At 55.5% G+C, this 115,343-nt stretch carries 93 protein-coding genes, 2 tRNA genes and 12 pseudogenes (1 of these 107 running past the window's edge); 68 read left to right on the top strand and 39 right to left on the bottom strand.

What is annotated here, in order from left to right; genetic code table 11:
- From AC3FLX_RS27515 to AC3FLX_RS27500, 4 genes are all read right to left on the bottom strand, one after another.
- Nucleotides 1–277, bottom strand: partial view of a single-stranded DNA-binding protein gene (locus tag AC3FLX_RS27515; RefSeq protein ID WP_488700501.1) — the 5' portion only. The gene continues 230 nt to the left of window position 1, outside the view; the window shows 277 of its 507 coding nt (coding positions 1–277); its start codon is at nucleotides 275–277; its stop codon lies off the left edge, out of view.
- A gap of 12 nt (nucleotides 278–289) precedes the next feature.
- On the bottom strand, nucleotides 290–1,075 hold the full coding sequence (locus tag AC3FLX_RS27510) for a hypothetical protein (protein WP_488700500.1): 786 nt from the start codon (nucleotides 1,073–1,075) through the stop codon (nucleotides 290–292).
- Nucleotides 1,076–1,081: 6 nt separating this feature from the next.
- The gene (locus tag AC3FLX_RS27505) at nucleotides 1,082–1,510 is read right to left on the bottom strand and encodes a hypothetical protein (protein ID WP_488700499.1); all 429 of its coding nucleotides are present in this window, start codon (nucleotides 1,508–1,510) and stop codon (nucleotides 1,082–1,084) included.
- Nucleotides 1,511–1,608: 98 nt separating this feature from the next.
- Nucleotides 1,609–1,914, bottom strand: coding sequence for a hypothetical protein (locus AC3FLX_RS27500; RefSeq protein ID WP_488700498.1), 306 nt, complete (start codon nucleotides 1,912–1,914; stop codon nucleotides 1,609–1,611).
- 528 nt (nucleotides 1,915–2,442) lie between these two features.
- On the opposite strand from AC3FLX_RS27500, the gene AC3FLX_RS27495 reads away from it, so the two are divergent.
- From AC3FLX_RS27495 to AC3FLX_RS27470, 6 genes and pseudogenes are all read left to right on the top strand, one after another.
- Nucleotides 2,443–3,702: an RNA-guided endonuclease InsQ/TnpB family protein gene (locus tag AC3FLX_RS27495; RefSeq protein ID WP_488700497.1), complete on the top strand. Its 1,260-nt coding sequence runs from the start codon at nucleotides 2,443–2,445 to the stop codon at nucleotides 3,700–3,702.
- Between the two features lie 383 nt (nucleotides 3,703–4,085).
- A complete protein-coding gene (locus AC3FLX_RS27490; protein ID WP_488700496.1) occupies nucleotides 4,086–5,309 on the top strand; it encodes a hypothetical protein in 1,224 nt (407 codons plus the stop codon).
- Nucleotides 5,310–5,320: 11 nt separating this feature from the next.
- Entirely contained in the window at nucleotides 5,321–6,496 is a 1,176-nt protein-coding gene (locus AC3FLX_RS27485) for a FlhC family transcriptional regulator (protein WP_488700495.1), read from the top strand.
- Nucleotides 6,497–6,703: 207 nt separating this feature from the next.
- Nucleotides 6,704–6,892: pseudogene (locus tag AC3FLX_RS27480) on the top strand (YqaE/Pmp3 family membrane protein).
- 447 nt (nucleotides 6,893–7,339) lie between these two features.
- Nucleotides 7,340–7,984 (top strand): hypothetical protein, encoded by a 645-nt coding sequence (locus AC3FLX_RS27475; protein WP_488700494.1) that lies wholly within the window; start codon nucleotides 7,340–7,342, stop codon nucleotides 7,982–7,984.
- A 127-nt stretch (nucleotides 7,985–8,111) separates the two neighbouring features.
- A complete protein-coding gene (locus tag AC3FLX_RS27470) occupies nucleotides 8,112–8,939 on the top strand; it encodes a hypothetical protein (RefSeq protein WP_488700493.1) in 828 nt (275 codons plus the stop codon).
- A gap of 67 nt (nucleotides 8,940–9,006) precedes the next feature.
- Here AC3FLX_RS27470 and AC3FLX_RS27465 read toward each other — a convergent pair whose 3' ends face one another.
- From AC3FLX_RS27465 to AC3FLX_RS27395, 15 genes are all read right to left on the bottom strand, one after another.
- Nucleotides 9,007–10,263 carry an adhesin gene (locus AC3FLX_RS27465; protein WP_488700492.1) on the bottom strand — a complete coding sequence of 419 codons (1,257 nt, stop codon included), beginning with the start codon at nucleotides 10,261–10,263 and terminating at the stop codon, nucleotides 9,007–9,009.
- 131 nt (nucleotides 10,264–10,394) lie between these two features.
- Nucleotides 10,395–11,009 (bottom strand): type 4 pilus major pilin, encoded by a 615-nt coding sequence (locus AC3FLX_RS27460; RefSeq protein ID WP_488700491.1) that lies wholly within the window; start codon nucleotides 11,007–11,009, stop codon nucleotides 10,395–10,397.
- A 26-nt stretch (nucleotides 11,010–11,035) separates the two neighbouring features.
- The gene (locus tag AC3FLX_RS27455) at nucleotides 11,036–12,259 is read right to left on the bottom strand and encodes a type II secretion system F family protein (RefSeq protein WP_488700490.1); all 1,224 of its coding nucleotides are present in this window, start codon (nucleotides 12,257–12,259) and stop codon (nucleotides 11,036–11,038) included.
- Nucleotides 12,260–13,885 (bottom strand): ATPase, T2SS/T4P/T4SS family, encoded by a 1,626-nt coding sequence (locus tag AC3FLX_RS27450; RefSeq protein WP_488700489.1) that lies wholly within the window; start codon nucleotides 13,883–13,885, stop codon nucleotides 12,260–12,262.
- Nucleotides 13,886–14,064: 179 nt separating this feature from the next.
- Complete coding sequence (locus AC3FLX_RS27445) at nucleotides 14,065–14,721, bottom strand: hypothetical protein (protein WP_488700488.1); 657 nt, start codon at nucleotides 14,719–14,721, stop codon at nucleotides 14,065–14,067.
- A 10-nt stretch (nucleotides 14,722–14,731) separates the two neighbouring features.
- Nucleotides 14,732–16,075, bottom strand: a complete 1,344-nt coding sequence (locus AC3FLX_RS27440; RefSeq protein WP_488700487.1) for a type IV pilus inner membrane component PilO — start codon at nucleotides 16,073–16,075, stop codon at nucleotides 14,732–14,734.
- A complete protein-coding gene (locus AC3FLX_RS27435; RefSeq protein WP_488700486.1) occupies nucleotides 16,072–16,851 on the bottom strand; it encodes a hypothetical protein in 780 nt (259 codons plus the stop codon). Before AC3FLX_RS27435 ends, AC3FLX_RS27440 begins: the two co-directional genes overlap by 4 nt.
- Before the next feature lies 1 nt (nucleotide 16,852).
- Nucleotides 16,853–18,658 carry a protein PilN gene (locus AC3FLX_RS27430; protein WP_488700485.1) on the bottom strand — a complete coding sequence of 602 codons (1,806 nt, stop codon included), beginning with the start codon at nucleotides 18,656–18,658 and terminating at the stop codon, nucleotides 16,853–16,855.
- Nucleotides 18,659–18,669: 11 nt separating this feature from the next.
- Complete coding sequence (locus AC3FLX_RS27425) at nucleotides 18,670–19,269, bottom strand: toxin co-regulated pilus biosynthesis Q family protein (RefSeq protein ID WP_488700484.1); 600 nt, start codon at nucleotides 19,267–19,269, stop codon at nucleotides 18,670–18,672.
- Nucleotides 19,270–19,298: 29 nt separating this feature from the next.
- Nucleotides 19,299–19,733 carry a lytic transglycosylase domain-containing protein gene (locus AC3FLX_RS27420; protein ID WP_488700483.1) on the bottom strand — a complete coding sequence of 145 codons (435 nt, stop codon included), beginning with the start codon at nucleotides 19,731–19,733 and terminating at the stop codon, nucleotides 19,299–19,301.
- The gene (locus AC3FLX_RS27415) at nucleotides 19,730–20,980 is read right to left on the bottom strand and encodes a TrbG/VirB9 family P-type conjugative transfer protein (protein WP_488700482.1); all 1,251 of its coding nucleotides are present in this window, start codon (nucleotides 20,978–20,980) and stop codon (nucleotides 19,730–19,732) included. The genes AC3FLX_RS27420 and AC3FLX_RS27415 overlap by 4 nt, the downstream gene beginning before the upstream one ends.
- A complete protein-coding gene (locus AC3FLX_RS27410) occupies nucleotides 20,977–21,774 on the bottom strand; it encodes a lysozyme family protein (RefSeq protein ID WP_488700504.1) in 798 nt (265 codons plus the stop codon). The genes AC3FLX_RS27415 and AC3FLX_RS27410 overlap by 4 nt, the downstream gene beginning before the upstream one ends.
- A complete protein-coding gene (locus AC3FLX_RS27405) occupies nucleotides 21,767–23,014 on the bottom strand; it encodes a TrbI/VirB10 family protein (RefSeq protein ID WP_488700481.1) in 1,248 nt (415 codons plus the stop codon). The genes AC3FLX_RS27410 and AC3FLX_RS27405 overlap by 8 nt, the downstream gene beginning before the upstream one ends.
- Nucleotides 23,014–23,922, bottom strand: a complete 909-nt coding sequence (locus tag AC3FLX_RS27400) for a TrbG/VirB9 family P-type conjugative transfer protein (protein ID WP_488700480.1) — start codon at nucleotides 23,920–23,922, stop codon at nucleotides 23,014–23,016. The genes AC3FLX_RS27405 and AC3FLX_RS27400 overlap by 1 nt, the downstream gene beginning before the upstream one ends.
- A 17-nt stretch (nucleotides 23,923–23,939) precedes the next feature.
- Entirely contained in the window at nucleotides 23,940–24,647 is a 708-nt protein-coding gene (locus AC3FLX_RS27395) for a VirB8/TrbF family protein (protein WP_488700479.1), read from the bottom strand.
- A gap of 410 nt (nucleotides 24,648–25,057) precedes the next feature.
- Between AC3FLX_RS27395 and AC3FLX_RS27390 the strand changes: the two genes are divergently transcribed.
- From AC3FLX_RS27390 to AC3FLX_RS27330, 13 genes are all read left to right on the top strand, one after another.
- Nucleotides 25,058–26,107 carry a TadA family conjugal transfer-associated ATPase gene (locus AC3FLX_RS27390; protein ID WP_488700478.1) on the top strand — a complete coding sequence of 350 codons (1,050 nt, stop codon included), beginning with the start codon at nucleotides 25,058–25,060 and terminating at the stop codon, nucleotides 26,105–26,107.
- Nucleotides 26,108–26,125: 18 nt separating this feature from the next.
- Nucleotides 26,126–26,470, top strand: coding sequence for a prepilin (locus AC3FLX_RS27385; protein WP_488700477.1), 345 nt, complete (start codon nucleotides 26,126–26,128; stop codon nucleotides 26,468–26,470).
- 2 nt (nucleotides 26,471–26,472) lie between these two features.
- Nucleotides 26,473–26,802, top strand: a complete 330-nt coding sequence (locus AC3FLX_RS27380; protein ID WP_488700476.1) for a conjugal transfer protein — start codon at nucleotides 26,473–26,475, stop codon at nucleotides 26,800–26,802.
- Nucleotides 26,796–29,252, top strand: coding sequence for a VirB4 family type IV secretion system protein (locus AC3FLX_RS27375; protein ID WP_488700475.1), 2,457 nt, complete (start codon nucleotides 26,796–26,798; stop codon nucleotides 29,250–29,252). Before AC3FLX_RS27380 ends, AC3FLX_RS27375 begins: the two co-directional genes overlap by 7 nt.
- 12 nt (nucleotides 29,253–29,264) lie before the next feature.
- Nucleotides 29,265–30,002: a TrbJ/VirB5 family protein gene (locus AC3FLX_RS27370; RefSeq protein WP_488700474.1), complete on the top strand. Its 738-nt coding sequence runs from the start codon at nucleotides 29,265–29,267 to the stop codon at nucleotides 30,000–30,002.
- Complete coding sequence (locus tag AC3FLX_RS27365) at nucleotides 29,999–31,057, top strand: type IV secretion system protein (protein WP_488700473.1); 1,059 nt, start codon at nucleotides 29,999–30,001, stop codon at nucleotides 31,055–31,057. Before AC3FLX_RS27370 ends, AC3FLX_RS27365 begins: the two co-directional genes overlap by 4 nt.
- A gap of 2 nt (nucleotides 31,058–31,059) precedes the next feature.
- Nucleotides 31,060–32,313 carry a TraI domain-containing protein gene (locus AC3FLX_RS27360; RefSeq protein ID WP_488700472.1) on the top strand — a complete coding sequence of 418 codons (1,254 nt, stop codon included), beginning with the start codon at nucleotides 31,060–31,062 and terminating at the stop codon, nucleotides 32,311–32,313.
- Nucleotides 32,313–34,169 (top strand): conjugative transfer system coupling protein TraD, encoded by a 1,857-nt coding sequence (traD, locus tag AC3FLX_RS27355; protein WP_488700471.1) that lies wholly within the window; start codon nucleotides 32,313–32,315, stop codon nucleotides 34,167–34,169. Before AC3FLX_RS27360 ends, traD begins: the two co-directional genes overlap by 1 nt.
- Before the next feature lie 6 nt (nucleotides 34,170–34,175).
- Nucleotides 34,176–34,685, top strand: coding sequence for a hypothetical protein (locus AC3FLX_RS27350; protein WP_488700470.1), 510 nt, complete (start codon nucleotides 34,176–34,178; stop codon nucleotides 34,683–34,685).
- Complete coding sequence (locus AC3FLX_RS27345; RefSeq protein ID WP_488700469.1) at nucleotides 34,660–34,983, top strand: hypothetical protein; 324 nt, start codon at nucleotides 34,660–34,662, stop codon at nucleotides 34,981–34,983. The genes AC3FLX_RS27350 and AC3FLX_RS27345 overlap by 26 nt, the downstream gene beginning before the upstream one ends.
- A gap of 3 nt (nucleotides 34,984–34,986) precedes the next feature.
- On the top strand, nucleotides 34,987–35,601 hold the full coding sequence (locus tag AC3FLX_RS27340) for an IncC plasmid conjugative DNA transfer DtrJ family protein (RefSeq protein WP_488700468.1): 615 nt from the start codon (nucleotides 34,987–34,989) through the stop codon (nucleotides 35,599–35,601).
- A gap of 63 nt (nucleotides 35,602–35,664) precedes the next feature.
- The gene (locus AC3FLX_RS27335; RefSeq protein ID WP_488700467.1) at nucleotides 35,665–36,501 is read left to right on the top strand and encodes an ATPase; all 837 of its coding nucleotides are present in this window, start codon (nucleotides 35,665–35,667) and stop codon (nucleotides 36,499–36,501) included.
- A 255-nt stretch (nucleotides 36,502–36,756) separates the two neighbouring features.
- Nucleotides 36,757–38,481 carry an ATP-dependent helicase gene (locus tag AC3FLX_RS27330; RefSeq protein ID WP_488700466.1) on the top strand — a complete coding sequence of 575 codons (1,725 nt, stop codon included), beginning with the start codon at nucleotides 36,757–36,759 and terminating at the stop codon, nucleotides 38,479–38,481.
- A 367-nt stretch (nucleotides 38,482–38,848) separates the two neighbouring features.
- Here AC3FLX_RS27330 and AC3FLX_RS27325 read toward each other — a convergent pair whose 3' ends face one another.
- The 3 genes from AC3FLX_RS27325 to AC3FLX_RS27315 form a co-directional block, all read right to left on the bottom strand.
- A complete protein-coding gene (locus AC3FLX_RS27325; RefSeq protein ID WP_488700465.1) occupies nucleotides 38,849–40,159 on the bottom strand; it encodes a replication initiation protein in 1,311 nt (436 codons plus the stop codon).
- 968 nt (nucleotides 40,160–41,127) lie between these two features.
- Complete coding sequence (locus AC3FLX_RS27320; protein ID WP_488700464.1) at nucleotides 41,128–42,156, bottom strand: ParB/RepB/Spo0J family partition protein; 1,029 nt, start codon at nucleotides 42,154–42,156, stop codon at nucleotides 41,128–41,130.
- Nucleotides 42,156–42,869, bottom strand: a complete 714-nt coding sequence (locus AC3FLX_RS27315; RefSeq protein ID WP_488700463.1) for an AAA family ATPase — start codon at nucleotides 42,867–42,869, stop codon at nucleotides 42,156–42,158. The genes AC3FLX_RS27320 and AC3FLX_RS27315 overlap by 1 nt, the downstream gene beginning before the upstream one ends.
- 1,772 nt (nucleotides 42,870–44,641) lie before the next feature.
- On the opposite strand from AC3FLX_RS27315, the gene AC3FLX_RS27310 reads away from it, so the two are divergent.
- Nucleotides 44,642–44,908 (top strand): hypothetical protein, encoded by a 267-nt coding sequence (locus AC3FLX_RS27310; protein ID WP_488700462.1) that lies wholly within the window; start codon nucleotides 44,642–44,644, stop codon nucleotides 44,906–44,908.
- A 1,579-nt stretch (nucleotides 44,909–46,487) separates the two neighbouring features.
- Complete coding sequence (locus tag AC3FLX_RS27305; RefSeq protein WP_488700461.1) at nucleotides 46,488–46,949, top strand: integrase catalytic domain-containing protein; 462 nt, start codon at nucleotides 46,488–46,490, stop codon at nucleotides 46,947–46,949.
- On the opposite strand, the pseudogene AC3FLX_RS27300 reads toward AC3FLX_RS27305, so the two are convergent.
- The 3 genes and pseudogenes from AC3FLX_RS27300 to AC3FLX_RS27290 form a co-directional block, all read right to left on the bottom strand.
- Nucleotides 46,892–47,650: pseudogene (locus tag AC3FLX_RS27300) on the bottom strand (ATP-binding protein). The gene AC3FLX_RS27305 and the pseudogene AC3FLX_RS27300 sit on opposite strands and share 58 nt — an antisense overlap.
- Nucleotides 47,647–49,168 (bottom strand): annotated as a pseudogene (gene istA, locus AC3FLX_RS27295) (IS21 family transposase). The pseudogenes AC3FLX_RS27300 and istA overlap by 4 nt, the downstream one beginning before the upstream one ends.
- On the bottom strand, nucleotides 49,165–49,659 hold the full coding sequence (locus AC3FLX_RS27290; RefSeq protein WP_488700460.1) for a hypothetical protein: 495 nt from the start codon (nucleotides 49,657–49,659) through the stop codon (nucleotides 49,165–49,167). The pseudogene istA and the gene AC3FLX_RS27290 overlap by 4 nt, the downstream one beginning before the upstream one ends.
- 198 nt (nucleotides 49,660–49,857) lie before the next feature.
- Here AC3FLX_RS27290 and AC3FLX_RS27285 point away from each other — a divergent pair, with 198 nt between their 5' ends.
- The 3 genes from AC3FLX_RS27285 (at nucleotide 49,858) to AC3FLX_RS27275 (ending at nucleotide 55,021) form a co-directional block, all read left to right on the top strand.
- Nucleotides 49,858–51,564, top strand: a complete 1,707-nt coding sequence (locus tag AC3FLX_RS27285; RefSeq protein ID WP_488700459.1) for a hypothetical protein — start codon at nucleotides 49,858–49,860, stop codon at nucleotides 51,562–51,564.
- 426 nt (nucleotides 51,565–51,990) lie between these two features.
- Nucleotides 51,991–54,495 (top strand): RelA/SpoT domain-containing protein, encoded by a 2,505-nt coding sequence (locus AC3FLX_RS27280; protein WP_488700458.1) that lies wholly within the window; start codon nucleotides 51,991–51,993, stop codon nucleotides 54,493–54,495.
- On the top strand, nucleotides 54,440–55,021 hold the full coding sequence (locus AC3FLX_RS27275; RefSeq protein ID WP_488700457.1) for a hypothetical protein: 582 nt from the start codon (nucleotides 54,440–54,442) through the stop codon (nucleotides 55,019–55,021). The genes AC3FLX_RS27280 and AC3FLX_RS27275 overlap by 56 nt, the downstream gene beginning before the upstream one ends.
- A 1,176-nt stretch (nucleotides 55,022–56,197) precedes the next feature.
- Here the strand turns inward: AC3FLX_RS27275 and AC3FLX_RS27270 are convergent.
- From AC3FLX_RS27270 to AC3FLX_RS27255, 4 genes and pseudogenes are all read right to left on the bottom strand, one after another.
- Nucleotides 56,198–56,401, bottom strand: coding sequence for a hypothetical protein (locus AC3FLX_RS27270; RefSeq protein ID WP_488700456.1), 204 nt, complete (start codon nucleotides 56,399–56,401; stop codon nucleotides 56,198–56,200).
- A 174-nt stretch (nucleotides 56,402–56,575) separates the two neighbouring features.
- Nucleotides 56,576–57,059 (bottom strand): annotated as a pseudogene (locus AC3FLX_RS27265) (SDR family NAD(P)-dependent oxidoreductase).
- Between the two features lie 140 nt (nucleotides 57,060–57,199).
- Nucleotides 57,200–57,766 carry a phasin family protein gene (locus tag AC3FLX_RS27260; protein ID WP_488700455.1) on the bottom strand — a complete coding sequence of 189 codons (567 nt, stop codon included), beginning with the start codon at nucleotides 57,764–57,766 and terminating at the stop codon, nucleotides 57,200–57,202.
- 153 nt (nucleotides 57,767–57,919) lie between these two features.
- On the bottom strand, nucleotides 57,920–58,081 hold the full coding sequence (locus AC3FLX_RS27255) for a hypothetical protein (protein ID WP_488700454.1): 162 nt from the start codon (nucleotides 58,079–58,081) through the stop codon (nucleotides 57,920–57,922).
- A gap of 555 nt (nucleotides 58,082–58,636) precedes the next feature.
- Between AC3FLX_RS27255 and AC3FLX_RS27250 the strand changes: the two genes are divergently transcribed.
- Nucleotides 58,637–58,861 (top strand): hypothetical protein, encoded by a 225-nt coding sequence (locus AC3FLX_RS27250; RefSeq protein WP_488700453.1) that lies wholly within the window; start codon nucleotides 58,637–58,639, stop codon nucleotides 58,859–58,861.
- Between the two features lie 359 nt (nucleotides 58,862–59,220).
- On the opposite strand, the pseudogene AC3FLX_RS27245 reads toward AC3FLX_RS27250, so the two are convergent.
- Nucleotides 59,221–60,312, bottom strand: a pseudogene (locus tag AC3FLX_RS27245) (MFS transporter).
- Nucleotides 60,313–60,665: 353 nt separating this feature from the next.
- Here AC3FLX_RS27245 and AC3FLX_RS27240 point away from each other — a divergent pair.
- Nucleotides 60,666–61,148, top strand: a pseudogene (locus tag AC3FLX_RS27240) ((2Fe-2S)-binding protein).
- Nucleotides 61,149–61,333: 185 nt separating this feature from the next.
- Here the strand turns inward: AC3FLX_RS27240 and AC3FLX_RS27235 are convergent.
- Nucleotides 61,334–61,483 (bottom strand): hypothetical protein, encoded by a 150-nt coding sequence (locus AC3FLX_RS27235; RefSeq protein WP_488700452.1) that lies wholly within the window; start codon nucleotides 61,481–61,483, stop codon nucleotides 61,334–61,336.
- On the opposite strand from AC3FLX_RS27235, the gene AC3FLX_RS27230 reads away from it, so the two are divergent.
- Both AC3FLX_RS27230 and AC3FLX_RS27225 read left to right on the top strand, forming a co-directional pair.
- Nucleotides 61,482–62,108: a hypothetical protein gene (locus tag AC3FLX_RS27230; RefSeq protein WP_488700451.1), complete on the top strand. Its 627-nt coding sequence runs from the start codon at nucleotides 61,482–61,484 to the stop codon at nucleotides 62,106–62,108. The genes AC3FLX_RS27235 and AC3FLX_RS27230 overlap by 2 nt on opposite strands.
- On the top strand, nucleotides 62,029–62,496 hold the full coding sequence (locus tag AC3FLX_RS27225) for a molybdopterin cofactor-binding domain-containing protein (protein WP_488700450.1): 468 nt from the start codon (nucleotides 62,029–62,031) through the stop codon (nucleotides 62,494–62,496). Before AC3FLX_RS27230 ends, AC3FLX_RS27225 begins: the two co-directional genes overlap by 80 nt.
- On the opposite strand, the pseudogene AC3FLX_RS27220 reads toward AC3FLX_RS27225, so the two are convergent.
- From AC3FLX_RS27220 to AC3FLX_RS27205, 4 genes and pseudogenes are all read right to left on the bottom strand, one after another.
- Nucleotides 62,426–63,361, bottom strand: a pseudogene (locus AC3FLX_RS27220) (LysR family transcriptional regulator). The gene AC3FLX_RS27225 and the pseudogene AC3FLX_RS27220 overlap by 71 nt on opposite strands.
- Before the next feature lie 464 nt (nucleotides 63,362–63,825).
- Nucleotides 63,826–63,978 (bottom strand): SEC-C metal-binding domain-containing protein, encoded by a 153-nt coding sequence (locus tag AC3FLX_RS27215; protein WP_488700503.1) that lies wholly within the window; start codon nucleotides 63,976–63,978, stop codon nucleotides 63,826–63,828.
- A gap of 398 nt (nucleotides 63,979–64,376) precedes the next feature.
- Nucleotides 64,377–66,500, bottom strand: coding sequence for a hypothetical protein (locus AC3FLX_RS27210; protein ID WP_488700449.1), 2,124 nt, complete (start codon nucleotides 66,498–66,500; stop codon nucleotides 64,377–64,379).
- 1,529 nt (nucleotides 66,501–68,029) lie between these two features.
- Nucleotides 68,030–69,232 (bottom strand): hypothetical protein, encoded by a 1,203-nt coding sequence (locus tag AC3FLX_RS27205; protein WP_488700448.1) that lies wholly within the window; start codon nucleotides 69,230–69,232, stop codon nucleotides 68,030–68,032.
- 758 nt (nucleotides 69,233–69,990) lie between these two features.
- On the opposite strand from AC3FLX_RS27205, the gene AC3FLX_RS27200 reads away from it, so the two are divergent.
- Nucleotides 69,991–70,326: an HdeA/HdeB family chaperone gene (locus AC3FLX_RS27200; protein ID WP_488700447.1), complete on the top strand. Its 336-nt coding sequence runs from the start codon at nucleotides 69,991–69,993 to the stop codon at nucleotides 70,324–70,326.
- Between the two features lie 178 nt (nucleotides 70,327–70,504).
- On the opposite strand, the gene AC3FLX_RS27195 is transcribed toward AC3FLX_RS27200, so the two are convergent.
- Nucleotides 70,505–71,416, bottom strand: coding sequence for a hypothetical protein (locus tag AC3FLX_RS27195; protein ID WP_488700446.1), 912 nt, complete (start codon nucleotides 71,414–71,416; stop codon nucleotides 70,505–70,507).
- Nucleotides 71,417–72,491: 1,075 nt separating this feature from the next.
- On the opposite strand from AC3FLX_RS27195, the pseudogene AC3FLX_RS27190 reads away from it, so the two are divergent.
- A pseudogene (locus AC3FLX_RS27190) lies at nucleotides 72,492–73,481 on the top strand (IS3 family transposase); the annotation flags it as partial.
- Nucleotides 73,482–74,095: 614 nt separating this feature from the next.
- Here AC3FLX_RS27190 and AC3FLX_RS27185 read toward each other — a convergent pair.
- A pseudogene (locus AC3FLX_RS27185) lies at nucleotides 74,096–74,269 on the bottom strand (integrase core domain-containing protein); the annotation flags it as partial.
- Nucleotides 74,270–74,455: 186 nt separating this feature from the next.
- Here AC3FLX_RS27185 and AC3FLX_RS27180 point away from each other — a divergent pair.
- On the top strand, nucleotides 74,456–75,190 hold the full coding sequence (locus AC3FLX_RS27180; protein ID WP_488700445.1) for a response regulator: 735 nt from the start codon (nucleotides 74,456–74,458) through the stop codon (nucleotides 75,188–75,190).
- 174 nt (nucleotides 75,191–75,364) lie between these two features.
- Nucleotides 75,365–76,239, top strand: a pseudogene (locus AC3FLX_RS27175) (IS3 family transposase); the annotation flags it as partial.
- Between the two features lie 370 nt (nucleotides 76,240–76,609).
- On the opposite strand, the gene AC3FLX_RS27170 reads toward AC3FLX_RS27175, so the two are convergent.
- Together AC3FLX_RS27170 and AC3FLX_RS27165 are read right to left on the bottom strand one after the other, a co-directional pair.
- The gene (locus AC3FLX_RS27170) at nucleotides 76,610–77,224 is read right to left on the bottom strand and encodes an ankyrin repeat domain-containing protein (protein ID WP_488700502.1); all 615 of its coding nucleotides are present in this window, start codon (nucleotides 77,222–77,224) and stop codon (nucleotides 76,610–76,612) included.
- Between the two features lie 249 nt (nucleotides 77,225–77,473).
- A tRNA-Arg gene (locus AC3FLX_RS27165) sits at nucleotides 77,474–77,549 on the bottom strand.
- 215 nt (nucleotides 77,550–77,764) lie between these two features.
- Between AC3FLX_RS27165 and AC3FLX_RS27160 the strand changes: the two genes are divergently transcribed.
- From AC3FLX_RS27160 to AC3FLX_RS26985, 36 genes and pseudogenes are all read left to right on the top strand, one after another.
- A tRNA-Ile gene (locus AC3FLX_RS27160) sits at nucleotides 77,765–77,843 on the top strand.
- A gap of 1,648 nt (nucleotides 77,844–79,491) precedes the next feature.
- Nucleotides 79,492–80,886: a hypothetical protein gene (locus AC3FLX_RS27155; protein ID WP_488700444.1), complete on the top strand. Its 1,395-nt coding sequence runs from the start codon at nucleotides 79,492–79,494 to the stop codon at nucleotides 80,884–80,886.
- A 70-nt stretch (nucleotides 80,887–80,956) separates the two neighbouring features.
- On the top strand, nucleotides 80,957–81,340 hold the full coding sequence (locus AC3FLX_RS27150) for a CesT family type III secretion system chaperone (protein ID WP_488700443.1): 384 nt from the start codon (nucleotides 80,957–80,959) through the stop codon (nucleotides 81,338–81,340).
- Nucleotides 81,341–81,492: 152 nt separating this feature from the next.
- Nucleotides 81,493–82,194, top strand: coding sequence for a helix-turn-helix transcriptional regulator (locus tag AC3FLX_RS27145; RefSeq protein ID WP_488700442.1), 702 nt, complete (start codon nucleotides 81,493–81,495; stop codon nucleotides 82,192–82,194).
- Nucleotides 82,195–82,209: 15 nt separating this feature from the next.
- Complete coding sequence (locus AC3FLX_RS27140; protein WP_488700441.1) at nucleotides 82,210–82,431, top strand: hypothetical protein; 222 nt, start codon at nucleotides 82,210–82,212, stop codon at nucleotides 82,429–82,431.
- Nucleotides 82,432–82,434: 3 nt separating this feature from the next.
- On the top strand, nucleotides 82,435–82,770 hold the full coding sequence (locus AC3FLX_RS27135) for a DUF1039 domain-containing protein (protein ID WP_488700440.1): 336 nt from the start codon (nucleotides 82,435–82,437) through the stop codon (nucleotides 82,768–82,770).
- A gap of 73 nt (nucleotides 82,771–82,843) precedes the next feature.
- A complete protein-coding gene (locus AC3FLX_RS27130) occupies nucleotides 82,844–83,191 on the top strand; it encodes a hypothetical protein (RefSeq protein WP_488700439.1) in 348 nt (115 codons plus the stop codon).
- Complete coding sequence (gene sctJ / locus AC3FLX_RS27125) at nucleotides 83,188–83,937, top strand: type III secretion system inner membrane ring lipoprotein SctJ (protein WP_488700438.1); 750 nt, start codon at nucleotides 83,188–83,190, stop codon at nucleotides 83,935–83,937. The genes AC3FLX_RS27130 and sctJ overlap by 4 nt, the downstream gene beginning before the upstream one ends.
- Nucleotides 83,930–84,532: a type III secretion system domain-containing protein gene (locus tag AC3FLX_RS27120; protein WP_488700437.1), complete on the top strand. Its 603-nt coding sequence runs from the start codon at nucleotides 83,930–83,932 to the stop codon at nucleotides 84,530–84,532. The genes sctJ and AC3FLX_RS27120 overlap by 8 nt, the downstream gene beginning before the upstream one ends.
- Entirely contained in the window at nucleotides 84,529–85,155 is a 627-nt protein-coding gene (locus tag AC3FLX_RS27115) for a FliH/SctL family protein (RefSeq protein WP_488700436.1), read from the top strand. Before AC3FLX_RS27120 ends, AC3FLX_RS27115 begins: the two co-directional genes overlap by 4 nt.
- A gap of 176 nt (nucleotides 85,156–85,331) precedes the next feature.
- Nucleotides 85,332–86,444: a TyeA family type III secretion system gatekeeper subunit gene (locus AC3FLX_RS27110; RefSeq protein WP_488700435.1), complete on the top strand. Its 1,113-nt coding sequence runs from the start codon at nucleotides 85,332–85,334 to the stop codon at nucleotides 86,442–86,444.
- A 151-nt stretch (nucleotides 86,445–86,595) separates the two neighbouring features.
- On the top strand, nucleotides 86,596–86,973 hold the full coding sequence (locus tag AC3FLX_RS27105) for a hypothetical protein (protein ID WP_488700434.1): 378 nt from the start codon (nucleotides 86,596–86,598) through the stop codon (nucleotides 86,971–86,973).
- A 106-nt stretch (nucleotides 86,974–87,079) separates the two neighbouring features.
- Nucleotides 87,080–89,128, top strand: a complete 2,049-nt coding sequence (locus tag AC3FLX_RS27100) for an EscV/YscV/HrcV family type III secretion system export apparatus protein (RefSeq protein ID WP_488700433.1) — start codon at nucleotides 87,080–87,082, stop codon at nucleotides 89,126–89,128.
- A complete protein-coding gene (locus AC3FLX_RS27095) occupies nucleotides 89,115–90,440 on the top strand; it encodes a FliI/YscN family ATPase (protein WP_488700432.1) in 1,326 nt (441 codons plus the stop codon). The genes AC3FLX_RS27100 and AC3FLX_RS27095 overlap by 14 nt, the downstream gene beginning before the upstream one ends.
- Nucleotides 90,440–90,811 carry a hypothetical protein gene (locus AC3FLX_RS27090; protein ID WP_488700431.1) on the top strand — a complete coding sequence of 124 codons (372 nt, stop codon included), beginning with the start codon at nucleotides 90,440–90,442 and terminating at the stop codon, nucleotides 90,809–90,811. The genes AC3FLX_RS27095 and AC3FLX_RS27090 overlap by 1 nt, the downstream gene beginning before the upstream one ends.
- Nucleotides 90,808–91,368 carry a hypothetical protein gene (locus tag AC3FLX_RS27085; protein WP_488700430.1) on the top strand — a complete coding sequence of 187 codons (561 nt, stop codon included), beginning with the start codon at nucleotides 90,808–90,810 and terminating at the stop codon, nucleotides 91,366–91,368. The genes AC3FLX_RS27090 and AC3FLX_RS27085 overlap by 4 nt, the downstream gene beginning before the upstream one ends.
- Nucleotides 91,355–92,617: a type III secretion system protein SepQ gene (locus tag AC3FLX_RS27080; protein WP_488700429.1), complete on the top strand. Its 1,263-nt coding sequence runs from the start codon at nucleotides 91,355–91,357 to the stop codon at nucleotides 92,615–92,617. The genes AC3FLX_RS27085 and AC3FLX_RS27080 overlap by 14 nt, the downstream gene beginning before the upstream one ends.
- Nucleotides 92,618–92,860: 243 nt before the next feature.
- Nucleotides 92,861–93,511, top strand: a complete 651-nt coding sequence (sctR, locus tag AC3FLX_RS27075; protein ID WP_488700428.1) for a type III secretion system export apparatus subunit SctR — start codon at nucleotides 92,861–92,863, stop codon at nucleotides 93,509–93,511.
- Between the two features lie 9 nt (nucleotides 93,512–93,520).
- Nucleotides 93,521–93,790, top strand: coding sequence for a type III secretion system export apparatus subunit SctS (gene sctS, locus AC3FLX_RS27070; RefSeq protein ID WP_488700427.1), 270 nt, complete (start codon nucleotides 93,521–93,523; stop codon nucleotides 93,788–93,790).
- 28 nt (nucleotides 93,791–93,818) lie between these two features.
- Nucleotides 93,819–94,577, top strand: coding sequence for a type III secretion system export apparatus subunit SctT (gene sctT / locus AC3FLX_RS27065; protein WP_488700426.1), 759 nt, complete (start codon nucleotides 93,819–93,821; stop codon nucleotides 94,575–94,577).
- Nucleotides 94,574–95,860 carry an EscU/YscU/HrcU family type III secretion system export apparatus switch protein gene (locus tag AC3FLX_RS27060; RefSeq protein WP_488700425.1) on the top strand — a complete coding sequence of 429 codons (1,287 nt, stop codon included), beginning with the start codon at nucleotides 94,574–94,576 and terminating at the stop codon, nucleotides 95,858–95,860. Before sctT ends, AC3FLX_RS27060 begins: the two co-directional genes overlap by 4 nt.
- Nucleotides 95,861–96,459: 599 nt before the next feature.
- Nucleotides 96,460–97,209, top strand: a complete 750-nt coding sequence (locus AC3FLX_RS27055) for a lytic transglycosylase domain-containing protein (protein WP_488700424.1) — start codon at nucleotides 96,460–96,462, stop codon at nucleotides 97,207–97,209.
- A gap of 178 nt (nucleotides 97,210–97,387) precedes the next feature.
- Nucleotides 97,388–97,780: a hypothetical protein gene (locus AC3FLX_RS27050; RefSeq protein WP_488700423.1), complete on the top strand. Its 393-nt coding sequence runs from the start codon at nucleotides 97,388–97,390 to the stop codon at nucleotides 97,778–97,780.
- Nucleotides 97,777–99,288 (top strand): EscC/YscC/HrcC family type III secretion system outer membrane ring protein, encoded by a 1,512-nt coding sequence (locus AC3FLX_RS27045; protein WP_488700422.1) that lies wholly within the window; start codon nucleotides 97,777–97,779, stop codon nucleotides 99,286–99,288. The genes AC3FLX_RS27050 and AC3FLX_RS27045 overlap by 4 nt, the downstream gene beginning before the upstream one ends.
- Before the next feature lie 7 nt (nucleotides 99,289–99,295).
- Nucleotides 99,296–100,519 carry a type III secretion system inner membrane ring subunit SctD gene (gene sctD / locus AC3FLX_RS27040; protein WP_488700421.1) on the top strand — a complete coding sequence of 408 codons (1,224 nt, stop codon included), beginning with the start codon at nucleotides 99,296–99,298 and terminating at the stop codon, nucleotides 100,517–100,519.
- Between the two features lie 312 nt (nucleotides 100,520–100,831).
- Nucleotides 100,832–101,191, top strand: a complete 360-nt coding sequence (locus AC3FLX_RS27035; RefSeq protein WP_488700420.1) for a hypothetical protein — start codon at nucleotides 100,832–100,834, stop codon at nucleotides 101,189–101,191.
- A gap of 26 nt (nucleotides 101,192–101,217) precedes the next feature.
- Nucleotides 101,218–101,874: a hypothetical protein gene (locus AC3FLX_RS27030; RefSeq protein WP_488700419.1), complete on the top strand. Its 657-nt coding sequence runs from the start codon at nucleotides 101,218–101,220 to the stop codon at nucleotides 101,872–101,874.
- 145 nt (nucleotides 101,875–102,019) lie between these two features.
- Nucleotides 102,020–103,612, top strand: coding sequence for a hypothetical protein (locus AC3FLX_RS27025; protein ID WP_488700418.1), 1,593 nt, complete (start codon nucleotides 102,020–102,022; stop codon nucleotides 103,610–103,612).
- 27 nt (nucleotides 103,613–103,639) lie between these two features.
- Nucleotides 103,640–104,299: a hypothetical protein gene (locus AC3FLX_RS27020; protein ID WP_488700417.1), complete on the top strand. Its 660-nt coding sequence runs from the start codon at nucleotides 103,640–103,642 to the stop codon at nucleotides 104,297–104,299.
- Between the two features lie 93 nt (nucleotides 104,300–104,392).
- Nucleotides 104,393–104,773 carry a type III secretion system chaperone family protein gene (locus AC3FLX_RS27015; RefSeq protein ID WP_488700416.1) on the top strand — a complete coding sequence of 127 codons (381 nt, stop codon included), beginning with the start codon at nucleotides 104,393–104,395 and terminating at the stop codon, nucleotides 104,771–104,773.
- A 31-nt stretch (nucleotides 104,774–104,804) separates the two neighbouring features.
- Nucleotides 104,805–105,905 (top strand): type III secretion system effector BopA family protein, encoded by a 1,101-nt coding sequence (locus AC3FLX_RS27010; protein ID WP_488700415.1) that lies wholly within the window; start codon nucleotides 104,805–104,807, stop codon nucleotides 105,903–105,905.
- Between the two features lie 145 nt (nucleotides 105,906–106,050).
- Nucleotides 106,051–106,461, top strand: a pseudogene (locus AC3FLX_RS27005) (helix-turn-helix domain-containing protein); the annotation flags it as partial.
- A gap of 50 nt (nucleotides 106,462–106,511) precedes the next feature.
- A pseudogene (locus tag AC3FLX_RS27000) lies at nucleotides 106,512–106,863 on the top strand (transposase); the annotation flags it as partial.
- Between the two features lie 622 nt (nucleotides 106,864–107,485).
- Nucleotides 107,486–109,399, top strand: a complete 1,914-nt coding sequence (locus tag AC3FLX_RS26995; protein WP_488700414.1) for a Kelch repeat-containing protein — start codon at nucleotides 107,486–107,488, stop codon at nucleotides 109,397–109,399.
- Nucleotides 109,400–109,806: 407 nt separating this feature from the next.
- Nucleotides 109,807–111,369, top strand: coding sequence for a hypothetical protein (locus tag AC3FLX_RS26990; RefSeq protein ID WP_488700413.1), 1,563 nt, complete (start codon nucleotides 109,807–109,809; stop codon nucleotides 111,367–111,369).
- A gap of 612 nt (nucleotides 111,370–111,981) precedes the next feature.
- Entirely contained in the window at nucleotides 111,982–114,153 is a 2,172-nt protein-coding gene (locus tag AC3FLX_RS26985) for a hypothetical protein (RefSeq protein ID WP_488700412.1), read from the top strand.
- Nucleotides 114,154–115,343 lie beyond the last annotated feature (1,190 nt).

The raw sequence follows: 115,343 nt of genomic DNA, 5'->3' as shown, positions 1-115,343 counted from the left end.
GGCCCGATTGGTCCTGCCATTTGCGGGTACGGATTCGGCCCTCGATGTAGACGGAGGAACCCTTCTTCAGATATTGGCCGGCGATCTCCGCCAGCTTCCCGAAGAACGCGACGCGATGCCATTCGGTCGCTTCCTTGAACTCGCCGGACTGTTTGTCCTTGTAGCGATCCGTGGTTGCGATGCGAATGTTGGTAACAGCGTCACCGCTCGGCAGATATCGGGTTTCAGGATCAGCCCCGAGGTTGCCCACGAGGATGACTTTATTTACGGATGCCATCTTGCTTCCTTGTCAATGAATGCGGTTGATGGACCAGACCCAACGGTCCCAAAGTTTCTGCTTTTGTGTGCCCCGTTCGAAGATGGGACGACCCGTTGCGTGGTCAAAAGCAGGAACCTTTTCCTTATAGAGACGCTTAATGCCGACGCGCTCACCAACTTTGCAGTGCGCATCCGCCAGGACGTCCTTGAGACCTTCGCCCTGCAGCGTCTTGACGCCATTGCTGGTGTCAAGCTTCACGGCGAACGACGTATAGGTTGGCTTGCCACCAGGCCTACGGTTTGGGAACTCCATCTCGCCCCATTCGATAAGCGTTCCGACGGTGTAGTCAGCTGACGATGCTTCTTCGCGCGATGTCGTATCCGCAGTCTGCGCAATGGCAGCGCCTCGCCCGCGGTCCGACAGACCACGGCGATCGGGCTTATCACGGGGGAATTTGCGCTCCTCCGGCGACGATTGTGTGGGCTGCTGCTTGGCGTCACGCATCACCGCTTCCGCGACCGATTTGGGCGTCACGCCCTTTTCGTCGTAGACGCGTACTTTGGTCCAACGAGGAAACACCTCCGGTAGCAGCTTTGAGCCGAATGCGGTGTGCTGGATCAGGCTGTCGAATTCCGCTCGAAAATGGACAACGCAGTCGCCCTCATCACGGAAGAGATGGGGTACACCGCTGATGAAAATTTCGTATTCGTTATCCGCACCGGTTCCCACAGCTACTTGTGCCGGTTGCTCGGCGCTAACGGCGTTCTGCCCCAGGATGGCAACAGTCGCCTGCTTAATGAATTTGAACAGTGACATGGGATATCAAAGAAGAGCGCCGTAGCACTGACGTTTGACCGCTTCGTGGTCAACTTTCAGGCGGGCATTGCCAAGGATCACGTCACGAAGAACTTCGGGGCTCACGCCGCTGATGTCGCAGACGTATGTGTACGGAATTGCACCGTCCCAGTACCCAAAGATCCAGCCGATCGTCATCGAGAGTTCTTTCCGATTGACGGTCTCATTTTGGATGCGCTCGCGCAGCAGCTTTGCACAGTCCAACAGCGACTCGGGCATGTTGACGCCATGACGGCTTCCACAGGCGAAGCTAATCAGAGCATCAACCATTCGCTCACGGACCGATTCGTCCAGGAAGGCGGGGTCTGGCGGGGGGCGTACCTTGGTGCGTGACGCAACGATGGTCGCCGCATCGCCAAAGAAGTCCAGCTGCCATCTTGCCGTGTTTGTTTCCATGATGGTCTCCGGACGGGCGCCCAAAGACCTACCAGTCGGCGGGTATCGGGTACCCGCGACAGGTGGAAGGAGCCGCCCGAAAGTCGGGCGGCGGTGAATCAGGAACGATCGCGCGTTCCTGTTCGACGAATCGGCGTTACAACCGCAGAGCGTTCGTACTGCTGCTCGGGTTGCTCTTCCGGTTGAGGTGCCTGGGGCTTCGACTTGGACGGGTAGTCCGGCATCGAGACCTTTGGCGCCGCAGGCACGCTGCGATTGAACGAGACGGCCTTGTTGTAAAGAAACGAAATTGCCACGATAGCCACGAGCACGCCCACAACAAAGGACTTGGTCGCAAGATCCAGCACCATGCAAATCACGAGCAGTTGCAGGGGGCGCTTGATGAGATTGCTAAAGAATTCCACGGTTTCTCTCCAGAAACATTGCAAGGGATTTCCCGGCGGATGCCAGGCGATTTTTCGATGCTCGATGAGCAGGAAAACCCGTGGACGGCGCGAGTGAACGCGCTTGCGGCATGCCGATACATGGCGCAAGCACGCTAACCGCTGAGGAAAGAAATGAAGATGGGCAGAAAGCAGCGCCGCGTGAGAACGGCTTGCTTCGCTGAGTCGATGCGTCTGGACGCGGGGTTGCGTAGATCGTAACCAATGAATCTACCGCCGTGAGGTCGGAAAGCTCACCAAAAACATACGTCTTTCCGGGTAAATGGCATGAGCATGCTCATGCCATTCCACAATATGGAAAGCAAGCACCCAGTGAAGGGGGTGTGCCGCTGCACTGGGATGCCGTCATGGATTTGGGACCAATCCGGTGGTTCCCATAGATGACGGGTTACCGGGACGCGCGGAAAGCCCCGTCATTCATGGCGGGGATGTAGAACGCGGACGCCACAGGCGTCCTTGCAGGCGCTGGAATCCTGATAGGATTGGTTCATGCAAAGACTCCAGGCCTTCAAGTTCGAACTCATGCCGTCCGGCGAACAGATGCTCAAGATGCGTCAGTTTGCCGGCGCATGCCGCTTCGTCTACAACAAGGCACTGGCGATGCAGAAGGAGCGCTACGAGCGTGGGGAGACGAAGCTCGGCTATGCGGGGCTGTGCAAGCAGCTAACGGAGTGGCGCAACAGCGCCGAAACGCCGTGGCTGTCCGAACTGCACTCGCAGGTCGCTCAGCAGACCCTAAAGGATCTCGAACGCGCCTATGCGAACTTCTTCGAGAATCGTGCGGCCTTCCCACGCTTCAAGCGCAAGGGTGAACGCGACGGGTTCCGCTTTCCGCAAGGAATTAAGCTCGAACGCGAGAACGGCCGCATTTCGCTACCCAAGCTTGGCCGGCTACGCTACCGCAACAGCCGGATGGTGCTCGGCGAGGTTCGCAGCGCCACAGTATCGCATCGTGCTGGCAAGTGGTACGTCTCTATCCTCACGCTGCGCGAGGTCGAGCAACCGGTTCCGCACGGCGTGTCAGTCGGGATCGACGTGGGCGTGGCCCGCTTCGCGACGGCGAGCGACGGCTCGTTCGTGGAGCCGCTCGCGAGCTTCAAAAAGCACGAGCAGCGGCTCGCGAAGTATCAGCGCCGCATGGCCCGCAAGGTGAAGGGCTCAGCGAACTGGAAGAAGGCGAAAGCCAGAATCCAACGCATCCACGCGCGCATCGCAGACGTGCGTTCTGACTTTCTCCACAAGGCATCGAACACGATCAGCAAAAACCACGCAATGATCGCCGTCGAAGACCTTCAGGTTCGCAACATGACGCGATCGGCCAGCGGTACGGTCGACGCGCCGGGGCGCAACGTCCGCGCAAAGAGTGGACTCAATAAGGCCATTCTGGACCAGGGCTGGGACGAATTCCGTCGTCAGCTTGAGTACAAAGCGGCATGGCGCGGCGGCTTCTTCGTCGCGGTCCCGCCGCGGAACACGAGCCGCACCTGTCCATGCTGCGGCCACATTTCGGCCGACAATCGCAAGGCGCAGGCGCTGTTCAAGTGCGTCGGATGCGGCTACGAGAACAACGCCGACGTGGTCGGCGCAATGAATATCCTCGCAAGAGGTCTGGAAATGATCGAAGGGCAGGACACGAGCGTCGCTTCGCTCGGGTGCGCAAGCACAGCCCGGATAGCCTGTGAAGTGAACGGCGCTGTCAGGCCGTCAGCAGCAGGAACCCACCGAAGCGACTCTGCCATCGCGGCATAGCGCAGAAGGAATCCCCTCCCTTTCCGCCACCAGGCGGCGGCCGTAGGCCGAGGGAGGGGAGGATGTCAAATGATTGCCCACATGCGCCCGTCGAGCCTCAGCGGCCAAGACCAAAGCGGTATTACATTTTCTCAATTCTCATATTCACAACACTTAAATGGGCCCCGTAAGGTAGGGGTAAATACCTAAATCGGCGCGCTCTCACCCCGATAACACGCGTACAAGCAATCAGCTTTCTGGGGTGTTCGTTAAAACGCACCCCAAAAAACGTAGCTTTCTACCAGCACGAACAGTCGAGCGTTTCGTAATCTCCTGCCTGAGACTTGACAACGCGTTTCGGTCGCTACGCTGGTTGTCGTGTTCTTTGTTTGAGTGAGCGAAACATGCCTGAAAAGAAAAAGAAGCCATCTGACGCATTGGTGCCGAACGCTGCGGCACAACCCAAAGCCGAAATCGCCGACTTTCCTGTCCAGCGAGGACCATCCTCAACGGAGGCGAAGCTGCGCGAGACGATCGGTCAAACGATCACCGAAGATCAGTTCATACGCCTGTGCGAGAGCATTCGCAACATCAAGCGAACGCGCGAAAAGATAGAGCGAATGCTGCTGGATATGGGCGCAGACCTACAGCACGTCCATGACGTCGCTATGGACTCGGCAACCAATGAATTCGGCGACACCCGCGGTGCACGCATGCGCGGCTGGGAAAAATTCAATCTTCTGGCAGAAGAACACCTTGGTCTGCACCCCAACCAGGCCAAGCTGTATCTCGGTCTCTACCGGAGATTCTTGAGTCATAACGGCGCGTTGACCAAGCTGAACATCGGTGAGCTGATGGTCCTGCGCAGCAACGACTACACCAGCGAAGAGATTGACGCCGTGATCGAGTACAAGGAGAACGACCCCTCTTACCGTCGGCAGAACATCCGTCACTACGTCGAGCAATTGCGCAAGAAGGATGAGCAGGTCATTGATGTCACAGCTCGCCTTGACATGGCCACTTCCGAGATCGCGACGATGCTTCAGGACAATGCCGACAAGGACCTTGAGAACAGGCGCCTCACAGAGGAAGTATCGAAGCTGACGTTCGACCGCGATTCCGACAAGGAAGCGCTGAGCCATGTACGCGAGGAACTGACGCGAAACAACCATGCGCAAAGCATGCTGCAGATGCGCGTCCAGGATCTGGAGCGCGAGAAACGTGAGCTTCAGGAGCGTGTGGCGAACGCTCGCGCCAATGCACGGACCGAGACCATAGAAGTGCCGGTGGTCCCACCCGACTATGCGGCACTCGAAGACGCATTGGCCGCCAAGAAAGATGAGCTGACAGCCGAGACGAACAATCTCGCTGGCCTTATCGGGGACCGTGCAAGGCTCGAACAGGAAATTGAAGAACTGACGACAGAATTGGACCGACGTACCAAGGCTGGCGACGCCCTCTCGGCACTCATCGAGCAGTTCGAAAAAACCGTAGCCACGTTTGCGACAACGCAGATGACCGTACAGATGTACGGCAGCATCGAGCAATTCAAATCAACGCTCAAAGTCCTCGACAGCATCGTTGCGCGCTTACACGCCGACATTCGCGCCGCTCTTCAATCTCTCTGATTCCTTACACCATGCAACAACAATCTCTCACCGCTGAATTCGAACGACTTCAACTGACCCGGATGACATGCGATCGCATCCGTTCGGCCAACTACCACCTTACCGACCACCTCGCGGAAGCGCTTGGCGCACATCCACGGCTGGACGCCCTTCTGCATATCGACCGGGCGCACATCGACAAGATGCGCAAGGCGGAAGCCACGCAACGCGATTTGATGGGAACACCGTTCCTCGTTGTCGTTCCCACTCTCATGGACGTACATGATTGGAAGTGCCTAACCGAAGGGTCCACCACCACTGTCGCGGTTGACAAGCTGCGCGCACAACTTCCAACGTGGAGCAACGATGACAAGCTGCGTATGTTCTACAACAACCGTCACTACATCTGGCTGATGGTCGAGCTGTTGCACGTCAGCATTCTCGCCGCGCCGCTCCTGGGCATCAGCAAAGAACTCGCGCTCTACCTGCGATCACTGCCGCAGCATGTCCTTGACATGGCCATCTCGAAAGTCGATTTCCCGATGTTCCGCTGGCGTCTGGACAGCAAGCGGTTCTGGATAGATTTCGAGACTGCGCGCGTGTCGCCTGATGTCATCGGACACCATTTCCTGACGACTGTACCCATGCGCGCGGACCGCATCGAGGCCAAGCAGAGCTGGTCTAACCTGCGCCTGGATCCGCTCAAGAAGAAGGTCTACAGCGAGATGATGATCCGGCAGTACTGCCGCGCATCCACGGTGACTTCCTTGCTAGGCATCAACTCTACAAAGACACGCCCGCTCTTCCAGGCGATCCACGGCTCGTCTTCTCCGACCGGCCAGTTGCCAACGTCGACGGCATGGTATTTCGAGCAGCCTCTGCATCGCATGCAGGCAACGATGATGGTCACCCTATATCGGATTGGCCTGGCCTTCGGTGCCAACGTACCCGAGGCTTTCATCGCAGCCTTTGACCTGTTCGACAAGTTCTTTGGGCCAGATTCGCGCATCAGTGCCGATCGCGCCTGTCACATCTGCCGATCGATGTCGACGGATGCGCAACTCGATCTTGCGCCATGCCGCAGTTGCCGCACGCCTTACCTCATCGCCAACACTGCACCGAAGATTGAATTGAGCAACACATTTTCTTGTCCCGGATGCAGCGGCACGCTGGGAAATGTGCAGCTCGGGCGGCGTCGCAAGGCTTAATGGAGGACGTATTCGCCTATGGCGGCACCAGCCGTTCTTGCGCGTCGCGCAGTACCACATCTGCAACCAATACGGGACGACCTTGTATCGCTCGCGGCAACCCCTCGGATTGGGGGTTCAGCCGCAACGCCCGGATGCCGTTGTAATGACGGCGCCGCTTCTTGTATTCTTGCGGACTTTGTCGAATTTGACAGATTCAGAACGAAAATGCGCCTGCTTCTCGCCATCCCTGCTGCCCTGGTTCCAATTTTTTACCATTGGCCGGCCCTTCGCCGGGATCATCTGCCTGATTCTGCAGATCACCCTCATCGGGCTGCGATCTGGTCGACGTACGCGCTGAGCCAGTACAAGACAGACCGTAAGATCGAGGCTGCTTTGAACTCGCGGGGACGGTGACACCATGCGACGGGTATTACGACGCTGGATCGCTGCGACATGCGCATGTACTGGGATTCTTCTACTGGCAAGCCTCGCTCTCACTTCGTTTCGAGGGGGCGGCTCGTTCGTGGGCTTGCTACCGGTTCTCGTCCTCGGGCTTGTTCTCAGCGCATTTTGGCCGCGCTGGCGAAGACTCAGGAGGTACGATCGCGAAACGTTCGACTGGTATCGCACCAACAATCCCGAGCGTGTGCAACGAGGACGGATTCTTTGCAACAAATGCGATTCCGATCAAGTAGGCACACAAACGCTCCGGCAACACACATATACGCGGGCCCATTTCTGTAGGACCTGCGGGACTACGCTGTACTACTCCCCAGAGACTTGACTTCGCGCTGGAGTCGATAAGCTGAATGAAAGCGCTCCAACCGGACGCTCGAATCTGGATTAGAGGAAGTAGAACAAATGAAGACCAAGCTTGTATATTCGATCATCGCAGTATCGGCATTGATCGCCCTGGTAGGGTGTGGCAGTAAGCAGGACGCCAGCAAGAGCAACTTCAAGGCTGCCATTCAGGACTATTACAACAAGACCAACGGCGTTTGTGTAATGGCCCCTGCAAAGGACTTCCCCTACAAAATCGAAAAAAATGGCGGGCTCCGCGACATGAGGAATCCGGAGAAAGCTGCCGCGCTCGCAAAAGCAGGGCTACTTTCAGAATCAGAGGCAGAGATGCCCAGCAGCAACCCATTGAACAAGACGCCGATTCCAGCAAATGAATATTCGCTGACTGAACTCGGTAAGAAGTATTTGGTAAAGGGAGCGGGCGGGAATATCGGTGGCTGGGACGGATTCTGCAGCGGTAAAGCGAAGGTTCTCGAGGTGGAGAGCTTCACAGCGCCGGCCGATAGATTTGGGGTGAAGGCTTCGGAGGTGAACTACACCTACGAGATCCCTGACGCACCGGAATGGGCCAGAGTATCCGTGGTGCGCGCTGCGTACCCCGAGCTTCAGGCCGTCAGCGAGAAGAGACGTGAGAAAGCCGTATTGATAGCAACGAGCGACGGCTGGGTGCACGCGCGAATTTTTTATAACGCTACTGGCAAGTAAATATCCTCCCCGTATTCCTTGCTCTCTTTTGCCGCGACGACAGCGTAACTTGACTTCGCGCGGACATCGGTAATCTGGACCTAAGCGATTCGATTGGCGAATCGCAATGTTCCAAAGGAAATCCAAAATGCAATCGAATAAGAAAAACCATCTCCTCAGTGCGATCTCAGTTGCTGCCTCTCTGGTCCTGGCCGCCTGCGGCGGCGGCGGTGACAGCAGCACGCCGACGCAACAGCCGAGCAATCCGACGCCCCCATCGGCGCCGACCATTTCCGTGCAAGGCAGCGCGACTGCGGTTCAAGCGGACCCGCTGGCAGTTGTCGTTGTACCTCAAGGTTCCTCGACCACTAAGACTGTGGCTGGCTCCATCTCGGCAGCCAACTTCCCGGCCCAGTTCCAGAAGGCCACGACCGAAGGCGCTTACACACAATTCGGAATTGACGCCAACAGTCTTGTGATGCTGAACAGCGGCAAGGTTGTCGATGTAGCTGGCAATGGTGACTTTGCGCTTGGCCGTTGGACCGACGGGGGTTCGACTGTAGGATCAATTAGCTCCAACCAAGGCACCTCCTACGTCATTGGCAAACCGCTGAAGATTCAACAAGTGCTTGGGCCAGGAAAGACGCTAAGCTGCACGCTGCTCGCTGCGACAAGTCCGACAGCGGTCTCTGGCAACTTCGCCCCAGGCAAGTTGAACTCGGCCACGGCGGTGATTGACTTGAACGGCCCGACGCTTCAGTCGCTCAACATCGACGTCGCAATCGGCTCGGATGCGCATGCTACCGCCGCAGTCACAGGCTCGATTCTCAACGGTGTCTTCATCGCTCAAGGCGTCCTGCAGCAGGTGCAGACCATGGGTACGAGCCAAACCGCTCCGCTTTTGGCAGTCGGCTACGCGATTCCCTCACCCAGCAGCGGGGACGTGACGGGCGTTGTTGTGTTGAAATGTCAGTAAGAAGAGCATCAAAGCAAGAAAGGCCGGAACTCCCGGCCTTTCTTGCTTTGATAGGTTGCTTCCTTGGTCAACCGCCACCGTTTCCGCTTTGATATTCCTTACGACCTAGCCACTGAACCGTGCCTGTAGGACACGTTTTTCCGAAGAAGCCCCCGTCAGCTTCTTGGCCAGTTCCGCCGGGCCAAGTAATGCACAGGCCCCAGCCGCGATACTGCCCACTGATTGACCAGCCGTCCCACATGGCGACAACTACCCCTTGCGACACCCCGCCAGCCGCGCGCCAAATGCCGTTCTGGCAGGACATGGTCTTACCGTTCGGGTCGCTTCGGATCGCACCTTGTGGATCTCCGCATGCCTGACCCTCCGAGACTTGCTGCCAGGGGCCCGTGGACGGCACCAAGGCACCAGCAGCATACAGGTAACCGTTCGCAACGACTGACCCTGCGCTATTGATGTTACCGTTCGACGTCACCTGACTACCAACTACCGACGCGGTCGCCACAACGCTACCGTTTGACTGAATGTAGTTGCCATACACAGCGCTCCCCGTCACGTTTCCGCCTGCGGCCATGCTGCCAGATGCCGACACATTACCCGCAGCAGATACCGACCCATTGGACTGGAAATTCCCCACCCGATTCATGCCCTGATTATTGGCATCCATCGGGCCAGTCAGGTTAAGCGAGCCATCCCGCTTATAGAACTGATTCATCGACTGCGCCAGCAGCGAGGTATTACCCACACGCATCATCAGCACGCCGGCAGGTGTACCTGGCAACGGATTCGCTGCCGACCAGTTCGCGGCCATGCCGGTGATGAGGGCCGGATTCTCGGCATACGAGGCCCCGCCGTCCGCGCCCGCCCTTTGCACGGCCGCCGCCATCAGATCAGACCGGATGTTCCCTGAAGCGTCACGGTATCCGGTCGTCGAGTACATCTGGCCTGGGATCGTGCAGTTGGTCAGACCGGTCGCACAGTTTGTCGGTACCAGGTCGATCTTGAACGAGATCCCCAGCGGGCTCACATCGCTGAAACCGATCGGCAACAGCTTGAGGTTCACCAAGTCCTGAATGGTCGGATGAAGGGGATTCTGCACCGTTGCCGTCACACTGCCGGCCTTAATTTGGGTTGGCGTCGTCAGGCTTGTTGCCAACACCGTTAGGTTGTCAAAAACATAGGTGTTTGCGGCCTGGGCCACATTCTCCATGTACTGGCCGGTTCCCATCGCCAGCGCATCGTCGATGGCACTGTTCGTGGTGTAGATCATCGTGGCCAGCCCCACCGCTGAAATCGTCAGCTGAAAGGCGGCGTCCGTCATCAGCATTTTTTCTTTCTCCTTATGGCGAAGCCCGGCCAAGTGGCCGGGTGCTTGTACCTCAGTACTTTGCCCCGAACTGTGGGGGCACTACCGCTCGAAAGCTCGGAAATTTGCTATCGCTTTCGACGGCAATAGGCTTAGGCCACGACGATGTTGATCGTGTTGTTGCCGCCCGAGCAGGAAATCTGCGACGGATCCACCGAGCCGCCAACTGCCTTGATGACCGTGCCATTCACTACAATCTTGCCGGCGCTGCCCTGGTAGGCCGCAACGAGGGAGCTGCAAGCCGCGTCAGGCTGCTGCGACAGCGTCCACTGGATGGCATCGTTCGCGCTCAGCAGCTGCGCCGGCGCCACGGCCAGTTGCGCGCCACCCGGTTGGACAATCACGTTGCTGCCAGCCACGGTCATCGTCGTCAGATCCTTGAAGATGCCGTTGTTGATCAGACCGGTCATGGATACTTTGCTGTACTGGCCGCGGTAGGTGGCCTTGGTCTTGCCAACGACCGAATTCAGTTCCGAGGTCAGTTGCTGCACTTCGGTGTCTGTCAGCGTTCGCGCAAATGCCACCAGCACGGCGATCAGCACGATGCCGGCGACGAGCAGGTAGATGCCGTACTCCTCGATGATGCCCGCGCCACGCTGCCGGCCCAGGCGGCTCTTCGAATTGATCGGCCGATCCTTGAGAGGCATCAGTGCCGGTGCTTGGGTGATGGTTTCGGACACGTCCTGTTCGTTGAATTGCTGGCTCATGGTTTGAATCTCCTGGGAAAGTGAAATCAGGGTTGGGTGGTGACAGTCGACGGCGTAACGTGTTGCTTGGACATGCCAACGATCTGGGAACGGCCCTTCATCTCCATAGCGATGAAGAAGGGAGTGAACGACAAGCCGGTAATGAGGAACGCCATCGCAACCGACATGCGACGGTTGAAAGCGGCAGCCTTCTTCAGCATCAAGGCAGGGGTGTCCTTGAGCATGTCTGCGGCCACCTTGCTCAGCATCTTCGAGAGGTCTTCCTCATACTCGGCGATATCCTGGATGTTGAAACTGGTGTCCTTGTCGAATAGGCCCGTGTCGAACACCTTGCCGCCCTCGTTCGGGATGTATTCCAGGTTCAGCTCGATGCGCTCGATGTGGTACGCCAGGTAGGGATATGCGTTGTCCCGCATCAGCGACAGGCCGGCCGACAGGCTCTTGCGATCGCCGCCCACGCGCTTTGTCACCGCAGACAGGCCCGCGAAGAACTGCGCACCCTGGAAGCGGCGGAAGAAATCGAATGGCAGCAGGTTGCGATCCATCCAGCCACGGTGCTTGCCGATGTACCGGGTCAGCGCCCGTGCCGTCCACACCACAATGCCGATCTCGGCGGCCAGCAACAGCCAGCCCCAGTGACGCAGAAATGTGGTGCCCATGTGGAACGCGGAGCCAAGCGGACCGTACTGGCTTGGGTCCAGCAGCGCCTGGAAGGATTTCTCCATCTTCGGACCCGCGTAGAACGCCATCGTCCCCAGATAGACGTGCAGGATCAGGAAGGTGAAGACGACGCCGGTCAGGATGGCCACCATGCCGGTGCGCGCCTCCTTCAGCGCAAGCAGGTTCGCGCCCAACGTTTCCAGACCTTCCCGAATGTCGCCGCCTTGCTCTGCCACTGCGAGGATGGGAATATCCTCATCAGGCACCGTCCCCTGAAAAATCTCCGTGACGGTGGACTGCTGCTTCTCGCCGTCCAGACCCTCGAAGCGCGCGAGCCAGTGCGCCGACAGCTTGCCCAGCGGCTCCCCGTCCCGGCGGGCGGCATCCTTGGCAAAGAAATTCGAGATCGGCTCGCCGGGCATGGCGGCGATACGCTTGGCCAGCGCGCTGTAGTAGGTCCCGCGCTCAGCGCGGAACCGGAACTTGGCCCAAAACAAGCGATCGGCGAAAACGCGGTCCCCTGTCCGAAGGCTGGGAGCGACAACCTTGCCCAGCACGAACTGGCCAAGGCGCTGCATGAACTTGAGCACTCAATTTCTCCGTTGCAATTCACGCTGGCGCTTCGCCTCGTAGGCGTCCAGCGACGTGATGCGCTCGACTTCGCGCGGATCCACGATGCCGGCGAAGACCTTGTACATGGCCACTTCGAACACCGTCTTGCCCGTGCTGTCGGGGATATCGAAGCCCATCGTTCTCTTGGTGCGCTGGTATGCCGCCAGCTCGATGTTCATGGCGTCGCGGATGTAGACGAGATCCTGCTCGTCCGGCTCGAACATTTCGGCCACCACCGTGCGGCCGCGGGCACCGTTGAGGTCTGGCAGGTTCGGCCGAGCACAGAGTTCGCACCCGTCAGGATTGCGCAGACGAATGCCTTCCACGTCGAACTTGAAGAGTCGTTCGATCTGCTGCAGCTTGGCCGCGCCGAGTACGTTTTTCATTTCCGCGCCGTGCAGGCCGCAAGAGCAGGTTTTGGGAAGCAGTGCCTGGTAGACGTACAGATTGATAAAGCCGGGCGTGGCAAGGACGCTGCGCGGAATGCGAAGCTCGCCATCAGACAGCCGGTCAGGTGCCGTCAGGGCGCTTGGGGCGTGAACCGTCGTCAGTGCGCGCAGGCCCGCGCCAGCGACATCCCGGAAAAGGCCAGCGGATTCGTGGTCCCGCACCTCGCCCACCATCACAAAATGGGGGTTCATCCGCTTGATCTGCCGCTTCATCGCGATGAACGGATCTTCATCTCGATCGCCGGCATCCAGCGTGCGGGAGACCGAGAAGTGGTGCGTGCCCGGCGCGATCAGCTCAACGGGGTCTTCCACGGTCATCTTGTTCATCCACGCTGGTAGCCGCTGCATCACCGCCTGTGCGGAGGTCGTCTTGCCGGAGCCGACCACACCCACGAACACGGTGCCGCCGCCGAGATTCAACGTGCAACGATCCAGCAATGCCGATTGCTGCGGGAAGTAGCCCAAATCCTCCACAAAATCGAGGATCTTGGTCTGCGCTTCTTCGCGGTGAACCCGCATCACGGTCAGATGACCGTTGACACTCTGCGCGGAAGCCCAGCGGCAAACCACGCTCTGCCCGTCTACGCGAGTGCGGATGCTGGTCTGCTGCGGCAACGCCCGCGAAAATGCGTTGTGCGAGCCGCCCTTCCCCTTCTGGAAGATGTGCGACAGCGTATCCAGCAGCACCCCGGTCTCCATGCGGAACTCCGGCGGGTCCACCAGATAGCCATCGATGGCGAAGCGGATCTGCGAATGGGTGCCCTGGTCGACAATCTCCCAATGAATGTCGGACGCCGTTTCCCGCAGGGAAAATCGCAGAATCGCTTCAAAGTTGTGCCATAGCGCGCTGGCGGGCCGGCGACCTGCCGCCGGCGCACCGTCGACGAGTCCCATCGGATCCACACCGCCACGCGATAGCGTCACCATTACCTGCGGTGCTGCCACATGCAACATCGGGCTAGCCGCGTCATACCGCAAGCGCAGCTGACGCAGGATCTCCTCGGTGACATCGGAGTTGACCATTTCGCGGGTCAGGATCACGGCGAAGGTCCCACGACTGGCGGCGCCGCTACCTTCCGACACCAGCACCGGGCAGATCGAATGACGCAGCGACTGCGACAGGCTCAGTTCCTCATAGAGCGTATTGAGAAACACAGGCAGATCATCGGCTGTCCCGATCTCGGCCGCCGCTGCTGGAGGTGGCGCGAGTGTGGGTTGGACTGGCGCCGCTGGCAAAAATGAAGCGCCGTTGCCAGTCAGCACGGTGACCCCATTTATGCCTCCCATGCCGGATTTCGCCCGCTCCGGTTTCGAGAAGAGTCCCATTTCGGCCCTCAGCGCTGGGCGACCGGAGGCATGCCAGCCGGCTGACTCGGCGCGATCGGCGGCATGATCGGCAGCGCCGGCACCTGTGACGGCTGGGGCATCACCGGAGGGGTCAGGACCGACGACGGCGCCATCCCAGGCAGACCACCCTGCGGCAGCGGCGCGGTGGGCCGCGCAGCGTTGATTCCTTCACTGGCCGGCCGCTGCTCGAACAGGTTCACCGCATCGTCCTGCTCGTAGGGCGCGAAGAGCTTGGACTTGCCCTTCGTGAGCGTGGTACCGCTCTCGGTAATGGCGCTGACCGTGTAGCCGCGCCATTTCGCCCCCACCTTGGCCGAATAGGTCTCGCCGCCCCATTGCACATAGCTGCGCAGCGACATCGCCCCGCCTGCTGAGCGGCCGTCGACACCATATAGCGCGATGGTGCGGGGCTTCGAGCGTTCCGCGTCAGCCTTCATCTGTGCGGGGGTCGGCGCAGCGGAGACCGCCGCAGGCGGCGCACCCTTGTTCAGATCCTGCTCCATCTTCTGGAGCGCAACCCGTCCATCTGCGTCGATCAGCTTCTGGGTGATCGTCTTGTTGTCGTCGTCGGCATAAGCACCGCCAACGATGGCGAGGCCCAGGATCGCGGCCAGTGTGCGGCCAGAATTTCGTGCGTAGCGCATGAGATGTCCTTTAATCGCGGGCGTAGGCATCGCCCTTGACCGTCAACATGAATTTGGATTGCTTGAGATCGGGCGCGGCGTCCAGATTGACGGTCAGCTCGATGTAAGTGACCGTCACGGGCGCGGGGAACGCTTTGAATTCGGACGCGTTGCGCAAGGGGCCGGAAATTTCCCAGCCGGCCAGCTTCACCGGATGCTCGATGGCGGCCGGCCCCTGGGGGGGCACAAAGCCAAAGAAGCCGAACTCGCCCAGCTCTGCTTTGCCAGCCACGGGCCTCAGAATCTGCAACTGCGAGCCGAAGTCCGCGCGCAATGACATAGATGCCGGCAGGTGGCCCAGCGCATCACCCAGGCGCCGAGCATCGCCCATCCGGACCCGAGCGGATACGTCCACAGCGGCGTCACCCTTCTGGAAGCGCGGATTGGTGGCCCAGTCCGGGATCGCCTTCAGGAACGTCCGATTCGTCGCGCCCCGCGTCGCGTCCTTAATGACGTAGGTCGCGGTACAGTCCGACTCGGGACTCACGATCTGCTCGCATTTGATCGTCGAGAGCGTCCAGCCGCCCACGGACAGCGGCGCCACGGTGGAGAACCAATGCGTGAACGCCGGCAGCGCACTGGATGCGGGTGCGATCGGGGCAGCGCTGCGCGCAACAAGATCTTCGGCATACAGTTCTGCCGGCGACTTCTGCGGTGGCGGCGGATGCATGCGGCGCTGATACGCGTCATATTCGGCCTTGCCGTAGTGCCACCCGGCAAAGCCGACGGCTGCCAGGGCGGTGACGATCAGCAGTTGCTTGCGCTGGGTGGTCGCCCGCGGCTTCTTGAGCACCGACGCCGGGCCAGCCACCTCGACCAGCTTGGCCAGGTCAAACTCGACGTGGGAGATGCGGCGGTCTTGCGGAAGTAGCGCAAGCAGCTCGGGCGAGTTCCCGACGAGTTTGAATTCGCCTTCGCACTTTTCCGGGAAATCGGCAGCGAGCGCGGACAGCGTCCGTTCCTCGGTCACGATCTGGTCGAAGCCAACGCGCGGCCTGCCCTTCACAATGCCGCACACGAAGTAAATCGGCGCGGCGCCAGCGTGATCGAACCGGAAGACGAACAACGCGTTGGGGACCAGCTCCGGGACACGCGACAGCGCCGCCGCCGCCGAGTACAGCTTGTCCTTGATCTTCGCCTGCGCGTCAGCTTCGTTGAGATAGCCCATATGCAGCGCCTGGTCCTCGTGCCAGATGCGCGCTGCCCGAACTTCCTTCGCGATGTTTGCCGCCAATGTCGTCGGCGTGCCGCTCCCGGTCAGGGTGCGCCACTGCATACCGAAGACCAGCTTCTTGCCGTGGATATCCAGGATCATTGCGCGGCCCCACCCAGAGCCCGGCCGCCGGCGCCGCCGAACCGGTACCGCTTGCGCAAGAAGGCACGGAACTCGGCCCCATCGCGTACAGGCCCAGCGTCATTGCCCAGGGACAATTCGCCGGTCGACGGCAAACTCAGACGGTTGCGCAGAGCATGCTGCCAATTGGTGCGGAACTCGTTACGGAATCCCAGCTGGCGGGGTGCGAAGAGAGCGCACAGGACTGCCGAACAGAACAAGGTCAGCCTCAGGAACAGCGCAAGGAGTTCGGCCAGCCGTTCTGGAGCCAGCTGCGCAGCCAGCAAGATCGACTTGATGGCGGCGCCCGTTCCCGTGCTGTCCAGCAGCAGGCCGCCGACTGCGGTCCAGAACATGATTAGCGGTACATAGCGAGCCAGCCACCGGCAGAAGTTCACCGCCATCACACCCGTGTTGCAAAGCTGACGCAGATACGTCGACACCGAGAACGCGGCGCGATAACGCATGGCAGCGTATTCATTCTCCAGGACTGCGCCGAGGTCGATTCCGTCAACGCGCACATACAGAAAGCCGGAGTTTTCCGAGTCAATGCGGTGCTGAAGATGCAATCCGTAGGCGGACAGCGTCGCTTGATACACCAAGGTCAACACAAAGATGGACAGCGCCGCGCCAATCATGTCTGATGGCCGTTGCATCGCGATCATTGCAATGCCAGGCAGCCACATCAGCACCGCGATCCAGAAGTGCTCGCGGTACAGCCGGGCAATATCGGCCCAAAGCGTTCGAATGCGTGCCATGTCAGTTGCCTTGTTGAACAGTCGGTTCACCCTGGTCCTGCACCATCACGGTGGCCAGCACGAGGGTGAACGTCCGGGTCTTCGACGCCGTCATGGACCCGCCCAGGATCATCGGCAGGGACTCTCCCAGCGTGCGGCGCGTCAACTGCGTGTCATCCTGCTCGAACGCGGTCATGACGACGGTCTGGCCGTTGCGCACAATCAGGTCCTGCTTCGGGATGCCCTTCGCCACAAGGTTGATGTTCTGGATCGACTGCTGGTTGGCGCCCGTGCCCGAAGTGAACTTTTCCAGCGGGCCATCTTGCTTCGACTGATCGAAGGCGATCTGCAGGTTCACATCGTCACGCGTGGTCGCATCCGCATACACCTGCAGCTTGAAACCGACCGTGGCCGTCGACGTGCTGATACCCGGAATGCCGCCCGTGCCACCTGCAGTCGTCGTCGCCGGCGTGGTGCTGGAGACGTAGGAGAACGTGCGGCGGTTGTTGTACTGGAATGCGTGGCGGTTACGCATCGAGATGGGGATCGTCACCGACGACGTCACGGTGCCGTACTGCTTGAGCGCACTCATGATGGCATTGGTGCCCGAGAACTGGCCCGAGTTCATCGTCAGACCAAAGCTACCGGCCGTGCTCGAAACCAGCGTCGACGGGGACAGCGCCGACAGCGTGAAGCCCGGCACATTCTCCAACGCCTTCGTCAGCACGGCGTTCCAGTCAACGCCCGCCTCGCCGTTGTCGGCAACGGACAGGTCGATCATCTGGAACTTCAGCGTGACCATCCGCGAGTAGATGGCGATCTGGCGACGAATGATGTCGTCGGCCGCTTCCACCGCTTCGCGCGTGTCACGCATCGTGAGCAGGCCGGTACCGCGGTTGAGGTCGAGATCCCCCACCATCGTGCGCACGGGATTCAGGCTCTTGCGGACCTCTTCCAGGTCGTCGAGTTCTTTCAGCTCGGCCTTGGCCGCCGCATCAATCTGCGACGAGTTGGAGCTACCGCTGTTGCCGGTGCCGCCGGACCCCTGCGACGTCTGCTTGAACTCGGTCGTGAACGAGTTGGTACCCGGCTGAATCGGCAGTTGCCAGGTCTTCGTGACCAGTCGGTAGAACCGGATGACGCCCTTCGACGGGAGGAATTCCCAGTTAATGCCCAGGCGTGTTGCCACCAGGTCCAGCATGGTCGCCAGTGGCATCTTCTCGCTGTTCTTGAACTCGACGTTCAAGGCGTTTTCCACTAGCGGCGTGGTCTGGATGCTTGCCGTGCCGCCAGAGGACGTCAGGGGGGCGGGCAACGGACCGCCAAGCGACGGCACGGGGCCGAGGGTGCCCGCCTGCGTCGGTGCGCCATTGAGCGGCGTTGCCTTCAACGCCTGCTGAGCCTGCGGACCAAGTGAACGAGGCATCAGAACGTTCGAAGGCAGGTACACATCCGAGTCGATCTTGACCGGAATCCCCGTAGCCATCGTGATGCGCTGGCCCACCACGGCAAGCGGCATCGTTTTCTCGGGGAACATCACCCACGTATCCACATTGTTGCGCAGTGCGAGCGGCAGCGTTACGTTGCGGGCCACCGCCACGCGCTTGCCCACGAGGAACGGACGACCAACGTCCTGCTCGGCTTCCACGGCCGCACGATCGCGGCGAATGCGGGCGTAGAGTTCCTCGGTGGTTTGCGCAGCTTGCGCACGTGTGTCGTCGGTCGTCTGTCGAACATCCTTCACCAGCGTCGGTGAAACGCACCCGGCCAGCATCGATGTAACGAGCGCGGCGCCAGTGGCGGGACGGAGAATGCGGGTCAGCTTCATGGATCGTCGCCTCACTTGGACGGGTCGCACTTCGTGGTCAGCTTCACCACGCGCACATAGTTGTTGGAATAGAAGCAAGGCTTCAGGCTGTAGTCGGTCATCTCCGTGGACGAGAGGACGCGGCGAACAGCGGCTTTGAAGTCAGCGGTGAACGAATCGTTGCCGCCGATCTCCACGTCCTGGTCGAGCTCCCACGGTGCGGCCGTCCAGCCCGTCTCACGGGCCCACTTTTCCACCAGCAGCCGATAGTTGCCGTCGGCGGTCGAAACAGTCCAGTCGCGCGGACCGGCCACTGCCGGCATCGCGGCACCACCGGCGGCCACTCCCGCCACCACCGTCGCCGGGATTGATTGGGCGACTGCCGTCGGCGTATCGTTTGCCTTGGCAATGAGTGTGGGAGCTTCACTTGCCTTCGGCTGCGCGTTGCCGCGACTGTCCGACAGCAGTTGCCAGCCGCCACCGGCCAACGGCTTGGTCGGCTCAAAGTTGCCCGATGCCGACGCCCCAAAAGGCGAATTACCGGGTACAGCTGCGTGAGCGCAGATGGCGATAGCGGCGGCGCCGCTCAGCAGAACCCCGCACATCCGGGACATCGATCGAGGCTGATACATGGCTGATTTCCGTTTTGAATTCGATTGGGTCATTTGCTGGTGGACTGGAGCTTCTGGTAGACGCGGTTGGCGTACCGAAGCCGCTTGTCCGGAGCGCCGGCGTTGTAGCAGCCGACCGCCGTCCAGGTTTCCCCGTACCGGCTCAGACAATCCGCGAGGATCCACGTCCCCACGTAGGCGTTCGTACAGGGATCGAACAGGCTCTGCCGCGTGATACCGAACTTGGCCAGACGCGGCAGATGCGCCGAGTTGATCTGCATCAGGCCGATGTCCTCGCTGCCGTTCGTGTTCGTGTTGGTCACCCACGATCGCATGCCGGATTCGACCTGCGCGATACCGCGTGCTAGCGTCGGGCTTACGCGGTGGAATGCTGCGGCTTCGTCCAGGCAGTCGGCATGCGCGCCGCCGGCGACCGTCAGGCCGGTAACGACACAAAGCAGGAGGCATAGGCGCTTCACGCTCATTGGACGGCGGCCCGCTCGTAAAACCGGACTTCAGGAAGGCGGTCAACCCGAACGACGTTCCCGTCCGCGATCACGGTGAGGTGATCGGACACGCCGTTGAACTTGAAGTAGCGGTCCCTTTGCTCGCCGCCGCCTTGGCGGTTGTCCCCAAATACGGAGATGCTGGCCAGGGACTTGGCAAAGCTCAGGTACGTGGCGCCGTCCTTTTCGAACACGCGCTCCAGGCCCGCCTCGTTCTCGCGGGGAAACAGGAAGTTGATGCCGGGCACCCGCGCGACTTCGACGCGCTTCAAGCCGCTACTCGCCGTAAAGCTGTCGACCGTCGGGAAGGACAACACCTTCTCGCTGTCATCCCAGCGAGTGCGGAGCTTGTCGCCTGCGCCATCGCGCACTTCCAGGTCCTTCGGCTCAGCTTCGAAGCGGACTTCGATCCGCCCGTTTTTGGCGTCGCGGATTGCCAAGGCGTTGAACGCCGAAGCCAATGTGTGACCTTCCGGCAGTGTCGTGCCGGTGGCCGGCGCACTCGCGGCTGAAACCGGCGTAGCGATTGCCGGTGCTGTTCCAGTCGTTGCTGAGGCTCGGAGCATTCCACTCGTCGCGGCCTCGACGGCGAACGCCTTGGGTGGCGTCGCACGCAGCGCTACGTTCCGGCGGCCGAAATCCACTTCCGCGTACAGGTTGCGCTGTTCAAGTACCTGCGCGAGCGCCTGCAGCCAGTTCTCCCCCGCACGTGCATCCAGCGAGACGTCATCCGTCAGCGGAATGTCCTTCTGCGCCGTGCCGCTCCACCCGTTCGGGGCGATGGACTTGACCATCTGCGCCAGCGGTAGTGACGACCGGCCTGCGCGCACCAGCGCGATATCCGTGTAGCTGCCTATCAGGGCCAGACGGCCGGAAATGGCGGCCAGGCTACGCGGCATATCGCCGCCCGGGTTGGCCGGCTCGGAAGTGAAGCCATTGGCGCGCTTCCAACGTGCGATCACCGGCTGGCCATTCACGGAGTAGCGGACCATCTCCGGCACACCGTCGATCACCCAATAGGGGCCGTTCTGGATAGCACCATCCGCCTGCACCGATTGGCCGAAGCGCGGCTGGATGTACGTGGAAAGTCCGTCGTTGAACACCATCGCCGGTCGGTCGGCCGCACGCGCGACAACCTGATAATCGAAGTCTAGCGGGTCGGTGTCGGCCGCGATTGCCGGCGCAGCAATCAGCGCCAATACAGAAATGAAGAGCGGCCCGATCATTGGAAACTCGCAACGTGTTTCATGAAACGTGAGAAATATGGCCCGCCGCGTTCCGGATTCGCACTGTGGTACCAGGCCACGGCCTTCATCGGCGAGCCGCTGCGCTGCAGGTTCTCGGCGAGAATGTCCTCGGCCACGCGAATGTTGGTCGCGGGCGCGAGCGCCTCCCACGGCGAGGCGAAGCGCTTGCCGTGGTAGCACCAGTTCACCTGCATGAGGCCCACATCGAAGTCGCAACGGTCGCTCGCCAACAAGCGATTGATGGCCGAGTAGGCTTCTTCCCGTGACGAGAAGAACATGCCCCGCCCCGCTACATTGAGCGTCCACGGCCAAGGGCGACCGCGATACGACGACTCGTTCATGGCGATGCCGGCGGTAATCTTGGGATCCACGCGGCTACCCATCTGGGCAAACGGCTCTGTTTTGGGTGCGCACGCCCAGCCGCCGCGACGTTCTGCAAGCGCTTCTTGAGCGGCGTCATCAAGATGTGCCGGGCGCAACCACCCTTCTCGTACGAACAGACGAGCAAGCGGCAACGTCTTGCCCGCCAGCGTCACAGTCGGGCCCTGGTCGGCACCCGGCTCGATCTGTGCGCCGAGCAGCCGAGCCGACCAGCCCAGGAACGCGTCCAACCCACAGTACAAAACGGGCTTGCCTTCGAGGGTATGCACACGTGCCTGACCGTCGGCATTCACGACAATGGCGTTGGGGCTGATGACGGCCTCGATCGTTGCCGCATGGGCAGCAACGGACGCGGAAGCGAAGAGCAGGAACGCCGCGAGCCGCTTAATCACGGTACGGCTCCAGCGCGATGTCATGTTTGACCTGCACCATCATCTTCTGGCCGGGTTCGGTCGTGATGGTCGGTCGGATGTTCTGATTTCGGTTCAGAATCGTTTGCGCCGTCTGCGTTGCGACCTGCCCTGCCGCGTTGCCGTATGCAACCAGTCCGGCCGGGCCGACTGTGGTCGTCGTCGGGTTGTCGTTGAAGCGCAACGACAACGCGCCGATGATGAGCGCGCCACCGAAGATCTTGAGGAAGTGGTTGTTGACGTCGCCCGTATTGCCGGCGGTGCCATCCGGGTCTGCGCCCTGCATGCCCATCAGCGGCACCGTCTTGCCGTTGGGCAGTTGCATGCGCACGAACGCTGTAAGAATGCGTTCCTGGCCTACCGCGATATCGGCGCTGTACATGCCCACAAGCGTGGTTCCGGCCGGGATGATCTTGCAATCGCCCTTGACCGTGTCGTACACGTCCTGCGAGACACTCGCTCGAAACTCGCCCGGCTTGTCCGAATTAAGTCCGCCCGCAAACGTAGCCGGGATGACGAATCCACGGCTCAGTGTGCAGCGCGGCAGCTTGCCATCGAAGCTCGTCCGCTGCGTCGTCATGGCGCCCGCGTCCCGAAGGAATTGCCTATCCGCCGAGATTGCCGGCGCGGCCGAGTCCTGGCCTTGCGATGCTGCAGCTGCCGCCGCGCTGGCGCGCGCCGCCGCCTGCTGCTGGAGCACACGCATCTGCGCGGGATCCGTCACGTCCGGAACAGTGCCGCCCTTGCCCTCCAGTTGCGACTTCCTTACCCCGCTCTTATAGATCGGCGCGGTGAAGATGGAATCCTTCTCGTTTTGCTTCGCATCGGGAGCCGGCGCTGTTTTGCCGCCGCTTGTGAGGTCGCTCGCCGTCAACAGCGGAGTTTTGCCTGTATCCGGGGGCGCAGCTTGCTTACGCTGGCGCTCCGCTTCCTGCCGTGCCTTTTCCGCCTGGTCGCGAATTGTTTGCTCGAGGTTCTGCGCACCTTCTGACGACCCTGTGCGCGCGCGGATTTGCTCAGCACGCTCCTTTTCTGCCTTCTCGTCGTGCTGCGCTTCGCTAATCGACTGGAAGTAGTAGCCCAAGGCGCCGACGAGGACGGCCGCGATGCTGCCTAGAGCTACGACGATGTTACGCGGCAGCTTGCCCTTGACCGTGCGCTGCTGCGCGTCGGTCACGTCGGTCACGTCGGTCACGTTGCGATCCGTCTTTGCGCTCCTCATCAGAAGAGTCCCAAGATGCGCCCGCGGCCGCGCTCGATGCGCACTTCATCCTTGCCGGAGCGAAGCACAATCGTGTCCGCCAGCCGTTGGACAACGAGATAGCCGCCGCGTCGGATGGCATTGACGACAACGAAGTCGCTGCCGTCCTTGATCAGCGCCACGGGCCAGTTCTGCGACGCGCCCGCCGGCATACGCAGCCACAAGGACTTTCCGTCATCGAATGCTGTCTCCGGCTTGAAGCCAGCACTGCCAGAAATGGAGTACTCGAAGTTCAGCTTCTCGGGGGAGACGCCCACCACTTCCGTGTTACGGAATTCGCCCTCCGTGACGCGCTGATCGTCAACAGCATCCACTTTCGCTTCGTTGCGAGCCCTGACCTTCGACGCAATCGAGACCGGGATGCGGAACCGAACCTTCTGATAGAAGATGCCGCCAAGCGGGGAAGACACCAACGTGAACTCGTAGCTGCGCTTGGTCGTGTTCACCGAGAGCGTGTTCACGAGGCCGGGAGCCTGCGGCTTCACGTACAGGTGATTGGCGCCGTCGGTCTCATAATCCCATCGAACGCTCTCGCCCCACGCGGGCTCCCCAACGATCTGTTCATCGTCGGGGAATTCGATGGTCGTCATCTTCAGCGGCGCACTGAGCACACGGAAGATCTGGTCGCGGCTATAAGTGAATACAACCAACCGCGAATCTCCCGGCAGCGCCACGGGATCCACGCCACCATTGAACGGATTGGCGGGATTCATGGCGTCGCTGATGTCGCCGACGCCTAGGTTTGCGAGGCCGGCCCCGAGGCGCAGTGCCGTCTTCTCCGCGGCCTGGCTATCAGGGGCAGAAAGGATCAGGGCCAGCGCGGCAGCGATGGCGAGCGGGAAAATCCGGGAGGGCTTGCTGGCTTCCATGTGCACTGGGCGCGGCGTTAAGCCTGCGACTTTTGGATGCTGAAGAAAACGGGATAAATGCCGAACGGGTTCGTCCCGAGAATGGCGTCACTGGTCGGCGGCTTGACCTGATACCGGAACGTGACTGCGTAGCGCTGCCTGCGCGGCTTGTATCCGTCCTCACTGGTGGACGTAACAAACTCCACGGCCACAGTGTTGTCTGGCAGGATGGCGATATTGAGGATCTTGGGCTCGCGTACCAAGGTGGGGGACGAGATGACCTGGCGGACCGGCTGATCTTCGTCGACCCATTCCTGGAACTGCGTTCGGCCAGAACCCACCATCTGCTCGCGCACCGAGCGCAGGTTCTGTGCAATGCGCGAGCGTTCGACGTCGGTACTCAGAATTGGCTCAATCGTGAACCAGCGCGTGACCAGATCCTTGAAGGCCCACTTGAGGGCCATATCGTCGGGCCGATAATCCACCAGTTCGCGTACGTACGGCTTGCCCGTGGCATCCGCCGAGACACCAACTGCCTTGACGACGGAGGGCGGCGATTCGCGCGTCATGATGGCCGCCAGCGCAATGAATCCGATCCCGAGCGTCGCGATCTTCCAATGGTTGCGCTCCACGGCCAGGCGTGTCGTGCGATCGAAGATCACCTGCTCGGGCCGCTCATTGGCGTACATCCCTGGGGCGACGCTCAGGGGATTGGCCTTTTCGGATTTCTTGGGAAAAAAACGCATGCGGCTTTCCTGTTGGATGCCGCCAATTGAAACAGCTAACCGACTGTCAAAGAGGGGGGAAAGCTATGCGATTTTGCGCAGCTTTCCGCGTTTGGTCTCATTCCGTACCACGTCGGCAGATCAGGCACTGGGGAACTCTCGTCGCATGGAGATGCAAATTGGATAGCATGAATGGCAGGCACTTTCCACGCTTGAGCAATGCTCAAGGGCCGGTTTAACGGCGTCCCAACCCGATAAGCTCATATTTTTTTATGAGCTTATCGGGGAAATAGGTTGAGCATGCTCACGCTTTCGACGAGCAACACGGCCTCTGCAACGATCCTGAGACACAGCAGTTCCCCAGAAAGCTCCGCAAAATCGTATAGCTTTCTGCCCGCCACGATGGTCCGTGTCCGCCAACAATAGCGGGCATGGATTCCTCCGCTAATCACCCTCTTCTGCAATTGAGCCAACTCGAAGAAAGTGCCGTAGGCATGTTCTTCGAGTCGCTCGCGCCCATCCGCGAGGTCACGGACGCCACGGATGTGGCCGAAGTCATGATCAATCACTACGACAACATTTGGGTCGAGCGGCGCGGGGTCATGACACGTCTTGAAGCCTCGATTGAACCCGCAAAGCTGGAAGGCGCGATTCGCGCACTGGCCTCCTCCGTGCAGAAGTCTGCCGTGCGCGGGACGTCCCAAGGGATCATCAACGCAGGCCACAAGGGTCTGCGTATCGCCGCCGTCATGCAGCCCACCGCAATCGGTGGCCATGCGCTCAGTATCCGCCGGCACCAGGAACGGAACCTTTCTCTGCGTGACTATGTGAAGGCAGGTGCGTTTTCTGCCAAGCACGCGCGCAGCGCCGAAGACGACCGTGCCATCTTCACAGGGCCTGTCGAAGACGAATCGCTGATGGAGGCACTGGAGCAGCTCGTCCGCCAGCGCAAGAACATTCTGGTTGCGGGCGGGACGTCTTCAGGTAAGACGACTCTTCTGAATGCACTGGTCGAAGTGATTCCACACGACGAGCGCGTGCTGACTATCGAGGACACGATGGAACTTAAGCCTCGTGTACCCAATCTCGTGCGACTGCTTTCCAATGCCGACAAGGGTGTCACCACGCAGCAACTGGTGGCGCTGTCCTTGCGCTTCCGGCCCGATCGCATTCTCGTCGGCGAGGTTCGTGGGGGCGAAGCCTACGACATGGTCCAGGCCTTTAATACGGGGCACGACGGCGGCATGGGCTCGTTGCACGCCCCGGACGCCCGTGGCGGTCTCACACGCCTCGAAAGCATGGCCCTCCTGGGCATTCCACCCGGCTCCGGCTGGAAGGTGGAGGACATGCGCAAACTCGTCGCCGACTGTATCCACTACGTCGTCCACATGAAGCGCACCGGCGAAATGCGCCACATCAGCGAAATCATCGAGGTTCAGGGCGTCCGGAACAACGAATACGTCGTCAAGCGCGTTTTCTAACAACAGGAGCTTTTCTTAATGTCTCTCTCGACTTCCCTTCGCACAGCCCTCGCGCGTAAAAAGGCTTCCAAGGCGATCACCTTGGTTGGCCTCATGGCCGCGGCCAGTTCGGCCGCCGCCGCCGAAATCGCCGCCTTCTCTGCGCTCGGAGACTTCATCTGCGGCATCGCGACCTTCATCAACACCAAGTACCTGTTCGTGGCCGGCTTGATCCTGATTGTCCTGGGCGCGGTCGGTATCGCAAACTCCGAATCGACCATCATGAAGTTTGTCTCCGTCATCTGTATCGGCGTGGGCCTGGCAGCAGCAGCCCCATCGATCATGACGGTACTGGGTGTCGCAAAGGCCTGCACGGGGTTCTAACCATGCGCCAGCACCACGTCAGCATCGGTCTTTCCCGGCCCCGTCAAATTGGCGGTGCGGTACGCGGCCTCGCCATTGCCAATGGCACGATCGTCGCCCTTCTGGTCTACGTCACTTTCCGCAGCGGCTGGAAGATCCCTGTCGCCGTCGTGCTGATGGGCATGGCCTTTCACGCTTTGCTGCGCTGGCTGACGTCGCGGGACCCGTGGTGGAACCAGATTCTCAGCGTCTACAACACCTACGGTGACGTGTATGAGTCGCGCCCCTGGCACGGCAAGCTGCATTCGCTCTTCCGCCGCCCCTACGGCTTCGACAGCGACCTCCCATGCTGAAAATCAATCGCCGCCCGCTGTATGAAGTGGCGCCGTGGCTCACCTCCATCACCCCCGAGTTGATCCTCAACAAGGACGGCTCGCTCCTGGCGACCTTCGAGTTTCAGGGGGTCGATGCCGACAGTCCCAATAGCGCCGATATCGAATCGGCACGAAACCAGTTGGACCAGGCCTGCAAGTCGTTCGACAACCGGATCACCGCATGGTGGAAATTGAGCCACCGGCGTGCGCACGGATATGTGGGCGGCGACTTTTCGGAAGCGGCCGATGCACGTCTGGATGCTTTGAACAAAGCCCACCTCACATCCGGAAAGTACTTTCGGAACAAGCATTCCCTTGCGCTCGCCTACACGCCCGAAACGGGCGTGGCCAAGTTCTTCGACAAGGTTGGCCACCATATGACGGTTGGGGGACGATCGGTCTATGCCTCAATCTTCGAGGCAACGAAGGACACCATCTTCGCGCGCAGCGCGTTTGCGTTCGACATGGAAAAGCTGCAGGCCGATACCCGGCGATTCGAGGCAATGCTCGACGCCTTCGGGGGCGGTGTCCCGCGCCTCAAGCTCAATCGCCTGGTCATGCAGGACAGCTACGCCGCACTTCACCAGGCAGCCAATCCCAGCGTGCCGGCAAGACGGATTCGCTACCCGGTTACGCTACTTGACACCCACCTCACCGAGTCGGAAGTGACCGTCGGCGCGGAGCGACTTCTATTTGAGTCCGCACACGGCAAGCGATACGCAGGCATTGTCTCGGTCAAGGAATGGCTCGGCTTCCAGGAAGCAGCGCTCGACGGCCTGATGCAGATCGACGCCGAACTTGACGTCTGCATCATGTTCCGCTTTCTCGATACTGCCCGTGCATCCGCCTATATCGAGAAGGTTCGCCGCTTCTACAAGATGGCGGCGCTAAATGTCCGCGCGATCCTCAAGCAGTATTTCGGGAAGGAGGAGGCCGAGAACGACGAAGGACGCGAGGAGCTGGCCAAGGAGGCTGGTATCGCCCTCAAGCGACTCACGGCTGACGGCACCCAGCATGGCTTCGCGAATATCTCCATCATTGTCTACGGCGAAACCGAAGCGGCCTGCGAAGACTCGATAAGTGAGGTGATCGGCGCGCTGACCAATGCAGGCTTCGGCGCAATCCGCGAGAACGCCAACCTGATGCCGGCATGGAACAGCACCCTCCCCGGCCGCTGGGACAAGCAGCGGCGCCTGCAGTTTGTGGAGACTCCCGCGGTGTCCGACATTGCGCCAGTTTGCTCGGTGGTTCCCGGCCCGACACGTAACGACTGGCTCTCGGACAAGGCTGGCCACGATGTTGCGCCGCTCACCTGCCTTCCGACTCGCCACAAGACTGCACAGCGTGTCGACTTTCACCAGCCGGGCGGCAATGGACACGTGCTCCTCATCGGGCCAATCGGCGCGGGCAAGTCGGTGTTCCTCAATTTTCTGGTGTCCCAGGCGGGGCGGCACGGAGCGCGCCGGATTCGCTTCGACAAGGACCGATCCACCCGCATCCCGACGCTCCTGAGCGGCGGCACGTTTGTCGACGTGACCGGAAAATTCCAGACTGCGACCCACGTCAACCCGCTGTCACTGCTGAGCGACCCAGAGAATTTCACATACGTCGCGCAATGGGTGTCACTCGCACTCGAAGACGACAATTTCTTGCTCACCCCGCAGCAGTCAACGGACGTCTACGAGGCCGTCAAGATCCTGGCGACCTATAGCCCTGAACGCTGGACGCTGAGCAACCTCTCGACCCAGTTGCACGATTCTTTGCGTGAACGCCTGCAAATCTGGCTCAATGGCGGACAATACGGTCACTTTTTCGACCATGCCGAGGATGCGTTCGCGGTAAGCGACAACCTGTCCATCGAGATGGGCGATCTGTTCGAGAAGTACCCACGTGCGGCAGCCCTCTTTGTCGACTATGCGTTCTATCGCATCAGTCAATCAATGGACGGATTGCGTTACACCATCATCGAGGTGGAGGAAGCCGGCTTCTTCTTCCAGCAGCCCCGCTTCTACAAGCGCCTAGAGACATGGATCACCGCGATCCGGAAGCTCAATGGCGCCATCTGGATGGCCACGCAATCGCTGCGCCAACTCGACCGCATTCCGGACTTCGAGATCCTCAAGGACAACATCGGCAACCTGATCTACCTGCCCAACAGCCAGGCGAACTCCAGCAAGGACCTCTACGGAGGCAAGTTCGGGCTTACCGATGACCAGATCCAGATGATCAACGACGCGATTCCCAACCGCGACTATCTCTGGATCACCCGGTCACAGACTCGGATGCTTCAAAGCATGTTCTCGGACGAAATGGTGGCGATGCTCCGATCCGATGGCGTCGCACAAGCGATCCTCGACCGCCACCACGCATCCGGGGATATCAACTGGCAACAAAACTACGTGCGTGAAATGCTCGCGCGCAATTCCTAAGGAGAAGAAGTCATGAAGAAGTGGTTCATCAAGGCCGCTGCCGCGGCTTCCTTTACGCTGAGTTCGCTTGCGCACGCCGGCGGCCTGCCGGTCATCGATGTGACGAACCTCATCCAGAACACCATGACGGCACAGCAGTCCGTCAAGGACGAGGTCTACCAGAACACCAACATCACGTACCAGTACAAGATGATGGCCAATCATCTCCTGCAGTCGACTGGCCTTGACGCGGCGGCGCTGGAGCAGCAACTGAACACGCTTAACGACCAAATCCGTAGCAACGAGACCTACGCCAATGTGCTCAAGGACCTCTACGGCGGGCTGTCGGGAAACACGGACTATCTGAACCGCGTGCAGAGCATGATCGTCTCTTCTGGAAAGAGTTCCACGCAGTGGTTCGAGGACCAGTCGACGCTGCTGAGCAACGGCGACAAGACCGCAAAGAACATGTTCAATCTCGGGTCCACTGTATTCAAGAACACCGAGGCGACGGCCAAGCGCCGCGAGAAGATTCAGAAACAGATGAAGCTCTCGCCTACCGCGCAGGCCACCGCGCAGTCAACCGGCCAGATGCTTGATGTGCTGGCAGGTCAGAACTCCGACCTGCTTCAGCTCATGAGCGCCAAGGCGCAGTCCGATGCCGACAAGGACCAGAAGACGCTGGCCGTGGACGCCGAATCCGTCGAGCGCGCGCGGTTGCTGCAAGCCGATCGGGACGTGCAGCGCCAGAGAATCCTCAACCTCAAATGATCGACAAAGCCGTCATGCCGCGCGCGTTGAAGGCGCTGTTGAGCGCGCTACTCGTCCTGGCCATGCTCGCCATCCCCCAGGCCTTTGCGGCCGACGAACAGTCGGGTGGCACTGCGCCAGCGGCATCAACCCCAACCACGTCCTCAGGTCTGCCCGGCGACCTGGCCGCAGGGATTATGAAGACGCTCAACAAGATGGATGGGCTGTCCCGCAGCCTCATCGTTGGCGCCACCGCAATTAGTGACCGTATCCGCGGTGAATCCGACAAAGTCGCCTTCGGTCTAGGCGTCATCGCCCTCGTGCTCGCCGGCCTACGGTGGGCCGCAACCGGTGACGCGGTGCAGGCGTGGACGGATTTCATCGAATCGATCCTCATTCTTGGCATCTTCGCGTCGCTGTACGTCAGCTACAACAGCTTCGCGCCTTCGATTTTCATCTGGTTCCAGAAACTTGCCACCGCGATCAACGCTGGTGATGACATCTACAGCTTACCCGCGACGCTCGTCACGACGGCCGGGAAGTTCTTTGAATCCATCGGCAGGATGTTGCTCGCGGTCCTCCACAGCCGGGTCAGCCTAATCGAGGCCATTGGCGGCGCCGTACTCCTATTTTTCGCGTTTGTCTGTGTCCTGGCTGCAGCACTCATCTACTCATGGTTCATGATGGTCGGACAGCTGATGGTCGCCATCGGAATCGTTCTCGGCTCGCTCGCCGTCGCGTTCGGCATGCTCGACGTCACCCGTAAGTACTTCACAGCTTGGTTGGACTACATGGTCACCGGCTCCATGTACATGGTCGTGTCGGCAACCATCGCCCAGCTCGTGACGGCCCCGTTGCTGGGCTCCATGCAGGACATTCGTGCAATTGGGACGGATACCGTCCTGGCCGCGGGCTATGCGCTCTCACTCGCCGTCGTCCTCATCTTCATTGCTATGGAGATTCCCAAAGTATCTGGCTCCATTTTTGGCACGGGAGGGGGTGTCAGCGGCACGGGTGGATTCAAGATGCTCGGCCGAGGCGCCTGGAACCTTGGCAAGAAGATGGCAGGGAAGTAAGCATGATCCATCAGCCATTAAAGGTCGCAGAGTTGATCTACGCGCACGCCAAGCGCATCGATCTGATCCGCCAGTATGCCAACGAAGCCGAGCCGGCAGCATTCTCATCGAAGTGGATGGCCGTGCTGGAAGCCTGTGCGCAGTGGTTCGGTTCAATGCCGTTGCGTCCAACGGAGCATGCGGAGCCTGGCGGTGCCATGCGGGCGACGGTGGAGGCGGCCTACTTTGCCATGCGACTTTCGGGTGCCCAGAAGTTTGGCGCCGATCAGCCGTCCGAGCGGCGTCGCTTACTTGAGCCTCAGTATCTCTATGCGTTGTTCCTCGCTGCTTGCTGCTCGCGCCTGGACGAGCCCTGCCGGCATTTCCGCTTCCATCGCGAAAGCGATGGCGCCGAATGGATCCCAGCAGCGCACGGTGCGTTCGGCACCTGGTTGGGCGACGGCACGTACACGGTCAAGCGTCGGGAAGATAGCATGCCCATCGAGCGCATGAGAACCGCCCTCCTCGCCCGCGAAATTCTCGGTGCCGAGCGGCTGGCGCGCTTCGATCCAGTAGTGCTGGCCGATCTCTTCGGGGCCATCAACCCGGACGTACGCCCGACCGGCATCGAGACGCTACTGCACAAAGTCGCACGTCAGGCGATCGAAACGACCACCGGTTTCGAGGTAAAGGCCCGTCGAGCAGAATTCGCACCGGATACCACCCCGGCCCCGTCGGCGGTTGACCTTGCCGCGTCTGGCAACGCAGCTCAACCGCAAGCAAAAACTGCGGCGCTTGCCGCGGCCGCGGGACCGGGTACCGACGCGCAGCCGTCTGGGCGGCACCCCGCCGAAGAATCCGCGGAGGCAGCGCCGTCGTCACAGATCGTCAATCCGGCAACGTCGTTGGCCCCGGAAGATCCTATGCCTCGCCCTACGGCCGCAGCCCTCCCCATCGATGCGGTGCGTCCTGCCGGAAACGACAAGCGTACGGATCCGTTTGCTGAAGCGCTCGCAGGCACCTCGAACCTGATGCGGGACTTCTTCCGCGCTCTGTCGCAAGACGTTCAGGCTGGCAAAGCCAAGGTCTCCTGGGTGGACAACAAGCTGGCAATCAGCAAGCGAATGATCGGCAACTACGGCATGGCGTCCGAGTCGCTGATTGAAAACCTGCGCAAGTTCGGCCTGCTCTACAAGGTCGTCGGGCAAGACATCTTGTTGATCGACAAGGTGGCAGCGCTGATTGCCGAACGTCCTGCCGCCTCCGAAGGATCGTGATGCGCAACTACATTAACCATTTCCGCCCGATTTTCGAGTTCCGTGCCGTCGTCGGGTGGGCGATTGCGATTATTTTGCTATTGATTAGCGGAATGCCAAGCGCCGGGTATTTTGCGCTGTTTTCATTAACGATGCTTGTCTTCCGCTCCTCTCAGGTCTGGACTGCACTCAAATTCCGCATGGCGATTTCTACGAAATGGCTGACGGTGATACATATCGACCGGCTTTTGGAAATCAGCGACACAATGCGAGTCAAGCAGAATGCAATGTACCTCGGTTTGGGATATGAATGGACGCAGCGCCATTGCCAAATCGCGCACGATATCTTGCGCATGCCGTCCAGCGATATTCCCGGCTTGCCTAAATGGTTGCCGGATCCTATCGTTGAACGCGTCGAAAAGATTTTCGCGCCGGCTGACAGCCTCGCAGACACCATGCCGCAAGGCCGTTCATGGATTCACGGCATGGAACCCAAGAAGGACTGGGTGCCATTTCACTATAAGGCAATGCCCGGCCACACTTCTGTTAGTGGCACAACCGGCTCTGGAAAAACGCGGACCTACGAAGTTATATCGACGCAGGTCATCCATAATCCCAACGATATTTTGATTATCATCGATCCAAAAAATGATGGAGATTGGGTAAAGCGCGTAAAGAAGGAATGCGAACGGACCGGACGTAAATTTCTTTATTGGAAACAGGCGGCTCCTTCTCAATCGATCCGGTTGAATCCAATCGAGAATTGGTCGCAGCCATCCGAAATCCCGAGCCGTATTGCACAGCTTATGGAGGAAGGCCCATTCCGTCAATTTGCCTTCTTGTTCATTGATCGTGCCGTTAAGGGCGAGCTTTATGTCGGCGACAAGCCGAACCTGCGGTCCATACTCCAGTACGCCCAGAACGGCATCAACAAGCTGCTCGACCGGGCGCTGCGCCGGTTCTTCCCCGAAGCTGGCCTGCCAGACTGGGAGGACGAAGTGAATGGCTACATGCAGAAGGCCGGCCAGCGCCCCGGCGGCACGCTGCTTGACGCCATGGTGCAGCTGTACATCGCGCGATTTGCCAACAAGGATCTCGGCCACGAAGCGATTGATGGTCTGGTGGCCACATTCCATCACGACCGCGACCACTACGGTCGGATCATCGCTTCAGCGCTACCACTGCTGCAGATGCTGGCAACCGGCGAAACGGGTCTCATGCTGGCGCCTAAAGCCGACGACTTCGATGACAACCGGGAGATCTGGGACATCGATAAGGTCATCAAGCAGAAAGCCGTGCTCTATGTCGGGGCGGATTCTCTTTCGAACGCCCTCGTTGCTCAAGCAATCATGTCCATGCTGCTGGCCGACATCGCCTCGGTCGCCGGCGCCATCTACAACTTCTACGAGAAGCCACCTGAAGTGGTGCTCATCATCGACGAGGTGGCCGAGGCGATCAACGAGCAGGTTATCCAGGTACTCAACAAAGGTCGGGGAGCGGGCTTCAAGGCTTTCGTCGCATATCAGACCCGCTCCGATTTGACGGCGAAACTCGGAAACCTCGCAAAGATGCAGCAGGTTTTGGGCAATCTGAACAACCAGATCGTTTTACGCTTGGAAGACATCGACACGGCGAACTGGTTCTCGGAGAAGGCCGGTACCACCGCCATCCAGAACATCGTTGTGTCCAGCAGTACAAGCACGGGCACCGAGGCCCACGTTGGCGAGTTCAGCGGCTCGGTATCGCGATCGACGCAGCTTGAGAAGGCACCGTTGATTCCGCCCGAACTGATTATGCAGTTGCCAAACCTGCAGTACTTCCTGCGCATATCCGGCGGCTCGGTGTACCAGGGTCGTATCCCGATCATTCAAGGTTAATTGCCAATGCGCTCCCCTACTCTGTTCCGACAGATCGTCAAGCAGTACAGGATGTCGACCAAGCTGACACCCATCTTCACCTTGTCCCCCGATCTGGACGACATCTGCACGCGCCTGGTCGACTACATCGGCGTCAACTTCCGCGTGCGCGAAGAACCCCTTGTCGCCGAGATGCTCTCTGACGCAATCCAGGCGTGGCGCCTCGCGCGCAAGCACGGCGATGCGAACGTTGCTTTCATGAAGGGCCTATTCAGCCGTGCCCACGATCTGTACGTCAAACGCTATGCCGCTTTCAAGGGCGAGCGATACCACGTCTGGTACCCGTACCAGGAATCCATTCCGGCATTCGAGCAGCGCCAACCGGTCGGATATGTGTGCCAGATGGTCGACGAACCCACACCGGGGAAGGTCTCCCAACGCTGCGCCGCATTCCAGCTTGCTGCCCGCGTGCTGACTGGCTACACCTTCACCCGATACTTCGAGGGCTACGATGTCGCTGGCAACTTTGCACACTGACGCCCACAGACGGCTGGAGAAAGCTCGTGGCTACCCGGCACGGCTCGCCCTGCGCGCTGCCATCGGCATCGCTGTGCGCTATTTCAAGGTCGATCCCACCGAAGCGGTCGCCATGCAGACGTGGCACTCCAACGCCAACAGCAACGACACTGCGGTAACGCCACCGGTCTTTATCGAGGCGGGGAGCATACCCGCGTTCGCGCTGATCGGCGTGGCCACACGCAAGCCGCTGTTGCTGGTCGGCGCACTCGCCGCCTTTGCCGCTTTTCCAGTCCTGCTTCTCTTTAAGCTCTTCTGAAACATGGCAAGCCGCTTTGTCTCACATGTGCGCTTATGGCTGCTAGTCGCCCCTCTCATGATCTGTGCGACCGCTCCCTTCTTGCCAAACCAGGACGATTTCGAAGTGAGCGATGCAGAGCAGTCGTCTGTCGCAAAGGTACTTGGCGATGCCCGCGCCGATCTCGCCATCTCGGCCGCCAATGGGCGATTCGTGCGCTGGTTCGTCGAGACTGGCGCAGTCAAGGCTTCCTTTTCGGGGTCGGACACGGAAACGATGCTCTCCGACGGTGGCGCCGCGACATTCGGACGGCATTGGATGCGCAACTTCTGGCTCACCATCTACCGCGCAATCTATCGCGCGTCGGTGGCGCAGTACTGGGCGTTCGGCGGTGCCGTGTTGTTGGTCGCCCTGCTCAACGACGGCGCCGTTTCCCGTCGAATCCGCGCTGCATCTGCCGGCTTCGCCAATCCAGTGACGTTCCACGTGGCTGCCCACGGGCTGCTGGTTTGCTTTGGCTTTGGCGCATCGGCGCTGCTGTTGCCGCTGCCGATTGCCGTCTACTGGTGGACTGCCGGCGTCGCCATCGTCGGACTACTCGGCTGGCGCCTCGCCTCGGCATTCCATGTGGGCCGCTAACTCGCTCGCTTAATACCAACATATTCACGGCCCTTGCTGGCCACCATTCGGAGATTCGCATAAATGACCACGACCGCTGAACTCGCCAACCCTGCCGACGGCCTGGCCGAAGGTCCGCTGATCGAAGACACCGGCGCCACTGACAACCTGACCGTCACGGCGCCAGAGGACGTCGAAGCCGAACTGAGCCAGATGTCCGCGTCGGCAGACGCGCTGCATAAGGAGGGGATCATCACCTCCGCGGACGCCGAGCAAAAGAAGGCGGAGGTGGAAAGCACGCGCAAACGCTTTCGTGAGCTCTCGCCTGAGGACCGCCAGGCAATCGTGCGCCGTCGTCGCGAGCTGGGCATGCAGATCCTCAACCGGCAACTTTCCGGTGCTGCCGTTGTAGTGGTCGGTCTGAAGATCAATCACACACGGCTGCGCCCCCTATTTGAGCAGTGGTGGCCCTATATGAACCGCATGTCGCTGAACCTGCAGAGGTTCGGGCAGACAACGTTCTCGCGCGCTGAACTCGCGACAGTCGAGAAGTACCTCGAAGGCGAAATGGTGAAGCTCGAGGAGTACGTAGACGAGCAGTTGCGCGTTGCCACCGCCTACCGTGAGCAGCGTGAGAAGGACATGCAGGACAAGGGCGACTTCGTGCTTCGGCCGGAAATTGTGCGGCCTGCCATCCAGCTGGAGGTCCAGGCATATTCCCGCTTTGCCGTCCGAGCCCTGCAAGTGCTCATCAAGTTCGACAAGACGATGGACGAATTCGACTTCATGGTGTGGAACGGCATCCGGGACATGACTGACGTCAACGAGGAGGTCACGCGCTTCCTGCGCAAATTCCAGCCGCTCGGCCTGCGCAGCTACACCACGCACCTGAAGCTTATGACAACGGTGCGGGGGATCTAATTCCCATCATTGCGGTGGCACCAACTCGGGCGCAATTGGTCGTGGATGCCCTTGGTGCCACCATGTGTCACCCAAGGCTAATGGCACCTCCCTACGCATAGTGGCACTTAGTCCCTGATGCTGCCCCGTACTTGGATTCAGTCTTTCGATGTGGGCCGTAGCTGGACGCGATGCAACGATGACACCACTTCGTGACGCACCTGTGTGATCAGCCGATCGGTCTGATCTCCTCTCATTTTCCCCGTCAGTTCAATCATGTCGCTGCAAAAGGTTCTGGAAGGCCTGAATGCGTCCCAACGCGAAGTTGTGGACTTGCGTCACCATTGTGTCGCGGTGGCTGTACCTGGCGCTGGAAAGACCGCAACGATTGCCGCGAAGGCGGCGGTGCTGCTTGCCGATCCAAGCGTTAGAGTGGGCGCGGTGACGTTCAGCAAGGACGCAGCCGTGGAGCTGCGCGCGCGGATCCTCAAGCTTGCGGGGCCACAGGCAAAGAGCCGGCTGCTGGCTGGCACGTTCCACTCGCTCGCATATCGACAGCTTGCTCCCGCCGGCGGCAAACGTCCCGAAATTGCATCCGACGGCCATAGGGCGGCAATCGTCAGCCATGTGCTGCAAGACCTGGGCATGGACATGAAGCTTGATGAGGCCGTGGGCGTTATCGACCGACTGAAGATCAGGCTCGATGCGCCCCCAAATGAAGGTTTGGAAGGCCAGCTCTATCACGCCTACCAAAAGGCGCTTCAACGCAGCAAGCGCGTCGACTTTCAGGATCTGATGCGGCTTGCATTGCAGGGTATGCGGGACGGCTCGATCGCACCCTACGCGGTGGATCACCTCCTTGTGGACGAGTTTCAGGACTGCGATGAGCTGCAATGCCTCTGGACCGCACATCACGCGCGCAATGGCGCAACCACATGCGTTGTGGCAGATGATGACCAGTGCATTTTCTCGTTCCGCGCGGCACTCGGTTATCGGGGCATCAATTCGTTTGCGACTGAGTTCGACGCCCGCCAGGTGATCCTTGGGAAAAACTATCGCTCCAACTCGGAGATCCTTGATGCTGCGGAGAAGGTCATTCGGAACAATCAGGACCGGATTGCAAAGCAGCTACTTGCGCACCGAGGGCCAGGCGGCACTGTTGACTTCGTTCGATTCGATGACGAGTACAAGGAAGCTGTCGCCGCAGTAGAGTTCCTTGCGCCCGTGCTGAGGGCTGGCCAGACCGCGGCCGTCCTGGCGCGCACCAATCGCATTCTTGATCCTGTTGAGGCCATTTGCCGCTCGCATGGGATCAAGTACTACCGGGCGGCGGGCAAGTCTATTCTTGACCAGCCTGAGGCGGCTCTGTTTGGCAGCCTGCTGCAAATGGTTGAGCTGTCGTCAGACGGCGCACTCGAAAGCCTGGTGGCGTTTGCCGGCCTGGACGAATCGGAACGGGAGCTGCTGCACGATTCGAGTGCGGCAAACACGCAAGACATCGCAAAAAAAAAGGATCTATTGGCCTTGGGCCTTTCCGAGCATTCCGCTGAGAAGTATCGCGATTTCCTGAAGAAGCTGGCTGAATGGCGCTCGCTGTGCGGCCGGGAGTTCTATGCGCTCATTCTGGATGGTGTCCGAGAATGGTTGAGTGCTTATGCCCCTTCCGATCGCGCCAAGCGCACCATCAACGCTTCGTACGATGTGCTCTCGCGCCTGAACGGAACGTTCGCGGAACGTCTCGACTTCCTTGGCCGGAAGAACAACGAGCCGGCACCTGACGCGCTTGTCCTGACGACAATGCACGCGTCCAAGGGGCTGCAGTGGTGCGCAACTGTTCTGCTTCGATGCGAAGAGACGATCATCCCTGATGACGACAGCGTTGAGGCCGAGGAGCGGCGACTGTTCTATGTCGCGATGACTCGTGCCCAAGATCGTCTGCGGATTTCGACTGCAAAAAAAAATCCCACATCCAGATTTGTTGTTGAAGCTGGGTTAGCCTGACCGGCGATAGTGCCAGCATCGGTGCCACCTCGAGGTAAGGCGTCAGACGGCACCCAATCGGCGCACCCCGAGGTGCCTCTCGAAGCCGAGGAGCGGGTGGTGACGACGAACGCTTTGCGAGATTGCCAAGCGCTGCCAAGGACGCCCAATGGGAAAGGTGGAGAATCGATGCTGCGGGAGGGTCAACCAATGCGATTGTCGGGCGAGGACCGCACAATCCTAGGCGGTCTCGGGTTTCGATTCGGGGAAACTTCGGCTTCGCCGGATCGCTGGTAAGTCGGGGGCGAAGGCTGCTTCCACGACAAATACGAGAAGGCCGCCGCCAGCTAGCCCGCCTATCCTGTCAATCGCGATCTCATGTGGGCAATCAGCCGGCCACCTTGCCTGTCAACACAAACGACAAAATATCCTCGGACGTCGGTGCCCCCCAGGTCTGATCGGAAAGCCACTTGTAGAAACTGGTCTGGGCGAGCTTGGATGGACGCTTACTCGCCACCAGTCTGAGGTCTATGGCGACGCATTGTTCGTTGTACTGGTCAATCAACGGCGTTTGTTCTTCTGCCGACAGTTCAGCAAAGTACTCCTGGGCAACGGGCAACCTGGCTGCGATGTACTTCTCCGTTGCCTCTGCGGCCGACTTCGCCTTAGGCACGGTGGCGATCATCGACTCTTCAGACACTTCCTCTGCCTCCATCCCGCGGCCCCACGCCTCGGCGAGCGTTTTGCGGAAATAGGCCGGAACGTTTTCCACTGTAGCTGCATTCTTCTTCGCGAGTCTTGCACGTACGTATGCCAGCGCGTCGCGCAGCGAACTGTGATTGTGAGTCTTGGCGAGCTTGCGAGCTTCGCTCGCAGGTAGTCCCAGTTTCACCATGGCCTGGACAAGCTCGCCTCCTGCGGGGTCGTCCTCCTTGACGGCCTGCTCTTTCCTGATGATCTTGAACTGAAGATCGGCCACCGAGCGTCCTACCTTGTGCTCGATCAGTTCCAGCATGTGGTCGGAAACGTCGCATATCTCTGCGATGCAGGGATTCAGCACTGCACGCTTGAAGATCTTGTATTCCTTGTACTTTGTTTCACTTTCCTCTCGCCCGAGAATCAGATTGCGGAAGACTGGCAGAGGGATTCGCGCGGTGATCCCCACTCGCTCGTAGCGGACAGTGTTCTCCCACAATGCCAGTGAATGGGCTCGGCGAAAAAGCTTGGCGATGCGCATGTCAATCATGGCATAGCGCTCAGGGTTTAGAAGTTCTTCCCGAATCTGTGGTGCAAACGAATACGATAGCTGCGACCCAGTGATCTTTGCGCCGGCCAGCAAGGTCGAGCCTGTCCACGTAGCGGTTCCGTCGCTGTTCAACTGGTCCCAGTCTACGACGGTACGCATTAGCGACTTGGCCGTTTCCTTGATATACCCGGTGTCCTTGGTAGTGAGGGCCAGGTTAGACATCATTTCCGGGATGGAAATTTGGAAAGTGTCCACAGCACCCGCTTGGCCCAATCTGTGCTCGATGGCATTCTTGATCAGGGCGTTGAAAAGCCTGCGCTGTTGCAGCGTGAGGGCACCGCCGACCGGCGAAACGTGAATCGCTTGGACCGCCTTTTTGAAGGGCTCCGGCACCTCGGGCTGCTGGAACAGGGCAATCTGGGACCCTTTAGAAGGTGCCTTCACTCGCGTCATCACTATTTCCGCACTTTGGATTGGTGAAATCTTAGTCCGCTCCAGTTCACCTATCAAGCGAAAATGCACTTTTCTGCCTCGGCTCATTCCAGATGCAAAAAAGTGTTGTGAATCAGCAAGCTGCGGAACACTCCACAGGTATTAGCGCCCCCCAAAAGCGTTCACCTGTGAACCTCGAAAGCTCCCTAAATTCATGCACCTTTCGTGCTCAAAGAACGAAAGACGTGCTTTGGGGTAACTCTTTTGGGGCCAGAGGTGCGGGCAAAGGTGAAGCAATTTGAGGGAGCGATGCAACGAACGGGGCTGGGCCGGGAGTATGAACGCATCGCCCCAAATCTCTTCACCGTCAACACCCCAAATCATTACACCTCTAACTCAAACCGCACAATAAGTAAGTACGCACTAACTAAAACACCCCCAAATTAATTCACCTTAGGTGGCCTCAAATATGTTCACGTTGACCTACTGGCGCGCTCTCCGGGCCGTATACCTTGCGCACCACCCCAAACTAGTTCACCTATGACCACCCCCAAAAGTTTTCACCTGATAGTGCTTGTGCAACGCTAGCCACCCGGAAACCCCAATGGTGTTCACCCGAAGTCGACCCAAAACCTTTCACCTGACCCGAGCCGGGGTTAAGCCCCAAGAAACTTCACCTAATCCCCAAATCCACACCCCTTTTGCCTCACACGGTTTCACCTATTCCCCATATCCACACACCTTTCGCCCCATAGATGTTCACCAAATCCCCATTTGCGTTCACCTCCAAGCCTGAAATCCTTTTGAATTCATGGAGTTACATAAGCTAAAGGTTTACTAAATGGTTTACGTGTTTACTAAAGCACTTAAACGCAAGGTGCCTTCTGAGAGACTGCTTTGAACAGGGTGAACAATATTGAGGCGGGAAGAAAACTGGGGCGTTGGTGCCAAGGATGGCCGCGACTGCTCAGCGCAGCCGCAGATCGAGATCATTGCATTAGAGCGAACTTGGCTTTCAGTTCATCGACCAGAGCTTGGCGTTTGACCGGGTCCTGAAAAGTGATCTCGAACGTCACCTTACCTGAATCCCAATCCTTCAGAACTCCGAGCGGCACTCCATCCGCAGCATATAGCTTGTGCTGCCGAGAAGTTTCCTTCTGCTTCCGCGCTGGCTTGTTTTCATACCGCGCTCGGGCATCCTCGACGTCTCGGCACACCGCCACTTCGTCTTTCACCTTTGCTGCCATGGCCGCGGCTACTGACACGCCTGCGACTCGCTCCAGGAGTGTCAGCTGGTACAGGGTCGACAGCGCGAAGGGTTCGGGTTTCTCTTTGACGATGTCTAGGATGCCCTCCGACAGCTTTAGAATCGCCATAGTCTTGTTGACATTCGGCAGGGACATGCCTGTTGCTTCGGAGATAGCGGACTCGCTCGGGTAAACACCCTCGACAATCAGCGATTTCCAGGCCAAGGCATTGTCCAATGGCGACTGTTGTTCGCGTTCGGCATTCTCTTTGTAGGAAATCTGATAGAGTTGCTGGTCAGTCAGATCCGGATGGATCATGAGCTTCATCTTGGCCTTTCCTGCGGCTTTGAGAGCTCGAAACCGATAGTGACCACCAGCGAGAACGCGTCGACCATTCCTGATGGTAGCCAGGCCAGGGACTAGCTGTCCGTCTGCCCGGATTTCACCAGCGAGTTCATGAACGCGCTCGGGACGGTAGAGTCGTCGAGCGTTAAACGGATTCTCGTCGATTAACGTGATGTCGATTTCTTCGAAGTAGGGCTCGCCATTCTTCGGGGGCTCTACTTCCGCAACGAGCAGGTCCACGTCCGATGGCGCAGGTTCGGGGGCATCGTTCCTGGTTGCCGGCCGATCTTCAGGACGTTTTTCTGCAAAGCCGTTAGGCTGCCGTTCGACCAATGCCTGGGCGCGCGCAAATCGATCGGCCGGCGGCGCAGCCGTCAGGGCCTTGGCTGCCTGATCTCGCATCTGTTCCAGTCGAATCTTAGCCATCAGACAACCTCCTCTTTCTGCTTAACGCTTTTTCCTTTGCCCTGCTTCTTCTGCACGGTGAAACCAAGATGCTGCAGAACGACTTCGGCGAGAGCTTCAACCTCTTTTACTGCGGCCGAAGCGCCTGAGACGCCGTGGACACTGAGCCCGAACATTTGGGATTCACCGTATGCGTTGCGCTGTTGCAGGCCCTCGTTCAGCAGCGGAATCTCTTGGTCATCCTGGAGGATTTCGGTGCATGCCTTAAACACATTTCCTCTGCGCGACATCGACGGAACGCAAAAAGTCTGCAGTGTTGGGTTTTCAGTTTTTGCGCGGCGCGCAAGTTCTTTCGCCTCCCGGCTTGCCCACACGTTGTCCATCAGCGGAATGACGGGAATCAATGCAATATCGGAAATATTCAGCGCTGCCCAAGGGATCGAAGACTCAATCGCCGGGGGGCAATCGACGAAGATGAAGTCGTAAGCTTCGGCGCGCTTTTCAAGCTCGCCCAACATTCTTTCCCGAAGGGGCGCCAGGCTAATGACTTCTGCGGGAAACGGCCTGTCCTTGCCCCCCTGCCCCGCCCAGATCGTGCTTGTACCTTGCTTATCCATGTCTACGAGAAGCGTGCGAAAACCTCGTAGAGCAAAGGCGGCCGACAACTGCATGCTTGTCATGGTTTTGCCGCAACCGCCCTTCTGATTGAAGATCGTAATGATCCGAGCAGACATAAAATTCTCCGCATAAATATATTACGTACAATATCACAACTGTTGTACCGTACGCGACCCTTTTTGGTTAATAGACCATCTACAGCTAAATGACCAAGTAAAACTAAGTCAGGCGTTGCAGCTTCGCGACGATCCCTTAGTCCCAATTCAATGCAATTCCTTTTCTGGGATGCACTTCCCGATGGGATCCCCCTCGTAACTTTCAAGAGTGAAAGCTACGAGGGGGTGCTTGGGATGGGTTCGTAACTTCATTTCGAGGGGCGAACGTAGTGGCAACATACTTGGGAACTTTCATGCTTGAAAGTTCGTTCCGCTTTTCAAGCATGAAGGTAAAGCCGGATAGAGGAGCCTTGAGAGACACTTTCAAGCTTGAAAGTGAGCGACTCTTGAAGGTGGCATTCGTGGGTACTTGAGAGTGACAAGCGTGGCCGCAGTTTCGTGCGAGCCCCCTACTTTCATGCTTGAAAGTAGGGGGCTCGCCAATATGCGCGAAGTTGCCTGACTGAAGGTAGGACTGTTTTAGCGAGGAGTGAACCCTATTGCGTATTATTTCCTCGGCAAAGTTCGAGCCGTTACATGTGTGCGCCTTGTAACGGCTCGAACTTTCATGCTTGAAAGTCTCTCGCGTCGTTTGATGAGCTATGTTGCTCTCCGATATGAGAGTGGCTGGAGAATCTGATTTTTGGGGCGCTTTCAAGCATGAAAGTAAACGCTCTCACGGAAGAATGCCATTTTTAATGGAAGCTAGGAATTTCGCGTTTGGGGCCGAACGGCAGCAATCAGATGCGCGGGCCTCAGATCTAGCTCAGATAGGTAAGTTTCGGCCGGCGTTCGAAATAAGCTCCCGCACTGGACACGCGCAAGTTCGATACCGGCTTTGCGTCATCGCGTTGTTTTTGACACCCGGGAATTTTAGACAGGAAACATCTGCTATGCCGTAACGCCGTGGAGTGGCCGGATACCTGCCGCATTCGGGGCGTGAACCCGCCGACAAAGCGGAAAAAACGGGGTGCACAGAGTTTGTCGAACAGATAACACGACCGCAAGGCTTGGATGTAGCAGCTTCGGTCTCTCCGAAATTCATGCTATGAGTTTGTGAGAAATTTCCCCAAAATGATATCGACGTCAAGCGAGGCGCGACCTCCTTTGCGTGAATCGACCACAGATCTGAGTACTGAAAATCCACATTTTCAAGCGAGTTTTAGCACTGGATTTTTTGTTTGTTTGGCGGCATATTGTTGTCCGCCGCATATCTTGTCATTACGTCAAACAGGACATGCGCAATGCCCTTAATCACGCCCGACGACATCCGCCGGGCCTTGGCCTCCCTCGTCCAAGAGCGCGACGTCCTGCGGGAACAGGGCAGGGCGGCCGAGGCCGCGGCGGTGCTGCTGGCGCTAGAACCCTGCCTCCGCGCCCATGCCGCCGAGTTAGATGTTGCGCCCCTGGAGGAGGGGATGCATGCGTGGCCGAAAGCGACAAAACGATGCGCGCGCCTGCCAGCGCCAGCGCGGGTCACGGCCAATTGGCCGCTGGCGAGGGCCACGATGTCTGCGCGGACAGCCAGAGCCATCGCAGGGGAGGAGGATGTCGCGAAGGCCCTCGGGAGAGGCGATCAGCCTGTCGGCGCACCGCCGTCCGACCTATCGTTGTAGGGACCGCCCGGATGGCGCCACGTCCCCGGCATATCCGTGGACACTCCCACGGGCGAGCGGACGGCGTGCGCGTACGACCAGCCCTCACAGGTAAGACTCCGGAAAAAGGATAAAAAAGTGACCACGCATTTGCCCGGCCAGGCGTGCCTGACAGTCGACGAACTGATATTGGCCCTGCAGTCCGTTTCGGACGAAGGCTACGGAAAGATCCAGGCCCATGCGTTGATGGGCGACCTGTCCGGACCGATCCGCGGCGTCGACCTGGTGCTGGGCTGGGGCGTGGCCCAGGCCTCCGTGGCGCTCGTCATGGCCGACGATGATGATGACGAACCTAGCACAACGATCCGGGTGTTGGGCAACAGTCGTCAAGATGGCGAACGGTGACGGACCGCGGCGGTACGGCGTTCGACGCCGCCGGAACGTCGAACCCTAGAGCGCCCACTCGGAGCAATTCGCGCCACGTCGCATCGATACGGATTCCCCAGGGCGCCTGCGCGCTCGCCCCGACCATGACGCTTCAGCGACTCTATGGTGTTCTGAAAACATCCGGAGTTTCGTTGACTTACTTTGCCGTACTGCAAGTAACAGGTTGATCGGATATCCCCAGCACAGGGCTCAAAATCCGCGCGTCGTGGGCGGTAAGCGATGGCACTAATAGTGCGTTATTAAGCATATTTTAAGTGCCGACACATGCGTGCCGAGTGCTCACAGCACTGTGGCGAGAGGGCCGAAGAATCACGCGGGCATCCCGGACAACGCAGATGTCTGATATGAAACCGAGCGACAGTGGACCTCCGCCGGGCTAACCGGTGCGGCGGACAAGGAAATCCGGTTCTTTGGCATGATGGCGCCAGCCGATGCTGGACTGCGTGCGTCAGCCGGCGCCGGGGCTATTTCCGTGTGCCATACCTTCCGGCCAAATCGAATGCGCAACCGTCCGAAACCGTGCCGTCGCGCAGACCTCAAGTGACGGCTAAGTTCTTGATTGGACGGGAAAAGCAATCGATGCGAAACGGAAATGCTCGAAATCGACACACAAAATGCAATGCAAATTATTTTCTGTCCGGCTAGAGCGAGCTAGTTTGCCTTGCCCTACAGCGGCTGCGCGGCAGACGCCACCACATGGGGTCGTTACTCGCCGAAATCACCGCACTGCGGCGCTGTGCGGCGAGTGAAGTCGTCGTCGTAACGGGGCACCGGTGGATGACGACGCTCGCCAAGATCCCACTATGCTCGTTGTTCACCGGTCACCCCGAGGGAGGTGGAACAGAGCACGCAGCTGCTACAGTCGCGCGCCTTGCACTCAGTTAGGACCGTCAAAGCCTCCGCCAAGGAGGGCGGGGCGTGTTGAAGAACAAGGTTCGTTCGAGCAATGAACACCATGTATGAGAGCAAGCACATCGGCGCCGCTCCTTGATTTCTAAGCGAAATTCGTCCAAAAGTGCGCGGCTCGACGGATGCTGAAAAGCAACGCCAGCGCCATGGGATGTCCAACATTCTTGAGACTACGCCGAAACGGCCAAAATCGCCCAATGTGAGACGAAGAAAAATCCCCCGGGGCTTTCCATGAAAACGGAGTCCGACAAGCGCGAGCTGGCAGCGGCGCAAATTTTTAGAAGACCCGGTGACAGAGTCATTGCTACCGTCCCCGTATGTTCCACGTCGAGGGCAATACATGCTCTCGGATGAAGTCGAGGCAATCGTTCAGGACGCTATCTGAGTGGCTTTCGCGGCAGAAGCATCTGGCCCATCCTCATAAAGAGATTTGCCGAGAGGTTCACCAGTGGATATCCCGCCGGTGGGCCGACCACCGTGACAAAGAAAGCATGAAGCCTTCGGGCGCAGCGCCGGCCACTTTGTGGCACAGCACCCTTTGGGCATTGTGCAGATCGACCATACGCTTGCCGACATCCTGCTGGTCGATGAGGTGTTTCGCCGCACGATCGGCTAACCGTGGCTCACTTTGGCAATCGACGTCGCCACGCGGTCGGTTGTGGCAATCTACGTCGGTTTCGACCGCCCCAACGCGGCGACTGTCGCTCTGCTTCTTACGCGAATGGTCCTGCCTAAGGCCCCTTGGTTGGCGAGCCGGGACGTCACGGTAGACTGGCCAATGCATGGTGTGCCGAAGGCATTGCACCTCGACAACGCCGAGTTCAAAAGTAAGGCACTGCGAGCGGGCTGCAATCAGTACGGAATCGAGCTGATGTATCGCCCGCCTGGCCGCCTCCACTTCGGGGGCCATATAGAAAGACTGAACCGTACCATCATGGAGAAGGTACACATTCTGCCAGGCTCGACTGGGTCATCGACGCCCGGATGGTCACTTCAAAGGTCGGCTAAATTCCCCCAGGCAGGACGAGCTGATTATGAGTCGGCTTTCTCAGATACAGCAAGCCTGGTAGCGGCTTCCTTGAGGCGATAGCTCTTGCCTTCGAACTCGAGGAGTTTGGAGCGGTGCATCAGACGGTCGAGGATGGTGGTGGCCATGGTGTTGTCGCCGAGGTATCGCCCCCAGTCCTGCACCACGCGGTTAGACGTGACGATGATGCTGCGACGCAATTTGTAGCGTTGGTGGACCAGTGTTTGCAGCGGTTCGGCGGCGGCATCCGGGGTGCGTTTTGCCAGGAACAAGTCGTCGAGCACGACCAGTTCCGGTTCGAGCAGCATCTTGATCAGACGGTCCTGATCGGCACGCGTGTCTACGGCGTAGCCGGCGAACACCGTGTCGGACTCGACGTAACGCACCTTTATGCCCTGCAGGATGGCGTTGTAGGCGATGGCCTTGGCGATGTGGCTTTTACCGGTGCCGGGCTTGCCAATGAGCAGGGCGTTGTCTGCGTCGGCGATGAACTTTAGGGTATGCAACTCGAAGCAGGCCTGGCGTGGCAGCTTCGGGTTGAAGGCTCAATAGAATTCGGCCAAGGTGCGGCGCTGCTGGTAGCGCCGCTCGAGCAGTCGGGAACGACGACGATCCAGTTCGTCCTGCAGGATCATGGAGAGGGTTTCGAGGAAGGGTTGCTGGCTGGCCTGGGCTTGCAGCACGCGGGTCTCCAGTGTGGCGGCGATGCCTGACAGGCGCAGGTCGCGCAAGGCGCGGTCGACTTCTGTGAGACTCATGGTCATGAGTAATCTCCTTGGTTTGCGGCACTTTGTCTGGCGCCGAGCGTGAACAGGTCGGCATAGTCGTCGCCGTCCCGGATCAGGGGGTGTTCCTGGGTCAGGGGCAGCTCGCCCTGGATCGGCACATCGAGAGCGGCCAGCGCCTTCTCGCATGGCGATTTCGCACGCCTCTTCGATCAGCCGGCGTGGATACCGCCGAACCAGGCCGACGATGCCCCACAGCTTGCGCTGACCTACCCGGCCTTCGGTGTCGAAGAGGAGTTGGCACAGGCGCTCGGCAGATGGCCCAATAGCCTTGGCCTGCGCCAGGATGCGCCGTGTTTCACGTGAGGGATTGAACTGGCGTTCGTCCTGTGGCAGCACCACGGTGCCGGGCCTGTGCGCCAGATCATGGCTGCGCAGCAAGGCTTGGGTTTTCAGGTCCCGGATCTCCAGACGATGCGCGTATTTGCGCACCAGCACCCGGCTGCCGATGGCCGCCGGCCGGGCGGCATAGCTGCTGTGATCGACTCGAATACACGTGTCGTCGTAGACGGTGTAGACGCGGTCGGTAAAGTAATCGAAGTTGTTTGCCGGCAGCGCCCTCAGGTGAGGACGCTCTTCCTCGAACATCGCCTGAACCTGGCGCCGTGTGCTGCCGTGAACCCGCTTGGAGGCCCATTTCGCTTCCCATTGCTCAAGGAAGGCATTCTGCTGCTCGATCGACTCGAAGCGCCTCCCCTTCAGAGCAGTAGCCTGCGTATGCTGGATTGCATTCTCGACTGTGCCCTTGCGGTCAGGGTCGCGTACCCGAGCTGGATCTGCCACCACGCCATAATGAGCCAGCATTGCCGCATACACCGGGTTGAGCTCGGGTTCATACAGGTCAGGCTTGAGGACACCTTCCTTTAAACTGTCCAGCACCACGTACTGGGTGGAGCCACCGAAGTAGCGCCAGGCTTGCTCGTGCAGTTCCGCCCAGACTTGCTGGCTCGATTTCCATACCACGCGCCGGAAGCTATGCCGGGAATGGCGCAGCGTCATTACGAACAACCGCGGCTTACGGTAGCGGTCTGTGCCAGGCACCGGGGTCGGTGCCCCCTCGCCATAGTCAACCTGCGCCTCTTCGCCCGCAAGGAATTCCAGTCGGTCGAATCGCTTTGGCGCTCGGTGGCGCAAGGACCGAACGAAACGCTTGACGCTTTCATAGCTGGCGGTGAAGCCGTACTGATCGACGAGATCTTGGTAGATCGCCGTGGCGTTCCGATGCAGTTGCACCTGGGCTTGCACAAACTCCTGGTATGGCGCGCACGCCGACAATTGATGTGCGCCAGTTGCCGGTGATCGGGGTGGGGGAATTTGCGGCTCAGAGCCGGTGGTCACCGTGGGGGAGTTTGCCTGCTGGGCGGCGGCAAATTGCGCTTGATACCCCCGAATCGTCTTGCGGTCGACGCCGGTGATCCGGGCGATCTCCCGCTGACCCTTGCCAGCGGCGATTGGCGTAGCGATGGTGGTCTGTAGATGCGGCTTCAAGACGTTCACTCCGGTAACCCCTCTGCTTTATTCGAGGGGAACAAGGTAACGTCCTGCCAGGCGCTGGGCCTGAACCGTCGTAAATTGCAGTCATCAGCGGGTACGAACCGCCCCGTCGATAGGCGGTGAGAAATCGATTCAGATTGGTATCGTTCGCCGGAAGCATGGTATGCATGTGCGAAGCGACCCTCGTCAGGCGCCCATCGTCTTGCACGTTTGACGTGATGATGATCCCGTAGTGCGTCGGCTGCTCCGCTGAGAACTTGCGAACAATGCCGATGTAGATATTTTCGTCCGCTTCCGCGGCTCAGGCAAGAGGATCCGGCCATCGCCACCCGATCCTCCGCCGCGTCCATTTCAAACAGGCGCGGCAGCGCTTCCTTCACGTCCTTGACCTGGCGGGTGGAAGGGAATACATCCCCAGCCACCTCCATCAGCATCTCTTGGAAATCGCCATACGCCAATGCAAGGCTCGGAACGACGCCGAGCGGCCATTGCATAGTCGGTCCGGTTCGATCATCGTCCATCGAGACCGTGTACTTTACGATAGGCGTGACTCACGAGTTGGCCGAGATGGCTTCGGGTGGATAATGAGCGCGCGAGCCGCCAAACCGTCCGCCGGATAGACGCGCCGGGGTCGCACTGCGATTCCATCTGCGATAGCTGCGGAAATGGCCTCAAATCCGCCGGAGGAAACGATGTCTGAGAAGGAAGAGTTTGATGCTGACCATGCCCAGCGGCTATTGACCGCCTGGAAGGCGCTGAAAGCCGGAAAATTGAAGGTCGCCGCGCATCTGGAAAAGCAGGCAGCGGAATTCATGGCCGCACCGCTGCTGATGAGCGGCCTTGTCGATACAAGCGGCCTCTCCGACGATGCCGTCTTGTTTGGCCGCATGGCCGGAATGGGTGTCAGGATCTTCGATTCACAGAGCGAGAAGACGAGCGCAGAGCCAATGCCTGTCGGACATGCTCAAGTGGAGCTACTTCGGCTCTTCGCCCAACTCTTTGGCGCGCTAACCGGGCGGGAAGTTGGACTGGTCGCAAACGAGGCTGAAATCCGCGAACGGATGATGTGGCGCATAAGGCATGAAGATGCTGAGATGGCTCCGCGCGTGAATGCCGCGGCAGAGGAGCTCGAGGCGTTTTATGCTGCGAACGCGCATGCGGCCTTCGCGCACGCTAAGACGCTCGGCGGGATGCGCTTGCTCACGGGTGGTCAGCGAGCCTTTGGACCCTCAGCCCTCTCTGGTGTGCGCATTACGGGGCTCTATGCCGACACGCAGTTAATCCCGGACCCGGTGCATCCGTTCTTTACTTCCGACCTGCGTCTCAACGCAATGCACCTTCAGCTTGCGCTCGCGCTGTTCTACATCCTACAGCTGCGTCCACTCATAGAGGCGGGGTTTCCGGTGCCGCCCGTGTTCGTCTTCCCGAGCTTCGATCGACCTCTGCAAGACAACGACGCGCACACGATGCATGGAATGGAGCAGCTTGCGCTGCGCCTTGTAGGTCCGCTCTGCGACGGTAGCGTTGCATCGATGGGCGACCTGTTCGACTATGCCCGCAAGCGCGAGGACGCATTCGTACAGGCGGTACTGGAAAATCGGTTGTTCGTGCCACCGGGAGGAGATCCGAATCGCGTTCTACAACCAGGCAATGCCGTTCAGGAGTACATCGCGCAGCTCGAAGGCGTTCGGTCGAATGAGGATCTCGACCTGCTAAAGAAGCTGCCAGCCGGCGTGGTGATTTTGAACGGCATACTCGAAAGACTGGCACCTCAATACCATCTGCTCGAAAACGCAAACGAGCTTGGCGCACAGCCGCTCCTCTCTCAGGCCACGCACTGGCATTATTTCGAGAAATGCGCAACGGCAAATGCGGCGGACCTGCGCCGCCGGGAAGTGCTCTCGGAGCAAGCCTTTCAGACGCTTCGCGCCGTCCAAGATGACAGCCTGTCGTGGCTCGCGAACATCCCCGTGGACGGCCTTTGCGAACTGATAGCCAACCACGAACATCGTTGGCTCCGCGAAGAGCTCAACAAGTACACCAGCCAACTGGCGAGCGCGGGCGTAATCGACACCAGCGAAATGGTGCGTGAGGTCAGCCACGGCCTTGCCTCGCTCGTTCAGAGACAGCAAAAGGCGATGAACGACATCGAGAAAAAATACGAACCGAAGAAGTGGGCAGCCTATCTTGGCGGCAGCGCTGGATTGGCTGTGGCCGGAGCCGCCATGCTCCCGAGCTTGTCACCGTTCCTCGGTGTGGCGACTCCCGCCGTCGCTGCAGCGGTTGCTATTGGGGGCGGCGCTCTGGGATTCGGCAAGGAAAAGATCGGCGAGTTCATTGAAAAGCGGCAGGCACAACAGTCGATGATCGGCATGCTCGCCACGGCGCGTACAAAGTGAGGGGCCTTTGCGCGCGGGGTCGGCCACTCCGTCGGCGTGAACTCAGGCCAGACTACGAAGTCCAGATCTGCCGCAAAGGATAGTCTCGGACTATCCTTTGCGGCAACGACTGAGTGTCCGGTGACAGAGGTGCTGCGGGCCTATAGAGGGTAAGTCGACGCATGCCCGGTAACGGACGTCGCCAACATTGAAAACGCCGACAGCGTCTAGTATGTTGCGGCGACCGGTAGGATCTGCATTGCGAAGGTGCCACTGCGATAATAATTCGCGCTCTAGATATGTGACTCGGAGTCAGCGCTAAATGCGTGGTGTCCGCGTCGCAGTGATAAGCCAATGCCGCGGAGCGGTGAGTGGCTTCCGGTGGTTCGATGTCTACTCGTCGGCGGGTGCTCCGGTCTGGAAATCATTCAACCGATTCGCGATCAAATGAACTTCGAAGACTACGAACGAAATGGCCTGACAGCGTATGCGTCCCTTGCGGAGACTATTGCCACTATCCTAGCGGCCGCGATAGAACACGAAGGAGGCTACCGACTGCAGCAGGTGACCAAGCGGGCCAAGAGTCCCAGTTCGTTGCACAAGAAGTTGCAGGATTGGCAGATCGAGACCACCACCGCCCTTGAAGCCGACATAAAGGATCTGGCGGGCTGTCGGCTTGTCTTCTATACCAACAGCGACGTCACGAGGTTCATCCACTCTGGCATTATCGAACAGAACTTCGAGGTTCTAGAGGTCAAGCTGCACCACCCTCAGAGAGACGCAGAAGATGCCACCGACCTTTACATCTCCAACCACTACCTAGTGGCTCTACGTCCTGAACGGGTGGCGCTGCCGGAATATGCCAGGTTCGAGGGCATGCGCTGCGAAGTCCAAGTGCAGACAATCCTCAACCATGCATGGGCAGAGATGGCGCATGACACGATCTACAAGACCCCAGAGCTTGGCAATTTCGGCGCCGCACAGTTCGAGAGTATCAAAAACCGGCTGCACAAGGTCGCGCGTAAGCATCTCGTCCCCGCTGGTTATGAATTTCAACAGATAGCGCATGACTTCGGCCGATTAGTGGAAGGAAAGGCGCTCTTTGACGGGGATGCACTGGAAGCCATCGTCCAGGCGTCGGACAACAATGTACGGGCGGAAGCGTTGGAAACGTTGTCGGAAAGCGTCCTCCCGTTCTATGACGACTTGCCGAATGTGTACCCACACGTAATCGAGCGGCTTGTCGCGGCTGCCGATGTCGCTCGATCAACTGCGCCTATTGCAATAGCGACCCCGTACGGCGAGATTCCCGCTAAGACCTTCTCTGACATTGTTTCGGCGATTGCGAGGGTTCTGACGCGCTATCGCTACGTCGATATACAAGCCACATTCGACGCGCTCCGTACGCTCTATGGTTGGGTCTCCGACGAGCCGGCGCAGAAGCCCCTGATGGAGCTTGGCACTGCGCTAGCGAAGCATGACCTGGAGGTCTGGCGCACGTATGGTCCGGCTGCACAAGCAGCCTTGGTCGACGGCATTCTCCGGCTTGGCGATGACGAGCGGCGCGGTTTGGCGAAACTCCTCACGGCAATGCTGAAGGAGGTACTCGGTACAGAGGTGACCGGGACCACGAGCACTTCCGATACTATGACCTTTCATCGAGGCGTGGTGGTAACCTCGGACGCACTTCGCGACATTCGAAAGAAAGCGATTGACCTCCTGAAGCATCAGTTCGCACTGAGTGCGGATGAATCGGAACGCCGAGAGGTACTCTTCGCGCTTCAAGCGGCCACTCGGCCCGCCATCGGGGCAGGCTACAGTAACACGCTTGCCCGTCTTGTAATGGATGACACCTGTTCGATCATTCGATTTGCAACCGAAATTGCTCCCACCCTAGATCTGAGCCTCCGGCAGGCTACTGAGACCCATGTGTATCGGAACTATCGGAGATATGAGAAATTGCCCGATGCCATGCGCGAAGACGAGAATCTTGTTGCAGGGCAAGCCAATGTGAGAACTTCGGCGTTTGCCTTCCGTGATGCCGTCAATGCCGATCAGGACTTCGTTGACTTCAAGACGCTAGTCGGCTTCGACTGCGTGTACCCGCCCGCATGGGAGACCGATGGCTTCGACTATAAAGAGGCCGAGGCGTATCGGGCCCAACAGGTGACCGTACTACTGACCTCTATCACGGCCGAGAACGCTGACGAGTGGTTCGACAAACTAAATCGCTATGCACGAATCGAATCCGATGATGCCGCAACCTTCCCCGTGTTTGGAAAATTTCTTGCCAAACTGGCAGAAGAGCAGCCGACGATAGTGTCGGCCTATGTCGACAAGCTCGACGGGCCACTTGCTAACTTCATGCCTGTCATGCTGACCGGTCTTTTTGTCAGCACCGAGCGGGAGAATGTTCTTTCCAAGGTCGATGGTTGGCTGCGCGAAGGCCGCCATCTCGACCACATCACGTGGTATCTACGGTTCGCAGATCCCTTCGATGAACGACTACTGCATCGCGCGGCACAAAGCGCGATGCAGCACGGCAACGCTAGAGCTGTGCGCAACGTACTTCTAGCCTGCGCGGACCAGCATGACAAGCATCCAGGAACGCTTGTTGAGCAGGTGTTTCTTCCCGCTCTTCGCTACCTATCTGCAACTCAGGATTTCAGTTGGATCCGCATGCTATGGGTGTCATGGTTGAACAAGTCCATCATGGAAGCTCTCGAACAGGACCAAGCGGACGTCGTGCTAACGGCCCTGCTTCCATATCCGAATCTCGATGGCAGCGCCGAACATATTGTGGCCTCCATCGCCGGTAGGTGGCCGGCGTGCGTGATTAGTTTTCTCGGGGCGAGACAAGCCCTCAAGCGAGCCGGCCAAGCACCAGCGGGCTACGATGCTGTCCCCGTTCAGTGTCTACGAACTCCAAGCGCCGTTAGCTGCCGTGCCTGACTTGATGCTCGCCGGAGCACGCCAGTGGTATGACGCGGATTCGCTCCTCTTCCCCTTTGATGGCGGAAGGCTGCTAGCCTCGGTATTTCCCAATCTGGAAAACGGCCTTAGCGTGCGGCTGGCCGGAATCATTCGCGATGGAAATGAGGCAGACCTTACCTTCGTACTCGCCGTCCTGTCAGCATTTGAAGGCATTGAGTCTGTGTATGGGCACATCCGCAACATCGTAGCTGAGCTAGATGTCGATAGCTCGTTGGCCAAACAAGCGGCGGGCGTATTGCAAGAGTCGGGCGTGGTCACCGGTGCGTTTGGGTTCGCGGAGCTGCATGCCAAACGCAAGGCCCTGCTCGAGCCGTGGCTTCGGGACGAGAATCACGCTGTCAGGGCATTTTCCGCCTCGCAAATTTGCTATCTGGAACGTCAGATCGCGACTGAAGTGAGGGCGGCCGAAACGTCGATTGCCCTACGCAAACTGGGCTACGGCGAGGATTTGGACGAAACGGACGAACACGCACCCAAGGCGTGAATAGGTTGCGCGTCGAGCTCTGATCGCTACTTCTCTCATAGCATCGACATAGATTCGGCGTTCGTCACATCGACCGGTTGATGGCACCTCATTGCAGTCACTGACGCCGGATATTCGCCATTCTGGAAACGCGAGTGGCTGGACCCGAGCTTTTCAATGTGCTTGCAACATCCCGGCGGGCTCGAAACGACCTGGAGTCACTATAAGATTAGCAATTTTAATCAGCCGCTTCGAAGAGCGCGCGCACTGCCCCACCGGAACATTGCTTCCCATTGAACAAGGTGTGGTCTCATGAACGATGAGGGGGAAAAGCTATGCTTGCAAGAATGATGCGCGTGGCTCGCACGAATGACGTTCTTCAACAATCCAAGTATTTTCGAACTCGAACGTAAGCAGCCCGACAACTTCGACAGGCTTGCTGTGAAGGTCATGAATACTATCGACTAGCTTGTTTACGCTGAGCGATGTGCTCTCCATCATTGGAATCTCATCATGGCGGTCAGCACCAGCCGGTATGAGCCGGTGCTTACGGTAGTGTTGGTGTTACGAGTGCCAATTTGTCACTTGAATACTCGTAATGGATCCACAGGCCGTCATGTTCGAATCGAATCCACGCGGAGTCGCCCTTTGATTGGGACGTTTTGATGCCAGCGCTCGTCGCGTGAGACTTGGGTTCAGAAAAACCGCGGAAGCAAGGAACTCCGATGACGTCCGTATTGATTGCAGAAAATCAGAGCGAGGTCGGATGTAGCACGAGATAACCGAGAGGACTTGTCTCTCGTCGAAGCGAAACTCAAAGTCCGCCGACTCCGCAGACGAACTGTAGCTATCAGCGGTGTTTGCGTGCAAGCGGTCGAAGTCATAGACAACATCCATGTCAAAGTGCTCCAGCACCTCGATGACGAAATCGCTCTGCAGATGTTTGCCTAGATAGCTAGTTGCATGTGGGTGCCTGCCTTGTGATTTTGCGGCCGGACATTGGACCAGGACAACTTCCGTCGCCGTCGAATTGTGTGCAATTTGGAGAAGCATGTCGAGCGGCCGCTTCAGCCGATCTCTGCCCCTTGGTCGGTTACCGGAAGCACGCTGGGCTTTCAGCCTCAGCGTCTTGGAAAATTCGTCGCGCTACCGGAGAAACGCGTACCCCATTGGGTAGGTCACGGCGTTCAGGAGAGGTCAGCGTTGGTCCTCAACCCACGCTTTCGCCCATGCGATGCCTGCTGCCACAGCCAGGTCGTACATGGGGAAGTAACCTAGAGACTCAGACGCCTCTAGAATGAGATGATCCATTTGCACGGTGCCAAAGGCTTCGAAGGATCCATCACCCAACTGCTTCGCAAAGCCACGAACCGTGTAGTTCTTGTACCTCTCAATGCTCATGGTAGCCCTAGTGTTGGAAGATCGTGGCATGTTCTGATGCTCCCTTCCGCCACGATTAGACCAGGGCACGCGCCATAACAGTCCTTAAAGCCAGTCGGCAACAGGCATGGGGTGAGGCCCGCAACGTGGCTTCAGCACCCGCTTGGTTATTGCAGACGGCACCGGATATTGAGCTCAACTGTACATAGCCCGGACGGATTTCACTGCAAGTTGTCCGCCGTTGATAGCGAGGTTCGCCCCCGTAAGAAGCGCGGCCTCAGGAGAACACAGGTACGCAACCAATGCCGCAACTTCCTCCGGCTGAACGCTTCCACCAAGCTGTTGCATCGACCAGTTGAATCCGCAAGCTGAGTCTGTCCAGCTTCTTGAAGCTCGCATCTCGCGTGATGCCAGCATTGTTCACTAGAATGTCGACAGGACCCAGCTCCGAACGAACCCTGCCAAGGCATTGCTGGCATGAGTCGTAGTTTGCGACGTCAACGCGATAAGCGTGGAATCTGCGCCCGTTCTCCCCCATCCGTCTCAGCCAGTCCGCGACGCTGTTATTGCCGGGCGAATAGGTGACAGCAACGGCATTGCCGGTGTCGTGGAGCCGAATACTGATGGCCTCACCTAGACCACCCATACCACCTGTGACTACGGCAAGCTTCTTTGTCATGTATCCAATCCTCGCGGGTATGGTAGAGACGCACGGATGAAGCGAGGCCCGTAACCTGCTCACCGGACCCCAGCATCTCCCAGCGTTTTGATAGCGCTTCGGTACCTTGCACGACGCACCACCGAGGCGTAGGCGTTGGATTACTTTGCCGCCGCCTGGGAAGCCTGCGCTGTACGACGCCGCACACCTTGCGAGGCCGCCTCCGTCGCAGTCCTGAAACTGCTCTCGGCTACTTCCACGGCCTGCTTTGCGGTCGTTTGTATTGACTCATAGAACATGGTGGTCGCGTTGACGGCTTCCTGCCAGACAGCCAACGGCGCCGCCGGGCCGGCTGGTGTTTGGTCCCCTATGCTTCCAAGGAAGTTGTGCAGACCCTCCTTACTTGCCGTGTATTGGGCCTCGGCAACCTTGTCGACCTCGGCCCGCGTGGCGGCGAAGATTTCGTACAGTTGGCGGCGATACGCCAGTACGTTGTCGACGGCCGGTTGAGATAATTCGATTTGTAATTCGACGACCTCTTTCGGGTCCTTAACTGAGAGCGCTTTCCTTGCGACTTCCTGTGTTTGAACCAGCGCTGTCTTCATCGTCTGCAGATTCAGCTCCAGCAGCTTTTCGAAGCCCTCAAAGGCCTTGCTCGTGAACCCAGCCAAGGTTTCAATGCCTGCCATTTGAGCATTCCTGAATTGCTCGGGGGACCATTGGTTCATCTTGCATCTCCTAGGCGTGCCCCGCCACCTGAGCCATCCAGCGACGGCACACTGGCGCGGGAATGGGGTGAATGAAGATTGCGTCGACGTTCGGTAATCCAGCAACGCCGATATGGGCTCTGACGAAGCGCGGACGTTGGCAGTCTCTACGGGTTAGCGCGGTGCGATCATTGAGAGGCTCGGATTGGGATCAACATGCTCGAAGGCAATCAACTGATGCGCGAGCAGCGCTTCCACGTCCGAATGGTCCAGTGCCGTTGGGTCAACGCTGTCGTTCACCAGCACCAGCGTGGCAAATTCATGATGACTTAGCACGTTCGTCTCCCAAGCTATGGGTGTATTTCCGCTACGGGACTTCACTACTGTCCGTGACAATGGACCAGATTCTGTGCAGACCTTTCCTTACCTCTCGGACGTGTGTTCTCGCGCCCGAAACGTCCATCTTAGCCACTGGCAATTCAATGTCAATACAATTGGCGACCATGATCGCTCATGCAAACACCATCTTTGACGACAACGACAGCATTGCTCCACGCGCCATCGTCGCCACACGGGCGGCTCGGGATGCTAGGGGGCAAACGGTCGTTGATCGTATCCCCGCCAAGTAGGGTATCGGCTCGCCCACCATTTTTCTAACCTTTCGATTGGTGGGCCCGAAACCACCATACCCATACCCTTGCACGCCCAGCGCCCGTCAGCGTTGGGTTTTTTTTTCGGTGCGTCTGCGAGGGCTCCTGGCATTGGGCATGGACTCGGTACGACCCGGCGAAGGTATTGGCCAGAAGCAGACATTCGCGATGAAGATTTGGCGATGTCCCGCGTGGGATGAGTAGCGCTTGCGCGCACTACATTGCGTAGAGGAGAGAGGGTATGTCAATCGAACGGTATCGAGGATTTCAGGCGGAAGGACTGGCAAGCCCTAACGGAAGTGGTGGCTTTCAAGCACATGGAGTGGTAAGCCAGCACGGCCACGTTTTGCGCGAATCGAATTCGTTAGATCATTACACGAGTAAGGAGACGGCAGAGTACAAAGGACTCCTTTGGGCGCGTTCTATCATCGACAAGTTGAATCAATCGGTCGACGGAGAACAGTGAAAATAATTATATCGACCTAGTGCCCGAAGTTCGCACTTCGGATCCTCAGTCGCGCCACAGGCCTGCAATTGCAAAGGGCTCGCCGTCGGGCAATCCGATTTGCCAGCGGACGGCTTTGCCCGTTTCCCAGTTGGGTTCGTAGAAAGCCACGCAGGTAACGGTAAGGTGCAGCACATGGACGTGCACACCTGAAGGTACAACGTATGGACATCGGGGATGGAGTTAGGTCCCCAGGCAGGCTGTTGTCGACGGCCTACGGCGGCTAGATTGCGGCGCTTCATGATCAGGTTGAACACCTGCGGCGATGGGTGAGGTATGGCGCGAGGCGCCGACCAGCGCGCTGGGATTCCAGCGGACGATCAGCGGCATGAGCGCCGGGTGATGCCGATGGTGGCGCTGGCATCGAGCGTGCTGCAATAGCCCAGGGTGTCGAACAGCACGCCGCCAACTGTGGAACTCATTGCAATGGAAAGCTGGGCGACGGCCACCATGAGGCCTCCGTCTGCCTCGGCGTGGTGCGGGACGTGCGGGTGATCCAACTCCACCACCCGACGGGAGCCGCCGTGGCTGCCAGACTGCACAACGCCAGCAACGCGATGACGGCAGCGGTCTGGTGGCCAAACGTGACCAGCGCCAGAGCGATGGCGGCCATCAGCGATGGGATGCCAATGAGCGTCATATAGAACGCGCGCTTCAACACGATCCCGATCAGCATGGTGCCGACGACTCCGGCGATGCCGATTGCCAGCAGCATCAGGGGCAAGGTCGAAGCATCGACCCGCGTCACGGTTTCGAGGAATGGCCTGATGTAGGTGAACAGCGTGAACTGCCCGGAGAAGAACGCACCAGCCGCCAACATGCCGAATGCCACGACAGGCTGCCGCAGATGCGTGAATACATTGCCCGATCCTTCACTATGGGTCACCGGCATGGCGGGCAGGCTGATCCATTGCCAGGCGAGCGCGAGCAAGGCAACCGGCACCAGGCAATAGAACGCCCCGCGCCAGCCAACGATCGCGCCCAGATAGCTGCCGAGCGGTGCGGCCACGACTGTGGCCAGTGCATTGCCGCCGTTGAAGACGGCCAGCGCCCGCGGTACCTGGTGCGCCGGCACCAGCCGCATGGCCGTGGCTGCCGACATCGACCAGAATCCGCCGACGACCACGCCGATCAGCGCGCGACCGGTCATGTAGGCGAAGTATGTCGGTGCCACCGCGATGATGGCGCCAGACAATGCCATGACGCTTGTGAAGCCGAGCAGCAGGGTCTTGCGGTTCATGCTAGCCGGCTAGCACCGAAATGAAAAGGCTCGTCACGACGGCAAAGGCGCCGGAGATCGCGATGCCCTGGCCTGCCAACCCTTCCGTGACATGCAGGTCTGCCGCCATCGGCGTCAGCAGGCTCACGGGCATGAGCTACGATGCGATCAATGCAAATACACAGACCGTCATCGCGAAAACGCCGCTCCAGTACGCCCGTGGGTGGGCAGGCTGATGCGCAGGAGGGCTTTGGGGTGCAGCGTCGGGCTGTATGGAACCGGGGTAGGGAGGGCGGGCCGCCGCTTGATGCAAAACTGTCTTTTCCATGGCGATATCTTCGCGGTGAATGGCATGCGCGACTAGCTCATCAACGCTGGATGCCGTTATGAACTGCACTCATGAAGCGCCCATGGCAGACTCGGACTCCAACGGTCTGGCGGAGAAAACCGATTGATGAGCCAGATTCATGACCGTATGCGTCAATGGCGCGTAATCGCGCCGCGTTTCTCCGCTACATCCGGCGAACTTCCGCCACGTTTCTGCCCATGACATCGCTCAAGATCAACGGCCAGGTCCATGAAGTCGACCTGTCCCCCGACACTCCATTGCTCTGGACCCTGCGCGACGCGTTGGGCTTTACCGGTACGAAACTCGGATGCGGCATGGCTCTGTGCGGGCGCCTGTACTGTTCATGTCGATGGACAGGCAGTGCGCTCCTGCGTGACGCCGATATCCGCATTGGGCGATAAGCCTGTGCGGACCATCAATCGATGGATGCGGATCGTGTCGGCAAGGCCGTGCAGGACGCATGGGAAGAACTGGGCGTGGCGCAGTGCGGCTATTGCCAGGCCGGCCAGATCATGACCGCCACTACATTGCTCGAAGACAATCCGAAGCCCACCGACGCACAGATCGTAGCCGCGATGAGCGGCAACCTTTGCCGATGCGGCGCCTACACGCGGATCAACGCCGCCGTGCGCCTGGCGTCGTCACGGCTTTCAGGCAGCAGGATGAGAGCCAAGGCATGACGCGCACCGACATGCAGCCGTTGGAGCGACCGGCGCGCCGCCGTCTTCTGCAAGCCGGAGCAGCGTTTGCGCTGTCCGTGCAGTTTGGCGGCCTGATTGCGAAGGCCGATGCCGCCGAAGCGGCAAAGAAGTTCGGCGCCGCGTCGATGCCGGGCGGTGTCGTGGACAACCCGCTGGTCTTCGTATCACTCGCCCGTGATGGCACTGTGACCATTGTCGCGCACCGCGCCGAGATGGGCACCGGCGTGCGGACCAGCTTGCCGATGGTGGTGGCCGACGAGATGGAAGCCGACTGGAGCCGCGTGCAGCCAGAACGTGGACGGCTCGCACAGCATGAGGCATTTCCTGGCGCCGATGCGCCGCGTCGGTGCAGCGGCTCGCCAGATGCTGGAGGCTGCCGCCGCCGCGCAATGGAAAGTGTCGGTGACGGAGGTACAGGCGCGCAATCACGAAGGCATTCACCTGCCGAGTGGCCGTCGGCTTGGCTACGGCGAGCTGGCGGATGCCGCCATGCGGCAACCGGTGCCGGCACACGATCAGCTCCGACCCAAGGAGCCCGATGCGTTCCACTATATCGGCAAGGGCAAGATCGTGCCGACCGATAGCCGTGCCATTGCGCAGGGCAAGGCCACCTACAGGATCGACGTGCTGCTGCCGGGCACGGTCTACGCGGTCATCGCGCCTCCGCCGGTCTATGGCGGCAAGCTGCGCAAGGTCGATAGCACCGACACCATGAAGGTGCCCGGTGTATTGCGCGTGGTGAAACTGAAGGGCTATGACGGCCCGCCGCTGTTCAACCCCGTCGGCGGTGTCGCAGTGGTTGCCACGAATACCTGGGCGGCAATGCAGGGCCGTGCCGCGCTCAAGCTTGAATGGGACGATGGGCGAACGCGAGCTACGAATCGGCTGCCGTGCGCTCGAAGCTGCGGCGCGTCAGCCGGGCAAGGCACTGCGCAATGACGGCGATGCCGTTGCAGCGCTGTCGGCCGGCAATGGTCAACGCAAGGTCTCCGCCGAGTACTACATCCCGCATCTTGCACACGCGCCGATGGAAACACCGGTGGCTACTGCGCGCTTCGTTGAGGAAAAATGCGAGAGATGGGCGCCTTCGCAGGCACCGCAGGGCGCACTGGAGAGCGTGGCGAAGCATGTCGGGCTTGATCCCAAAGACGTGACGGTGCACTTGACGCTGCTGGGCGGCGGGTTCGGCCGCAAGTCGATGGCGGACTTCATCTCCGAGGCAGCGCTCGTCTCCAAGGCGATTGGCGGCACGCCGGTCAAGCTGCAATGGACGCGTGACGACGATAGCCGCGTGCGCCATCCACCCGGTAGCGGATGGCATCGATGACGATCTTGAGGGCGCGCGAAGACTGGCGGCGGCTTGGATAGAACGCGTGGTAGCCGGGGAAAGTCGGGGACCAGTCTTCCATCACCCGGACCAGGCGTCCCGCCTCGACTTAGGGCCGGACCAAAGGCCAAGGGAGGAACGTTAGTCCGAACCTGTCCAGGGCGGCATTCAGCATCCGGTTGACGCTGTTGCAGATGACCTGGCCCCCCACGCGCGCTTGCAGCTTCTTGGCACCCTTGGCCAATTCCCAGGCATAGAGGCCGCCGCTCGTTGAAAGTCGCAGGTTGATGCACCGGTGGGCCAGGAGATCGCGCGGTGTCGTTGGCGTGTCGCGGCCCTTGAAGTACGCAGGCGCGCCGACGATGGCCATCTTGACATCGGGGCTGACGCGCACCGCAATCATGTCCTTCTCGATCTGGTCGCCAAAACGCACGCCGATGTCGTACCGCTCGCCGACGATATTGGTGAGACCATAGTCGACGGTCAGCTCGACGTTCAGGTCGGGATATTGCGGCAGCACCTTGGCGAGTCGGGGCCAGATGATGGCGTCGATCGGATGGTCGACGGATGTGATCCGGAGCGTGCCAGCCGGCCGCTCGCCAAGATCTGCGACGGCCGAAAGGTCAGCTTCAATTTCCTCGAACTTTGGCCCCAGCGACTGGATCAGCCACTCGCCGGCATCGGTCCTCGACACGCTACGCGTGGCCCGGGTCAGCAGCCGTACGCCCAACCTGGCTTCCAGGCTGCGAATGGTATGGCTGAGCGTCGATTGGGTGACGTCGAGCCGGGCGGCAGCGCGCGAGAAACTGCGTTCCTTGGCGACGGTGATTAAGGCAAGCAGATCGTCCAGGTTATGGCGGGGCATGGGGCGCGCTTTCTTTTGCGACAGGGCCAGTCAGTCCGCGCGGGGCGGACTGCGGCCTGTATGGAGCTATGAAGGTGTTTCATGAATGCCTCCGCTGTTGTTCAGTCCGAAGCGCGCCATGCGCAAGCATTCTCATGAGGAGATCCGAATGCATCGTTTGAGTCGAGTCGCCGACGGTCTGCTAGGCGCCAAGGGTTCTTCAACCTTTGGCGTTTTTGTTTTGCGGAGGGCAGAGCAGCGCGGGTGCATATAAAGTCGTGCGGCGGTTGTTCATCCCACGGCGAGAGAATGCTCTCTGCTTGGACACTGTCTGGGCAGGCGACCTCTAAGCATGCTGAGCTTGGCTTCCAAGGCGCGTGTCTCCCTGCATGGCCGCCAACACAGCCACGTCGGATTCAAAGCTGCCGCCGCGTTCGCGAGATCTTCAATATCGGAGCGAGCGAGTAACAAGCGCTCGCGGGTAATCAGCGCCTTTCACAGGCGCGAAGCGTTACGTTGGATCCAGGCCTGCAATAGTGAGTCAAGCCACAACCACACTTCTTGAACTTTTTGCCCGATCCATAAGGACACGGGTCGTTGCGCCCAGTCTTCTCGAACTGATGAGGACGAACGGGTATGGCCTTGACAAGATAGCGCTCCTAGCACTTGTGACATTCGGCTCTTGGCCCCCGTCACGCGATAGGAGCAACTCGCGTGAACTCTCGATAATCGAATGCGCATCCTTAAATGCTTAGGACCCACAAGAGCAACGTGGTGGCGACAACATAGGCCAAAGTCCGTCGAATGACGAATTTGCGAACCTCAATTTTTGTCGGTCGATATTACTCGATGTATCATCCTTAACAAGCCATTTTTGCATAGCTTTATGAAGCGATCTTCAGTGAAAAGCAGTACGTCGAAAATCCGCATCGTCTTCTTTCCGACGCACTGCAATCCTGCTCATTACTAGACGATGAAAACACCGTTTCTTATCACGCTATGATAAGGAAACCAACGTGACTTAATCCTGTTGCCGTTAAAAAATTCCGAATCGGGTTTCTGTGAATTGCTTCATCAGCGCATCCGATAATCCGAACAATGGAAACAAAGCCGTGTTTCTTCGCACTAGCTCGTGGTTATCCGAACGAATATGGAAGTCTCCTGCATGAGTCACGTCGTTACCTGTTCCTAGCGGGATGTCGACGTTTCGGCGATTCTGGATTTTCACCATAACCATGCGCATCAAAGTCACAGTCCGTTCCAAAGATTCGGAGGCTTCCACCCATCGGGAATCTCCCGGTGTTGCTATATCCTTCAAATAGCTATTTAAGGTGGAACAAGCTTCCGCGCACTGCTGAACTGCCTCAAAATTTGCCCCCAATTCAACAAGTCGATCAGCTTGTTCGTCGAGCAGTGTTAAGAAATCATTGCTATTTGATTTATCAGTCAGCCCCGCCTCCGCGGATCGGGTAGAAAGAACGAATTGATTAGTTAAAGCCGTTAAACCAGTGACTTCTTCCAGTGGAGGTGTTTCAGTATTGGAGATTCTGTTAATTTGATCGGCTTCCTTTTTCCGTCCCTGTTGAATAAGAAATTGCTTAGCGACATATCGTTCATGAGACCTTATTTCAGCGCGAAGCGCATTCTCTTCCGTAATCGCATTTTTATATTCTCCTTTTAAGAAACGTAGGAGAACAAACGTTGGGTCTGCTTCCAAAATTTTGTCGAACTTATTTTCCGCCTCGGTCATTTTTTTTAAAAATAGATCATATTTTTCCAATGCTTCTTTTGGATAATTGTAGTCCTCTCCAGCCCCCACAGTGTTCATATTGAAAATCCAGCGATCCTCGAGCTTTTTCAATTCTCCAGATAGCCATATTTTTTCTCTAACGCTCTTTTCCAGCAGGATTTTTTCAGCATCCGTTAGCGAAGCATTCTCTGAGAGATTCTGAAGATCTGATATTGTCCCATCGAGGGCATATATTTCTTGCTTGAAATCACGAGAGCCGCTTTTAAGATGCTCATCGTAGATAATATTCAGAGCAATGTTTTTCTCATATTTGGCTTCTGCCAGGAGTTTCTTGTAATCCTCGTTATTTTTGTTATGGCGAATCCGCTCGGGTATCAACGGCTCGACAGTGCGAATCTTCTGTTCGAGATCAGAAATCTTGGACGGTATCGCCGCGAGTGCTACCTTGTTTTTTTGATGTTCCTCCGAGGCTACATCGATTTTCCAATCCTGTGGACGCTTGACCGAGGCTCGCACGCCGTTCCCCAAAGGCAGAAAGCGCTTTTCTGGGATAGCATCAAGATTATCTGCCAAATAGTGATCCTCCCCTTCAAAAGAGCGGCCAGAGATTCCTTTACCGTTTCCGCCTCGGCTTATTGCTAAGCTTTCTTGCTCTTCTTTAGATAAGTTCGTCGTGATTTGGTGACGAATTCCCGCTTGACCAAAGATATGTGCGATAAGATCCTGTAACCACATGAGAAATGTGCGCGTTTGCTTTTCCCCCATCAATTCCTTCACCACTTCTGATACACCGGTGTGATGCCATGAGCTAATCCGACTTGCGAAAATTGGGGCTCCTTTGGGGGTGGTCTCTTTTGTGAAAAAAATTTCATAAAGCACATCGGTTTGCAAATAATTAGCCGAAGGACTACGCATAAGACTACGCGTACTCGGTCTACTTTTAGCTTCGTGCCATTCAGAGGACTTATGAACCTTTATTCCATCCTCGCAAAGCCGAATATTTATTGACTGTTTACTAGGCGAACCAAAAACAAACTTATCTGTGCAGTTTTGGACCGCACGAACATCCGCCGACAAATACTCAGGCGTAGTTATGGTTTTGACAAGACCAAGAGCGATTTCTTCGGCATCCGGATGATCAGGGAAAGATTTCGATATTTTTTCTGTTAATATCCGAACAATTTCAACCCCCTTCTCATAGTCCCCGATGTTTTCATTGGTTCGAATAATCTCCAAGTCAATTGTTTCGCCATCTACAAGGAGGTCAATATTTTTGTTGACGATATTTTTGTATATGTCATCGTACCGAATAAGCTCTCCAGCCGGTTTTTTCTCATGAATTTCCTGAGACAGATAATTCATTACTTTAAGGGGCCCGCGGGCCATGTTTTCTGTTACGGTATATACCATTACTCTCTCGAATTTAATATATGAAATAAATTACCTATAATGCATCCTCGTCATTGCCAAAACGAATGCGATCAATAATCGTACAGATTCACTATGACAATCTGTGAGAGTGTATCCAGACCAGGCCATAAATTTTGTGAAAAATCCGTTCGATCTGTAGAAAATTGTATTGCATTCTTTGTTGCCTTGAATAACTTAAATCTAGTAGGCAATCATTTATTCGTACGATGCTTCTATTTTGAATTTGCTAAAAACTCTGAGATAAACTAATGGATTGGAATGGGAAAAAAGAAGTAGCTTGAGTCACAGGAATCAGAAACGCCCGACATTGATTTGGTGAGTATAGTTTTTGCGTGACTCCTTCTTTTTTGAGGTCGACGACCTCATGCGCCACGCAAAATTGAATAGCTTATGCCCGGCTCGGTTTGCCATGCAAGCTCAGGAACCGCCATTGAGGCGGGGCACACATTTGGGGGATGGGTCCCTATATCTTTCGTCAATCACTAGCTGATTTCGGTTGATACGAGGCGCCATCACGCAGCATGGCGAGATGTTGTGCGCACGTCGCCGCGCCAGTACAAGGGCCGAGAGCCCCGTTTCGGATCTTGTACTCGTACGGACCCAATCCCAATGAAGTGTTCGACTGGCGCAAGTAATACTAGGAAGGAATGCCGCGAGCGCAGGTGGAGAGGTAATCCCAGCCTCGCAGTACGCTGCAGCGATGAAGGTAGAGCGTGTCGGGACGGCCTGGAAATTGCGCCGCCATAGTGATTCCCACGTGATAGGATGGGAGTCAAAATGGAGGTAAGGTCCTGTGGTGGGGATGGGATGTGCTCAGAAACGGCTAAATACGAGGGGTATGGGGTGGGTGCCAGTGCCCCGTCCAAATTTCGATGCTGAAGCCATCGATGGCGCCAGCCGGCACTCCCCGGGGACCGGTCCATCTCGGAGTTGCATGTCTCGGCAGCACCGTGCAGACTATTGCTCCCGACTGCATCCAGACCCCTCAAGAGAGACCCTGCGCGAAGGCGATGAGAGGCGCAAGCAGCCAGAAGATATTTTCGACTCCAAGCAATGTGCCATCGCGACAGGCAAGGCCGAGACCAAACAACTCGAACTGTGAACGAAAGAACTCCACCGATTAGAGCGCGCTCCGATAAGGATTGGACTTGCTGCGCGCGTACTGTCTGAGTCGGCACAGCGCAAGCCATTGCCCTTGCATCCCCCGTGCGAGGTCCAGGTTTATCTGCCCGCGTCTGCGGGGCATTGCGCAGACGCGGGCTCCGATTAAACCTGTGGGTGAAGACGTTGCCGAACAATACGACTATATGCGGAGCCATTGAGCCTACATTCCTCTCCGCAACTCAATCGAATTGATTTTTAATATTCCTCTGGCGGGCCATCATTACGAATTAAGCGCCCCCCAACGGTATTCCGTTCGCTTACTCCGGACTCGGCGTCTTCGCCCCCGCACGCGACAATGAACGGAATAAGAAGAAATGAAAGAAGTAGCTTCGCCATTGATCCTCCTACATTCTACTTTTAAGAATGTCGAGAACGGCGCCTGTTGGTTGCGCTGGCTCCAGTCGCATACCATTCCACCACATAGCTGTGTTCCATGACCAAACAGCAATACCTTTGAAGTTCTTGTCCGACCGAATGCTGTCGATCTCTTCGAGAGCCGCTGTAACATATTCGACTTGGGACGCTCCAGTTGGACCGCCTGACGAAACCCATTCAAATTCATGAGCTGACGCGGCAGCGGGAATAGCAAGTTGATACGGGATGTTCTTGTCTTTGAGCTTTCTCAACTCGTTCCGCACAAGCTCTCGGAATGCCTTCACGTCCGTGAGTTCCCCGCCCTTCTTTTTTTCCTCTAAGTCATAAAGGGAATCAACAATATAACCGTTACCATACTTTTTGAAGACGTCGATTACATCCGCTGTAACGTCGTCAGCGAAAGTAAAAACGCTAAAAACCCGGCCGTTGGGGTGTGCGTTGTTGACGCATCCTAGCGGGTCCACGCTTTTTGTGGGGTCGAATCTACCGGAAAAGTTTTCCGCGATACGCGTAAAGAAGTGTTTTTGACCGACTCCCTGATAACTGCCGCCTTTCCCGGTGAAGCTGAATGGCTCGATATCAAACTGTACTCCATCAATATTATTATCTGCGCATATGATTTTAGACGTCATATCGGCAAAATGACGCGCATCAATTTCGCTTAATGTGTTTAGATTATCAAGATAGTCGTACTGACCGTTTTTTTTGCTATCAACGCGGCCGTCGATGGTCACAATGACACTCTTCACGCCGAACGATTTTCTATAGTATTGCGCACTCTTGAAACCACCACCCGCTAAATTATTATACCAATAACCCCAGTTGTTATTCTTCTTGGAGATGGTTGTTGGTGGATAATAGTTTATTATAAATGAGTTCGGAGTGCAGCTTGCGCTCTTATCGGACTCTCCCGAGCCGGCGCAGTACATCTCTATATTTCCACCGTAAGGAAATATTTGCGAAATTCTTCTTTCAGGGGGAGAGGATTGATTGAATTTAGAAATATCGTCAACAAATCTACCAGCCTGACCATCAATATGTTTCCCGTCAGCAGTATAGTGGGCATCATATACCCACGCCCCATTCCCAAAAGGTATTTCGGCTGAAGCGATTCCACATATACTGAAAGACGAAATTGCTAAATATGTCGCAAGTGAATTCTTAATAAGCATTAGAAACTATCCTTGTTTAGCTAAAGAAAAAATATAGGGCGATCAGCTTTTCTGGCAGCATATTTGATATGCTGGAATCCTTCTATAGAATTTCTTTCATTTCTATAAAAATAGTGACGCGACCACACATTTTCACCATGACTATTAGCAATAGCATTGATTAATTTGTAGCCTTTTCAAGGCCGGAATACAACCGGCAAGAGGTATCTAGCAGATTGCCAATTTCCTGGCTTCGGCAGCTTTTTGATGCCGTGGCCACGGCGGTGGCGGCCATCTGCCCACCGGAAGTGCAAATTGAGCAAGGGAGGTTTCGGCGGATATTGCCGGCGCATGCGCCGGGCAATGGTGCGTGGAGCAACGCTTGGCGGGGGCGCAACTCGTGCGCGTGCTTAGACTGTATGGATTACGGTCACTGTTGCGACAGGCGATCTCCGTCGATCTGCGCCAGACCCTTGCTGGAAGCGTATGTGGCTCATGAAATAGATAGCCACGTAGCCCGGGGGCCGACCACCACGTGATCGCGGTCGTCGCGTTTCGTGGATACCGCCTATCGCGATGGTCTCTGTCCCCACATCCTTGCGACGGATGTTCTCTATGTAAAGGCCTGACCGCTTAGTAAGCCACTTGGTGAGTGCTGAGCTATAACCGGGGGTTCACTCTGGCAAAATGTGTGGCACTCATCAAAATCTTTACTAAGATTGCCTAGTCGTTCGATACGTTCCGCGCGACGGCACAATCACAAATCACTGGAAACGCAAATGAAAAAAACCATACTGTGCGGAGCAGCGTGCTGCTCCTTGTTGGCGACTGGTTCATCATTTTCACAGTCGCCGCAAAAGACCGTTATGCCAGCTAAAATGACCTGTACCGAATTCGTGGCGCTAGAGGATGTCTATAAGCCGGCCATTATATATTGGGCGACAGGCGTCGATGGAATTGGCGTGCGTGAGACAGATCAGTTGACCATCGAGACAGCGCATCCTGTTGCGCTAGATGTCATTGAGCAATGCAAGAAAACCCCCACTGTGAAGATTTCTGATGCTGTTAAATCAATGGCACAACAAGGAAAGCTCAGGATTTTCAAGGGAAATTAGTCTCAATCATCAAGTGTGTTTTGTTCTGTATTAATGGTGCGGTATATCTGTGTCGACGCCATCGATTCCCGATACGACTTCTGGAACATCAATCGCGGCGATAGCCTGGACCCAAGAGTCCATTACTCTCGCACGAAAAGAGTGGGCGTTAAGCCCACTCGCTTAGATGTTACGTACCTCACCCGAGCTTCGGCGCAGGGGACGGGCCGACTACCATTGTTCTCCCCTTTATAGCTCCTTGATTGAGAGCCATAAAATGGGCCGAACTTCCTATCTCGCCACTGTGGCTTGGGTCACAGCCTTTATTCGAAGAGGGAGCTTCTGTTTTTTCCGGCATTGTGAACTCGAAAATTATTGCAGATTGACCTAAAAGGTATGTCCGTAGCATCTCCACAAACTGCTCCCATAAGCTCGGGAGCTTATCCATTCCTGCCAGGTGAGCAACTAGTTGCTCGCAAGTGCCTGTGTGGTTCCAGGAGCCAACGTCTAGGCGCATTACGTGCCCTAAACTCGTTAGTCGCTGATGGTTAAACACACACTGCAAGTCCGTCTTAAGCGCATTTGTCTGCTCGATGGCAATTATCTTGCCAGTGGAATCAACGGAGTAGCATTTATCCCATTCTGACGTTTTGTGTACGACAATCTCGTCGCAATTTCCTGTTGATATGTTAATAAACTCGCGAGTTGGTGCTGGCATTTCAAATCGAGTCCCATTAATCTTTGAATTTTCGGTGGTGGCATTTACTGCTCTTATGTCATGACTCATGCATCCATCAGGAGAAGTTATCTCTTCTATAATTTTTCTTGCAATCGTTGCGGAATTCTTTTCTTTGGGGATCGTGCCAGCAAGCTGCTTTGTCAACGTATCCACAACTTCCTTTCCTTTATCGGCGTCGGAAATGGACTCCTCACTGAGAAGCCAGCTGAAATCGACCGGAATCCCGTTAACTTTTATTTCTTTTCTATTAACGGCAACATTATAGTAGATTTTTTCATAGTCCTCCTTGCTGCATGGAGTTTCCGTGGTGCTGTTACAAATTTCCAAAAGCGCATTTGTGATTCTCGGTGAGGCCGCCGTTTGGGTGGTCATGCTTCCGTTAAAGTATGGCATATTGATAGAAGTATAGGTTTAGCTATGTGGAAAGATTCTTCAAAATACTTATTTGTTTAATGCCGGGAACCCGGCAAAAGCATGATATGCCAAAATCTTGGGACCTTTTTAATAAAGGTGCATTCAATACAAATTTCTCTTACTTCCCTGGGTGCTCGTGAGTAGTACGTGCTAGTTTTCTGTCGCGTGCGACACTACACGTTCGTGCGCGTGGCTGGCGCTGGAACTGAGTAGCATTAATGACAAGGCTTAGTGCCGACTGGAGCGGCCCCTGAAGAGCCGCACACGGTTTCTACCTTAAAATAGCGGGTAGGGTGCGACATGAAGCATGAGGTCCGGGCGACCGGGTGCAGTGCATGCTCGTTTCATCATTGTCCAACCGTCAAATGGTTGTCCTTTGCGGTAGTGGACCCGTCGTGCGACCGACGGTAGCGCTAAGAGCGCGTGCGTTGCTGGTAACGGTGAGGTGCGAAGCCGCTCTGACGATGAAGTCCGAAAGCGTGTAGTGCTGTGAAGTACTTGCACGGAAGCTCCGAGCGGCACCGAGGTTGAGACGCTAGGCTGGCTGATAAGGGCAACACATGTGAATCGCTGATAAACGTCGTTACTATTGAAATACCAAAGCTGCCGATAGGCATTGCCCAAAAATGGAATGTGGCAGGATATCGTTCTCCTACCACGCGATACGTCGCCAATCGAGCAACCGCCGAAGAGGCTGGCCCTAACTCAGTCGTGTGATGGTGCGGGAACGTGGTAAGCCCGTATGGTTGCCGTCAGGCAGGCTGACCGTAAGGAAAGCTGTCGACCGTGCGGGTATGAGAAGGCGGAAAAAGCGAAGGCCGTGCCGTAATGGCACGGATAGGGGCTGCAACATTGCCCTGCGCGAAAGCGAGCAGACTTCTGCCGGGTCCTCGGGCGCAGAGAATTGGTCTAGGTTCGAAGAGGGAGAGCATGGGAGAACGCCGTCTTGGTGTCTGCCCCTTCGGGGCTCGCATTGAATGACGACCCTTAATCGATGCGCCGGCTGGATACTAGCCGGCTGTTTAGTTATATGCAGTTTCGTGAGGGCTTGAGCCGTATGCGAGGAAACTCGCCCATACGGTTTTTAGGGGAGGATGCGCAGGCAACGGCGTGTCCTTACGGTCGGGCAAAAAATGGATAGCGCGCTCGCCATTATTGCCGGGGGACGACCTGTGAAGCAGGGGTCTGTGATGTCCTCGGCGTTGCGTGCTCAAACGTCACGGTGAGGCGCGCACGCTCGGCAGGTTGGCAAGATGGGCGCAGGGCCGTGCAGACAGACGACGCGGAGTTGGTGACGGAGATCCAGCATGCCGTCGCCGATTTGCCGAGCTACGGCTACCGGCGCGTTTGGGGCTTGATTCGCAGCCAGCGTGAGGCGCGCGGCATTGGCCGGTGAACGTGAAAGGCATTTACCGGGTCATGCGTGTTCACGGCCTGCTGCTGCAACGCAGACCGAAACGTCCCCCCATCACACGACGACATGACGGGCGGGTTGCTGTGGCGCGAAGCAACCAGCGATGGTGCTCCGATGGCTTCGAGTTCCGGTGTGAGAACGGCGAGCCATTGCGGGTCACCTTCGCGCTGGATTGCTGCGACCGGGAGGCGATGAGCTGGGTAGCGACCACGGGCGGCTAAACCGGGAACGATTGTCCGCGACGTTATGCTTGCGGCTGTGGAACATCGGTTTGGCAATGTCGACGCGGCGCCCGCATCGATTGAATGGCTAAGCGATAACGGCTCGGGATACATTGCCCACGAGACGCGCGCGTTTGCCCCTGGCCTCGGGCTCAAGCCGCTCACGACGCGGGTATGCCGTCCTCAGAGCGATGGCATGGCTAAGAGCTTCGTGAAGACGATGAAGCGCGATTACGTTGCCTTCATACCCAAGCCGTACGCTGCGACCGCTGTTCGTAACCTGGCGGCTGCGTTCGAACATTACAACGAGAAACACCCACATAGCGCGTTGAAGTATCGCTCGCCTCGCGAGTTCAGACGCAAAGCGGAATCATCAACCTTGGTGTGACGCCCGGAAGCACGGGGGGCAAAACCAATGCAGCTCACCCCCAAAAAATTGGAAATACAATCGAACTCCGCACTTCGCCTCGCCCGGAGTTTGGTGCAGCCGTAAGCGAACTGAACAAGTATCTCCGGTGGTGGCACGTGCTGACGCGCGACATGCTAGGACGCCCCGTCCCAGCGGACAGACCGGCCACGCGGTGCTATCGCCCGACTGTGCAAAGCGGTGAAGCAAGGCCACAATTCACGACTCATGCGATGGAAGTGGAGGTGTCCTGGAAAGCTGTGGAGTCGCGCACGTGATTTACTACGCCCTAGTACGGGGATTGCTTAAGAAGGCGTAGCGCTAGGCGACTGATCGCTCCGATATTGAGGAGATCAGAAGATCCGAGGCCTTTTGAAGAGCTGCGGCGAACGCCGGTACGCAGTGCCGCTCCGATGTCTTTTCGCCGTGACGCATGAGCCACGTTTCTCTGAAGCTGCCCTGGCTAGCCGAACACAATGTGATGCATTGTTTCGAAAACGCGTTTCCAGCGTTGACGAGAACCGCTGAACGACAACGCTTGCGGCAATATGGGAGAAAGCCCTGATTGTTTGCCCCGTTCCCGCACAGCACATCGCACGTCTGAACTCGTGCGGAGAGCGGAAATTCAGGGAGCTATGGCGGTGCTGCTCGTTGTAGTGCTCAAAGGCAATGGCCAGATTGCGAACGGCCGGCTCGGCGTCAGGTATCGGCATGAAGGCGATACAGTCGAGCTTCATGGTCTTCACGAAGCTCTCGGCCATCCCGTTGCTCCACCGAGGAAATCCTGCGTTTGCACCCGCTTGGGCGCAATTTTGGACGGGAATCAATGTGCGCGTCTCACGGCGCCAGCCCTCATTCTAAGCTCACTTACGAACTCTACATTGAATGGGCAGTTCACCCTATCTGCCTCGATTGGGGAAAATACCTCATAGTAGGCTTAGTACACAGGAGCAAGAATGTTGAAGGCCTTTGAAAGTGACAACGAGTTTAGTTTCCTAAAAAATCCGTTGTTACCCATCCAGACGGCATGCGTTGGTTCCAGAAAAGTAACAAGAATTCTCTTGATAGACCCACAAATCATCGTAAGAGATGGATTGAAACTTTTGCTTCGCGAATCGTATGCGATCGTAATCGGAGAATCATCTGACGGCGGCGAAGCAATCGAACTCTGTTCCCGACTACGTCCTGATATAGTTGTTATGGACCTTGTTTTGAAGTCTCTGGACGGGATTGACACTATACAAATACTACGTCGTAAAAATCCTTCGTTACGGATAATAGTTCTATCAAGTACATTATCCGATATTCAGGCTGCTGAAGCTATTAGAGCTGGGGCCAACGGATTTGTTTTGAAGCAAAGTGGAGCAGCAAAGCTTATTTCGGCAATAAGTGTTGTCCGGGGTGGCGAAAAATATATCGATTCCGCTATCCACTTCCCTGAGGTTGAAGGTAGATCTTCGCCTAGAACTCATGAAATGTCAATTTACTCCGGCGAAAAACTAACAAATCGGGAGCGCCAAATTCTAAAACTTATCGCGGAGGGTAGAAAAAATCGGCAAATTGCGGAGCAGCTATTCATCAGCATCAAGACAGTTGAAACGCATAGAACAAATTTAATGAGAAAGCTCAACGCGCACAACATCGCAGAACTATCGATTTTGGCTAGGCGATTTGGATTAATTAGTGTTTGAAAAATTTCAATATTATGTTTTACCGGTGAAGTATAAAATGTACTGCCATTGCCGTTTAAATCGACGGTCCGAAATGTTGGCGTTGTTGACCTGCTCCCCGCGTTTAGTACCGTGACGATGTAGAGTCCGTTCCCGGGAGGAACGGTCATGAAGAAGCGATTCACCGAAGAATAGATCATCGGCGTGCTGAAGGAAGCCGAGGCGGGCCTGAGGCCCGCGGAGCTTTGCCGCAAACACGGCATCTCGGAGGCCACGTACTACAACTGGAAGGCAAAGTTCGGCGGGATGACTGTCTCCGACGCGCAGCGCCTGAAGGAGCCGGAGCAGGAGAACAACAAGCTCAAGCGCCTGCTTGCCGATTCGATGCTCGACAACGTGGCGCTGAAGGATCTGTTGTCGCGAAAATAGTCAGCCCGCAGGCCAGGCGCGAAGCGGTCCAGACGTTGGTGGCCGAACGCGCTATGGGTGTCACCCGGGCCTGCGGGCTGGTAGGGATTTCGCGCTCGCTGTTTCACTATGAATCGCGTCGCCGAATCGACGACGAGGTGCCGCCGTCGAACGCACGCGCTTGCCGATAACAACTGGCCCGAATCAGAGTTGGTCGATGGACTTCGTCTCGGATGGACTGGCGCACGATCGGCGGTTCCGGTGCCTGAACGTGGTGGATGACTACACGCGCGAATGCCTGGTTATCGAGGTGGACACCTCATTGCCGGGCCTGGGGGTGATGCAGGTTCTTGAGCGGTTGAAGGAAGCGCGCGGCTTGCCGGCGTCCATCACGGTGGACAACGGTCCGGAGTTCGCTGGTAAGGTGCTGGATGCGTGGGCCTATGAGGCAGGCGTTACGCTCTCGTTCACGGGCGGGCAAGCCTGTGGAGAATGCTTATATCGAGAGCTTCAACGGTCGGCTCCGCGACGAATGCCTGAACGAACACTGGTTTGTTTCGATGCGTCACGCCAAGACGCTGATTGAAGATTGGCGCAATGAGTACAACACCGAGCGGCCTCATAGCTCGCTCGGCTACCTGACCCCTGCGCAATTCGCTCAGCGGCAGACAGAGTTTTTAACCCTGGACTCTAGTTGCTCTTCGTACGAAAACCGGGGGCAGGTCATTGTCAGCACTCGAAAATTCTATTCTGAGGATTTATGTATGAATGAATATAAGTGGAACATCACATCGCGGTGCCAAGCCAACAATTCCGTCACCGGCACTTGGGGATGTCAAAGTGGCCGGTTCGCGGTCCAAACAAGACCTGTATGGTGTGTTCGGCAAGTGGCGCGTCATGGGTCGCGGCAATCGCTGCGCACCGTCATCAATCAGCATCTCTGGGCTTCAGTTTTAGCCCTCTCCTGCGCGCAGCTCAGCGCTGCGCCCATGATGAAAGGCGGGCGCCCCTAGCGGCATCCAGCGTGACAAATCACAATGCCGCGTTTCTACTCAGCAACCGCGCGAGCAGATTGTGCTCGGCGTCTAAAGCGAGTGCAAGCGCAGTTTTTCCATCTCGACGCACCAAATCTACTATGAGTCTCCTGTCTGCGATTAGCATGGAAGCTATGTTAAGCTGATCAGTCGACGACGCAATCATCAATGCAGTCATACCGTTCCTCAAAGCGATATTCGGATCGAGATCTGGATGTTTGAGAAGTTCTCTTACAATTAGTGGATAATTATGCTCTACGGCAAAAATAAGGGCCGTCCTTCCTTCCTTACATTGTAGATTTGGGTCAATACGGCGATCCTGAAGCAACTCTCGTACGACTTCAAGTCGATTCAAAATAGTTGCTTCGATTAGCGAAGTGCAGCAGCTTTTTAATCCATGATTGGGGTCTATGTGGTGCTTTTCTAAGCAGGATCTTACGCGATGGAGCGGGCCATATTTTATAGCAATCGCCAAGGCAGTTACGTCTCGCGAATTATTCGAATTAGAATTCACTTCCGATGATTCTGGAAGTGAGTCGCTGAGGGTGCGATCGACAAGTTCTGGATTGTGATGCAAACTGCATTCAGAACATCCTTTTCGCCTCCTCGACATATGTTGACTATATATTCCTGAATATATATCCATTATAGATATTCCATATCCAAGAGTCTTGAATGTGAATTATTTATATACATGGAGTGGTCATCCGTGGGGTCATGGCAAACCATATTGCCATTGGAGCGCGACGTCCAGCATCGCCCTGCTATGTTGGTCGCTACCTAACACGCATTGAACAGCGAAAACTCGCTCCAAAACCCAAATCTCTACAATCGATTTCCGCCACGTTAGCAAATATTTTTGTGGCCCGCCCTAGAGGATTCGAACCTCTGACCGCTCGCTTAGAAGGCAAGTGCTCTATCCACTGAGCTAAGGGCGGTTTAGATTGCATAGACGCAAATAAAAGTCTACGAAGCCACTGGGGGTAGAGCGTACTACGTTAGCAACCAATTTGCATGTGACAAATGAGCGTATCGGCGCAATATCTACAACAATTGAAGATTTTCGCTAGCGCTCAACCTTATCAGTAGCTAATATTTATGCATTCAAATTTCGATATGAAGAATTGTGTAGGAAACTAGCTTATTGATCAAAGGGCCTCTAGCTCATGTGTGGTTAGAGCAGTGGACTCATAATCCATTGGTGCCGTGTTCGACTCACGGGGGGCCCACCAAACATCACGGTAGCCCGGGAGAAGTTCTTTGGCTGGCTGCAGGGACCACGAAGGTGCTATTTCGAGCGCTGCTTTCCCCGTCGTGCGCGCTTGCCACAAAGTCTGATTGCGCCAGATATGGCGGAGTCGCACTGTCAACACGGGCTGACGCGACGCTGTGCGCTCGGCATTGGTTGATCGATCTCCGATACTTCCCAATGGCTGCAATATTTCGTATCGATGAGCCTCCTACTCCGCACCGGCTCTCAGTTAAAGAATACGCGAACGTTTCGACGTCCGGCAAAGCTGTGAGCCGTGGGGCGCCGACTAGGAAACGAACTGGGCATGAAACGCTGTAGGTGCGTCTATGGACGACAAGACGGAATTCCGGCCAGCTCCGGTGTCAGCCGTAATTGGGTTGTATCGATCTAGCTGTCCAACTGCTACGACATCCATACTCGACTTTATGCCTTGCAGTTTTGCGATCAGGGTCGTCACGTGTTCGATTCAGGCATCGAGGAACCGAAGAACCAGTGCCAAGTTGACGTCGAGATCACCTTCGAAATGCGTATCGACTGGCGCAAATCGACACCTTCAAGGATTGTCGAGAGTTGGATTTGGACTCACGCACACAATGTCGCAACGTTGATGCGGCGACGTGTGCCGACCGTGGCCTATCAACTGTTAAAGGCATGCTCGCAGGCATGCCACGCGCGCAGCCAGTCAGGCCCTTGCCCGCGGACAATCCTAGGATCATCATGTGTCGTCACATGTCAGAACGACACGTAATGCATCTAGCTCACCAGAGGCGCTACCACCTCCGCATTCAAATTATGAAAGCAAATCGGTGCGTGACGGGGACAGCCCTAGGCTGCCTTGTGACGCCGCAACTCGGAGGCGATGGTCGAGTTTAGCGCGTGCTCCATTACCACGCCTGTGATCGATCACGCTAGCTGGCTTACGTTGGAAGGGACCTGCTCCCGAAACTCTTTGGGCTGGTAGCTGCCGGCGTCCTCGTGCTTGCATATCGATTTCCTCCAGATCAGGCGGGGAATCAGAATGAATGTGCATTCGCACCTGACAGACCGAGCCGCGACACGCTTCTGAACCTCAACAGCCCCGCGATGAGGCAAATTCATCGTTCGGGGTTACGAGCATCCGTCTTGTCGACGTAATGAGGAAAAATCTTTACACGAGAGCTCTAACGCTCGCCTTCGTCACGATCTCGAAATTTAAGTAAATGTGAAGCGCCATCAGCGAAACCCTGCTTCCTCACCGTGCCGCCGGCCGTAAAGTAGCCGTAGACAACAACGAGATTCTCCGTACCCCCTCTGGAATACGAGTGCCAGGTAAATCTTTGGGAATATTTTAACGTTATTCGAATATTATTTCACTGAAAAATAGCCTAAAGGGCGATGTCAAATTATGACAATATTTTGATATTATCTAAAATAAATTTCTGATACATATGCTACCGTGCCAGACGACGACTATATGGTCGCCTATTTATATGCAAGAATAATTTCCGTCATGTGATTTACGTATATATTTTACGCCTAGTAATATCTGGGCGTATGTCGCCATACATTTAAGAAATATCGATCAAATATATCTAACAAAAATATTATACCCACAAAACATTCTTTTAGAATTTGGAGATAGAAGTAAAATGGATCCAGCTTCGGCAATTTTAGCTATCAATTCCGGCGTCGAATATAAAATCAACGAAGTCGCGAAATTCAACTTCAAGTTCTTGGGCGTGTGGGCCACTGTCACCGTTGGACGAGTCGCTCATTTTGCCACCAAGCTAGTTTCGCACTTTGGTGAACTAAAACCACCGGAGGCAACAATGCGGATCTCCGAACGGGGACTCTCAATGCTCGCTGGCGTTATGTCGACTATCCAGGCCGTCGCGGGAGCGACAGCTTTTTATAAAGCGATAAAAGAGTTCTTTGCAGCACGCAGCTCGAGCGATGCCCGTCCTCTTGAAGAGAGGTTTGCCGCGGTAAGAGAAGCATTCAAAAATAAACATTTAACCATCAGAGAAAATGAAGCGGATCTCCAACAAAAATCATTGGATTCATTTTTGACATCTGAGCTATCCCACAAAGACATCGACGTAGCAAAGAGGAATTTCAAGGGCCACTGCGTGACATTTTTCCGCGACACCCTATTGCAGTCCGGCAACGCCGCTTGCGCATTCACCAAGCAAATATCGACGTTTTTTTCGATCGCCGTGAACGGAGCCGCGTTGTCCATTGCGGGCCCAGCAATAGTAACTGCAATAGGCGGTGCCCATATTGTGTCCGGAGTGTTGGCGTATAGAGTAGCAAAAAATAGTGACGAAGCTAGTAAGCAAGTACTTTCCAAAATAGCAGCGTTAGACGGATCTCTCAAGAATATATCTCAATCGTCTGAGATCACAAAGAAAGTACACGACGAATTGGTATCCAGAAAGGACTTGCCAACCTTCTTTCAGGATCATGTAAGACGAAGGAAGTACGAGATGCATATGACAAAGAGCGAGCTTGACATGTCTGTTTTGAAATTATCACAGTCATTGCTTGGTCATAGTAAGGCCAATGAAACGAAATCATCAACCGATCTTCAAGTCGCTAAAAATAGACTGGTGTACGGCGCAATTTCGACCGTATTCGGTGGATGTTCGTTGGCCCTAGTTTTGCTTGGGATTGCGAATCCGCTCGTTGGTATTGCGATAGGACTGGGCGCCTCAATCTTAACAGCAATATGGCTTATCTATTCCTCTGCCAGAAACAAAAATAACTCGTTGGTCGAGATCCCGAAGAATAACGAAAAATCTCAATGCATTTCGGAAACGATTGAGATGCTACGGGATAGGCGTGACGAGAATGCCCTGTCCAGGAAATTTATAAAATCGACTCTTGTCGATTTAGGGATTAATCCTTTATACCTTAGAGCCTTCAAGTTGGCGCAATTGACGGGCGTCGCTTCTCTGCAAAGAAAATCTGAAGAACTACTGGCTAAGAAGATAGATAACCTTATTTCTGGAGATGGCGCTAGAGCGAGATTTGCAGAAAGGTGATGCCATTTAAATAATGGCGAGGTAGCCGACAATACAAGTGATTGATTAAATATACAAGTTTGCGTTGCATATGAACGAATTTTTGACGAGCTTTGGTCGGATAATAGGACTTTCTGAATTGTTTTTCGATCGAGATGGCTTGTGCCATATTTTAGTAGACGAGATATATCCCGTTGTTATCCGAGCACATGGAAACAATAACTGCCTGTTAGTGATGAGCCTTCTCACTGAGAATCTTTCAACTGCTATTTCCCATAGTATCTACGCTGAAATGCTTGGGGAGAATTTTCGTTCATTACGAGACGGTGGAGCATCGTTTGGAATGGAATCGTCAAGCGGTATGTTAATACTGTATCAACAGATATATTGTTCCGATATCGTTCCGGGTGCATTAGAAGCGATCTTCTCTAACTATATTTCGATGTTGAGAACCTGGAGCGCACGCTTCACTTGAAATTGGCTGCGAGGACTCTTAGTCCGTTGCTAGCTTTAGATAATGATGCTCTCTTCATGTACAAAGTGGACTTTCAGGTGTTCACCTGATCAGAAAAGGCGTCTTATGGTGCGACGATACGGAGATGCAACAAGTAGCGGCGGAGACGATCTGTGGCAATCAAACTATTTATCTTTAGGCGCCCTGGAAAGCTCTTCTGTCAAGATGAGTTTTTCGATCTGCAGGAAGGTGCGTTGGCGTTTGCCCATGCAGATTCTATAGCAGCTGCTGATTCCAAGGATGTCGATTCTTTTGTGTACCGATGCGGGGACTTTCAGATGATCTATAGCGACCTGCATCGCATCACGTCTCACTACAAGTGTTCCAAGCCGTTTTGGACAGAAAAGGTAAAGAGTACAACTATTCCTTTGGAGTCTATGGAGTTGATTAAGAAGCTTGGTGGCGCCGATCCGTTAGCGTTGCTTAGAGTTGTTTATATGCACTGCCTCACGCGCGAGCCGGAATATTTTTCAAGGTTTTTGCATTACATCGTAGATGGAAGTCGAGATCTATTCGAGTTCATCGAGGCCAACAGCCTTCGTCCCTGGTCGGCAGCAACGTACGCGAAGGCACTCGGAATATCAGTTCGCAAGCTAAATATGGTGTTTTCTGAAAAATTCAATATGTCCGTTAAGGAGTGGTTAATTGAATGTCGACTGAGAAATGCGCGTAAATTAGTGCTAAACACATCGATGTCATTTTCTGACATTGCTTTTGCTAGCGGATTTAATAGTCATTCACATTTTAGCTCTAGTTTTCGAGCTCGTTTTGACTGCAGTCCAAGTCAATATCGACGTATTTCTGATCTTAGATAATCGCGAGGAAGTGTTATGTCAAATATGGATTTGTTAGGTTACTTGGATACTAGCGTCAAAAGTAGCCAGCGAGAGGCTGAGAGCGCAATGAAACAGGCTGCAACTACGGGGGAGACGATAGATTATCTTGCGGCCCAGGAAAAAGTAAACGACACCCAGAGGAAAACCAATGCATATTCGGGAATGATGAAGGCGTTGCATGACATGCAAATGAAAATCATTTCCAATATAAATTGAAGAATGCTTGGCACTGAAGAAAGAAAATCGATTCTAAAAATAATACTTTGCGCAGCAAAACACGGATTATTTCGTGAGCTTAAAATATTGTGTGAATCCATTGATCTCCTGATCTACGATGAACTCGATCGTGTTTTGTTTATTGCGTGCATTCTCATAGAAATTCGAAAATATAGAGAAGCCGTCTTAATGCTTTCCGATGTCACCGGGGATGACGCTAAAAAAATGTCAGAGATGGCAATTTATCTTATGGAGCGTGACGATTCGGGAATGAATTTCTGCGAGATTAATTTTGAATTAGTTGAAAAACTGTGTTGCAAAAGATTTGCAAAATATTGATATAAATGGGCGCTGAACATATATATTTATAGGCGGTTCTGCCGAAATCACAACTTCACGAAGGATTTGACCAATGGTTTCTGAAACGAAAGCTTATTCGATACCGTTCATGAATGTAAATGGCGTCGATGATTCGGCCGGCTATTCTGAGGCGGATCAGTTCGCTGCGCTAATGGTTGCGAAGGCACCAAAACCAGAATCGATGCTCTTGTCTGAGATGCGGCAGAGCGCGGAAAGGGGGGGCGCCTTGCTGGAAGCCGTCCGGCGTACAGATATGGATGGTCCTAATGGATTTGTAGGCGTTCAACAACTGCTTGATACCGAGTCCACCTATCAGGGTCATTTGCGATCCATGACGGTGCTTTCAAAAATACTTGGTTCTGCAGCAATGGGGATTAATAAATTAACGTCGATGTCATGATTCATCGTGGTGCTCGTTGGTTGGTTATTGCTTGCGCTCTTTTTCTTGGTGGATGTAAGGTTGTTTTGTTCTCGAACATCTCCGAGGCCGAGGCAAATGAGATGATCTCCCTATTAATGCTGAACCATATCGAAGCGCAGAAGGTCCAGGAAAAGGGAGGGTTGATTACCATTCGAGTAAACGACGATGCTTTCGTGTCCGCTGTTGAGGTCTTACGCTTGAATGGCTTACCCAGGAAGAAACGCCTAGTAATGGAGGACCTGTTTCCAGCGAATCAGCTAGTGACGTCACCCTCCCAGGAACGAGCCAAGATTCAACTGCTCAAAGAACAGCAGATTGAAGGAATGATCTCGGTAATGGACGGAGTGATCAGTGCGAGAGTCGCCATTGCTGAAAAGACCGACGAACATGGGAAGTCGATGACGAGGCCTTCTGTGGCTGTTTTCGTAAAGTATTCCCCACTCATAAATCTTTTGAATTATGAGATGCAAATTCGCAGTTTGGTCGCGGAAGGTGTTCCCGGTGTTGAGCCCAGCGAAATCAGTGTCGTGATGCAGCCCGCAGACATTCGTTACTTGGATACGAAAGTAAAGCAGGGACCGTCAGCCTGGCGCTCCTGGACAAAAGACCATGTGACGCTAGCCGCCATACTTGGGGCGGCCATTTTTATGGGACTGTGCGTGGCTGTGTGGCTACTGGTCACAGTATCGCGCAGGAGTACTCGTAGTGAAGTCGGCGATGCGTGAACTTCCGGCCAATGTAGTGCTAACGCCGGAGCTTCAGCGGTTGCACACATTGGCGTGGCACCCGGGGAGATCTCTACATGAATCCTGGTGGGCGGAGCTGGGGCTTGAAGGATGGCAGGAAGATTATAGGATGCATCCTGGTTGCAGACGGGAGCTTGACACACTCATCGTCCGAAGACGCGGCTTCCCTCTTACAGCATTACCGGCCGCTCTTAACGTCGATCAGGCTCGCCTGATCGGTCTTGAATCGCGCTTGCCAAAGTTGTTGCCAGCACTTGGATTTTGTGCACTTGGCTCTCCTGAATATATGCTGCTTCGGGGGTTCGGCGATCGGTTGAGGAAGATGTTGGGGAGTCAGTCATGCGAACAGCTTGCGATATTGGTGCCGGTAGGCGGCATTGAAACGCCAGTAGACGTTGACCGACATTCATCGAGGTTGCTGGAAATTGGGTGTGCGTGGCTAAACCGCCAGCTTGGTGATTGCCCAGTATGGCAGGCCCTAGCGGGGTGTTTCCCGCTCCCTCACCCAGATACTAGCCTGATTCCCGATTCCCACCCGCTGCCGTTGCTATTCAAGATGGATAGAATTTTATGAACCCATTTCTTTTAAAGGTTCCGCATTTACACGTCGAATCAAGTTCGATTTCTGGTGTTATAAACCGGGATAAATTTGAAAAAATTTTTGAGGCGGTCGACATACTGAGGTGCGCCCGTATCCGGGCCGCAAGCATCCTACGAAAAGCACGCGAACGTCAAAGGGAGATAGTCAGCGAAGGACATTCTCAAGTCTGTGCACATGTCCATGAGGCGACCACTGCCGCAATTTCTGATTCCATACATTGGCTGATGGATGCTCATGATCTAGAGATGAAACTAGCTTCCCGTGTGGAAAAAATGTGCTGCGAATGGGTCGCTGATGTGGTCAGACAATTTGCCGGTGAAGCCAGTCGAGCCGACCTAATTTCCGCGAAAATCAGGACGTGTATAAACGAGATGTCTGCCAGAGGCGCGTTCTCGGTACATATTTCTCCGCTCGACTTTGAGGAGGTAGTGCGTTCGTTTCCCGATGACATCTCATTTGAGATAATTGTTGATTCCAATATCGATACGGGTACGGCAATTTTAGAAAATAAGTTTGCCAGAATAAAAATAGATATTGAGAGCCACCTCAGTCGATTATTGAGGTCTATTAACGATTTTCCAAGGCTAGACAAATAGTTTTTTTGAATGCCATCTAGCATCGATTCGATGCGCGCCGCAAGGATTTTATCGAACGAAGATAATTAAAGGGATGCTACTAATATTTTATTGATTCCGTATTCGCAATGGCACAGTAATTAGACAGCTATTTTGAGTACTAAAATTGACGCATTGGCCAGCTTTGAATCAGTGATGTGTACCGTTTCTCCGCGCAAATAGGAGGTACTCTTGTGACCCGAACGAACGGCCTCAACGGCCGGATTATTCCTTTACCTCAAGCAGTCAAACAAAGCGGTCGCACTTCTAATGCAGGCGGGGCGAGCGGCGCGAATCGCCCGTTTCAGGTTACCCCCGCTTCATCAGTAGTTGACATTGCTGCTCGAACGCTAGCTTCCGCGCGTGGGGTGCACTTCGCTCGACAGCATAGCGCACGACACTATGCTGCCCTCCGGGGGGACTTTCGCAACGATGCACTTGTAGCACGCGGGCTGGTTAATACGATCTCGCGTCGCTTATTTCAGACGAAGGACCCAGTCTTGGAGGACCTATTGCGACAGTTCCCTGACTGCGATGATCCGGATCATCTTCTGTTGTCTATGCGAAGAGTTTCGCTCCATCCGGCCGCGATGGCGCTTCTGTTAAGCCATGCTGCGGAAAGTAGCCCTCCCGGGGCGCGACGCAAGCGGTTAGAGGCGGAATTGGAGGCGCTCGTGGGCTCCGGGTCGGACTGGGAGTTTACGCTGCTGGGCTGGTTGGAGTTCGGGGCCACAAGCCGTGACACGATGGCTCAAATGCGGATGCTCTATCAGCAATCATCCCTAGTGCGGCAGGGGCTGGTTAGGTTCTTCGAGAAACTAGCAGGCATGAAAAATAGGGACCGGAAGATCAAGGTATTGATCCGGGCGCTAGGTTTCCAATTATCAGGAATCGACGAGAGAATCCTGGAAAAGGAACATCTTGCAGAAGTGATTTTCGACCTTAAACGCCTGCTGCTTTTTATTGGTTGCGAGGAGCGCTGTCGACATATTGCAGAAAACATAAAGTCGGCAAAACTTAGTGCAGATGATGTGCTCAAGATGTTATTGAAAATGGTTGATAATTTCTGGCTGACGCCAGAATGGATAGTCGAAGAAGGGCGTGCAATATTTCTTAATCCGTCCGAAATACAGCTGCTTTCAATAAAATTGTACGACCTCAGTAAAGGGCTTCCGGACCCATGTTTCCGTGACGAGGAGCATCGGAGTCAAATATTGGATAGCCTAAGTAAGGCGATTGAAAACGCAGAATGTTTGATGCTGAAAGAGTGAATTATAGAATCCGATAGATCGATGAAATTCATATTTTCAACGCTATGCGAATCGTATTTTCATAATTTTAGTGTAAAAAAACGTTTTTATTTTCGAGTTTGTCTATTTTAGTTGTCAGAATATATATTTGTAGGTTTTTTAATTATCTATTATGGATATAAAAACCAAAAGAAATTTAGACAAATTTTTCTCAATGTTAGACATGCGCCATATTCGCATTGAGCCAACGATGGAAATCTGTGATGGGAACTTTCGGCTCTTCGTAGAAATTTGCAACGATCGGGTGATGCTCTCATCGATGCGTCAGATCGACGACCGGGAAGCGCCGGCAGTGCTGGAGACTCTTATGTCGCTATGGTCTCCTAGCTGCACAGGGGGCATCCCCGTACGGGCTTTCTATGCGGGCGACGGAATTTACGTTTCCGCGACTTTTCCCGAAGGAAGCTTGGCTGAACTTTGGTATCGGATGGCCCGTGCGCAGCGCAGGCTGTTGGAAAGTTGCCTACAGGAGACGGCATGCCGTTTTTGAAAGCCATGCGCTTCCTACCGTTTGCTGCCGCAGCAATCTTCCCTTCACGGTCGATGTCTGCCTTTTTCGCTAGCCGCGAAGTCAGTCTTCTAAAGAGGAAACTGTCATGAAGCGCATCGCCTCATGGCTTATTGCCTTACGGGGGCGCCAGGACGTCGTGCTCGCGATCGTCCTGATGGTGGCGGTCTTTATGATGATCCTGCCGCTGCCTACGCTCATTGTGGATCTGCTTATTGCGCTGAATTTCGGCATGGCGTTGATGCTTCTCATGACCGCGATCTATGTACGCGATCCGCTCGACCTTTCCGCTCTGCCGTCGCTGCTGCTGATCACCACGCTCTTTCGTCTGGCGCTGACTGTAAGTACGAGCCGTCTAATCCTGCTGCAGCACGATGCTGGCGAGATTGTCACGGCATTTGGCAACTTCGTGGTTGGAGGCAACTTGGCGGTAGGTGTCATCGTCTTCTCAATTATCACCATCGTGCAGTTTATCGTAATCACAAAAGGCGCCGAGCGTGTTGCAGAGGTTGGTGCGCGCTTTTCTCTCGACGCTATGCCTGGAAAGCAGATGAGCATCGACGGCGACCTCCGCGCCGGCACCATCGACGCGGCCGAGGCCAAGCGGCAGCGCAGGATGGTGCAAAAGGAAAGTCAGTTGTATGGCGCGATGGACGGATCTATGAAGTTCGTCAAGGGCGATGCAATCGCGGGCATCATCGTAATCCTCGTCAACATTGTGGGGGGCATCGCTGTAGGCGTGATGCAGCATGGTATGGGTGTGGGTAAGGCTGTCGACATTTATGCGGTGCTGTCGATCGGCGATGGACTAATCGCGCAGATCCCCGCGTTGCTGATCTCGATCGCAGCGGGAATCGTTGTTACACGTGTGCCTGGCGAGAAGCGCGAGAACCTGGCGCAGGACTTGGTGGTCCAGTTCTCGCGGCAACCCTACGCGCTTATGATCGCCGGCGGGGTAATGTTTATTTTCTCGCTCGTGCCGGGCTTCCCCGCCTTCATCTTTCTCCCGCTAGGCGTTGGTATCGGGCTAATTGGCTTTTTCTCACTACGCAAGCTAAAGGCCACGGGAGAGGCCGGCAATCCGCCGGAAGGCTCTGGCGAGAAGAGTGCAGAGATGACGCCGGGCGCCGAGCCTCTGACGCTGAAGCTGTCACTGGACTTGGCCGCGCGGCCGGAGTTAGCCGAAGCCCTCGAGCGGTTGCGCTGGGAGAAGTTTGAACGTCTCGGCGTAGCACTTTCGAAGATCGAGCTGCGGGCGGACAAGGCGCTACCGCCCGGGACTTTTTCGATGCTTCTTTACAACGAACCTGTAATAAACGTAACCCTACGCAACGGCATGCTGTTGCTTGGTAAGCAGTGCGCCCGCATGGGCGCGGTTCTCGAAGTGGACGAGCTCCCCTTTGGTGGACTGACACTCCAGTGGGTAGATACGCAGCGCGCCGACAGCCTGCGGCAGGCCGGCCTGCCGCTCCTATTCGACTTGGATTGTATCGTCTATGTGGCGTCGCTGGTTGTTGACCGCTTCGCCGACGAATTCATCGGCGTTCAGGAAGCCCGCTTCCTAATGGACGCGATGGAAGGCCGTTATCCGGAACTGGTGAAGGAACTCCAACGTCAAGTGCCCGTCAGCAAGGTGTCGGATGTGCTTCAGCGGCTGGTCGCAGAAGGTATCTCGATCCGGGACATGCGGACGGTCTTTGAGGCCATGATCGAATGGGCCCCAAAAGAGAAGGAGGCCGTAATGCTTACCGAGTACGTGCGAGTAGCGCTGCGTCGACAAATTGTGAGCCGACACGCCCAGAACGATGCGAGAGCCAATGTGTGGTTGATTGGCGAAAGCATCGAGAACGTGATCCGCGATTCGATCCGCCAGACGGCTGCGGGATCCTACTCAACACTTCAAGCTGACCAGGTCGAAAAAATCGTGGCACGAATCAAGGAGGGCATTGGTGAGTATGAAGGAGCAGATGGTGCCCTAGTGACCGCTATCGATGTACGTCGGTTCCTACGCAAGTTTCTCGAGCGCGATCTATTTCGCGTGCCGGTACTGTCGTTTCAGGAGTTGGGCGACGATGTGCAATTACGCGTGCTTGGCAATATAGATCTGATTGGGGAGATAGAAGATGCGCTCCATTAACGAAGCGTCGGTTGTCGCCCTGCTGGATTCCTCATTCACGCGATGCAGGCACCCCGTCGTCGGACCAATCGAGCGATTTGGCCGCGTGGTGGAAGTTGGGCCGACGTTGCTCAAGGCGACACTGCCCGGTGCAACGCTTGGCGAGGTCTGTGAGGTGGAAAGCATCCTCGCCGAGGTCGTGGGACTTCAGTGCGAGATCGCCGTGCTTTCGCCCTTCGCCGAGCCGCTGGGCATGGCTTGCGGCGCGCTTGTCAAGCCGCTTGGGTCCGTACATAGGATTCCGGTGGGTTCTCATCTTATCGGATCCGTAGTCGACGGATTGGGTAGGCGGCTGAGTGGGCCACCGGTGCCACAAGTCTGCGAGATGCGTGCGCTAGATGCCGAGGTGCCCGACCCACTCACACGACAGCCGATCGATGAGCCGCTGCCGCTCGGCGTGCGCGCGATCGATGCAATCCTTACATGCGGCCGCGGACAGCGAGTCGGCATCTTCGCGGCAGCGGGCGGCGGGAAGAGCACGCTACTAGGCATGATTTGCGACGGCAGCCTCGCGGATGTAGTCGTACTGGCCCTCGTCGGCGAGCGTGGCCGTGAGGTGGGCGAGTTTCTTGACCAGACACTCACGCGCGAGGCGCGCGAGCGGGCGGTAGTGGTGGTGTCGACATCCGATCGTCCCGCGCTGGAGCGCCTGAAGGCGGCCTACACCGCGACCACAATCGCCGAGCACTTCCGCGACCAAGGACTCAATGTCCTACTTATGATTGATTCGCTGACGCGCTTCGCGCGTGCGGGGCGCGAAATCGGCTTGGCTGCCGGCGAGCCCCCCGCTGCAGGGAGTTTTCCTCCAAGTGTGTTCGCACGACTGCCACGCCTGCTTGAGCGGGCCGGTTGCGCTGCACGTGGAAGTATTACCGGTCTTTATACCGTTCTCGTCGAGGGAGACAACATGAACGAACCGATCGCCGACGAGGTGCGGTCGATCTTGGACGGGCACATCGTGTTGACGCGCAAGCTCGCCGAGCGAAACCACTACCCGGCCATCGACATCCGGCAAAGCAAGAGCCGGGTGATGGGGCAGGTGACGTCAGCTGATCACCGCGCGTTGGCAGGACGGGCGGTACGCCTGTCTGCGCAGTATGAGGAGATCGAGTTGCTCGTGCGGGTTGGCGAGTACCAGCGTGGAAATGACGCCGAGGCCGACGATGCGCTGGATCGACGCGCGCGGCTCGATTCCTTTCTACGGCAGTCGTCCGGCGAAAAGCCGAGCTTCTCCGAAACACTTGCTGGCCTGCGTAACGTTGTAGAAGGGTGATGCTAAGCCAACTGATGAAAATCAAGCGGTGCCGCGAGATCGGCCTTCGCAACCGCATCCGTCGTCTCGAGGCTGACATCGCGGCAACCCGGGAAGCGCGCCAAACAAATAGAGCGGACCAGTTAGCGCTGCGCCAAGCGTGGAGCGAGGCGTCGCGCATTGAGCGGGAAGTAGCGGGCACCGCGTTACGCAAGCTTAAGGAGAGCTTGCATGACTTCTACGCGCGCGAGCAGGCCCTGAGCGAGCGGCTAGAGAAACTAGGCGCTGAGATACAGGCGAAGGAACGAGAGTCGCGAGAGGTCGCCAACGAACTCAAGGCAAACCTGCGCGGGCAGGAAAAATTGGCGGTGGTGATAGAGGAGTGGATATGACGGTGAGGTCGCTAAAAAGCCCTAACCAGACGGCTGTTCGTGCTGTGACGGAGCGGCGCCCTCCGAACAGCGGGGATCGCGAAGCGTTTGCAGGGTTGCTCAAGCGACGCAAACGAGAGCCGGCCCAAGCCAGCGTGAGCGAAGAGTCTGGTGCGCAGCAACAAGTGAGCGGCCTCCCCGGCGCCGGGTTCATGCTGCCTGGTATGCACGTCAGACGTGGCATGCATTCGGTGGATGGCGAAATCGTGCGCACGGCTTCGAAGGCATCGGCAATCGCCAAAAGCGACTTCTCCGATCTGCCGCCGGACGCACATCTAGTCGCCTTGGGGAGCAAGGCGGGAGAACTTAATCTGCGATTCAGCGCGGGACCGTGGGCTGGACTCGAGATCCGAGCGGCAATGCATGCGAGCGCCATCGTGCTGACGCTACGGCCCCAGACTCGGATACAGGAAAAGCGGTTGGCGCTGGCCCGCGACGCACTCGTCAACGAAATTAAGGCGCAGGCGGGTGCGGATGTCAGAGTCGAATTTAAGGAAGCGATAGATGTTACTCGATGACTGGAGCAGCGAAGAAGCTGCGATGGCACGCGCAATAGACGGTGGCCGCGGATTTGGGCGAGATAGCGACGCCCCCGCCAACACGCCGTCTCAGCGCCGGCGCCAACCGGCGGCCCAGGGTCGCCCAGAAATGTACGCCCCGTCGTTCGACATAGAGGGCGAAATACATGATCTCGGTGAGATCGATCGGGTCGATCGCCTTCAAGAGGCTTGCAACTCCGCCGAACAAAACGCAAGTCCGCTTCCCCATACATTCAAAGGTGCCGCGGGAGATAGTTTTCATCTCAAGTATCGGGAGTGCGGTGGAGATGGCGTAGGAATCGCCTTGCGTATCGACGGAATGCCGGCCTACGCGTGGGTGGAAGAACAGCAATGGTGCGATTGGCTATCACCCCAACTTACGGTACAGCGATTCTCGCACACACCCGAAGAGCTGAGGCCGCTACTCGGGCAGTGGGCACTTATCCCCCTGCAGGAATATGCCGCTGCCGAGGGATTAGGGTCCTTGGAATTCGTCAGCACAGCGGCCGCCAGTTGTGCCTTTGAATTTGCACCGACTTTGACGGTCTCCCGTGGCGGCGCGATGCTCACTCTGCGACTGCTTCAATTTCCCGCCCACTGGGTTGCGGCGCTTGGAGCCACGATGGAATCTCGTGCTCTACCGTTTGCCTTGCCACCGATCCCGGTGACCTTTGCTGCAGGGTTGGCCACACTCACGCTTTCGCAGGTGAAGTCGCTGTCGCCAGGCGACGCAGTAGTACTCGACGATGCGACTCGCGTTGAGGAAGGACAAGCATGGCTTGTGGCTGACCACGTACTAGCGCGCATTCAATGTGTGAAGAAGGTCGAGTCTGCGTCGGAAGAGAACAACTATTTTTGGAAGATCGAGAGCGCGCTGCGCTCGGGAGAAAGTATGCCGGACCTTATTCACTCGTCGCTCATCGGTGTGCCAGACGATGTGCACCGCCACGAAGCCACCCACAAACACGTCGAACTAAAACGCTGTGACCCTGTGACCACGATTGGTTCCGACTTGGGAGGACTCGCGGACGAATGGATCAAACTTACTGCAGTAGTTGAAGTGGCGCGATCGACGATGTCACTCGATGCATTGCGCTCCCTCCATACGGGACAAGTACTTGATATTGCGTGCGTCACAGGGAAGGTGGCGTTGACGGTATCCGGACGTACCGTTGCAACCGGCTCGCTATTCCGCGTAGATGACCGCCTGGTCATGCGTATTGAATAGCTTGAGGAAGATCGAGAAGGGCCGCGACAGAGGGCACCGCTCTGATATCGATCTTCCGTAACTTCATATTGCTAGGCAATGCGTTGAGCCACCCAAGCGTGAGGTTGGTTGTGTAGGTCTCGTACGTCCCAGAGCTTTGTGTTACGCGCTCACGCCCCTTCAGATTCAGGTTTTCACCTGGTGGGAAAACCACGTGTCCGTCAACAGAATGGTTCCGGTACTGACGGAACTGCCAAATGTCTAATGTCGATCGCTGACCAACCGCTGCAGTTGATGCTGCTGCTATTCGCCTTGTCCTTGATGCCGCTTTTTGTGGTCATGGGGACGTCGTTCTTGAAAATCTCGATCGTCCTTTCGACGCTACGTAATGCCCTCGGAATCCAACAGATTCCGCCAAACATGGCCGTATACGGTCTTTCGCTTGTCCTGACCCTGTTCATTATGGCCCCCGTCGGTCTGAACATCAGCGACAACCTTAAGGCCAATCCGATAAAGTTGGAAACGACGGGAACCTCCGGCCAAATCGAGACAGAAATACTCGAGCCATATCGCCAATTTCTAAAAGCTAAGGTTAAAGAAAAACAGGTAAAATTTTTCAGCGATATAGGCGACAAGATGTGGCCAGAAGCCTATCGGAAACGGATTCCCAACGATTCGTTGCTGATCCTGATGCCAGCATTTACCGTCAGTGAGCTGATCGAGGCCTTTAAGATCGGCCTACTTCTCTATTTACCATTCATTGCTATCGACCTTATTGTTTCCAATATTTTGCTTGCCATGGGGATGATGATGGTGTCGCCTGTCACCATCTCGTTGCCTATCAAGCTATTGCTGTTCGTTCTCGTCGGGGGCTGGGAGCGATTGCTCGGCCAACTCGTCGAGTCCTATTTTTGAGGGGGCAGCGTGAGCAACGAAGTTATCGTTCAGCTTGCTTCCGGCGTTCTTTGGCTTGTTCTACTTCTGTCGCTCCCCGTAGTAATAGTAGCGGCCGTAGTAGGCGTCGTGGTCAGCCTGGTGCAGGCACTGACCCAAGTTCAGGACCAGACCATTCAGTTCTTGATCAAGCTCGTAGCGGTGTGTCTCACACTTGTCGCGTCCTATCACTGGATGGGCGTGACGATACTGCAGTACACGATAGCGGTGTTCGATCAGATTTCGACAATGGGAAAGTAAGGTGCCTCCCGGAGAGCCATTTCTGCTAATGCTCGCAGTGGCCATGCTGCGCCCGTTTGGCCTGATACTGATGATGCCAATGTTGTCGTCACGCGTGCTTGGCGGCAGCCTTTGCCGCAATGCGGTCGTCTTGGTGATGGCCTTGCCAATCGTACCGCTCCAGCTAGCCAAAGCACCTGAGTTGACCGCTATCTCGATTACGATGCTTGCGATTCTCGGTTTAAAGGAGGTCGCGATCGGTTTCGTAATTGGTTTTTGCGTCGCAATGCCGTTCTGGGCCATCGAGATGGCGGGTACGGCTATCGACACCATACGAGGGTCATCGATGGCCTCGGTGCTAAATCCGTTGCTCGGCGAGCAGTCTTCCGTCTTCGGCATCTTGTTCTCACAGATTCTCGTTGTGATATTTTTTGTAAGTGGTGGATTCAATACCATGCTCACGGCGTTGTACGCATCCTATACATCTATACCGACGCTGACGCCAATTACGCTGACATCGGGAGCGTCGTTATCCAAATTTATCGGCCAGCAGTGGCAGGCCATGATCGAGATGTGCGTGGCATTTGCGCTGCCATCAATCTCCGTTATGGTCTTAGTGGACGTGGCATTGGGACTTGTCAATCGTTCCGCGCAGCAACTTAATGTGTTCTTCGTCGCGATGCCCATCAAAAGCGGACTGGCGTTATTCATATTGGCCATCTCACTATCTTATGGTCTGAGCCCATTCACGCAGCGCTTCAACGAGTTTGGTGCCCTGACCTTGCAGCTGATGGGGACGTTGCGATGAGTGAGAAAAACGAGAAACCGACACCCAAGAAAATTAAAGATGCTCGCGAGGAGGGGCAGGTTGCGAAAAGCAATGATGTAACCACCGGAGTCCAGTTGGCCATTCTCCTCGGCTATTTTTGGTGGCGCGGAACGGACATGATGGCTGGCATGCAGGACCTCATGCGCGTGGGTGTGGCTAGTATCACGTTGCCCTTGCCGGTAGCCCTCGACCGTGTGCTCGGCGCTTCCGTCTCGCTGTTCTTGGACCTGCTGGTCCCGATGATCCTCGTGTTGTTGGTGGGCACAATCGCAAGCCTCTTCGGTCAGGTCGGACTAATGTTCTCACCCAAGGTATTGCAACCAAAGGGCGAGCGTCTGAGCGTGATTAAGAACGCCAAGAACCTGTTTTCCATGAAGTCAGTGTTCGAGTTCTGCAAGTCGTTGCTAAAAGTGACGGTGCTAACCTGGGCCACCTATTTGTTGATGAGGGACAACCTCAACTCGTTCCAATTTTTGTCCCTGTGTGGCGTCGATTGCGGCCTGCGTGCGACGGGACAGATAGTTTATTGGTTGTGGGGGACATTGGTACTTTGCTACGTGGTGTTCGGCGCAGTCGATCTTGCTTATCAGAAGCGGCAGCTCACCAAGCAATTAATGATGAGTCGCGACGAGATCATGAAGGAGTACAAGAACTCCGAAGGGGATCCCGAACTCAAACACAAGCGCAAGGAAGCCCATCGTGAACTGCAGAGCGGGAGCCTTGATGGCAACGTGAAGAAGGCCACTGCCGTAGTTCGTAATCCGACTCATTTCGCGGTCTGCATCTACTTTGTTCCCGGAGAAACGCCGTTGCCACGCGTGATTGAGAAGGGTGACGGCGAACGTGCGCTGCGCATCATCGGTGTGGCCGAAGAGGCCGGTGTTCCCCTTGTAGAACAGGTGCCACTGGCACGTGCCCTATTTACTCGGACGGGAGTAGGGGAATACGTTCCCGCCGACCTGTTTGAGCCGGTAGCCGAAGTACTTCATCTCGTCAACGAGATGCGCGACCAGACGCTCGACAACGACCTCGCTGAGGAAGGGCTACTGGATGACGTTGATTTCAATGTCTCGGGGTCTGAATCTGTCCCGCATGCCGAGCGAAGAACAATATCGACCGTGCCTGGTGACCCCGATGACCTTACCGCCATCGGCGAACTCCATGCCAACTATGAGGGCGGGAAAACTAGTTACAACGTAATAGAGCCAAATCTACATGCGGACGGAGTGCGAGCCGGCCGCCGTAAATGGTGGCGCGGTTAAGCGCATAGCGCGACTGGACATTTTACCGAGTTGAACCGGAGTTCTCGATGATGTTTTGCAAGGCAATGCTGCCGATCCTCTCCCTCATTGTTGCTGCGGCCGCAGTTGCCGAGACGATGGAATCCCGGTTGTCCGTTACCTCGGGTTCATCGTCTCCGAGCGCATGGATTGACTCAAACGTTGAATGGCTCCCGTTGCCACCGCCCGTGGTGACGACGCCCGTGCAGCCGGCATCCATAGGGAGCAAAGGGGATGGGGCGACCACGGTGGCCACCGCAAGAGCGCATGGCATGCCAGTGACACCATCGCCGTCCCAAGCCGGCCCCGCTAGGAATATGTGGCGAGGCGCTCCCGCGACGATCTGGCGCCGTCCAGATAGCGACGCTAGTGCGCTGATACGTGCTGCATTGCCAGGAAGCTCGGATGGCGCTGCTATCACGGAAAGTACACCCGTTGCAGGCGAGGCCAAAAACGATATCGAGGCCGTCCCCGCGCGTGCCTCAAAGGGAGTTGGGACAGACAAAATCACAGGGAGGGAGATAACAAACGTTCGGGTCGACTCGGGTAATCCTACTTCCCACTTGCCGTCGGCACAAGGATTGCCAACTGCCCATGTCGAATCGGACATTGGCCGATCTCCAGACAAGAATGCAAGTGGTGCGGGGCTGAGGTCCATCTTTGATCCTTTCATCGAGGCGGCGGCTCGCAAGCACGGCATAGCCGCCGATCTGGTCCGCGCCGTGGTGAAAGTAGAGTCCAATTTTCAACCGCATGCGCGCTCGCCAAAAGGCGCTATGGGCCTCATGCAAGTAATGCCGGCGACCGCGAAGCGCTTCGGCGCTACCAATCTCGTCGATCCGCACACCAATATCCATGTTGGAACGGAGTACTTGAGCAAGTTGCTGACCCGCTTCGACGGCAATCTCAGGTTGGCACTGGCAGCTTATAACGCGGGGGAGGGAGCGGTGGAGAAGTTCGGCCGTCAAATCCCGCCGTATCCAGAGACGCAGACCTATGTGACAAAGGTGCTAGCACATTTGGACGAGAAATCTCCTTATGCGCAGGGTTCAGCGTCGCGCGCAGTTTGGCCCGCGAGGCCGGACCGCACCGCGGGCACAGAGAGGGCTGGAGGTGTGGTGCCCAACGTGCTCGGCTTGGTCGAGGCGGCACTGACCTCATCGGGCTCTGGCTCGCAAGCGGACCAAATAGTTGGTGGCATGGCGACAGTCGACTTTGACGAAAGTCGCCGCCCAGGAAGATCAGCTCCTGGCATGGCGGTAGTAAAAAATACCTATGTCACTGGCCAATGGCGTCGCATGGACGGTGGAGTACGTACCAACGTTGATTAAAAGCACAAAAAGCGATGCCTCCTCAAGAATTATGATTCAAAAAATCGACTGAATTCATTTCGTGCCAAACTAATTCATAGATAAAAATAAAGATACTATAAATTAATTTTGTAAATGTACTTTGTAAATAAAAAATCCATAGAAACAAACTATTGTTTGTAACTCAATAATGAAAAACGTGGAATGGATCGAAAGCATAATGCGTTGCGATCTTGTCAAACTAGTTGAAGTTAGCGGTTCCATAGCCAGAATTGAACTCGGATCGTTGATGGCAGAGGCCTGGCTGTGTGATATCGGGATATGCATTGGCGTGCGACTGGATTTTATTGATGAGTCTTATTCTTGGATAAATGAAACATCTCTATGTATCGCGACAATCCCAGAAGCTAGCGAAGACTGCTTATCAAAACAAGCAGATCGTTGGATGCTGTGGAGATTTTTTTGTCACGGAATAAGCCAAGATCAGTTTAATGACAGATTGGTTTCGCTCGTAGAATTCGCACAAAGATTGTTAAGAATATGTCATGCAGAACATGGCGGTGATCCGTTAACTATCGGAATGATAATATGATAATTAGAAAAATTGCACTTATTACTGTGCTTATCTGTCTTGTGGACGTCGGTGTTGCTCAAGCCGCGAAGCTCAATCTGAAAGGAGGTGAGTTTTCCGTGTCCTCTCGCGGTATGAAGGTCAGTATGCTCCTTAAGGACTTTGGCGCCAATTTCGGCGTTCCGGTAATCGTAAGCCCGGAGGTCACAGACACATTTGTCGGTACCATCGAAGACAAGAACCCCCAACAGGTGCTTGAACAGCTCTCAGTGTTGTACAACTTGTCGTGGTACTTCGACGGCCGAGTGCTATACGTCTACAAGTCTCAGGAAGTGCAAAGCGACGTGCTAAATCCCTCGTACATTGAAGCCGGAGAACTGGCCGAGTATCTGCGTGAGGCTGGACTGCTCACAGCCGGTTCTTGTTCGGTAAGGGAGGTCAATAATTTCAATGCGGTTGAGGTGTACGGCGTCCCTGTGTGCGTACAGCGCGTAGTCAAGCTCGCCAAAGATCTAGATCAGAAGACACTGAACCACACGCAGAACAAGGAAGTCGTCCAGGTGTTTCCGTTGCGGTACGCTTCGGCGATAGATTCGTCGTACGCGTACCGCGACCAGCAGGTGACGATTCCCGGTGTGGTTTCGGAATTACGTGACATGGTCAAAGGCCGGGCGCTAGCAGTTCCAACGGCCGGCGGCCAAATGGCACCCGTTGCTGGAACCGAGACCACTTTCTCCGCTGATGCGCGCAACAACGCGGTCATCGTTCGAGACCGCAAAGCCAACATGGCTCTTTATGCGGAGCTGATCCGACAACTCGACCAGAAACCGCAGCAAATCGAAATCTCGCTGGTCATCATCGACGTCGATGCAGGTGACATGCGAGAGCTTGGCTTGAACTACAGCGGCACGGCTAGCTTCGGCGGCGGAAAGATCTCCTTTAACACAGCTAGCGGGGTAGCCAACGGTACGACCGCCTCCAACGGCACGTTCTCGGCACTTCTCAACAATTCGTCGGAGTTCTTCGTCAAGGTCAATGCGCTCGAGCAGAACTCCAAAGCAAAGATCCTCTCACGCCCTTCGGTGGTAACGTTAAACAACGTCCAGGCCGTTCTCGACCGAAGTGTGACGTTCTATACCAAAGTTGAGGGCGAGCGCGTGGCCGAACTCGCCTCAGTGGCCACGGGCTCCTTGCTTCGAGTGACGCCGCGCCTAATTGATGCGCACGGCGAGAAGGAAGTGATGCTGACGCTTGACATCCAGGACGGTCGCCAAGAGGGCGTGACCAGCAACTTCGAGCAACTGCCCCAGATAAAAAATTCGGGCATTGCGACGCAGGCCATCCTCAAACCAGGGCAAAGCCTACTGTTGGGAGGGTTCGTCGACGAGAAGCAGCGAGAGGGCGCTACAAAAATTCCGCTGCTCGGCGACCTACCATTTATTGGGGGTATGTTCCGCAACCAGACACGTGAGAGCAACCGTGTTGTCCGCCTGTTTCTAATCAAGGCTGAACCGCACTCATTGGGCTGACGCGGACATGAAACGAAAATACAAAGTCAAGCTGTTGACTGGCCCGCTTGCGGGCCGCCAGGTCACACTGCCTCCGGGCGACTTCACCATCGGGGGAGAAGACCCGGATCTCGACATTGCCCTTGAGGGCGGTCACCGTGCGGTGCTGAGTGTGGATGACGCCGGCGTGACGCTCATTACCGAGGCGCGCTGTTGGATGGATGGTGAGCCAGTCACGAAGCTGCCCGAGTTGATTCCGCGAGACGTAGTGATCGACGTTGGCGGCCTCGGGCTTGTAGTGGGCACAGCCGACGCCACGATCAAAAAATCCACTGTTCCCAACAGACGCAAAGGACCTCAAGCGCGTTGGCGAAAACGCGCGGCAATTGCCGGGATGATGCTAACTGTATCCCTTGGGGCAGGGGGAGCCATTTGGAGTTACGGGCATGTCCAATCCGAAAATGCGGACAACGACACGGCAGAATGGCTGAAGCAATGGGAAGTCGATGCGCACAAATCCGGTCTCCGACTAGCAGCGAACGTGGAGGGCCAGCGTGAACTCGTCGGTAACTGCGAGAGCTCGGCGGATCGTAATCGCTTAGTGCGTCGATTGCGAGATCACGGCGTCATGTTCCGTGACACCACCCAATGCCAAGACGAACTAGTCCGCAACGTTCAAGTTCTACTGGGCTTGCACGGATTCAATGACGTGCGAGTTCGGCAGGGGGCCGAGGCTGGCGCAGTCATCATCACAGGTCGCATCCTCGCCGATGCACGCTGGCAGAGCGCAGTAGCTGCCATGGCGACCATGCGTGGACTGGAACAATGGTCTGTCGAAGACGCGGCTGGAGCACAAGTTCGCGCAATGATCGACATGTTGCGGAGCGCAAACCTAATCGGGAAGCTAAGTGTAATGCGGGAGAACGGATTAATCCTGCTAACAGGAGTACTTGATGAAGGGGCACAGCGCAAGCTCATGTCGGTGCTCGACGAGTTTTCTCAGCGCTTCCCGGACGCGCCGAAGACCATCTTCCAAAACATTCCGACATCCCGCCTACAGACTGGCATCTTTCCGTCCCCAATCATAAGTTTCGGCGGCAGCCGTGACCTTGCTTTTCTCGATCTGGCGAACGGAACACGCTTAAAACTGGGAAGCCGGCTACCAAGTGGCTATGCAGTCACAAACATAGACCGCGCAGGTATCGCCCTTGAACGAGATGGTGAACTTATACATCTCCCTCTGGAACTTTAAATCTATTAAAGGATAGTCAATTGAAATCACTAGGACAAGAAAAAATTGATGAAGATGAGACGCTCGGAATTGAACAGCGCCGCAGGCTATTAATAGCCCTCGACAATATAAGAATGTCGCTAAATCTACCGCAAAGGCCGGAGCAGTACAGAGATCTTAGTCGGATGAAACTGTTGTGCGAGACGGGATTAGTTACATTACTTAAAATTCGAGCCAAAACCTTAAAGCAAAAAAAATACAACAAGCATAATATTATGTAAAAAATCCATTTTATCCCGTATTCTCGAGCAACTTTTTTATTAAAGTCTTCTGATGAATGACAACAAACACTCAACTCCGCGTGAATTTCACAATCAGCTATCTGAAACAGGAGCAACAATGATGAGCGTTTGCGATTCATTGAAATTACTACGTGACAGCCTAGCAAATCATATCGGCTCGGAACGTCAAAGCGATGGAACGAAAGAAAAAATGTTCGAAATTTGGAAAAAAATTGGTAAGGGATCGGCATTTTCAGAGGAGATTGACAAATGGACTAACGAAATAAATTCGAGTATCGATACACTTGAGGTCGAGATTTCTGATACGAAAAATGTGAATTCGACTATCGACGATGGCCTTGAGACGAGCAAAATTCGTGCCCCTATCAATCGACGCCGCACGTTTGCGTAGGATAAAAATTTAATCCGGTAAAGAATATGCCCTATTACGACAACTGGTTCGAAAAACAACTTCCTCCTCAATTCAGAAGAGCAGATCCGGAGGATCCACAAATTCCCGATGAGCCGAACGATCCTATTCCAGAAGAGCCTGGACCTGATAAACCTGAAGCTCCTATTTCCAATCGAAACTCAAAGTTCTTCGCCGAATTAGACGAGCAACGCCTAGGATTTGAGGCGATGGTTAAGAAATTTCTCGCTATGTGTCACGACTGGTCCCAGCAAAAGCTCATTGCGACAATGGATGAAGCGGCGGCGGATATGGAAAAATATAACGAATATGAGGCTATGCGCGGAAAATTAGATGTAATCGCTGCCGATCTCGCGACTAAAGATAAGGGTGAGACGACACGACTACCTCAGGATATTATCGATTGGATTAATAAAGAAAAGATTACTTTATCTACGAATCCATATGCCGCGAGAATTCAGGAGGTATATAACTACGGCGAGTTAAAGACGCTTATCATTGATGTCCAAAAGGCTGGCGCTGTGTACGGGGATCGCAATACGAAGAACGCCACGCGCGTTCAGCAGTCGATGACCAATCTTACAACCACAACCGACGAGATGAAGGGCTTTCAAAAGAAATGCGAAGATCTCATTTCATCGATACAGCGGGCGACATACGGATAAGTATGTCGCATCTATGACCCGTCTTCGAGTGATTTGCCATTTCACGAACTGCGACCAGAATGATGCAAAATCTTAAATCATATTCATCGTATATATTGGATTTTTACATCTTCTGGTCGAAATAAACGTGCTAAGAAACTAATACATGAGTAACGAGATAAATAGTGTTGCAAGATATTCATCGGCGTCTGCTGCAACTAACGAAAATGTAAAGGGATCGTACGCAAGAACCGTCGACACGAATATGGAGGCAGTAACCTATCTGAGTGATGAACGACCAACTTCGCGTCCAGAAGAGGCAAAGTTGGCTTCCACGCAAGGAATATTTGGCATTAAGAGAATCGAGCTGAATGATTTTGAGAAATTCACAATTGAAGAAGCTTGGGGTGCAATAACTTCAGCGTTATCGGCGCTGAATGAAATGGAGGACATAAAGGGAAAGACTGACCTCAAGTCTCTGACTGATCCGCCTGAAGATTTTATGGACCCCGGGAAAAACGGGGAGTACGGGACTGATTTCCTAGCGGCAACTCTTACGCTCACCGAGATGCAAATTCGTTTCTTGGAGTTGCAGAGAGATTTTTACCTGCGAAGCGCCGGGGAAAGCCAGGAAACAATGGCGGAAATCAGGGAGAGCGAGGCACAAGTTCAAAAGAAGCAACTCAAGATTGAACTGGATGCTAAGAAACAAAACGAGGATGCCGAACGAAGTTCAAAAAAGGCAAAAATATTCGGCCTTGTCACATCCTGGGTAATGGGATCGGCTCAACTTCTCTCCGGCGTCGGTAAACTCGTAGTAGGAATGCCACAAGGCGCGATTGAGATTGCATCTGGCTTAACCTCTATAACTAACGCTGTTCTAAAAACCCTCGTCTTTACTCATCCTGAGCTCAATGGCCGATTGAAAAGTCACATTAGCAGGCTGGAAAAGGCAGAGCTTTCTCTCGCGGTTATCGGTGCTGCCGTTGGCATGATCGATTTTAAACGACTCTCTTCTGCCGGCACTAAGATCGCGGCGACTACGACGGAGATCGTTGGGCAGTCGAGTGCCGCTAGCACACGTTCGTTCGGTAACACCGTATTTAGGGCGTTTGGTGCTAACGCCACAAAAGCGGACGCCGAGTTGCTCTGTAAGGGAGTAGGGAAAGCGGTGGCAGAAGAGGCGGCGGATTCTGTGAAAGATATCTTTGTCAAGAAGATATTTGGAATGTCTGGCGATAAGGCATTCGAAAAATTCTTTTCAAAAATACTCGGCAGAGATGAAATTGCGGAATTAGTCTCAAAATCTATGATGAAGGTTGGCACAAAGCTCACCGCCGAGCTTCCAACACAACTGACGGGCGAGTTGGCAGAAGAAGTAGCCAAGAAGCTGGTTGAGAAACTATCTAAGCAACTTGTTTGGGAGATTAATAAAGAAATAGCGATGAACACTGCAAGGGCCTATGCTACCTTAGCTGGGTCTATAACTATCGCGTCAACTGCAGTTCAGACCGGGTCCACGACGATGAGCGCGGTCACATCTCTACAAACAAATAAGATGCAAAAAGGAATCAATGAGCTTTTGGAGCAAATAATGTTCATTGAGTTGGTTAAAACCATATTCACGTTCCTAATTTCCGGTCAAAAAGATCTCCTTGCAGAGCGCGGCGATCAGTATTCTGATGCCGAAAGGAATGCGAACGAAAATATAAAGTTGATTAGCAATACAATCGCCGCCCAAGCTGGCGGAATGGTATAAATATTTAAAACTAATTGTAACCATATTATGACAACTATTCCATCGAATTCGGTAACTGGAACGAACAATATCGCGGCCATCAACGGCCCTTCTGATGAGTATGAAGATGCATCGAATATGTCCGTTGGTGGGGCAGAGGATCCCGGAATTTATCAGAATTTTGTCACGCCTTCTCAAGTCTTAGCCTTTTTGATGCAATTGAACCGACGGTTGTATGAGGCCATGAAGGAAAATGAGGCAACCACGGAGAATCTGACATGGGCTATCCATCTTGAGCAGTTGGAGAAATACCAGAAGTCGAATGACGAGAATCTTTCCGCCAGCAATTGGAGGGCCGCCGCTCAGATGCTTTCAGCAGGCCTTACCGCCGCAGCAACTGTCGTCGGCGCAGGGGTGGGCTGGCGTGCGGGGCAGACCCTCGGTGGCATGCAGGTTGCCGGGCAAATCACACCGGTTTTGGATAAGGCGCCGGGAGGTGTATCAGAAGCGGTTTCGGCCTCAAAAATTAAAGCCGCGGAGGATGCCAAGATGATGGTTGACATTCTCAAAAGTAACGCTGATTCTATGGAGCGAAGCGGAAATAATCATAAGGATGACAGTGATCGTCTTCGAAGCACGGCGCAACAGACGTACGATGCGGTAATGAGAGTAATAACGGACCTCGAAAAACTCAAATATATGGATTAACATTAATCTCCGTAAATCGAAAAAAGAGGAGCTTAATTGTCACTGAGCTCCTCTTCTTAGATTTCATAGTTGCCGTTTCGTTCTTTATAACGAATGATCGAAAATCAAATTTTAAGACAGCTAGGATTCCGACTGGGAGTGGAGATAGAATTAGACGATGCCCGACAGTGTTCATTTATCGTCGGGGCACATTTTTTTTCGTTATTCGTATCCCAGGATTTTTGGAGATTTTATGGAATGGTGGATAAATTATCCCCAGCCATTCAAATTTCGTACTGGAAATCAATTATGGGATTGAACTTAGTTCTAATGAAAGAAAATGCCGGGAGGATTGTCATCCCGCCAAATACAGACGTCTTGCTCTATGCGGACCAGATTTTGGTTCCGAAATGCGTGGATGAAGCGCTTTCTTCGATGGAAGTTTTTTTGAGCTATCACGAGCACGTTTGCGCGAAAATTAGTAAAATTGCTTGATTGCAATTTATCTTCAGTCGCGGGAGGCAAGGTGTTAAACTGCAGTATAAGCGAGTTTTATCGTATTTGTAACGAGTGCAATCCCGGAGATCGAATCCGAGTATCAAAGAAGTCGAATGGTGATTTTGAAGTAGTGGTTGCGCGACAAGAGATAGGAGGAAAGTTTCTCGCATTTCTCAAAAATATCCCCATTTTTTCGGATCGTGCGACTATCCAAAAATACGCCGACGAGGTAGGGAGGGAACGAAGTGACGCGATGTCAGCTTTCCTAAAGGCATTGGCATCAGAATATGGGGATTTGGCGCACGAAACGGTTATTGGTGCGTTGAAAATTACTAGTGAAACAGAGCTCGACGATCGCCTCATAAAACGCGCAGCAATCATCGCAAGTCGCCATCCTTCCTCTCTCAACAAGCAGGATCCATTTCGTCCTCTTCAAAGAAGAAAAGATTCTGAAGTATTGGTGGCTAGATCTGGCAATGTAAAAAATGGTGCTGTAGAAGCAGCTGATTTCAATAGAAGCGATCACCTTATCCAACCCTGTTCGATCAAACATGAGATCGTTCACAGCTTTCAGGAGAATATCAATACTTGCGCCGATACTTGTGTCCGGATACTTTTGGCGTGGCACGGTAGAGATCAATCTGCGCTTTCTGTTAGAAAAAGACCATTCTATGAAGGGGTAGACCCAGCGGATTTGTGTGCGTCGGCGGGCCTTACTTCATTTGCAATTCGTCCTTCCGATGAAAGAAATTTTGCCCCCGATGATCTGCTTGCCGCGCTTCGGTATGGGCCTGTTATATGTGGGATCGGAAACCACACGATGTTGATCGTCGGTTATGATGCGCTAAGCGGTAGAGTCGACATACATTGCCCTCTTCTCGGTAAACGCTGCACGACGCTTTCGTTACTCAACGCAAATTTGCCGTGGAATTTAGATATCCCGGTCTTATTCGCCGTCCGTTACAAGGGTGAGCCAATCGCTCAACACAGAACTTTCGAAGCTGGTCGAGAAGGGGCTTGTCACAGCGTGACACTCGTAGCCCGAGTGTTTAAGTTTGTCACGCGAAACTGGCTCTTCTCACCTGTCGAATTCGGGCAGAAGACGGTAGAAACTCGGCATGGTAAATAGCCAAGAATCTGCTAGTACGCCGCTGACGTACCTCCCATGCAATCGTGTTGGTTTCACATGTGCAGTTGACGATTGCGATGCAAAATGCGGAAGATACGCGCCCCTGTAGAACACTGTCCTGCTCGGCAACGTGCAGGAGTTCGGAGTGATCGACGTGGCCATACTGAGCGTCTTCGACGCTGGCACCTGCGCGACCAGATCCCGCTTCGCGAGATCGCCAGACGTCTGGGTATCTCCCGCAACACCGTGAGGCGCTATCTGCGCGCCGATATCACGGTTCCCGCCTATCCACCCCGGCACAGCCCGAGCAAGCTCGACGGTCATGCCGCCAAGCTCGCTGCGTGGCTCAAGACCGAGGCCAACAAGCCGCGCAAGCAGCGACGCACACTCAAGCAGATCCACACCGATCTGTGCGCACTTGGTTTTACCGGCTCCTATGATCGCGTGGCGGTATTCGCACGACGATGGCGGCAAGAGCAGCAATAGCACTGCAAGCAAGGGAACTTTCATCCCGCTGCGCTTTGCCGAAGGCGAAGCGTTCCAGTTCGACTGGAGTGCATGACCCTAGGGTGGGTCAGTTTTCGATGCAATTGGTGGGTTCGTTCTCGGTGCAAATCAACATCCAAGCACCACGTCGCTACAGATGCGAACGGCACGCCGATCGCGGTCATCCAGACCGGCGCAAACCGTAACGACATCACCCAGCTTCTGCCGCTAATCGAAGCGATTCCGGCTATCCGAGGACGCCGAGGCCCAGTTGTCGCGCAAGCCTGGCCGCATCTACGCTGATCGCGCGTACAACCACGACAAATATCAGCGTACTCATGCTTGGTTGCATGCATTCCGGCGTCTACGCACCCGCTCCGAACGTCGCGCCGACATCCACCAGCACTTGCTCAAGCTTGCCTGCTGCCTTATTTGCTGGCGCACCCTTCAGCGTGACGAGTCATTATTTTGAAATGAGTTCTAAAAGCAGCTTATGAAGCGCGCGCGGCATAGATTCTTCAAGAAAGAAGTGCCGTTCAGAGGCCTTCTTGGCAACAAGCCGTCAAGTGTCGGCGTTAGTTGAGTTCATGCGCATAGTTTAGTTGCCAGCGTCACTTTCCGCGAAGAGCATTCGCCGGGGAACGCGCAACTATCCTCAAATGCCGGTTCAGGCACATCCAACACCCATATATCAGCGTCTTGGACCTTGCCCTAGAACACGTCATTTCTCTAAAAATGCGACAAGTGTGTAGAGGATTCAGGTGTTCCACTGACGTACCGCCCCGCAGTAGCCGTGTACCCTCGCATAGCTATCTTTGAACGCGATTAATAAGCAATCTAGATGGAAACATGAACCGGTGAAAACGGTGTTAGGTTTTTGTTCTCTAATCGTAATCAAAACAATTGGCTCGGATAAATATTATACGAATGAAAAATAACCATGTCTGGTGATATTTTATGGCATTTCAATAGTTTTAAAAAAACGTCGGGACGGTTATCTCGGTTTTCGGCACGGTTGTTGTGAGCTGGAACCTTGTTAATTTTTTACAACGCGAAACGGGATCGTTTTCACCAACTTGAAACGAAAATTCACAATGTCATTAAGTAATCTCAGGAGCATCATCTTTTGCTGCTTCTTCATCGTGCTCGCTGGTTGCGGTGGAGGCCACACGGCTGACGCGCCTCCGCTCGGCCTAAGCTACACGAAATCGTCTCTTGTGTATGCGGTTGGCACCGAAATCGTCCCCAACACTCCCACAAGTAGTGGCGGGTTGATTAAAAAATACGTTATATCTCCGGCGCTACCTGCCGGGTTATCCTTGGACTCTGTGACAGGCGAAATTTCTGGCACTCCTACGACCGTGACCAATGCCGCTAATTATACGGTGACGGGCGCGAACTCCGCCGGCAGTGTTACTGCGGGTATCCATATCGAAATTAAAGCTAAGGCCATCGCACCGGAATCACTTGCCTATCCGGACAACCCTGTGATCTATGCCACCGGTGTGCCAACCCGTCCTAACGTACCAATGATGTCCGGAGGCGAGATTACAGGCTTTGCCGTTTCGCCTGCGTTGCCCATTGGGCTGGCCCTCAATTCAGCGACAGGCGTCATCAGTGGCACGCCAACGGCTGCAATCGGTCCATCCTACTATACCGTAACGGGGACAAACAGCGCGGGCAGTATATGGGTGAAGGTTAATATTGCGGTGCAAGACACCCCGGCTCCTCCTACTGCAATGGCCTACTCCGATCCAGACGTCGTCTACACTGTGGGCAACGTCATTACTGCCAATGTGCCAACAGTATCTGGTGGGGCGGTCATGAACTATTCCGTTTCGCCATCCCTTCCGGTCGGACTTTCCCTGAGCGACCAATTAGGGGGAATCACTGGGACCCCGACCACGGCGCAGCCACGAACGGTCTATAAAGTAACCGGAAGCAATGGCGCCGGCAGCGTCACCGCCCAGGTCGCTATTGAGGTTCTTCCGAAGTCCAAGGAATGGATAGCGGCGGAAAGCTTGAGCACGGGGCGCGCTCACCACACTACGACATTGCTTTCCGATGGCACCGTCCTCGTCGCCGGCGGCTTCGCCAATAGCGACCGCCTCGGTAGCGCTGAGCTGTACGATCCGATCGGTAAGGCATGGGTGCCGGCAGGAAGTATGAGTGCAGCTCGAAGCGGCCACACCGCCACGCGGCTCGCAGATGGTAGCGTGCTCGTCGCCGGCGGGTTCGATAACAGCCGCAGCCTTAGCAGTGCAGAATTGTACGACGCCGTCAGCATGACGTGGACCCCTGTAGGAAACATGAGCGTACCTCGGGACTCCCATACCGCTACATTGCTGCCCAATGGATCGGTACTCGTCGCCGGGGGATTCGGTACAAGTGGCAGCCTTCGCGACGCCGAGCTATACGATCCTGTGAGCAAAACCTGGTCGCAGGTGGGTACCCTGAACTCTGCTCGCAGCAGCCACTCCGCGACGCTACTGCGCGATGGAACCGTACTTGTCGAAGGAGGGATGGGCGGCAGCGGTGTCGGCCTGAGTAGCGCGGAGCTATATGATCCGGCTAGCAAAACCTGGACCAGCATCGGAAATATGGGCGAGACTCGCGTCAACCACAGCGCAACGCTGCTGCCCGATGGATCCGTGCTAGTAGCGGGTGGCATAAACAACAGCGGCCGCCTCAACAGCGCGGAACTGTACGACCCGCTCAGTAAGGCGTGGAAGCCCGTGGCAAGCATGAGCGCGGTGCGTGAACTGCATACCGCTACTCTGCTACCCGACGGTACCATCCTAGCCGCCGGTGGGTATGGGAGCAGTGGTCGCATCAGCAGCGCGGAGACGTACGATCCTGTCAGCAGGACGTGGACAGCCGTAGGGAGCATGAGTGTGCCTCGCGACTCCCACACTGCCACGTTGTTGCTCAACGGTACGGTACTAGTGACCGGGGGCTTCGGTAACGGCGGCGGAAGCCTTGGCAGCTCGGAGCTTTATGTCCAGTAGTCCCTGCAACGCGACTATTGGAAATGCAGAGCCCCTGCCCCAAGGTGCTGTTCGCAAAAAAGGCGGGGCTTGCTTGACCACAGAAAGTGGAGTTGGTCAAGCGAGCACGACGAGTAACCAGGACAGGTTGAAGCGCTCCCGCATCTGACCAAGGCTCGCCCATTCCGAGATACGAAACGTACAAACGTCTAGAGTTTTTCGGCGGATCTCGTCCGTTCGCGGCATTGCGGTACGCACCGGAGCACTGTAAAGGAACACTCGCTGAATCTCAGGCTTATTCACCGTGGCCGACAGCGCTACTGACAAGCTGGCGACCTCTATTTATCCCAAAAATGGTATCTTTCTATTTCGAGAAAGTACGCCAAAATTTCGCTTCACTTATGTAAGTGTTCATAGGTTGATAAATCATGACAAATACTTTCAGCATTGCTCCAAAACTATCCCCCTACAAATTTGAAGATGGTACAGCGATGGCCGAAAGCCATGCGACGCCAAATTCACAGGAATGCGCCGCTGAAATCGGTGCAACGTCTTTCCGTCAAACGGCAGCAGATGTCTATGCAAATAACTTGGAGCTAGCCGGAAAATTTTTGACTGATCTCGGTGTAACAATTGATCATTTCCCTTCTAAACGAAGAAATGAACTCACAGAACTGTATGTTGAGTGCAAAAGAACATTTGAAGAATTAAATAGCACCATAGGACAACAAAAGCGTACGAATGATAGCGCAGGAATCCTTGGAACAGCCCCTAGATATTCTCAGGATTCTACGATCAATTTGGATGACAAAATAAACGATTTCAATAAATCTATTGGATCATTGAAAAAAGAGATTGAAAATTCTGAACACAAGGAAGGCTACTCGTCACTTCACAAAATATTGTTCGGGCTTTGTGCGGCTCTCATAGTTGCGGTCGGAGCTGTTCTGATAGCTTCCGGCGTCTTCTCTTTAGTAGGGCTACCAATTGTCGGGGCCGGTGCGGCACTAGCTGCGCTAGCTGCGTCCGTTGGCAGCGGAAGCGCCCTTGCAGTTGCGACCACGGCTGCGACTGGGCTCGGGGCGGTGGCTTTAGGATTTACCGGGGCAAATTACCGCCTATATAAAAACGATGAGCGAAATGTGAGCAACCTTAATACCGCACACAGCTCGCTAAAGGAGCTAGAGAAATTGGCAGAAGCGCTCAAGTGGCAACCGCAAAATTCTTCGACGCACATCAATGCTTCAGATGAAGCGATGCGAGCCAAAGCTCTGATGCATGCAGATAGTTTAGCGGCAGATGCGCAGAAGTCAGAAATTAAGGGAAACAGTATAATAGTTACCACAACCCTCTACAAATTGGCGGCCGCCGCATTTACAACGATAGGTGCCGTCTCAAAGGCTACGGAGATGCATAAAAAGGTTGCAGAGTTATGCGAACGTCAACAGAACTATTCAAGTTCCGCCGAAGCTTGGATCGCTATCGCATTGCTTCATCCAAACCAAACAGAAACATCTTCTCAGGCATTAGATAACGCAAAAAAGTGTTTTGAAGAGCAAGCAGGTTTGACAAGTACCTTCGAGGATTTCGGAACTGCCTATGCATGCGCTGGTGATATATTTGCAGCGGCGAATTTTCACGATCTTGCATCATCCATGTATGACATGGCCGTAAAGACGTTTGATATGGAAATGCAAACTCTTGCGGAACTGGCCTCCAATTCTACACAGTCGGGCGATGAACATTACATACGCATGAGAGATATGAAGATCACGTCCCAACTCAAACACATTGAGTCGGAAATTAAGAATGGATCCGCCATTGATATCGATAGTATCAAATGGATGTTAGAGGGAGATGAAATGCACTCATTGCACGGTAATGCATTAGAAATTGCAACGAAAATATCTCAACTTTTAATGTTGAATGACCGTCATGAAGAAGCCGGTGAAGTTTTGAAGTTAGTTCGCGACCGCATCAATAATAATTGATACGGCCGAAGCACGGAACATCTCAATGAGGTGCCGCTAGATCTGCTCGGAATGGCCACAGGACTGCGACCTAACATGCTGTCCATGGAATCTTCAAGTATCATCTTCTCGAGCATGTAAAGAAGGTTATGAATGCCTGTTATTTAAAGGGTTCATCGAACGCTTTGCTGCGCCTTTATCCGCGGTACCAAACTGGTACCGCGGCTATAAACTTTTAGAAAAACGGTCCAGCTGTTTATTTAAATGTCGACGGCGAACTCTTCGCGCGGCAGCTAACGACCGGCCGCTTGCAGATGCGGTGTTCGTGTACAAAATCCAAAAATTCCGACAAAAATCGATAGCAAAGCAGGGCGGAGGCTCGGTAGCATCTGATGCCTTATCGGTTTCGCTCAATCGAATGTACATGGTCGGAGCCGTATATTTTAATGACGAGCGATATTCGGATTTTATAATGCGGCGCGGTCAACCTTAACGTCTCACCTACGGCAGATGCGTTGCAAACCTTCGTCATTTAGCGTAGTTTCCAAACAACTTGCCCGTCAAAATGCTTGTCGCCGAAAGCAATCTGACGACCTTGTTACGATTACTTCATAAATAGAATATTCTATATAAATGCCGTTAATCAGCGCGTCATATGCTTGCAGCCGTGTCCCAATTTTTAATAGTCTTTTTGAAGAATTGCAAGCGGAAAAATTAATTAATGGCAAGGTCAATTACTCCGGCATCTCCGGATCGATTTTAGATAATAGAGTAGAAGTAATAATAGACGGCAAGATTCTGGATTTCGAGGTACTTCGCACGAACGATAGATTAACGGCGACTGAAAAGGGATACGAGGTCGTCCGTTTAATCGCCACGGCGATTGAGTCAAGCTTCCGAAATACAAATGATGCAGTATCGATCGCTCAAGAAGTCGCGGAGATAATTACTGATCCTGAATTTATAAATGCCTCGGATCGCGCCATAAATAGAACTACAAGAGGCTATCAATTCGCCTCGCCGGACTCCAAGTCTATCAGCATTTCCTGCGGCGATTGCGATGTTAAAGTCCATGTCGCTGCAAATTGGGATAATTATCGAACAGATAGCGGGGTTGAAGTAAAGTCAAAAAATGTTTTAGAAACCGATATTTTATATAGATTTTCTTCAGAATCAGGCAATTTGGAGCGATGCGGTAGCCCTTGCCTAGGATGTACGTGGGTCGCTTGGCATCATACTGGATCGGCCAACGTTATGGCGTCGCTGGCGTCCCCTTTTCAAACAGAAAGATCAAGCCGATTGCTGGCATGGATAATCAATCTTCTTGATTTTCTGTTCGGAGCCAAAGGCATTAGATTCGACTTTGTCGAGGCAAAAGACATCAGTAAGTCGGATTTCTTACGCCTGCAAGCAAGTCGTGGCAATTTTAATGACAGCGCCCATGAAGAGTACAAAAAAGAGATCTATACGAATCGAGATCATGTGGGGCTCAGCAATCATCGTGCAATACCGACTTGCCTCCTTGAAATAAGACGGAATACTGCGTCAAATACGGTTAATCCTATTAACTGGCGGATTGGTGCCATCGAGCGGCGGGAAGCCGGTTTATTAGATGCTATTATTGAGAGGAAAAGGGAGTTTGATAAAAACGTAATTGAACTTAGTGAGATAACCCAGGAAGTTAATAACTGGGAGGCCTCATTCGATCAGCTCACCCCCAGATACAGGGCTGCTATCGATGAGGCAAAACTCTTAGTAACCAGAGAGAAAATGGCGATCGCCGAGTCGTCTAATCTAGAGGAAGTCAAAGTTCTTTTAAGAAAAAGAATGGATCTAGCTGCGGCGATAAATGCCCATACGGCCAACTCAGTCGAGCGCAATGATTTAATATACGGCATAGATGAGATCAATAATAGTATTGATTTCTTGATGGCCGCTGCATATGTGGATGCTGAATATGATGCGGAATCACCCCTTGCCAAGAGCCTTTTTCGGCTAGAGCGGGCAGAATCTATGCGCTCTATTAGCATAAGATCGAATGCATCATATCAAGAAATTATTAGGAAACATCTCACAAAAAGCTCGCAAGTCGATAAAATATATTATGATTTAGTTCGTCTTCGAGCTGAGCTTATCGAAGCGCATACCATGCATTTGAAGCAAAACTTAATTTCCCTAAAACGCTACGATGAAGCCAGTGACATTTCGATTGGATGCAGTCCAATTGAAGTATCAAAGAAATTTTACTCTCCTATTATTGTGGCCAATTTATTTGATAACGCTTTGGCTAAGGCTTTCGTGGGCGATGCTGCCAAGCTATCTGACGAAGAATCCAGCGCAAGCAGCGCGGGAGGCGAACGCTGGCGAAAAAATGGTCGGAATATTGAAAGTGCATTCTATCAACTAACCAAAAGTAACATTCCATCACAAGCTATTCTCAAGACGCTCGGGGTTCTTAACGTTTATAGTAGCGCCCTACTAGAGTTAGGATTCAAGGCACTTAAAGATGGCAGGAAATCAGATTTCGACAAATATTCCCAAGCACGGGCAGGTATTAGCGCGATAACCGTCATAGGAAAGAACTTGCTTGTCAGCCGAGGCGTGGATGTCGACTCTATTAAGAGCTATGTTGCTGTTATGAACGAAATTGGCTCGAAGAATCGTGATCAACTGTTTAAACTTGCGCTTGAAAATCTTCCAATGGCGTATCTTGTAGGAATTTCTGATCTGGAATTGGGGCAGGGATTGCAGTTGTTGGGGCGTTGGAACGGAGTGTCAAAATCAGAGGCTCTCGAACGGACGTGACTAGGAAGGGTTCTTTTCGCCCCGTGAAGGGATACTCAGTTTGAAGAAGGAACTCGCGCCCATTCATTAAAACCTCTAGTGTTCTGTCCCATAAGAAACTTTATTAATGGTGCGAGGTCTGATGGTCACTGCTTTTGTGAGGAGCGACCATGGGGCGACCAGGAATCAACGTGGAAGTGTCAGCCGGTGAACGGGAGCAACTCGCCTCAATGAGCCGTTCACGTTCGCTGCCTCACTCACTGGTGCGACGAGTGAGGACCATATTGATGGCGGCTGATGGTCAGCCCACTCTGCAGATGGAGCGGCCCCTTGAATCTCAGGACACCCGGCACCTCTTAAAATAAGAGGTAGTGTGCGACACGAAGCATGAGGCCGTTGGTTAGGCGCAATGCATGCTCGTTTCATCATTGTTCAACTGCATGCAGTCTGGTGCGGTAGTGAACCCGCCGTGCGACCGGCGGTAGCTTGGGAGCGCGTGCATCGCTGGTAACGGCGTTGTGCGAAGCCGCTCCGACAAAGTGTCCGTAAGCGCGCAGTGTCGCGAGGCACTGCGTGGAAGCTCCGAGCAGCAATGGGGCTGAGATGCGAAGCTGGCTGACATGGGCAACACATGTGAATCGCTGATAAACGTCGTTATTATTGACATGCCAAAGCTGCTGTTAGGCATGACCCAAAATGGGAAGTGGCCGGATGTTGCTCTGCTATCAAGCAACACGTCGCCGTAAGCGCCACCGGCGAAGAGGCGGGTCCTTACTCAGTCGTGTGATGAAACGGGAACGTGGTAAGCCCGTACCGTTGCCCTCGTGGCAAGCGAGCCGTGAGGCAAGCTGTTGACTGTGCGGGTATGAGAAGGCGGAAAACGCGAATGCCGCGCCGTAATCGTGTGGATAGGGGCTGCAACATCGCCTCGCGCGAAAGCGAGCAGACTTCCGCTAGGTTCTCGAGCGCAGAAACTTGGTCTGGGTTCAACGAGGGGAAGCATGGAAGAGCGCCAGCTATGGCGTCTGCACCTCTCGGCGCTTGCGCTGAGCGACGACCGTTCATCGATGCGTAGGCTCAATTGAAGTCGAGAGCCGACTGTTTATCCATAGACAGTTTTTCGAGAGCGTGAGCCGTATGCGGGGAAACTCGCACGTACGGTTCTTAGGGGAGGATGCGCCGGCGACGGCGTGTCCTTACCCGATCTTGTG

Source organism: Cupriavidus sp. 291-E7 (assembly GCF_057798835.1).
The sequence above is the reverse complement of the archived record's forward strand: the minus strand, read 5'-3'. Positions and strand labels throughout refer to the sequence as shown.

Excerpts from the sequence above, each read along its gene's own strand:
- AC3FLX_RS27510 (WP_488700500.1), bottom strand. The coding sequence starts at position 1,075 with ATGTCACTGTTCAAATTCATTAAGCAGGCGACTGTTGCCATCCTGGGG.
- AC3FLX_RS27505 (WP_488700499.1), bottom strand. The coding sequence starts at position 1,510 with ATGGAAACAAACACGGCAAGATGGCAGCTGGACTTCTTTGGCGATGCG.
- AC3FLX_RS27495 (WP_488700497.1), top strand. The coding sequence starts at position 2,443 with ATGCAAAGACTCCAGGCCTTCAAGTTCGAACTCATGCCGTCCGGCGAA.
- AC3FLX_RS27490 (WP_488700496.1), top strand. The coding sequence starts at position 4,086 with ATGCCTGAAAAGAAAAAGAAGCCATCTGACGCATTGGTGCCGAACGCT.
- AC3FLX_RS27485 (WP_488700495.1), top strand. The coding sequence starts at position 5,321 with ATGCAACAACAATCTCTCACCGCTGAATTCGAACGACTTCAACTGACC.
- AC3FLX_RS27475 (WP_488700494.1), top strand. The coding sequence starts at position 7,340 with ATGAAGACCAAGCTTGTATATTCGATCATCGCAGTATCGGCATTGATC.
- AC3FLX_RS27470 (WP_488700493.1), top strand. The coding sequence starts at position 8,112 with ATGCAATCGAATAAGAAAAACCATCTCCTCAGTGCGATCTCAGTTGCT.
- AC3FLX_RS27465 (WP_488700492.1), bottom strand. The coding sequence starts at position 10,263 with ATGCTGATGACGGACGCCGCCTTTCAGCTGACGATTTCAGCGGTGGGG.
- AC3FLX_RS27460 (WP_488700491.1), bottom strand. The coding sequence starts at position 11,009 with ATGAGCCAGCAATTCAACGAACAGGACGTGTCCGAAACCATCACCCAA.
- AC3FLX_RS27445 (WP_488700488.1), bottom strand. The coding sequence starts at position 14,721 with ATGCGCTACGCACGAAATTCTGGCCGCACACTGGCCGCGATCCTGGGC.
- AC3FLX_RS27440 (WP_488700487.1), bottom strand. The coding sequence starts at position 16,075 with ATGATCCTGGATATCCACGGCAAGAAGCTGGTCTTCGGTATGCAGTGG.
- AC3FLX_RS27435 (WP_488700486.1), bottom strand. The coding sequence starts at position 16,851 with ATGGCACGCATTCGAACGCTTTGGGCCGATATTGCCCGGCTGTACCGC.
- AC3FLX_RS27430 (WP_488700485.1), bottom strand. The coding sequence starts at position 18,658 with ATGAAGCTGACCCGCATTCTCCGTCCCGCCACTGGCGCCGCGCTCGTT.
- AC3FLX_RS27425 (WP_488700484.1), bottom strand. The coding sequence starts at position 19,269 with ATGTATCAGCCTCGATCGATGTCCCGGATGTGCGGGGTTCTGCTGAGC.
- AC3FLX_RS27420 (WP_488700483.1), bottom strand. The coding sequence starts at position 19,733 with ATGAGCGTGAAGCGCCTATGCCTCCTGCTTTGTGTCGTTACCGGCCTG.
- AC3FLX_RS27415 (WP_488700482.1), bottom strand. The coding sequence starts at position 20,980 with ATGATCGGGCCGCTCTTCATTTCTGTATTGGCGCTGATTGCTGCGCCG.
- AC3FLX_RS27405 (WP_488700481.1), bottom strand. The coding sequence starts at position 23,014 with ATGAGGAGCGCAAAGACGGATCGCAACGTGACCGACGTGACCGACGTG.
- AC3FLX_RS27400 (WP_488700480.1), bottom strand. The coding sequence starts at position 23,922 with ATGGAAGCCAGCAAGCCCTCCCGGATTTTCCCGCTCGCCATCGCTGCC.
- AC3FLX_RS27395 (WP_488700479.1), bottom strand. The coding sequence starts at position 24,647 with ATGCGTTTTTTTCCCAAGAAATCCGAAAAGGCCAATCCCCTGAGCGTC.
- AC3FLX_RS27390 (WP_488700478.1), top strand. The coding sequence starts at position 25,058 with ATGGATTCCTCCGCTAATCACCCTCTTCTGCAATTGAGCCAACTCGAA.
- AC3FLX_RS27385 (WP_488700477.1), top strand. The coding sequence starts at position 26,126 with ATGTCTCTCTCGACTTCCCTTCGCACAGCCCTCGCGCGTAAAAAGGCT.
- AC3FLX_RS27380 (WP_488700476.1), top strand. The coding sequence starts at position 26,473 with ATGCGCCAGCACCACGTCAGCATCGGTCTTTCCCGGCCCCGTCAAATT.
- AC3FLX_RS27375 (WP_488700475.1), top strand. The coding sequence starts at position 26,796 with ATGCTGAAAATCAATCGCCGCCCGCTGTATGAAGTGGCGCCGTGGCTC.
- AC3FLX_RS27370 (WP_488700474.1), top strand. The coding sequence starts at position 29,265 with ATGAAGAAGTGGTTCATCAAGGCCGCTGCCGCGGCTTCCTTTACGCTG.
- AC3FLX_RS27365 (WP_488700473.1), top strand. The coding sequence starts at position 29,999 with ATGATCGACAAAGCCGTCATGCCGCGCGCGTTGAAGGCGCTGTTGAGC.
- AC3FLX_RS27360 (WP_488700472.1), top strand. The coding sequence starts at position 31,060 with ATGATCCATCAGCCATTAAAGGTCGCAGAGTTGATCTACGCGCACGCC.
- traD (WP_488700471.1), top strand. The coding sequence starts at position 32,313 with ATGCGCAACTACATTAACCATTTCCGCCCGATTTTCGAGTTCCGTGCC.
- AC3FLX_RS27350 (WP_488700470.1), top strand. The coding sequence starts at position 34,176 with ATGCGCTCCCCTACTCTGTTCCGACAGATCGTCAAGCAGTACAGGATG.
- AC3FLX_RS27345 (WP_488700469.1), top strand. The coding sequence starts at position 34,660 with ATGTCGCTGGCAACTTTGCACACTGACGCCCACAGACGGCTGGAGAAA.
- AC3FLX_RS27340 (WP_488700468.1), top strand. The coding sequence starts at position 34,987 with ATGGCAAGCCGCTTTGTCTCACATGTGCGCTTATGGCTGCTAGTCGCC.
- AC3FLX_RS27335 (WP_488700467.1), top strand. The coding sequence starts at position 35,665 with ATGACCACGACCGCTGAACTCGCCAACCCTGCCGACGGCCTGGCCGAA.
- AC3FLX_RS27330 (WP_488700466.1), top strand. The coding sequence starts at position 36,757 with ATGTCGCTGCAAAAGGTTCTGGAAGGCCTGAATGCGTCCCAACGCGAA.
- AC3FLX_RS27325 (WP_488700465.1), bottom strand. The coding sequence starts at position 40,159 with ATGACGCGAGTGAAGGCACCTTCTAAAGGGTCCCAGATTGCCCTGTTC.
- AC3FLX_RS27320 (WP_488700464.1), bottom strand. The coding sequence starts at position 42,156 with ATGGCTAAGATTCGACTGGAACAGATGCGAGATCAGGCAGCCAAGGCC.
- AC3FLX_RS27315 (WP_488700463.1), bottom strand. The coding sequence starts at position 42,869 with ATGTCTGCTCGGATCATTACGATCTTCAATCAGAAGGGCGGTTGCGGC.
- AC3FLX_RS27290 (WP_488700460.1), bottom strand. The coding sequence starts at position 49,659 with ATGCAATGGCCGCTCGGCGTCGTTCCGAGCCTTGCATTGGCGTATGGC.
- AC3FLX_RS27285 (WP_488700459.1), top strand. The coding sequence starts at position 49,858 with ATGTCTGAGAAGGAAGAGTTTGATGCTGACCATGCCCAGCGGCTATTG.
- AC3FLX_RS27280 (WP_488700458.1), top strand. The coding sequence starts at position 51,991 with ATGAACTTCGAAGACTACGAACGAAATGGCCTGACAGCGTATGCGTCC.
- AC3FLX_RS27275 (WP_488700457.1), top strand. The coding sequence starts at position 54,440 with ATGCTGTCCCCGTTCAGTGTCTACGAACTCCAAGCGCCGTTAGCTGCC.
- AC3FLX_RS27270 (WP_488700456.1), bottom strand. The coding sequence starts at position 56,401 with ATGAGCATTGAGAGGTACAAGAACTACACGGTTCGTGGCTTTGCGAAG.
- AC3FLX_RS27260 (WP_488700455.1), bottom strand. The coding sequence starts at position 57,766 with ATGAACCAATGGTCCCCCGAGCAATTCAGGAATGCTCAAATGGCAGGC.
- AC3FLX_RS27250 (WP_488700453.1), top strand. The coding sequence starts at position 58,637 with ATGTCAATCGAACGGTATCGAGGATTTCAGGCGGAAGGACTGGCAAGC.
- AC3FLX_RS27230 (WP_488700451.1), top strand. The coding sequence starts at position 61,482 with ATGAGGCATTTCCTGGCGCCGATGCGCCGCGTCGGTGCAGCGGCTCGC.
- AC3FLX_RS27235 (WP_488700452.1), bottom strand. The coding sequence starts at position 61,483 with ATGCTGTGCGAGCCGTCCACGTTCTGGCTGCACGCGGCTCCAGTCGGC.
- AC3FLX_RS27225 (WP_488700450.1), top strand. The coding sequence starts at position 62,029 with ATGGGCGAACGCGAGCTACGAATCGGCTGCCGTGCGCTCGAAGCTGCG.
- AC3FLX_RS27210 (WP_488700449.1), bottom strand. The coding sequence starts at position 66,500 with ATGGTATATACCGTAACAGAAAACATGGCCCGCGGGCCCCTTAAAGTA.
- AC3FLX_RS27205 (WP_488700448.1), bottom strand. The coding sequence starts at position 69,232 with ATGCTTATTAAGAATTCACTTGCGACATATTTAGCAATTTCGTCTTTC.
- AC3FLX_RS27200 (WP_488700447.1), top strand. The coding sequence starts at position 69,991 with ATGAAAAAAACCATACTGTGCGGAGCAGCGTGCTGCTCCTTGTTGGCG.
- AC3FLX_RS27195 (WP_488700446.1), bottom strand. The coding sequence starts at position 71,416 with ATGACCACCCAAACGGCGGCCTCACCGAGAATCACAAATGCGCTTTTG.
- AC3FLX_RS27180 (WP_488700445.1), top strand. The coding sequence starts at position 74,456 with ATGTTGAAGGCCTTTGAAAGTGACAACGAGTTTAGTTTCCTAAAAAAT.
- AC3FLX_RS27170 (WP_488700502.1), bottom strand. The coding sequence starts at position 77,224 with ATGTCGAGGAGGCGAAAAGGATGTTCTGAATGCAGTTTGCATCACAAT.
- AC3FLX_RS27155 (WP_488700444.1), top strand. The coding sequence starts at position 79,492 with ATGGATCCAGCTTCGGCAATTTTAGCTATCAATTCCGGCGTCGAATAT.
- AC3FLX_RS27150 (WP_488700443.1), top strand. The coding sequence starts at position 80,957 with ATGAACGAATTTTTGACGAGCTTTGGTCGGATAATAGGACTTTCTGAA.
- AC3FLX_RS27140 (WP_488700441.1), top strand. The coding sequence starts at position 82,210 with ATGTCAAATATGGATTTGTTAGGTTACTTGGATACTAGCGTCAAAAGT.
- AC3FLX_RS27135 (WP_488700440.1), top strand. The coding sequence starts at position 82,435 with ATGCTTGGCACTGAAGAAAGAAAATCGATTCTAAAAATAATACTTTGC.
- AC3FLX_RS27130 (WP_488700439.1), top strand. The coding sequence starts at position 82,844 with ATGGTTTCTGAAACGAAAGCTTATTCGATACCGTTCATGAATGTAAAT.
- sctJ (WP_488700438.1), top strand. The coding sequence starts at position 83,188 with ATGATTCATCGTGGTGCTCGTTGGTTGGTTATTGCTTGCGCTCTTTTT.
- AC3FLX_RS27120 (WP_488700437.1), top strand. The coding sequence starts at position 83,930 with ATGCGTGAACTTCCGGCCAATGTAGTGCTAACGCCGGAGCTTCAGCGG.
- AC3FLX_RS27115 (WP_488700436.1), top strand. The coding sequence starts at position 84,529 with ATGAACCCATTTCTTTTAAAGGTTCCGCATTTACACGTCGAATCAAGT.
- AC3FLX_RS27105 (WP_488700434.1), top strand. The coding sequence starts at position 86,596 with ATGGATATAAAAACCAAAAGAAATTTAGACAAATTTTTCTCAATGTTA.
- AC3FLX_RS27100 (WP_488700433.1), top strand. The coding sequence starts at position 87,080 with ATGAAGCGCATCGCCTCATGGCTTATTGCCTTACGGGGGCGCCAGGAC.
- AC3FLX_RS27095 (WP_488700432.1), top strand. The coding sequence starts at position 89,115 with ATGCGCTCCATTAACGAAGCGTCGGTTGTCGCCCTGCTGGATTCCTCA.
- AC3FLX_RS27090 (WP_488700431.1), top strand. The coding sequence starts at position 90,440 with ATGCTAAGCCAACTGATGAAAATCAAGCGGTGCCGCGAGATCGGCCTT.
- AC3FLX_RS27085 (WP_488700430.1), top strand. The coding sequence starts at position 90,808 with ATGACGGTGAGGTCGCTAAAAAGCCCTAACCAGACGGCTGTTCGTGCT.
- AC3FLX_RS27080 (WP_488700429.1), top strand. The coding sequence starts at position 91,355 with ATGTTACTCGATGACTGGAGCAGCGAAGAAGCTGCGATGGCACGCGCA.
- sctR (WP_488700428.1), top strand. The coding sequence starts at position 92,861 with ATGTCGATCGCTGACCAACCGCTGCAGTTGATGCTGCTGCTATTCGCC.
- sctT (WP_488700426.1), top strand. The coding sequence starts at position 93,819 with ATGCTCGCAGTGGCCATGCTGCGCCCGTTTGGCCTGATACTGATGATG.
- AC3FLX_RS27060 (WP_488700425.1), top strand. The coding sequence starts at position 94,574 with ATGAGTGAGAAAAACGAGAAACCGACACCCAAGAAAATTAAAGATGCT.
- AC3FLX_RS27045 (WP_488700422.1), top strand. The coding sequence starts at position 97,777 with ATGATAATTAGAAAAATTGCACTTATTACTGTGCTTATCTGTCTTGTG.
- sctD (WP_488700421.1), top strand. The coding sequence starts at position 99,296 with ATGAAACGAAAATACAAAGTCAAGCTGTTGACTGGCCCGCTTGCGGGC.
- AC3FLX_RS27035 (WP_488700420.1), top strand. The coding sequence starts at position 100,832 with ATGAATGACAACAAACACTCAACTCCGCGTGAATTTCACAATCAGCTA.
- AC3FLX_RS27030 (WP_488700419.1), top strand. The coding sequence starts at position 101,218 with ATGCCCTATTACGACAACTGGTTCGAAAAACAACTTCCTCCTCAATTC.
- AC3FLX_RS27025 (WP_488700418.1), top strand. The coding sequence starts at position 102,020 with ATGAGTAACGAGATAAATAGTGTTGCAAGATATTCATCGGCGTCTGCT.
- AC3FLX_RS27020 (WP_488700417.1), top strand. The coding sequence starts at position 103,640 with ATGACAACTATTCCATCGAATTCGGTAACTGGAACGAACAATATCGCG.
- AC3FLX_RS27015 (WP_488700416.1), top strand. The coding sequence starts at position 104,393 with ATGATCGAAAATCAAATTTTAAGACAGCTAGGATTCCGACTGGGAGTG.
- AC3FLX_RS26995 (WP_488700414.1), top strand. The coding sequence starts at position 107,486 with ATGTCATTAAGTAATCTCAGGAGCATCATCTTTTGCTGCTTCTTCATC.
- AC3FLX_RS26990 (WP_488700413.1), top strand. The coding sequence starts at position 109,807 with ATGACAAATACTTTCAGCATTGCTCCAAAACTATCCCCCTACAAATTT.
- AC3FLX_RS26985 (WP_488700412.1), top strand. The coding sequence starts at position 111,982 with ATGCCGTTAATCAGCGCGTCATATGCTTGCAGCCGTGTCCCAATTTTT.